A 115343-nucleotide genomic window follows, 5' to 3' on the forward strand; every position below is an offset into this window, starting at 1 on the left:
TCGTCATGGTCGTCGTGGTCCTGCCGCTCGCCCGGCCCAAGTTGAAAAACCTGACCTGGGCCCGAATCTGGCCGGCGCTGGCCCTCGGCGTCGTGCTCGCCGTCATGAACCTCACCTTCTACCAGGCCGTGAGTATTCTCGGACTCGGCATCGCAGCGACGATTGAATTCTTGGGCCCCTTCGCCTTGGCTTTGATCACGAGCCGGCGCATCTTGGACTTCGTGTGCGCTGCGGCCGCAGCCGGGGGAGTCTTCCTGCTGACCTGGTCGGATGGCACTCTCGACCTGCTTGGAATTGCGCTGGCGCTCACCGCAGCGGCCTCGTGGTTCTTCTACATCCTGCTCACCCGCCGGGTGGCGACCGAATTCGCGGGACTGGAAGGCATCTCAGTTGCGAGCATGGTCAGCCTGGTGATCGTGGTACCGATCGCACTGTTCACCCTCGATCTGTCGGCCTTCACCTGGGGCGTCGTCGGACTGCTCCTGCTCGTGGGCGTGGTCTCCTCGGCCTTTCCGTATACGCTCGACACCTACATTTTGCGGCGGATCAGCCCGCGCCTGTACGCGATCATCACAAGCTTCGGGCCGGTGATCGCTGCAGGTTTTGGCGCGCTCGTGCTGGGCGAGACCTTCACACTGCTGCAGCAGATCGCCATCGTCGTCGTCTGCGTGGCGGCCGGCGCGGCAATTGCGACCCAGCGCGATCGGCCAATGTACGACCTGGAGCTGACCGCGACCGCCATTCCCTAGGGCTGATAAATCTGCGGGGCCAGACCGTGGCATCCACTCATCGAACGGCGCTACTCGACGCGCAGGCCGAGGTACGCGGCCAACAGCGGTGCCAGCAGGCTCAGTTGAGCATCGTCGATCGTCGCTCCGCGCAGTCCCTCAAGGCCGTGCACGGCCGAGGAATCACTCGAGTGCAGGTCGACATCTTTGAGCTGCGCGCCACCGATCTCGAGGGTGCCGATGCGGCAGTTCTGCAGCTCGAGTCGCTGCACGGTGGCGCTGCCGAGGTCGAGTTCCTCGATGATGCAGTTACTGAGGAGCACGTCGGTCAGGGTGGCGTTACTCAGGTTCACGAAATCGAGCTTTGAGCCGTCGATGTGCACGGGTCAGCACGATGACGGGCATGCCGCGCAGGGTTGTGCCCTCGGTACCGCCGGACTTCTCATACAGGTCGACCTGATCGCGCACCCACTGGGCGGTGCTTGGCTCGTATTCTCCGATGAGTGGCATGCGTGGGCCAACGCCCGAGCTTCCCAGACATTCCAAGGAGAATCGGCGCATAACTCCTGCAATTTGAGACCCGCCAGAAGCGGATGCCCGCAAACTCGCGGCAAAATTTTCGGCCGCGAAGAAATTGCAGGAGTTATGCGCGGGGGAGGGGGAAGAGGGGGAAGAGGGGGAAGACGGGAAAGACGGGAAAGACGGGGAAAAGGGGAAGACGGGGAAGAGGGGGAAGACGGGAGAGACGGGAGAGACGGGAGAGACGGGAGAGACGGGAGAGAGGGGAGAGACGGGAGCGTACCCGGGATGACTAGAGCAGGCTGCGGGGGCGGTGGGGAGCGAAGCGGGGAATGTAGCGGCTGAGCAGTACGGCGCCGAACAGACCGAAGACCCCGACGATGCCGCTCGCGATCGACAGCGAAGCGAGCGCGGTGATGCCGGCCAGGGCGAGTGGCGCGGCGGCGCTGCCAAAGTCGGCGGTGAATCGCCAGGCTCCGAGAAACGGCGCCGGATACCGCTGCGGCGCGAGGTCAGCACCGAGCGTCATGAGCAGGCCGCTGCCGATGCCGTTGGCCAGGGAGAGAAACAGCGCGATGCCGATGAACCAGCCGACGTTGCTCGGCAGATCGTGCGTGAACGCGAGCGCGACATGGCCGACGCCGAGGCCTATCATCGAGGGTACCGCGCTCCAGATGCGACCGAAGCGATCCATGATCTGGCCGCTGGCGTAGAACAAGACGAAGTCAATGCCGCCGGCGATACCGATGATGAGCGCCGTGTCGGGCGCACTGATGCCGATGCTGACCGCCCAGAGGGGCAGCATGACGGTTCGGCTGGCGCGCATAGCGCCCACGAGGGCGGCGCCGGTGCCGAGCCGCACGAGCACGCCCCGGTGGGTTCGGATGGTCTGAAAGAGGCCCCGTGCGGCGAGTGCTGCGGCATCCGTTTCGGCGGCCCCGGGCGGTGTGACGTCGGCCGGTGTCGCCGAGGCTGGCCCTTCCGGTACAGCCTGTTCCGGTGCAGCGCGTTCCGGCACAGCGCGGTCCGGTACAGCGCGTTCCGGAACTGCCTGCTCCGGCACCGCGCGTTCCGACGCGTCGAGGTTACGGGTGGGGTCCGGCAGAATCACCAGCATCGCGACGGCGAGCACGCAGCAGACGATGAAGACCCAGAACGCGGCCTGGGTGCTGCCGGTGAGGTGGATCAGCGTGGCAGACAGGAACGGCCCCACGAACCAGCCGGCCCGAAACACGCCGCCGAGCGTCGACAGCGCACGGGCCCGGTAGACGAGGGGCACATAACTGGTCATGAAAGCGTGCCGGGCCAGGGCGAACACGGCCGTCGCGATGCCGATCAAAAAGATTCCCAGGCCGAGTACGAGCGGGTTGGGTGCTGTGAGGCAGATGATCACCGCGCCGATCGTGATGACGGAAGCCCAGATCATCGAGTTGCGCTCGCCGATGCGGGAGACGACCCAGCCGCTGGGAATGTCGCCGACCAGCTCGCCGAGCATGACCATGGCGGCGATCACCCCGGCGATGGCGAGCGTGGCGCCCAGGTCACTGGCGACCAGCGGAATGAGCGGAATGATCGCGCCCTCACCCACCGAGAACAGCAGGGTGGGTAGGAACGCCGTCAGGGCGATGGATCGCAGGTTGAGGGCCCGTTGCGCTTTACTCATCAGAACCGATGCTACGCCAGCCCGGTAGGCTGAGCGGAACATGATTGACTTGGATTTCTCAGTACAAATCGCCGCGCTGCGGACCACGTTTGGCGACATCCGTTCGGTGATCGACATTGATCGACTGCGCGCGGACATCGACGACCTCAGCGGTGAGGCCGGAATGCCCGATTTATGGGACGACACCGAGCACGCGCAGAAGGTGACGAGCGACCTCAGCCACCGGCAGGCGCAGCTGGCGCGCATCGAGAGCATCACGACGCGACTCGATGATCTCGAGACTCTCGTGGAGATGGCCAACGACGGCCAGGGCGACCAGGAACTGGCCGATGAAGCCACCGTCGAACTCGCCAGCCTGCAGAAACTGCTCGGTGAGCTCGAGGTGCAGACCCTGCTCAACGGCGAATTCGATGAACGTAACGCCGTCATCACCATTCGCGCCGGTGCTGGAGGAGTGGACGCCGCCGACTTCGCCGAGATGCTGCTGCGCATGTACCTGCGCTACGCCGAACAGCACGACTTTCGCACCACCGTGCTCGACATCAGCTACGCCGAAGAGGCCGGCATCAAGAGTGCCACCTTCGAGGTCGACGCCGCCTACGCCTTTGGCACGCTCAGCGTCGAGGCCGGCACCCACCGCCTGGTGCGCATGAGCCCGTTCAACTCGGCCGGCAAACGCCAGACCTCCTTCGCCGCGGTCGAGGTCGTGCCGCTGATCGAACAGACCGAGTCGATCGACGTGCCCGACGGCGACATCCGCGTCGACGTCTTCCGTTCCAGTGGCCCCGGCGGCCAGTCCGTCAACACCACCGACTCCGCCGTGCGCATCACCCACCTGCCCACTGGCACGGTGGTGAGCTGCCAGAACGAGAAAAGCCAGATTCAGAACCGTGCGGCCGCCATGCGCGTCTTGCAGTCGCGACTGTTGGTGCTCGAGCGCGAGAAAGAAGCGGCCACCAAGAAAGAACTGGCCGGCAACATCACGGCAAGCTGGGGTGACCAGATGCGCAGCTACGTGCTCGCGCCCTATCAAATGGTCAAGGACCTGCGCACCGAGTATGAGGTGAACAACCCGAGCAACGTCTTCGACGGTGACCTGGACGGATTCATTTCGGCCGGCATCCGCTGGCGCAAGAAGGCTCCTGAAGACTAAACGGATGCTGAGGCTTCGGCTTCGGCGGGTATGTCGCTGTTGGGAAAACGCCCGCGGATGCCTAGGCTCTAAGAGCTATGATCCGTTTTGATCACATAACCAAGAAGTACCCCGGCACCACTCGGCCGGCACTGAACTCGATCGACGTCGAGATTTTGCGAGGCGAATTCGTCTTTCTGGTCGGCGCCTCCGGATCGGGCAAATCGAGCTGCCTGCGGCTCGTGCTCAAGGAGGAAAAGCCGACCAGCGGCAGCATCCACGTGCTCGGCCAGGACTTGCGGTCGATCTCGAACCGCAAGGTGCCTTACTTTCGCCGCAACATGGGTGTGGTTTTTCAGGACTTTCGTTTGCTGCCGAACAAGACCGTCTTCGACAACGTCGCCTTCAGCCTGCAGGTCATCGGCAAGAGCCGCGGTTTCATCCAGGAAGCCGTGCCGGACACCCTCAAGATGGTCGGCCTGGCCGAAAAATCCCAGCGCCTCCCGCACGAACTCTCCGGTGGTGAGCAGCAGCGGGTGGCCATTGCCCGCGCCATCGTGAACAAACCACAGATTCTGCTGGCCGATGAGCCCACCGGAAACCTCGACCCCACCACGAGCGCCGAGATCATGTCGTTGCTCGCGAGCATCAATGCCAGTGGCACCACCGTCATCATGGCCACCCACGAAGCCGGCATCGTCGACCAGATGCAGCGCCGGGTGATCGAGCTCGTGCACGGTGAGATCGTGCGTGACGAGCGCCAGGGCGGCTACGCCACCGCGTCCATTCCCACCATCGTGCCGGCGCCGACAACGGATACCCCCGCCAGCGAGCCGGTGCCCGTCGCCTACGCCCGGCCCGCCGCTGCGCCGGAACCATCGTTGACGCACCCTTCTGCGCCTGTTCCCGAAACCTCCGTATCGTTGCACCAAGCTGCGGCGGCGGCTGTTGCCGCAGCGTCGGCCGCGGCGCCAGCGCCGATCGCTGCAGCTCCCGTTGCCGCCCGCGCTACCGACGATCCTGCTATCGATGATCCCGCTATCGATGCCCCCGCTGTCGAGGGCGTCCTCACTACACCGGTGCCGCCGATGACACGCCCGGTGCTGCCGGTCGCCCAAAACGATGACCCGGAGCAACTCACTCTCGCCGAGAAACTCGGGCTGCGGGCGCCGGGGGAGAAACCCGATCAAACGGGCGAACAGAACGTGGGGCCGACCCGATGAGGCTCGGTCTGGTGCTGTCCGAGGCCGCGAATGGTCTTCGGCGCAATGCGTCCATGGTCGTCTCCGTCGTGCTCGTGACCTTCATCTCGCTCACCTTCGTCGGCGCGGCCATTCTCATGCAGATGCAGATCGGCCAGATGAAGAACTTCTGGTACGACAAGGCGCAGGTCGGCATCTACATGTGCTCCGATATATCCCCGGGCGAAACCTGCACCGGCGGCGACGCGTCACCCGAGCAGATCGCCGCCGTCGAAGCCCAGCTGACCTCACCGACCCTGACGTCCTTCATCGACAACTATTACTTCGAGACGCACGAGCAGGCCTTCGAGAACTTCAAGAAGCAGTTCGCCGGCAACCCGGTCGCCGACTATGTCACGGCCGACCAGCTCAACCAGACGTTCTGGGTGAACCTGAAAGACCCGTCCCAGTCCGCGGTGCTGGTGGAGAGCCTGTCGGGGGTCGCCGGCGTTGAGAATGTCGCTGACCAGCGCAAATACCTCGACCAGATCTTCTCCGTGCTCAATGTGGCGAGCTACACGGCCATCGGCATCGCCGGGTTGATGCTGATTGCGGCGGCGCTTCTGATCGCCACCACCATCCGTTTGTCGGCGTTCTCCCGGCGACGGGAACTGGGCATCATGCGATTGGTGGGCGCGAGCAACCGGTTCATCCAGACGCCGTTCATCCTGGAAGGCGTCTTCGCGGCGCTGCTCGGCTCGCTGCTGGCCGGCGGCGCGATCGTTGCGCTCGTGTACTTCTTCGTGCAGGGCTACCTCGGCGCGAGGCTCACCGGATTCGCCCTGATCGGCATGGACGATGCCCTCGTTGTGGTGCCCATTTTGCTCGTGGTCGGTGCGGTGCTCGCCGCGTTCTCGGCCAACTTCGCCATCACTCGCTACCTCAAGGTCTAACCCATAAGCGGATGCCGGGCACGGCAGGGTTCCGCTAGACTGGTGGGCTGTCTGCCGAACGGCCGACGGCATCCGCTTGAAGAAAAGAATCGAGGTGAACACATGCCCAGGGAACGTGGAGAGAAGGTCGTGGCGACCAACCGCAAGGCCCGACATGACTACCTCATCAGTGACACCTACGAGGCCGGGATGGTCTTGAGCGGCACCGAGGTCAAGTCGCTCCGCGCCGGTCGGGCGACACTGGTCGACGGCTATGCCTTCATCGAGGGCGGCGAGGCCTGGCTTGATGCGGTGCATATTCCGGAATACTCCGGTGGATCGTGGACCAACCACCCCCCGCGTCGCAAGCGCAAACTCCTGCTGCATAAGAAGGAGATCGTGAAGATCAGCCACAAGACCAAAGAGGGCGGCTACACGCTCATTCCGCTGCGCATCTATTTTGCGGACGGTCGGGCGAAGGTCGAAATTGCGGTAGCCAAGGGCAAGAAAGAGTACGACAAGCGCCAGACCTTGCGGGAACGCACCGACAAGCGCGAATCGGATCGCGCGATGTCGGCGCAGCGCCACCTCGGCGATTAGCCAGCTTCTGTAGTAGTATGGGAGGCTGCACCGAAGCGTGCAGTTTGGTAATTCAACAGCGTGTGACACGAACCCATCGCCGGCCACGGTGTTGATTAAGACACCGGGCGTGATGTGTATGGGGATGATCGGTTTCGACATTGTTTGCGCAATTGTGAGAAGCGGGTCGAGGATGCAGGGTTATCTCGTAAACGATCTCTGCAAAAACAATAAGTGCCAAATCAAACCGCACTGACTTCGCTCTCGCTGCCTAAGCGAAAGCACTAAAGAAGTCCGCCAGACCGGGAATGCTCTCTACCCGGATCCTGACGCCATTTAGAGAGCTTGCTTCTACATTGAGCCACGGGGCGTAGAGGGACTTAAACGAAGGCTGGGCCTGTCGGAGTAGATGCCAGTGGCAAATTCCGGGGCCGAGAAAGCGATTTCACTGGATACACCCGTAGAAGGCATATGACCACAGCAATGGACCGGGGTTCAATTCCCCGCATCTCCACCATCGGTTCTGTCACACGTTGTTGAGTTTTTTCTCACAACTGGCCGCCCGACTGGGCGGCCAGTTGTGGTTAACCGGATGCGGCTGTCAGCGCAGGCGCAGGCCGATCGCGGTGCGGATGGCGTCGCGCTGGCCGCCGGAGTGCACGATGTCGTCTCCGTGAACGGTGAGCTGGCTGGCATGACAGCGCAGGGCCGCCACGACAGTGTCGCGCGAGGCGTCGAGGTCGAGCCATTCGGCATCCGCTGCGGGAATATCGAGAATCTCGGCGTAGGGGACCGCGAGTCTGTGGCTGGCGGCGAGGGTGGCGTCGTGGACCCGCACGTGGTCGGGATGACCGTAGCCGCCGGTTGCGTCGTAGCTGATGACGAGGTCTGGTCGCAGGTGCTGCAGTACCGCGACGAGATCCTCGGTGACCTCGGCGAGCGGGGCGCGAGCGAGGGCATCCGTTTCAGAATCAGGTGCCGGTCCGGCCAGGCCCGGGCGAATCCACTGCATCCCGGAGTCGCGGTAGCGGCGAGGGGGGAGCCCGGGCGCACGCGCCGGTGCTTCGCCGAGCCAGAAGCTCTGGTCGACGCCGAGCGTGACGGCGGCGCGCGCGAGTTCGCGCTCGCGCTCCTGGGCCAGGGCTATGGTTCCGGCGAGCGGGGAAAGCGGTCCAGCGACGACCTCTCCGCGCTCACCGCGCGTTGCAGTGACCAGGCTGACTCGGATGTTGCGGCTCGTGAGATAAGCGATGAGGCCGCCGGTGCTGATGGTCTCGTCGTCGGGGTGCGCGTGCACGAACAGCACTGAGGTGACGGAGTGGAGAATGTTCATGCCTCGATCAATTTCTGGCTGGGGGAGGCCGATAGATCGGCAGGCGGGTCGGGGTCGACGAGGTCGTCGTGGTGGATGGAATCGACGAGAGTATGCAGCGGCTTTCCGCTGCCGCCCCACTGCAGCGAGATGATCTCGGCGGCGATCGAGACCGCGGTCTCTTCGGGAGTGCGCGAGCCGAGGTCGAGGCCGATCGGGCTGCGCAGCCGGGCCAGCTCGGCATCGGTCACCCCTACCGCGCGCAGGCGCTCCAGGCGGTCAGCGTGGGTACGCCGCGACCCCATCGCGCCGATGTAGGCCACTGGTGGGCCGTGCAGGGCCGCTTCGAGCAAGGGAACGTCGAATTTGGGGTCGTGGGTCAGGACGCAGATCACCGTGCGGGGATCGATGAATCCGCCGGCGATCTGTTCGCGCAGGTAGCGGTCGGGCCAGCTCACCACGACCTCGTCGACGCCGGGAAACCGGGCGGCCGTCGCGAAGACGCCGCGAGCATCGCAGACCGTGACCCGGTAGCCGAGAAAAGTGCCGAGCCGGGCGAGGGCGGTGGCGAAGTCGATCGCCCCGAAGACCAGCAGGCGCGGCCGGGGCGCGTAGCTTGCGAAGAACACCCGCAGGCCCTCGCCCCGCCGTTCGCCGTCTGGGCCGTAGGTGAGAGTGGTGTTGCGACCGGCGGCGAGCAGACCCTGGGTGTCGTCACCGACGGCGTGGTTGGCGCGGTCAGAGCCCAGGTCGCCCGCAAATCCGTGCGGCCGCACCACGAGGTGTCGGCCGATCCAGCCGGCATCCGGATGCTCGATCACGGTGGCCACGCCTACCGGGCGCCCGGCAGCCATGTCGTCGTGCACGCCATCGAGCAGGGCGAAGGTGGCGCGGGAGACGGGTTCGATGAAGACGTCGAGGATGCCGCCGCAGGTGAGCCCTACGGCGAAGGCGTCGTCGTCGCTGATGCCATAGCGCACGAGCACCGGCACGCCGTCCTTGGCTACCTGGGTGGCCAGTTCATAGACGGCTCCCTCGACGCAGCCGCCCGAGACCGATCCGGCCACGGTGCCGTCGGCGCTGACCAGCATGGAGGCGCCGGGCGGGCGCGGCGCGGACTGGAAGGTTCGAACGACCGTGGCGAGGCCAGCGGTGGCACCGCTCTGCCAGCCGGTGAGGAGGGTATCCAAAACCTCGCGCATATCGGTGTTCCTTCTATTAGCGTGGCGCTCGTGGCCACACGCGCACCGACCAATTCGGTATGCGATGAACGATACCGTGGCCAGCAGGCCGAAAGTTTCAGGTGCCGTCGCAAGTCATCTCGCATGCTGCCTGAGCCAGTCATGCACCATGATGGTTTCGGGAGAGGAAAGGCATGGCTGCGAAGTGGCTGCGGAGGTGGGTGCCGGGGATCGACACGGCGCTTGGCTACCGGCGTTCCTGGCTACTGCCCGATCTGCGTGCGGGCGTCGTTCTGACCGCTCTGCTCATACCGGTCGGCATCGGCTACGCCGAGGTAGCGGGGCTACCTCCGGCATCGGGCCTGTACGCCACGATCATTCCCCTGGCCGCTTATGCCGTCTTCGGGCCGTCGCGCATTCTCGTGCTCGGCCCCGACTCGGCACTGGCGCCGATCATCGCAGCCGCGATCGTGCCTCTGGCTCTCGGCGATGATGCTCGCGCAGTCGGCCTCGCCGGGCTTTTGGCCATCATGGTCGGAGTGATTCTCGCACTTGGTGGAATTCTGCGCCTCGGTTTCGTGACCGACCTGCTCTCCAAACCCATCCGCGTTGGCTACCTCAACGCTCTCGCCCTGCTGGTCATCGTGTCGCAGCTGCCCACCCTTTTCGGCTTCTCCATCGAAGCGGACTCGGCGCTGCGCGACGCGATCGGGATCTTCGCCGGAATCACCGGCGGGCAGGTGAACCTGACTGCGACGCTCTTCGGCCTCGGTTCGCTGGCCGTCATTGTCGTCCTGTCGTGGCGCAGAACCCGGATTCCGGGTGTGCTCGCGGCTGTCGTACTCGCGACAGCAGTGACCGCGGTCTTCGGGCTGAGGGATGCCCTGCCTGTCGTCGGTGCGCTTCCCCAGGGGCTCCCCGCACCCGCGCTCGGCGGGTTGCAGTGGGCGGATGCGGCGGCTTTAGTGGCTCCGGCACTGGGTATCGCGCTCATCGCCTTCGCCGACACCGCCGTGCTTTCGCGATCGTTTGCTGCCCGCCGCGGAGAGAATGTCAACGGTAGCCAGGAAATGAGGGCGATCGGCGCGTCGAACATCGCGAGCGGACTGCTCGGTGGATTCCCCGTCTCAGCGTCGTCCTCGCGCACCCCCGTCGCCGAGAAGGCGGGGGCTCGCTCCCAGCTCACCGGAGTCGTTGGTGCTGCCCTCGTTCTGGCCTTCATGCTATTCGCGCCCGGTCTCACGGATTTTCTGCCCTCGGCGGCGATCGCTGCGGTCGTCATGGTCGCCGCGGCCGGGCTCGTTGATGTGAAAGGGTTCATCGCGCTCGTGCGCATGAACAAGGTCGACGCGACGCTCTCACTCGCGGCCTTTCTCGGGGTGCTGGTGGTCGGCGTGATCGAGGGTATCGTCGTGGCAATCGTTCTCTCGCTCGGCGCATTCGTCAGCCAGGCCTGGCGGCCCTACCGGGCCGAGCTCGGTCGGATCCGCGGTCTGCGCGGCTACCACGACCTGTCGCGGCATCCGGAGGGCGAACGGCTGCCCGGCCTCGTCATCGTTCGCTTCGATGCGCCACTCTTCTTCGCCAACGGGGGGATCTTCGACGACTTTGTGCGGGCCACGGTCGCGGCTGCCGGTAGCGGGATACACACGGTCATCCTCGCGGCGGAGCCCATCACCGATATCGACACGACCGCTGTGGAGGAACTGCTCGAACTCGACAATTTTCTGGCTTCTCGCGGCATCACGCTGGTCTTTGCCGAGATGAAAGGCCCGGTGAAAGACCACCTGCGTGATTACGGATTGAGCGGGCGGTTTCCTCCGGAGCGGTTCGCGGTCACTGTCGGAGAGGCGGTCGATGCGGCTACCGGAACGCTGCGCGGCGATCTCGACAGCACCCAGTGGGACACGGACGTCTGACGAGGACGTCCCGACCGCCTTAGCCACCAAAGCCGTGTCGCCCCCGGTTCATCACGCAGCGTCGCCCGGCGCGGCCCCCAGGTGTACGCGGCGCTCTGGAACTGAACGGTCAGGGGCGGTTTGTCCAGGCCTTCCAGAAGAGGGCCTCGGCATCGGCTGCTTTCTGCTGTTCCTGGGCGTGCAGGCGGCCATAGCTGAAGGTGTTCTCGCCGCGAAGGTAGGCGTCGACCCCGCCGCGGCGCAGCAGGCGCTCACGGGCGATGACGCTGTCGTGCTGGTCGCCGAGCATGGTCTGCAGTTTCTGGGCGAATCCGCTCACCCGCGCGGCACGCTTCGGGTTGAGCGGATGCGCCGTCTCGGCCGCGTAGCGCAGCCTCTTGGCGCGCTTGCGCACCTCGTGCAGGGCGAGGTCACGTTCTGGCCCCGGCACGGTCTTGGCTGCGCGGCGCACGGCGCGGCGCAGCCTCTTCCACTCCTTCGCGACCAGGGCGGGCGCGACCACGCGGGCATCCTGGTCGGCCGTAGCCGTGAACGGCGGCGTGGCGACGAGGGCATCGAGGGCGTCGAGCAACCGAAAGTATCGGTGGGTGTTGAGGGCGGTGACGAGCGTGTGCCCGGCGGTATCGGCATCCGTTTCAGAGCGCGTCTCGAGGCGCGCCCGAATCGGGCCGAGGAGCAGAACCGGGGGCTCGCGGTCGAGTAGGCCGGTGAGGCGGCGTTGCAGCACCTCTTCGTCGCGGGATCCGCCGAGCACGGCAGCGAGCCAGCCGAGTTCGGAGCGGAGGTGTTGAACGACGGTCGGGTCGACGAGGGATCGATAGGTGGCCAGCACCGAACGCAGCCGGCGCAAGGCGACGCGCATCGCGTGCACAGAGCCGGTCGCGTGCTGGCGAACCTGCGGGTCCTGCGCGCGAATGACGTCGATCTGCTCGCCCAGGCTGGCCACTAAGACGTTCCCGGCCGGTCCGGTGGGCGTTGGGCGCCGCTCATCCTGGGGCGGTTCCGCCGGCAATCGGTCGCCGAGGGTACGCGCTAGTTTCGACGCTTGCCGTGACACGAGGATGCCGGCGGCCGCGAGCACAGCCTGCCCCGCGTCGAGCATGTCTTCCGGCCCGTCGACAAGTTCGATCTCCCATTCGCGCCACGCCGCGCTGGCCGGTTGGTCGATCAGTCGATCGGCGCGCACCCGATCGTCGCACAGCACGGCGAGGGTTTCGCCGCCCGCACCGATCAGGGCATGCACGTCGCGGGTGGTGCGAAGGCGTGCAACGGGAACGAGCGGTGCGTCCCGCACGTAGACCCGCACGAGTTGCGCGAGCGACTCGGGTACGGCGTCCGCTTCGCCCTGCCCGTCCCCGCCGAGGGGTGCGTGAATCTCGCGGCGACGGCCAGCGGCCTCTGGCAGTTTCAGGTGCCATCCGGCGTCATCGCCGCCGGTACGCCGGCGCAGCGTGATGTGCGCGGCGCTGAGGACGAGATCGATCGTGTCGAAATAGACGGCCTCGAGATCGAAGGTCACCGGTTGCGCGATGGCCTGCACGCCGGGCAGGTCGTTCAGCCGCGGCAACGGGGTCAGCTCGTCGACGTCGAATTTGCGTTCTATCTCGATACCACCGTTAGCGTCCACGCCTCACCCTAGCGCGGGAGTGCCGGGTCTGGCCGAATCGTGCTGCGCCCGGCAGGCCGGGTGAGGCCGGATCAGGCGTTGGCAAGCCACAGGTCAGGGCCGAAGATCTCGTAGTGGATGCGATCGGCCGGCACGCCGGACTGCAGCGCCTGCGCGCGCAGGCTGCGCATGAACGGGAGCGGACCGCAGAGGTAGACCGAGGCATCCTCCGGGATCGTCACGTTCTCCAGTGACATGAAGCCCTCGTGGTGGCCCGCGCTCGGGATCTCCAGCCAGAGCTCGAGTTCGGCCGCCTCCAGTAGGGCGACGTCTTCGTTCATCTGGTCGCGCAGGGCCCAGCGTTCGAGGTTGCTCTCGGCGTGGAGTACGAGCACCTCACGCTTTGAGCCCGTGTCCACCAGGGAACGCAGGATGGAAGCGCTGGGCGTGCAGCCGATTCCGGCTGAGGCCAGGATCAGCGGGCCGGTGCCCGTATCGAGGGTGATATCGCCACACGGCACAGAGAGGATGAGCGTGTCGCCGACCTGCACGTCGCGGTGCAGCACGGGGGAGACCTCGCCGTCGGCGTCGAGCTTGGTGGTGAAGACTCGCGTTGTGGCCGTGCCGGCCGAGAGGGAGTACTGGCGCACTTGGCGGATGCCGTCGGGCATGGTGGCGGTGACACTGACGTACTGGCCGGGCAGGGCGGGCGTCACGGGGGTGTCGTCAGCCGGTTCGAGGGTGAACGTGACGGCGTCCGTTCCAGCCGCTTGCTTCTTCACGACGGTCCAGGGGGCGAGTGGCTTGTCGCTGGCAAGTCCGGCGTAGAGGCCCTTCTCCATCTTGATCAGCGCGTGGGCCATCAGCCAGTAGACCTCGGTCCAGGCGGCGGCGATTTCGGCCGTGATGACGTCGCTGAGTTCGTCGGCGATGCCCTCGAACAGGTACTTGTAGACGATGTCATACTGCTCGGGCTGAATATCGAGGGAGACGTGCTTGTGGGCGATGCGGGAGAGCATGGCCTCCGGAGTGATGTCGGGGTTTTGCACCATGTGAGTTGCGAAGACAGCGATGCTGCCGGCAAGGGCCTGCTGCTGCGTGCCGTTCTTCTGGTTCGAGCGGCTGAACAACCCGTCGAACAATTCGGGGTGAGCAGTGAGCATGCGCTTGTAGAAGTTTCTCGCGATCTGGGGCATCCGCTCGCCGACCAGCGGCAGGGTGGCTTCGATGAGGGGGAGGGACTGGGCCGAAAGCATGAATACTCCTTCTATATGACCGACTCCCGGTTGTGGGCGTCTCCTACAAAAGTAGCATTTGATATGCCAATTAAACGGATGGTTTCTACAAGTCGTAGAAAGAAGGGACTTTAGTCCTACCGCAGCAATCCGAGTTCGACCAAAACCGGCCCGGCAGGTTTTCCGTGCGGGAGGCTGGCGATGACGAGGTCATCCAGCTCGCGGTAGAAGGCATCCCGAGCCCGGCGGAGGGCGGCGCGCAGGCCGCATCCGCTCAATAAGGGGCAGGGTCCGTCGGGCGAGTCGCAGGCGGCGAGGTCGGTGCGCGTGTCGAGCTGGCGCAGGAGTGCCCCCACGGTGACCTCGCGGCCGAGTGGGCTGATGCGCACGCCGCCGCTCCGCCCTCGAATGGCCTCGACCAGGCCGAGCTCGCGCAGGCGCAACAGCGCCTTGGCCACGTGGTTATAGGGGGTGTCGACCTCGGCGGCGACCACTCGCGAGGTGAAGGTCACAGTCTCCGGCGCCGCGCAGAGCAGCATGACGACGCGCAGGCACACGTCCGAAAAAGCGTTGATCCTCATGCCTTAACTGTAGATGCGCCCGTCCCTTTCGCCGAGATGAGAGAGAATGGGGCAAGTGAACACTGAGTCGGAGACACTGTTTGAGGTAATCCGCTTCGTGGACCTGGCCGGTGTGCTCGCCAACGCCATTCTCGGCGGGGTCGCCGCGCGCACGGCCCGCCTCGACATCGTCGGTTTCGTGGTGCTGGCGATCATGAGCGGGCTCGGCGGCGGCATGATCCGCGACACCCTGCTGCAGCAGGGCAGCCCGGCGGCACTGCTCGACCCGGCCTATCTGATCTTTGCCATCCTCGGCGGGGTCATCGCCTTCTTCGTCACGTTCAACGGCCGGTGGACCCGACGGGTGCTGTTGCTGCTTGACGCGCTCGCCGTGGGGTGCTGGGCGGCGGTGGGTGTGCAGAAAGCGCTTGATGCCGGTCTCGGCTGGCTTCCGGCTATCCTGCTCGGTATGATCACCGCGGTCGGCGGCGGTATGGTGCGCGACATCATGCTGCTCAAGGTGCCGACGATCTTCGGCGGCAATACGCTCTATGCCACGAGTGCCCTGCTGGCGAGCGTCGAGATGGTGATTCTGAGCAAGCTCGGGTTCGTGGCGGTTGGTACCGGCGTGGCCATTCTCAGCGGCGCCGCGCTATCGCTGCTGGCCAAACGCTACGGCTGGATTCTGCCGACCGGCTACGCGCTGCGTATTCCGGGGCCGATTCTGCTTTTGAACCCCCGGGTCTGGCGCCAGCGTCGGCTCGACGCGCGCACAGCCCGCAACGGCATCTTCCCCGACGATCCGGGTGCGTCGGCCTGACCGTCACAGTGTCTGTGAGGGTGCCCGCTCCGGGTTCAGCACCGCGAGCGTCGCCGCGTGCAGCAGTGCATTGGTGGCCAGGGCGCTGCCGTGCCAGGGGCCGGGCTGGCCATCGACCGAGGTGAACGTGCCGCCGGCCTCCTGCACGATCGGCGCGAGCGCGGCCATATCGTAGGGCTGCAGGTCGAATTCCCCGGCCACGTCGAGGTGGCCCTCGGCGAGCAGCATGTACGACCACATGTCGCCGTAGGCGCGGGTGCGCCAGACTTGGCGGGACAGCGTGACGAGCTCGTCAAGGTGCCCGGCTTGATCCCACTGCTGCAGGCTGCCGTAGCTGATGGATGCCTCGGCGAGGGTCTCGATGCCGGAGACGCGCAGGCGGGTGGGTGCGGCATCCGCCTGCGTCGTGTCGATAGACCAGGCGCCGCTGCCCACTGCCGCCCACCAGCGTTTGCCGAGTGCAGGGGCGCTGACCACGCCGAGCACGGGAACGCCGTCGATGGCGAGGGCGATGAGGGTGGCCCAGATCGGGATACCACGGAGGAACCCGGCGGTGCCGTCGATGGGGTCGATGATCCACTGGCGGGTGGTGGACCCGGCGGTACCGAACTCTTCGCCGAGGATGCCGTCGTCGGGGCGGTGTTCGGCGAGCAGGTCGCGGATGGCGCGTTCGACCGCCTGGTCGGCATCCGTTACCGGTGTGCGGTCGGGTTTGGTCGTCACAACCAGGTCGAGCGCGGTGAAGCGGGCGCTGGAGATGGCGTCGGCGGCTTCGGCGAGGTCCAGCCCGAGCTGGAGGTCGTCGGAGAGGGCGTAGATTCGCGGTTCGGTCACCCTCCCAAGGATAGTAATTTCGTGAGCGGATGCCGGTCACCGCCCCTGTGCGATCTCGATTGGCATCGAGGCCTCTTGGAGTGTTAGGGTTACACGTTGCCGCGGGTCATTCCGCTGCCTCACACGCACCTCTAGCTCAATTGGCAGAGCAACTGACTCTTAATCAGTGGGTTCCCGGTTCAAGTCCGGGGGGGTGCACACGTTTCACGTAACGCCCGGTCAGATGTCAAATCTGACCGGGCGTTTTCTTGAATCCAGCTTGTTCGCCAGCGCTTCACCAGCGGTTTCGTTTACACGTTCGGCGTGCCGGGGTTGTAGTAGCCGACAGCGACCAGAACCCCGATGCTCGACTATTCGCGCGCTGCGCGCTGCACCGACGCGTCATGTTCGGTGTGTGCCGCATGGAGAAGTTCCATCAGTCCAGCCTTGTCTTTGGCCAACTTCTGATACTTCGGCCGGAGTGCGCGCAGGGATTCTTCCTCCTGAACCAGGGCCGAGTACACGCGGATGCGCTCGGTGTGGTCCTCGGTGTAGTCGAGGTCCAAATAGTTGATTGCGTGGCGTCGGGCGTTGGCGATAATGGTCTGCGCCCGGCCGGCCGGGCTGAGCAGCGACGCGAGCACCGTGACCACGAGCACACCGATGATGACGGTCAATGAGAGAGCTGTACTGATTTCGAACACCGGTACCGGTTCACCGCCGTTGATGAAGGGCAGGTTGTTCTCGTGCAGGGCATGGAGGATGAGCTTCACGCCAATAAAGGCGAGGATTGACGCAAGACCGAAGGAGAGGTAGATCAGTCGGTCCAGCAGCCCATCGAGCAGGAAGTACAGCTGTCGAAGGCCGAGAAGTGAGAACGCGGTCGCCGTGAACACGATGTAGACGTTCTGAGTCAGGCCGAAGATGGCGGGGATCGAATCGAGAGCGAACAATAGGTCGGTACCAGCGATCGCGACCATGACGAGGAGCATCGGGGTCAGCGCTCGTTTGCCCTCATACACGGTGAAGAGCTTGTCTCCGTCGTAGTCCGGACTGGTGTGAAAGATTTTGCGAGCGATTCGCACCATGAAGTTTTCAGACGATCGGGACTCTGAACTCTCCGGTTTGAGCATGTTGCCCGCGGTCATCAACAGGATGATGCCAAAGAAATAGAACACCCAGGCGAATGAATTGATCAGCGCTGCGCCCAGGAAGATGAATCCGGTACGGGCGATAAGCGAAAAAGTGATGCCGAACAGCAACACCTTTTGTTGGTCTTCGCGCGGGACTCGAAAACTCGTCATGATGATGAGAAAGACAAAGAGATTGTCGACCGACAGCGCTTTTTCGGTGATGTAGCCAGCGAAATACTCCGCACCCGGCGTGGCACCGCCCACGATGAGAACGCCCAGCCCGAAGATGATGGCAATCCCCACGTAAAGCGAGGACCAGATCGCAGCTTCCTTCAGAGTCGGAGCATGCGCCTTCCGTACGTGAAAGACGTAGTCGAAAGCAAGGAGCGCGACGATAGCCGCGATGGTCAAGATCCAAGCGAGGGGCGAAACATCCATTTTTGCTGCTTTCAGTCAATAACGGGCCGCATTCGGACGTTCAGGGAAGACGTTCTCTTCTCTAACGGTGGTAGAGAGACTACGTGAGCCGGTCGCTCAGGGCGACAGTTCGGGGAGGTCGTGTCGGGATTCATGCCGGGCATCATCGACCGTTTCTTGAAGGGGCCGTCTAACGGGCGATTCGCTTCCTGATTGTTCATAAGCGAAAGGACGGAGCCCGGCATCAGTTTCTCGAATGCTCGCAGACCAGAAAATTCACGTCGCTAGACTGGCTCACGTTCACCCCTACTCAACCGCATCGACGCGGAAAGGTCTTCTATGCCCCGCACGGATTCGATCAACAGCATCTCGGGCGAGAGCACGAGAGTAGAGCCGGGTGTCGGCGCGGTCGCACCCCCTGATGGCGACGGCGAAGTGCTGCTGCAGCGCGATGGATCGCTCGCCCGCATCATCCTGAACCGGCCACAGGCGCTCAACGCGCTGACGCACGGCATGATCCGCGCTATCGCCAAAGCCCTCACGGAGTGGGCCGACGATCCCGCTGTGCACACCGTTTTGCTTACCGGAAGCGGAGATCGTGCTCTCTGCGCCGGCGGCGACATCGTCTCGATCTACCGTGACGCCCGCACCGCTTTCGGCGATGACCCCCACGAGAACGATCGATTCTGGGCAGATGAGTACACGCTCAACGCGCAGATCAAGCGGTACCCCAAACCATTCGTCGCCCTGATGGACCGCATCGTGCTCGGCGGGGGAGTCGGGCTCTCCGGTCACGCATCCCACCGCGTCGTGACCGAACGCACCCGACTCGGTATGCCCGAGACCACCATCGGCTTCGTGCCCGACGTCGGCGGAAGCTACCTCTACTCGCGCATACCCGGTGAGCTCGGCACTCACCTCGCCCTCACCGCCGCGACCATGACCGGCGCCGATGCGATCACGCTTGGCCTCGCCGACAGCTTCGTCGACTCGGCTCAGCTCGATTGTCTAGTCGACGCCCTCAAACGGATGTCCGCTGCCGACGCCATCGCCGAGCACGCCGCGACGGTCGTGCCCCCTGGGCCGCTCCTGGGCGAGAGGCCTTGGATCGACGAGTGCTACGCCGGTGACGACCTGCCCGTGATTATCGACCGGCTGCAGAAATCATCCGTGGCGGCTGCCCGCGCAGCAGCCACCGCGATTCTGGCCAAGTCGCCGACCGCCGTCACGGTCACTCTGGAGTCGCTCCGCCGCGCGCGGAACCTCGGCACCCTTGAAGAGGTGCTCGAACAGGAATACCGGGTGTCCCTGCGCATGGTGGCCGGGCACGACGTGATCGAGGGCATTCGTGCGCAGGTCATCGACAAGGACCGCACTCCCCGGTGGCAGCCGAGCACCCTGGACGCTGTCAGTGACACTGACGTGCACGCCCACTTTGCGCCGCTAGGCGACCGCGAGCTGCGCTTGCCGCGCCCGCGCGACTTCGAACCGACACCGACCACCGAATGAAAGGCCACCACGTGAGCGATAGCACAACCACCACTGCACAATCGGATACCTACGACAACATCCTGCTCGAGCGCCACGGCCGCGTCGGCGTCATCACCCTGAACCGTCCGAAGGCGCTCAACGCCCTGGACTTCGCCACCATGCAGGACGTCGTCGGTGCCGCCACCCGGCTCGATGCCGACCCCGAGATCGGTGCGATCATCATCACCGGTTCGGAACGCGCCTTCGCAGCCGGCGCCGACATCAAGGAGATGTCGACGATGACCTATATGGATATGTATCTCGCGGACTGGTTTGCCGGCTGGGACCGACTCGCGGCCGTGCGCACGCCGGTTATCGCCGCCGTCTCCGGCCACGCCCTCGGCGGCGGTTGCGAATTGGCCCTGATCTGCGACTTCATCATCGCCTCCGACACGGCCACCTTCGGCCAGCCCGAGATCAAGCTCGGCGTCATCCCGGGCATGGGCGGGTCCCAGCGTCTCACCCGCGCAGTCGGCAAGGCCAAGGCGATGGAGATGATCCTCACCGGCCGCACCATCGGCGCGGTCGAAGCCGAACGCGCCGGCCTCGTCGCCCGCATCGTGCCGGTTGCCGACCTCATGACCGACGCACTCGCCACCGCCACCGACATCGCCGCGAAATCGGCGCCGATCGCCATGCTCGCCAAGGAGGTCGTCAACGCGGCATACGAGTCGCTGCTCAGCGGCGGCATCCACTTGGAACGTCGCCTGTTTCACTCGGTGTTCGCCACCGATGACCAGAGCGAGGGCATGGCCGCCTTCGTCGAGAAGCGGCCTGCGGTCTTCACGAACCGCTGAACGCCCGCTAACGACCCGGCTTCCAGCTGTACTCGTTCTCGGGCCGTCCCGGCGTGCCGTAACGGGGAGCGCGCAGCACCAGGCCGGAGTCAGCGAGATACTCCAGGTAGCGCCGTGCCGTCACGCGCGAGAGTCCGAGCGGCTCCATCAGCTCACTCGCCGACACGGGCCTGGCCTGCGCCTGCAGGTACCTGACCACCGGGTTCAGGGTCGATTCTGCCAGCCCCTTGGGCCGGGGAATGTCGGTCGGCGCGCGCAGGCTCGCAAAGGCGTGATCGACTGCCGACTGCGTCACGACGGATGCCTGCCCGTGCAGTTCCGAACGAAAGTCCCGGTAACTGGACAATTTCGCAGCGAAGGTCGAATAGGTGAACGGCTTGATCAGGTACTGCACGACGCCGGCTGCGATGGCTCCGCGCACGTTGTCAAGGTCGCGCACCGCGGTGATGGCGATAATGTCTGTGGCGAGGCCCGCTGAACGGATGCGCCGACTCACGTCGAGCCCGTGGCCGTCGGGCAGGTTCATGTCCATGAGTACAAGGTCGATCGGGGTTCCGGCCGAGGCAGCCGCTGCGACGTGACGAAACGCATCCTGTCCGGTGCTTGCCGTGCCGGCCAGCTCGAAGCCGGCCAATCGACCCACATAGACGGCATGAGCCTCGGCGGCGAGCCGCTCGTCTTCGACGACGAGCACGCGAATGACCGGGAGCGCGGCCTCAGCCATGATCGACCTCCATTCGGGTCAGGCCTAAACGCGTTTCGGCCGGAATCGTCACGGTGAAGACGGCGCCCTCGCGCCGCCCGATGGTGAGCGTGCCGCCGAGGCGGGTCACCGCCTGCCGCACTAGAGCCAGTCCGAGACCACGGCCGCCGCTCGATCGGCTCGGCGCCGTGATGCCTGTTTCGTGACCGCCTGCAGCCGGGAGGTCCGCTTGCGTGAGGCCGGAATCTTTGGTGCTGAAACCGAGTCGAAGCACATCGTCGATAATGTCGGGACTCACGCCATCGCCGCTGTCGGCGACCTCGATCACGACGGCCTGCTCGGTAGATGACACCGTGACAGAGACGCGACGAGGGTCCGGGCCGGCGGCCGCCGCGTCGAGAGCATTGTCGACCAGGTTGCCGAGCACGGTCACCAGGTCCTGAATCGACAGCCCGGACCGGGTGAGGGTGCCGGATGCCGTGACGGTCAGGGCGATTCCCAACTCATTGGCCTGCGCCGATTTGCCCATGATCAGGGCGCTGATCACCGGTTCGTCCACCGAACCGACCATCTCATCGGCGAGCTGCTGGCTCAACTCGAGATCTTTTGTGGCGAATTCGAGGGCCTGATCGGTGCGGCCGAGCTCCATCAGGGAGACGATCGTGTGCAATCGATTGGAATGCTCGTGGGTCTGCGCCCGCAGCGCGTCCGAGAGTGTGCGCATCGACTGCAACTCGCTGCCGAGGTTTTGCAGGTCGGTGTGGTCGCGAATCGTCGCCACGAATCCCATCGGGGTTGCCCGGGGCCCAGTCGCCGAGGTTGATGAGGCTATGGCGGGTTCCTGGCTGACCACGAGCACCCGTGTGCCGGTGACATGAATCTCATCGAGCGCGGTGCGGCCGCTGCGCAGCAACTCGCCGAGGCTCGGCGGCAGACTCAATTCGGTAAGGGTTGGCGGCCGCTCGTCGCTGCCCGCAGCCGGTCGCGGCGGAATGCCGAGCAGGCGCGCGGCCTGATCGTTGTACAGAACGAGATCGCCGCGCAGGTCGACCAGCACAAGCCCCTCACGCACCGAGTGCAGTACCGAATCGTAATAGACGAAGAGTTGCGCGAGACGCTCCGGTCCCCAGCCCAGGGTCACCCGGCGCAGATAGCGCCCGATCAGCCAGGTCACCACCGAACCCGAGGCGAGCAGCCCGAGAGCCAGACCGAGCACAGAGGGCAACCGGGCGTTCACGGCGATCGTGATGTTGCTCGTGGTGGTGCCCACCGCGACGAGCGAGCGCACGGTGCCGTCGGCATCCGTTACCGGCACCACGGCACGAACGGATGGCCCGAGCGTTCCCGTACTGATTTCGGTGAAGGAGGTTCCGGACAGAGCCGGCTCGATGGCGCCGATGTATTTCTTGCCGATCTCGGTGTCGGTGGGGTGCGTCCAGCGGGTGCGGTTTGGAGCCATGATCGTGATGAAATCGAGCCCCGCGTCGGCGCTCAGCTCGAGCGCGTATGGCTGAAGCGATTCGCTCGGATCGGCCGACTCGCTGGCCGCGAGCACGAGCGGACTGTCGGCGATGGCGGTGGCGACCGCGAGCATCCGGTTGCCCGTCTCGATATAGCCGCGGTCACGCGCGTCGACGAAGAAGGCCGTTCCGACGAAGACCGTGAGCACAACGATGAACAGTGCGTGCGCGAAAAAGAGCCGCCGGGCGATGCTCCATTCCTTACGCACTGCCTGCCTCTTTCGTGAGCTCGTGAACAATATGACCGTAACCGTGCGCGAGTGCGCTGTATCGGCCAGTGTGGAACGAATTGCACCGACCGGAGCCCGTGCTGGGCCAGGTTAAGCCTAGACATAGGAGTCTGACATGGCATCGACGCCATCAACCCGAACCAAACTTAACAAATCCGGTAAGCCTAAGAAGAGAATCGACTCGTCCCACTACCTCTACATGGCCGTCATCATCGCGGTTATTCTGGGCATCGTCGTCGGCTTGGTCTGGGGCGGACCGGAGGGTTTCGCGGTCTCGCTCAAGCCGCTCGGAGATCTGTTCATCGCCCTGATCAAGATGATGATCGCTCCGATCATCTTCTGCACGATCATTCTCGGCATCGGCTCGATCGCCAAGGCTGCCACCGTCGGCAAGATCGGTGGCCTGGCCCTCGGCTACTTTCTGATCATGTCCACCTTTGCACTCGGAATCGGCCTGGTCGTTGGCAACATGATTCACCCGGGTGAGGGCATCGACTTGACGGATGCCACCTACGAGGCGACCGAATCGGCCGACACCAAGTCGTTCCTGCTCGGGATCGTGCCCGCCACCCTGTTCTCGTCGCTAACCAGCGGCAACATTCTGCAGACGCTGCTCGTGGCACTTATCGCCGGCTTCGCGCTGCAGCGCATGGGCCCGGCCGGTAAACCGATTCTCGAGGGAATCGCACACGTGCAGGCCCTGGTCTTCCGCATTCTGATCATGGTCATGTGGCTTGCCCCGATCGGTGCGTTCGGTGCGATCGCCGCGGTCGTCGGTGCCACCGGCATCCAAGCCGTGATCAGCTTGTTCACGCTCATGGTCGCTTTCTACATCACCTGCATCATCTTCATCGTGGTCATCCTGGGCGGCCTGCTCAAACTGGTCACGGGTGTGAACCTGTTCAAGCTCATGCGCTACCTCGGCCGGGAATACCTGCTGATCGTGTCGACCTCGTCGTCCGAAGCCGCGCTGCCGCGACTGATCGCCAAGATGGAACACCTTGGCGTCTCCAAGCCCGTCGTCGGTGTCACCGTGCCCACCGGTTACTCGTTCAACCTCGACGGCACCGCGATCTACCTCACCATGGCGTCGCTGTTCATCGCCAACGCACTCGGCCAGCCCCTCGCCCTCGGCGAGCAGATCGGGCTGCTCGCCTTCATGATCATCGCGAGCAAGGGCGCCGCCGGAGTCTCCGGCGCCGGCCTCGCCACCCTCGCCGCTGGCCTGCAGGCCCACGCCCCGCAACTCGTCGGCGGTGTCGGCTTCATCGTTGGCATCGACCGCTTCATGTCTGAAGCTCGCGCGCTGACCAACTTCACCGGCAATGCCGTGGCAACGGTCATGATCGGTTCCTGGACCAAGGAACTCGACCGGGTGCAGCTTGACCGAGTGCTCGACAAGCTCGAACCGTTCGACGAGCGCACCATGCTCACGCACGGTCACGTGAGCGCGGCGGAGAGCCAGCGCACCACCGAGCAGGCCGCGCAGTCCAAGGTTTTGGAACGCGCTTAAGCATAAATCGCGAGTGTTCGACTCGCGCTAGGGGTGTCGTCCGGAGAAGTCCTCCCGGGCGACACCTCTCTTTTATGCAATCTTTCGGCCGACCGAAAAGTCGGTCTGTTAGGCTCATGCACGGTCTTACAACCCTTCACCAGGACGCGCACGCGTAGCCACCATTTGAGATGGAACGGTCGCATGCGTATGGTGAGGCGCCGACGGACGTGATCCCATGATCGCTCCAGCCCACGCTGATTTTCGCGTCCGGGCCGCTCAGTGCCTACCCGTCCGACACGAAAGCACAGCGCTGCGTAGACCGTGAGATCGGCTACGGGGGCGTGCACCGGAGAACGCGTGACCGACAGTATTCCTCGTCCAGAATCCATAGCCGTCAAAGCAGATCGCCTTTACAAAGCCTTCGGGCGCCGCCCGCACGAAATCGTCAAGAAGCTCAAAGCCGGAAAGAGCCGCGCAGAAATCTCGTCTCTCGGCGTGGCCGCCGTCATCGACGCTTCATTCGAGGTTAGAACAGGCGAAATCTTCGTCGTCATGGGCCTGTCCGGGTCGGGTAAGTCGACCCTCATTCGCATGCTCAACGGCCTGTGGGAGACCACCTCCGGCGCCGTCACCGTCGGTGGCACCGACATCACGCGCGTGTCCGCCAAGGAACTGCGCGACGTGCGCCGCAAGAACATCTCCATGGTGTTCCAACATTTCGCCCTGCTGCCGCACCGTACCGTCATCGACAACGTCGCCTACGGCCTTGAAATCCAGGGTATGGGCCGCATGGAACGCCTCGCGAAGGCCCAGACCATCATCGATCTAGTCGGCCTCGCCGGCTGGGCCGACAACCTGCCCTCCGAGTTGTCCGGTGGAATGCAGCAGCGGGTCGGCCTCGGCCGAGCCCTCGCCGCCGACACCGACGTGCTGCTCATGGACGAAGCCTTCTCGGCCCTCGACCCGCTCATTCGCCGCGAAATGCAGGAGCAACTCATCGAGCTGCAGGCCGCCCTCGGCAAGACGATCATTTTCATCACCCACGACCTGAACGAGGCCATGTTTCTCGGCGATCGTATCGCCGTCATGCGCGATGGTCGCATCGTGCAGATCGGCACGCCCGAGGAGATCCTCACCGACCCGGCCAACGACTACGTCGCCCAGTTCGTGCAGGATGTCGACCGGGCGCGAGTTCTCACCGCCGCGAGCGTGATGGAACCGGTGCGTTCGGTCATCACGAAGACCGCGGGCCCGCGAGCGGCGCTGCGGACCATGCGCGACCTGCAGACATCCGTCACTTTTGTGCTCAACCGCGACCGCAGCTTCGCCGGTATCGTGCGCGACCGCGATGTATTGAAAATGGTCAAAGCCGGCGAGACCGATCTGCGCGGCATCATTCGTGATGACGCTAGAGCGGTGCTGCCCGAAACCGCCCTGGTCGACCTGGTCGAACCCTCGGTCGAGAGCGAATTACCGATCGCCGTCGTCGATGAGAAGAACCGCCTGCTCGGCGTGATTCCTCGCGTGACCCTGCTCGCCGCCATCGGGAACGTCAATACCAACACTGGCGCCCTGCCCATCGTCATGCCGCCGGCCACGATCTCGGTCAGCCAGATCACCGAAATTCTCGGAGAAACCGTTGATGATGCACAGATCGATGCCGAAGGAGTACACGCATGAACGACTTTCGCATTCCTCTCGGCTCATGGGTCGAGTCCTTCGTCGACTTCATCACCGACACCTTCGGCTTCATCTTCGACGTCGTTCGCGCGGGTTTCGACGGCGCGTACGAGGGCGTCGAATTCTTGCTCGGAGCACCACCGTTCTGGGCGATCATGCTCGTGCTGGGCGTCCTCGCTCTCGGCATCCGTGGTTGGAAGTTCGCCGTGGGCACCGTTGTCGGACTGCTCGTCATTCTCGGAGTCGACCAGTGGGACAACGCAATGGACACCCTCGCCCTCGTGCTCGTAGCGAGTGTGTTGGCCATTGTGATCAGCGTTCCGCTCGGTATCCTGGCGGCCAAGTCGACGCTCGCGTCGAACATCATTCGCCCGGTGCTCGACTTCATGCAGACCATGCCCGCGTTCGTTTACCTGATCCCGGCGCTCATTCTGTTTCGGATCGGCGTGGTACCCGGAATCGTCGCGACGATCATCTTCGCGATGGCCCCCGGAGTACGCCTGACCGAGCTCGGCATCCGCAGTGTTGATCAGGAAGTCGTCGAGGCAGGACAGGCCTTCGGTGCTTCCCCGTGGCGCATCCTGCGTCAGATTCAGCTGCCACTGGCCACCCCGAGCATCATGGCCGGCATCAACCAGGTCATCATGCTCTCGCTCTCCATGGTCGTCATCTCCGGCTTGGTCGGAGCAGGCGGACTCGGAGCGCAGGTCATCGCGAGCCTCAACCGAATCGACATTGCGCTCGGCTTCGAAGCTGGCCTGGCCGTGGTGATCCTCGCAATCTTCCTCGACCGCATCACGGCGTCGCTCGGCAGTTCCGATTCGGGTGGCCTCTTCGGCAGCATCCGTCGCCTTCTGCGGTCGCGCCGGGTAACGGATGCCGCGGCGTCCGTTCCCGACACGAATCTGGCCCCGCAGCCTGCTCGCGTCTAACGCGAGCCCAACGGATCTACGGCTGCATCCGCAACCGTTCACAGTATGGCTCCCGCCATATGCACCACGAGTCAACCCCAGTCACCCACAGCAGGTGGCACGAAAGGAAGACCTATGAAGAACCGTTCTAAATCCATCCTTGCCTTCGGAGCAGTCAGCATGCTTGCCCTCGCCGGCTGCGCTGCATCGGAAGAGTCCGAAACCGTCGGAAACGGCAACGACGACAACAAGAACATGTCGATCGCCGTGTTTAACGGCTGGGACGAAGGTATCGCGGCTTCCCACCTGTGGAAGGCCATCCTCGACGGCAAGGGCTACAACGTCGAGCTCGAATACGCAGATGTCGCACCGGTCTATCTCGGCTTGTCCGAGGGCGATTATGACCTCAGCATGGACGTCTGGCTGCCGGTCACCCACGCCGAGTACCTCGACGAGTACGGCGACAAGATCGTCGACCTCGGAGCCTGGAACGAGGAGTCTCGCAACGCGATCGCCGTCAACGCGGATGCCCCGATCGACTCGCTCGAGGAACTCGCGGCCAACGCCGACCTGTTCGGCAACCGCATCGTCGGCATCGAGCCCGGCGCCGGCTTGACCCTCGCGACCACGGACAACGTTATTCCGGGCTACGGCCTCGAAGACATGGAATACCTCACCTCGTCGACGGCGGCCATGCTGACCGAATTACAGACGGCCACCGACAACGGCGAGAACATCGTCGTCACCCTGTGGGAACCGCACTGGGCCTATGGTGTGTTCCCGCTCAAGAACCTCGAGGACCCGCAGGGCGCCCTCGGTGGTGTCGAGAGCATCCACTCTTACGCCAAGAGTGACTTCAAGACCGAGTTCCCGACGGCGGCCGGCTGGGTTGAGAACTTCGAGATGGACCTGGACATGCTTTACTCGCTCGAGAACGCCATGTTCGTCGACTACGACGGCCAGGACTACGCCCCGATCGTCGCCCAGTGGATGGAAGACAATCAAGAGTACGTGGACGGCCTCACCAGCTAGTCACGCTTTCTGCACGACGAACGGCCCGCGTCCTCCTTATATGCGGGCCGTTGCGTTGTGCTGTGCGCGGCGCAGGAGAACCTGCCAATGGATAGCGAGTGTTGCTACGTCGTCGTCGTGACCACCGGTACAGCCGAAGCGGTGTACGCCATGCCGGGCGTGGAATCTCCGGCTTTACCGATCAAGCCGAGTCGCGCCAGATGATTGGGGTCTCGAGCAGGATGCCGTCGGCCGGTTGCTCTTCACCGCGCAGCTGGCCGAGCACGCACTCGGCTGCTCGCTCGCCCAGGCCGAAGGCTGGCTGGTGCACGGTCGACAGGTGTGGCTGGGTGCGCAGCGCCCAGGAACTGTCGTCAAATCCGACGATACCGACGTCACCGGGCACGCTGCGACCGGCCTGGCGGAGCGCTTCGAGGGCTCCGGCAGCCACGGCGTCAGAAGCCGCGAACACCCCGTCAATCAGTGGGTCGCGTTCGAGCAGTGCGCGCATGCCCTGCACCCCATCGGTAAAGGTGTAAAGCGGTACGCGGGCAACGAGAGCAGGGTCGAAACGGTCGCCCAGGGCATCCGTAAAGCCAGCCAGGCGGTCCGCGCCGGAATCGCGATCGAGTGCGGCGGCAACCATGCCGATGTGCTGGCGTCCGGTTTGCATGAGGCGTTCGGTGATCGCGCGCGCCGATGCCCGGTTGTCGATTCCGACGAACGGCAGAGGGCTCTGCTCTGGCGGATGTCCAACGAAAGCGGCCGGAAGGCGCAGCTTCTCGATGACTCGGGTGATGGGGTCTTCTTGGCGGGCGGAGACGATGATGACCCCGTCGACGAAACCACCGCTGAGGTAGCGGGCGACGCGGTCGGTGTCGCGCTGGGAGTCGATGACGAGGCTGACCATCTGGTAATCCGAGCGGGAGAGCACGGTGTTGGCCCCGAGCAGGATGCCGCCGATGTTGGGGTCATCCAGAAATAGCGAGTGTGGCTCGTGCACGATGAAGCCGACCGCTTCCGAGCGCTGCATGACCAGGCTGCGCGCGGCGTTGTTCGGTACATAGCCGACCTTCTCGATGGCGGCTTCGATGGCGGTCCGGGATGAAGCCGAGACGTAGGGCTCGTTGTTCACGACCCGGCTGACCGTGCCGCGGGACACGCCGGCCTCCACAGCGACATCGTGGATCGTCGCGCGTTTGCGTCGAGACGGGATTGTCACCATTTGATAACCATAACGCTCCCGAACGAACGCCGCGCTTGACAGGACCGGCGGGACGTACCTAATCTGTGTACGTTCACAGAAAACCCAATGGTGAGTTTTCCTCCCGACTCTGTGCGCGTTCACAGAGTCGTCAGCACGGTGTCGCCAACATGGCGTGCACACCACGGTCAGGGAGCACATGAATTCGCGAACAGCCTCGTCGAACGGTTCGGCTCCGGTGACCTCATTCGTTCACGAGGGGTTCGCCTACGGCTGCGATTACAACCCGCAGCAGTGGGATCCGGGCGTCTGGATCGAAGACGTGCGCCTCATGCACGAGGCTGGCGTCGACCTGGTGGCCATCAACATCTTCGGCTGGTGCGACATCGAGCCGTACCCCGGGGAGTATGACTTCGACACCCTCGATACGATCATCGAGCTCCTGCACAGCAACGGCATTCGGGTCAACCTCGGTACCGGAACCTCGTCGCCTCCGCCGTGGTTGACCACGCTGCACCCCGAGATCCTCCCGGTGAGTGATGACGGCACCACACGATTCCCAGGCGGGCGGCAGGCTTGGTGCCCGAGTTCGGCCGTGTTCCGCGAGCACGCGCTCGCCCTGGTGGAGAAGGTCGCCAAACGTTACGGCCACCACCCGGCCATCGCCCTCTGGCATGTGTCCAACGAACTAGGCTGCCACAACGCGCTGTGCTACTGCGATGACACCGCGGCTGCGTTCCGCCTCTGGCTGCAGGCGCGCTACGGCACGATCGACGCTCTCAACGCAGCCTGGGGTACCTCGTTCTGGAGCCAGCGCTACGGCCAGTGGTCCGAGATCCTCACCCCGCGGCTCACGCGCTCCAGCCGGAACCCCGGCCAGGTGCTTGACTTCCACCGGTTCAGTTCGGCCGAGCTGCTCGACTACTACCGCCGCGAGACCGCGGTGCTGCGCCGCCACAGCAACGTGGCCGTGACCACCAATTTCATGGTCACGGCGCACATCCGCAACCTCGACTACTGGTCCTGGGCCGGCGACATGGACATCATCGCCAACGATCACTACCTCGACCACCGCCTCGCCGACCCGGCCATCGAACTCGCCTTCGCCGCCGACCTCACCCGTGGGCTCGCCCAGGGGGAGCCCTGGCTGCTCATGGAACAGGCCACCGGCGCCGTCAACTGGCAGCCGCACAACCTGGCTAAGGCAGCAGGCGAGATGACCCGCAACTCCCTCGCCCACGTTGCCCGTGGCGCCGATGGTATCTGCTTCTTCCAATGGCGCGCCTCCCTGCAGGGGTCGGAAAAGTTCCACTCCGCCCTGGTGCCCCACGCCGGCACCGACACCGTGCTCTGGCGCGAGGTCGTGGCCCTGGGGGCGACCCTTGATCGTCTCGCCGAGGTCGCCGGCAGCCGGGTCGTCGCGGATGCCGCGATCATCTTCAGCTGGGAAGCCTGGTGGGCCGGCGACGGAGAATCCCGTCCCTCCCACGCGGTGCGCTATCTCGACCAGGTGCACGCCGCCTACACGGCTCTGCACCAACTCGGCGTCACGGTCGACATCGTCTCGCCAGACGCCGACCTCTCCGCTTACCGCCTCGTCGTCGCCCCGTGCCTCTACCTGGTCTCTGACGCGCAGGCCCAAAACCTGGGTTCCTATGTCGCCGCCGGCGGCCACGCCCTGATCACTTTTTTCAGCGGCATCGTCGACGAAGACGACCGGGTGCGCACCGGTGGCTACCCCGGCGCGTTCCGCGAGATCCTCGGCATCACGGTGGAAGAATTTGCCCCGCTGCTGCCCGGCCACGTTCTGACCCTCGACTCCGGCGCGTGCGCGAGCCTCTGGAGCGAACGCCTGCGGGTCGACACCGCCGAGGTGATGGCGCGCTATGTTGACGGGCCGCTGCCCGGCATCCCTGCCATCACCCGCAACGGGCACGGAGACGGCACCGCCTGGTATGTTGCGACCGCGCTGGAGGCCGGTGCCCTGAGGGACCTCGTGCGCACGATTGCCGAGGAGGCACGCGTCACCGCGGTTGGCCCGGAGAGCGCGGGAACCATCGAGGTCGTTCGCCGAGTGAACTCCACCGGCAGCTACCTGTTCATCATCAATCACGGTCACGGCGACGTTGAGCTTCCGGCCTCCGGCCACGAACTCGTCACCGACGCACCCGTCGGTCGAATCGTGCACGTGCCGGCCGGAGCCGTCCGCGTGATCAGAGAGGACCCCGCATCATGAGCGCACCTGTCGTTCCTTTGACGGAAACCCCGGGCAGCGCCGCCCGGAAGCCCCGTGCCACCCAGCCCGCCAAGGCCGCCGGAGCGAAGCCCCGCGTGCAGCACAAAGGAGCGATCCTCGCGTTCGTGCTCCCGTTCGGCGCGCTGTTCGCCCTGTTCTACCTGGTGCCGATCGGCTATGCGATCTACCAGTCACTGCTCGTGATCGAGCGTGAGGGCACCTTCGGCCAGGCCACCCAGGTCTTCGGCGGACTTACCCAGTACATGCTGGTCTTCCAGAACGGGCCGTTCTGGGCGTCGATTGGCCGGGTGCTCGCCTTCGGCGCCGTGCAGGTGCCGATCATGCTCGGACTCGCGCTGCTGTTCGCCCTGCTGCTGGACTCGCCGCTCGTGCGCGGCAAGAAGTTCTTTCGGCTGGCTTTCTTCGTTCCCTACGCGGTGCCCGGCGTCATCGCCGCGATCATGTGGGGCTACCTCTACTCACCCAACCTGTCACCGTTCAGTGCCGTCACCGAGAACATCAACTTTCTCTCGGCGGACCTCGTGCTCTGGGCCATTGCGAACGTCGTCACCTGGGTATTCGTGGGCTACAACATGCTCATCATCTACTCGGCGCTGCTGGCAATCCCGGCTGAACTCTACGAAGCCGCCCGCCTCGACGGCGCCGGCCAGCTCCGCATCGCCTGGTCGGTGAAGATCCCGCTGATCATGCCGGCCATCATCCTGACCGCGATCTTCTCGATCATCGGCACCCTGCAACTGCTGGCCGAACCCCAGGTATTCCGCAGCTTCAGCTCGGCCGTCACCAGCACGTTCACCCCGAACCTGACGGTCTACTCCACCTCATCTATCCCAAACTTCAACCTGGCCGCGGCGTTCTCAGTAGTGCTGGCCCTTGCGACGTTCATCCTGTCGTTCACATTCCTGAAGTTCACCCAACGGAAGGAAGCCAAGTGAGCACCCTGAGCACCACCACTGACGGCAAGCCGGCACGCGGCATCCGTTCCCTGGAGGGTAAGACGCCGCGCGCGCAGCGCGAGAGCCCGTTCGCCCGGGTCAGCGCCATGGTCGTCATGGGCGTGTTCACGCTCTACTTTCTGGTTCCGATCTGGTGGCTGCTGGTCGCGGCCTCGAAGAACCGCTCCCAGTTCAACAGCACGAACCCGCTCTGGTTCGCCGACTTCTCCCTGTTCGAGAACATGGCAAACCTGGTGGCCTACCGTGACGGCGTCTACCTCAAGTGGATGCTCAACAGCGCGCTATACGCCGGTGGCGGCGCCCTCGTGGGTACGCTCATCGCCGGTATGTGCGGGTACGCCCTGGCCAAATACAATTTTCCGGGCCGTGAACTGATCTTCAACGTCGTGCTCGGCGGGGTTCTCGTGCCCGCGACGGCGCTGGCGTTGCCGCTGTTCCTGATCTTCAGCCAGATCAGCCTGACGAACACGTTCTGGTCGGTGTTCCTGCCCAGCCTGGTCAGCCCGTTCGGGGTCTACCTCGCCCGCATCTACGCTTCGGCCAGCGTGCCCGACGAACTGATCGAGGCCGCCCGCCTCGACGGCGCCGGCGAATTGCGTACCTTTTTCACCGTCTCGGTGCGGATGATGGTGCCCGCCCTGGTCACGGTCTTCCTCTTCCAGTTCGTCGCCATCTGGAACAACTTCTTCCTGCCGCTGATCATGCTGCGCGACGAAACCCTGTTCCCGGTCACGCTCGGCCTCTACGCCTGGAACTCGCAGGTCAACCAGATCCCCGTGCTGCGCGACTACGTGCTGATCGGCGCGCTGCTGTCGATCATCCCGCTGATCATCATCTTCCTGCTGCTCCAGCGCTTTTGGCGCAGCGGCCTCAGCGCCGGTTCCGTGAAATAACCACCCCGGCCAGACCACCCCAGCCACACCACCCCGGCCGGATATTCCAGTCGGCTCGTTCCCTCCACCAAGAGAAAAGAAGGACAATGCGTATCACGAAGAGAGCAGTCACCGTCGCTTTGCTCACCGCAGCCACGGTCGTGCTGGCCGGCTGCGCGTCAGGCTCGACCACACAGGACGGCGGCGACGCCGCAGCCTGTGCACCCTCGGACGGCAAGGTCGACCTGACTTTTACGACCTGGATACCGGGGATCGAGGAAGTCGTCAAGATCTGGAACGATGAAAACCCCGACATTCAGGTGAAGGTGCAGACCGGCCCGAACGGAAACGGTGGCACCTACCAGAACTTTTTCAACCAGCTCAAGGCCGGCAACGCGCCCGACCTCGGCCAGATCGAATACGACGCCCTCCCCAACTTCCGCGTGCAGGACGGCCTGACCAACCTCGCTTCCTGCGCGGGTGTACTCGCCGCCCAGGACGACTTCGTGGACTGGACCTGGGGTCAAGTCAACTTCGGCGAAGCGGACGCCGTCTATGCGGTCCCGCAGGATGCCGGCCCCATGGCGATGTTCTACCGCGCCGATCTCTTCGCGGCCAACAACATTGCGATCCCCACCACGTGGGAAGAGTTCGCCGTTGCAGCGGAGGCCGTGCGCGCCACCGGCGGGTACATCACCAACTTCTCGCAGAGCGACATCAACCAGTTTGCCGGATTCGTCTGGCAGGCCGGCGGAACCTGGTTCGAGAACGACGGTGACAACTGGACCATCGACCTGACCAGCCCGGAGTCGGTCAAGGTTGCCGACTACTGGCAGGACCTGATCGACCGCGATCTCGTTTCGACCAACCCGCCGTGGACCGATGAGTGGAATAACGCCTACAACACCGGATCCAACTGGACCTGGAACTCGGCGGCCTGGGGTGCGAACTCCATCGCCAGCGGTGCTCCAGACACCGCCGGCAACTGGTCCGTCGCACTCTCCCCGCAATGGGCCGATGGCGAGAGCGCCGCTGGTAACTGGGGTGGCTCGTCCACCGCGGTGTTCAAAGGCTCCGAGCACCCCTACGAGGCTGCACAGTTCGCGCTCTGGCTGAACACCTCTGATGAGGCGCTCACGATGCTGAACAAATCGGCCAACCTATACCCGGCCGCCAAGAGTGGCCTGGAACTGCCGGTTTTGAAGGAAGGCGTCGAATTCTATGGCGGCCAGGCCATCTACGATGTGTTCGCCGAGGCGTCCGCCCAGGTATCGCCCGACTTCATCTGGGGCCCGACCATGACGCAGGTCTATAACGACACCTCCGACGGTTTCAAGGGTGCAGTCACCGGCAACGGCACGCTGGTGAGTGCTCTCACGAGCGCCCAGCAGAGCACGATCGACGCCCTCCAGGCACAGTCGATCCCGGTCAACAAGTAGCATCAGCTCCACTGTGTCGATTCCCTACCTCCGTGCCGCGGGCACCAGCCTGGTGCTGGATGCCCGCGGCACGGGCGTGCCCGTCATCGTGCACTGGGGTGCCGACCTGGGCGATTTGACCGACGCCCTGCTGACCACGTTGGCCGACGCATCCGTGCCGTCGATCGCGCCAAGCTCGATTGACGTACCCCTGCGGCTCACCCTGTTGCCCACCCTCGCGCAGGGGTGGAGCGGGCGACCGGGAATCAGCGGTTTCCGGCCCGGCCGGGGCGGCTCGGCCATTGATCTACGCCTGGTAGGCGTTCGGTCGGGCGAGCGCCCCACGGGGCGCTTCGCATTGCCAGGAACCCAGACCCTGACGCTCCTGCTGGCGGATGCCGCGGCCCAGATTTCCGTGCGCACCGACCTTGAAATCTCGGTTCAGGGGGTGCTTCGGCTGCGTCACACCGTGACCAACACGAGTACCACCGCCGGCGACGCAGCCTTCGAACTGGGTTCGCTCGACGTCATACTGCCGGTACCCGGTCGGGCCGGGGAACTGCTTGACTTCACCGGGCTGTGGACTCACGAGCGTCGGCCGCAGCGAAGCACGCTCGGCCACGGCGTGTGGAGCCGTGAGTCTCGACACGGCCGCCCCGGGCATGACGACTCTTATCTCATGGTGGCCGGTACGCCCGGATTCGGTTTTCGTTCGGGTGAAGTCTGGTGCACTCACCTTGCCTGGAGCGGTGACAAGCGCGCCTGGGCTGAGAACAGCCCCCTCGGCTTCTCGGTGCTCGGAAGCGGTGAATTGCTGGCTCCCGGCGAGCTGGGTGTGGCCGCCGGTGCAAGCTACAGCACCCCGTGGACCGTGGCCGTGTACTCGGATGCCGGGCTCGACGGGCTGTCGGCGCGCCTGCATCCGTGGATCCGCTCGTGGTCGACCATTCGGACGCCGCGCCCGGTCGTGCTGAACACTTGGGAGGCCGTGTATTTCGAGCATGACCTGGCTACCCTGGCGCGCCTTGCAGATGCCGGGGCGCAGACCGGCGTGGAACGTTTCGTCCTCGATGACGGCTGGTTCACGGGCCGCAGGGATGATCGCCGTGCCCTCGGCGACTGGTTCGTCGACCCCGTGACGTGGCCCAGTGGCCTGCATCCGCTGATCGAACACGTGCACGCGGCCGGCCTGGATTTCGGCCTCTGGGTCGAACCAGAGATGGTGAGTCTCGACTCGGAGGTTGCCCGTGCGCACCCGGAGTGGGTGCTCGGCGGCGTCCCGGAACCCTCGGCCACCGAAACACCGGCGCTGACCTGGCGGTTCCAGCGTGTGCTCGATCTGAGCCACCCGGAAGCTTTTGCCTGGGTATTCGCCCGCCTCACCGCTTTGCTCACGGAGTACCCGATCGCGTACCTAAAGTGGGACCACAATCGCGACCTGCTGGCTGGCTCTGCCCACCGGCAGACGGCGGCGCTATACAGTCTGATCGATGCGGTGCGCGCGGCACACCCGGGCATCGAGATCGAGTCCTGTGCGTCGGGGGGAGCCCGGATCGACCTGGGAATCCTTGAGCGCGTCGATCGGGTCTGGACCAGCGATACCAACGACCCACTCGAGCGACAGCAGATCCAACGATATACGGGCGTGCTCGTGCCGCCGGAATACCTCGGCGGGCATCTCGGCGCGGCCACGGCGCACACCACCGGACGCACCTCTGAGCTCAGTTTTCGGCTGGCGACGGCCCTGTTCGGTGCGGCCGGCATTGAGTGGAATCTCGTCGGTGCGAGCGCCGAGGAGCTCGGGCAGATTACCGAGTGGATCACGCACTACAAACGGCTGCGCCCTCTGCTGCACTCCGGTGTTGTCGTGCGGGCCGACCCGAGTGACCCCGCCCTTGTGCTGCACGGCGTCGTCTCACGCGACCAGGATTCGGCCCTCTTCGCCCAGGTGGCCCTCGCAGCCGCGCGTGACGCCGTTCCGGAGCGGATGCGATTTCCCGGCCTCGCGCCCGAGCGGCGCTATCGAGTGACGCCCCTGCTACTCGGCGGCTCTCCGCGCACAATCCAGGACACACCGCCAGCGTGGCATGCCGCGTTGGGAGGCCTGACTGCAGCTTCCACCACCGTCGCCGATGCTGCCAGTGGCGGTGGTTCGGTGACGCTGACCGGGGCGGTGCTCGCTCTCATGGGGCTACCCGCGGCGCTGCTTGCCCCGGAGCAGGCCGCCCTCTTCGCGGTCGACGCGGTCGACTGAGCGATTTTCACCCCTGGGAGCTACGCGGCTTCGAGCTCGCGTACCTGCCGCAGCCAACCGTCGAACAGGTCGCTGTCGAAGTCGTCGACGCTTTTCAGCTTGAACTCGCTCATCTCCGCCGACCCGCTCGCGTTGAGCTTGCCCGAATCATCGGTGATGGCCTGGCCGCGCCAGAACAACACGGTCACAAAGGTCGGGTAGGCCTTGAATCCGGCGACCGGCACGTCGTCGTCGAGCCAGACCGGATGCCCGTGCCACAGTTCCGTTGCGGTTTCCGGTAGTCCCAGATCGAACGTGGCCCGCAGCAGGTCAACAACGCTGGCGAGCGGCTCGGCGGGAACGGCAACGTACTCGTCAATATTCGACGGCTTGGTCGTTGGCTTGATCGTGATAGTGGGGGCGGGTGTGGATGCCAGGTGGATAGCCTCTTTCGATGGGATAGATCACGCCCGACACGTTGCCGGGCAGTTGGTTCCGTATCTCCACACTCTCACGTCAACTCCCGGCGCGGCTGGGTAGACACTCAGGAACGGCTCGTCAGTAGACGAAAAAACGCCGCCCACCAACCGAAAGGTCGATGGGCGGCGCGCCGGGCGTCCGCGTTAGGCGGCGGGAGTCGCTGCAGTGCCCACAATGTCGACGACGAACACGAGGGTATCTGTTCCGCTGATACCAGCCTGGTCGTTGCCCGCTTCGCCATAGCCTTCGGCCGGTGGCAAGACCGCCAACACCTGGGATCCGACGGTCTGGCCGACGAGCGCGGCGCCGAAGCCTGGAACGACCCGGTTGGTGGCGAAGGTTGCCGGTCCGACCGTGGTCCACGAGGAGTCGAAGGTTTTGCCGCTGGCCCAGATCACACCGGTGTATTCGACCGATACGGTGTCGCCATCGGCGACCACGGCTCCGTCACCCAGCTTCAAGGGTGCGATCTTCAGTTCGGTTGGCGCTTCTGTGTCGGGGATGGTGATGGTTGGGGCTCCATCCTTGGCGAGTGTGACGGTGGGAAGACCGTCGACGGCGGGCTGGTCGACACCGTCGGCACGGTCGGCGAGGTTGGTAACCGAGATGACGTCGATGACGAAGACAACCGAGTCACCCGCTGCGATTCCGATCTCGGATGCGCCCGTGGTGCCGAAGGCGTCTTCGGTCGTACTGACCGTCACGATGCGGTCGCCTTCAACGGCACAGTTGACGGCCCGCACGAGTCCCGGCAGGAAGGTATCACCGACGGTGATGGTTTCACTGGACCCGTCGGTCGGGTACTTCGTTTCCTGCACGACGGCGCCGGTGGTTCCGTTGTACACCGAGAGTGAGGCAGCTACCAAGGAACCGCCGCCAGCCTCGGTGGTGCCGGTTCCCTTGATCGCCACCGTGCGCTGGGTGGACGAGGGGTCAAGCGGCTCCGCGAAGTCCACGGTGGGAACGCCGCCGAAGTCGCCGGTCACATCGACGGCGTCCGAGATCTTGCCCGGGGAGGTGCATTCGGCAAAGGCAGCATCGGCCGCGGGAGCGGCATCCGTTGGCTGGGGCGTATCGCTGCTTCCGCAAGCGGTCAGCGCGAGCGTCAGGCCAACGATGGCGAGCAGGGCGGGAATCTTCGACACGGGGCCTCTTTCGAGAACGTGGCTGCAGACAGGCAGGCACGGATCGGGTGAATGTCTGGGTGGCGCGAACGCCCAAAATCCTACTCTGCCACGCTTCGCCTCAGAACGGGCTGAGTGGAGGCCTCGGCGTGGCGACCGAACAGGCGAGAGTCAGTCGTCGAGACCGCGGGCGATCAGGGCCTCACCCAGGGCATCCGCTGCGTAGAGCGAGCGCACCACCACCGGAACGGCGATCGACAGGAGCGAACCCCGCGTACCGCGGGCCGTGCGGGCCTCGAGCACCTCGCGCACGATGTCGCTCACCAACGGAATGCAGCGAATGGTGAGCGCGACGAGCAACCCCACCCGGTCGGCGTCGATGAACCGGCGGAACGGTCGCAGCAGGGCCTGGAACGCTTCGAGCACGGCGGTGACCGTCGTGGTCATCGTGAACAGGGCGGCAAGGGCCACTGCCACGAGCAGACGGCCAGCCATCAGAGCGGCGACCATCCAGCCGGAGAGCAATCCCTGGATGGGGACCGCGACCAGCAGGATCAGCAGAATCGGGGCGATCTGGGCTATGGCCGCTCGCACCGGAACTCGCGCCATCACAAACAAAAGCACGACGCCGGCCGCCGCGCCGCCGACGACCCACGGATTGGGCGAGATTCCGATCAGAACGACGCAGAGCGAGAGCAGAAACAGTTTGAGCAGGGTGGGCGCCCGGTGAATGAGCGAGGTGCCGGGGCTGTAGAGGCCGATCATGTGCCGCTGCTCACTGCAGCAGGGCGCGGTACGCCGCCAGGGACTGCTCGGGTGCGCCGTCAGCGACGACCGTGCCTTCCTCGATCACGATCACGCGGTCGAATTCTTCGACCAGGTGCAGGTGGTGGGTGACGACGATGACCTGCTGGGGAAGCGTGTGCAGTAGCTCTCCGATGCGCCGGGCATTTCGGGCATCGAGCAGGGTCGTCGGTTCGTCGGCAACGATCGTGGCCGGACGTGCCACCAAAACGGCGGCGAGGGCGAGCAGTTGCTTCTGCCCGCCGGAGAGGCGGTGCGCCGGTTGCTCGGCGTGCTCGCTCAAACCGAACTGTTCCAGGGTGGCCGCCGTGCGCTCGGCGATCTCGGCGGGGGAGAGACCGCGTCGACGCAGGGTGAACGCCACGTCTTCCTGCACGGTGGGCATCACGATCTGGTTGTCGGGATTCGTGAAAATGAACCCCACCTTGCGGCGTACGTCGCGAGCATGGCGGGCCACGTCGAGCCCGTCCACCGTCACGGTGCCGCTCGTTGGAGTGACGAGTCCATTGATCATGCGCACGAGCGTGGATTTACCCGAGCCGTTCGCGCCGACGATACCGATGCGGTGCTCGGTCAGGCTGAGATTCACGTTGCGCAGCACCCTGCGCTCACCGAATGACTGCCCGACCTGGTCGAAGCGTATGGTGCTCACGCTACCGGCCGGCGACCCTTCGCGATGAGGCCAGGGTAGGCCTTGTGCACCTGGCGGGCGACCAGCACGGTCACGATGACCTTGATCAGGTCTCCGGGTATGAATGCGAGGTTCAGGCCGATCGTGGTCACGAGTGGCAGGCCGAGGTTGAGGGCCATGACGGGAATACCAACCAGGTAGACGGCGACGATGCCGCCGAGAATCGTGGCGCCGAGAGCGGGCCAAAACGGGTATTTCGGCAGCAGGCGGGCGGTGAGGTATCCGGTGACGAAGGCACCGAGCAGCCAGCCGTACAGGTAGCCAGCGGCCGGACTGACTGTGAAGACGCCGATGCCGCCGCGAGCGCCGGCGAGCAGGGGGAGACCCACCGCCGTCAGAACGAGAAACAACAGTACGGCGAGGGTTCCCTTGCGCGGGCCGAGAATAGCCCCGGCAAGCATCACGCCGAGGGTCTGCATGGTGATCGGCACCGGCCCGATGTTGAGGGGTCCCGGCAGGCCGAGCGCCGCGATGAGGGCGGCGAAGATAGCGATCTGGGCAAGATCACGGGCGGGCATGATGCGCTTCGTCGGGGCGCTCGAACGTGCGGTGTCGGTCATGGTTTTAAATCTAGAATTCGGCGTCCACCCGCCGCTGAAGAATATCTACAACAAAACACCGCGAACTGTAGAGGTCGTGATCGGGATCACGAGCCAGCAGCCTCAATCGCATCCGCTGCCCGCACCAGGGCCAGGTGTGAGAGCGCTTGCGGGGTGTTGCCCATCTGGTGCCCGCTGGTCACGTCGTACTCCTCGGAGAGCAGCCCGACATCGTTCACGAAGCCGAGCAGTCGATTCATGAGCGCATTGGCGTCTTCACGTCGTCCCGACTTGGCGTATTGCTCGACCAGCCAGAAGGAACAGGCCAGAAACGGATGCTCACCCGGCGGCAATCCGTCCACCGCGGCGTGGGTGCGGTAACGCAGCAGCAGCCCATCTCGCATGAGGTCTGCCTCGATCGCAGCCACCGTGCCGAGCATGCGTGGATCGGTGGGCGCACAAAAGCCGACCTGCGGGAGTACGAGGAGCGAGGCATCCACTTCGGTGCTGCCGCAGTACTGCACATAGCTATTTCGATCCGCGTCAAAAGCGCGAGTCTCGATGTCGGTGCGCACCTCGTCGCGCAGGGTCCTCCAACGGTCGAGCGGACCGTCGAGGCCGTACTCTTCGATGCCGCGCACGGCGCGGTCGAAGGCGGCCCAGACCATCACCCGCGAGTGGGTGAATTCGCGCGCTTGGCCGCGTACTTCCCAGATGCCCTGGTCGGCGCGGCGCCAGTTCTTCTCGAGAAAGCTCATGAGGGCGCGCTGCAGCGGCCAGGAGAACTCGTTCTCGCGCACGCCCGCAGCGCGGGCTGCATGCAGGGCCACCATGACCTCGCCGATCACGTCGGATTGGAACTGGTCGACCGCGCCGTTACCCGCGCGCGCGGGGGAGGAGCCCTGGTAGCCGGGCAGGGCGGTCAGTTCGTGTTCGGGCAGGTAGCGCTCGCCGGAGAGCCCGTACATGATCTGCACGTCGCCCGGGTCGCCGGCAATGGCGCGAAGCAGCCAGGCCCGCCAGCCGTCGGCCTCCACCTCGTAGCCGTGGCTGAGTAAAACCTCGAGCGTGAGCGAGGCGTCGCGGAGCCAGACATAGCGATAGTCCCAGTTGCGGGTGCCCCCGATCTGCTCGGGCAGAGAAGTAGTCGCGGCTGCCACAATGCCGCCGGTTCGCTCATGCGTCAGCGCCCGCAGCACGAGCAGGGAACGAACCACCTGGGCGCGTAAGGGGCCCTCGTGGCTGCAACTCGACGCCCATTTCTGCCACCAGGCGCAGGTCGAGGCATGGACGGCATCGATGTCGATGGCGGGTGGAGTATCCCGGTGCGAGGGATACCAGGTCAGATGGGCGTCGACCGTGTCGCCAGCGGTGACGTCGAAATGGGACACGTGGCGGTGGTCGGAGGCGCGCAGGGCAGGGCCGCGCACCACGATCGCGTCGGGCCCGGCGATCGCCACGAGGCCGTGCACCGACTCGCCCTTGAGCTGGCGCACCCACGGGATCGTCGTGGCATAGCCAAAGCGGATGCGGAAATCCTGGGTCATGTGCACCGTGCCGCTGATGCCGCGCACCCGGCGCACCAGATCGGCCCGGCCGTTGCCGTGCGGCATGAAGTCGAGTACCTCGACCTGGCCTGTTTTCGTGGTCCACACGGTCGACAGCACGAAGGTGTCACCCTGATAGCTGCGGGCTGCGGTGGCTTCCTCGTCGGCCGGTGCCAGCAGCCATCGGCCGTGGTTCTCGTCGCCGAGTAGGGCTCCGAACATCGAAGCGGAATCGTAGCGTGGCAGGCAGAGCCAGTCGATGCTGCCGTCCCGACCTACGAGGGCCGCCGAATGGCAATCGCTGATGAGCGCGTAGTCCTCGATATTGAGTGCCATCAGGCCATCCTGTCAGCAACAGGGTGAGAATTCGCCGACGATCGGGCATCATCGATTGTTGCTGATGCGGTTAGACGACGAGGCGGGCCGATGCGAGCGTTGCGGAGGCCTTGTCAATCCAGGCAGCGGAGGCCGCAGCCAGGTCGTCGTCGTTCGGTTCAACCGACGTGGCCTCGGCGAGCAGGGCGTCCACCGAGGCAGTGTCGGCGAAGGCAGTGCTGACCGAGGCCGCGCTGGCCAGGGCAGCGTTGGTTGGTGCAGCGTTGATTGGTGCAGCGCCCCGTGCCGGGGCCTGGCTCGCGGCTGGTTCGCTCCAGGTCGTGATTGGCGCGGGAGACCAGGTCAGGGCGGTCGGCTCACCGCTGCTCTCGCCGCGCAGGACGGCTTGTTGGGTGGTGATCGCGTCGGTCAGCTCGGTCGCGATCGCCCTGGCTTTCAACCCGTGAAAAATGACCTCGGTGTCGTCCGCGCTGCGGGCCACCAGCGTCCAGGCGCCGTGCTCACCGACCAACGCCGTGAGCTTGTCGTGCAGCAGTTCGAAAATCTGTTCGTCGCGCAGCACCGGGGTGGAGGCGACGCTCAGCGCCGCACTTGCGGCCAAACGTCGGCGTCGACGACCAAACATGACAAGCCCCTTTCTGGTGCGCGTGTGCAGCTGAAATGAGCCGCTCTACATTTTCGGTGAAAAGTCGTCGACTTACCGGGGGACACGCCGCCGAACACGCCGATTGGGAGCTGAATTCAGCTCTCGACCTGACGTTTATTCGCGTCTTCGATGACCGTGCCGATGGCGACGGCGGCGCTCAGGCCCCAACCGAGCCACAGCATCACGAGACGCCAGTCCCGCGGGCCGTGCCGCGTGGCCTGGACGGTGTTCCAACCACCGGCGATAACGCCGATCATTGCACTGCTGAACAAGAATTTTCGCATGTGTTCCTCCGGCATCAGGTTACCCGGGAATAGGCGTGGTCCGACTGGTAACCTTGGGGCTGCAACAGAGGTGTGCACCTCGGGTGTGCCCGGAACGGATGATCCATTACAACTTCAGCCGAGCCCACACGGTCCCTGGTCGACCCGCCCCCCGTAGCGCCCGCGCCTGCCCCCGCTGGCACGTACACGTTCGTCGTCGTCTCCAACCGGCTACCGGTAGATTACGAAGAGGCCGAGGATGGCGCCATCACCTGGCGCACGTCGCCCGGAGGGCTGGTCACCGCGCTTGAACCGCTGATGCGTTCCTCGCATGGAGCCTGGGTCGGCTGGCCGGGTGTCGCCGCCCGCGATTTCGAACCGTTCGAAAATGACGGGATCTCGCTCGTGCCGGTGCGGCTCGATGAAGCCGACATCGAAGATTACTATGAGGGCTTTTCCAACGACACGCTCTGGCCGCTGTACCACGACGTTATCGCTCCGCCGAGCTTTCACCGCGAAACGTGGGAGGCGTACATCACCGTCAACCGCCGATTCGCAGCGGCGGCTGCTGCAGTTGCTGCCCCGGGTGCAACGGTCTGGGTACACGACTACCAGCTGCAGCTTGTGCCGCGCATGCTGCGCGAAGCCCGCCCCGACCTCGTCATCGGTTTCTTCAATCACATTCCCTTTCCGCCATATGGAATCTATGCGCAGTTGCCCTGGCGCAAACAGATTCTGCACGGACTGCTCGGCGCTGACGTGATCGGCTTCCAGCGCAGTGCTGACGCCGGTAACTTCTCCCAAGCGGTACGTCGTCTTTACGGCTACCCCACCCGCGGCGTCGTCATCGACGTGCCGACCAGTGAGACCGGCCAGAATGGGGACTCCCGCCGCGTCATCGCCAAACACTTTCCCATCTCGATCGACTCGGCCGGCTACGAAGAACTCGCCCGGCGCCCCGACATTCAAGCCAGGGCTCGCCAAATTCGCGAAGATCTCGGCAACCCCAAAACACTGATGCTCGGCGTCGACCGGCTCGACTACACCAAGGGCATCGGCCACCGCATCAAGGCCTTTGGTGAGCTGCTCGCCGACGGCCGGTTGAGCGTTGAAGACGTCACCCTGGTGCAGGTTGCCAGCCCATCACGCGAACGCGTCAGTACCTATATGGCCCTGCGCGACGAGATCGAGCTCGCTGTCGGCCGGCTCAACGGCGATTTCTCCACTATCAGTCACATCGCTATCAGCTACCACCACCACAGTTATCCGCGCGAAGAGATGGTCGCGATGTACCTCGCCGCCGATGTCATGCTCGTCACCGCCTTGCGCGACGGCATGAACCTGGTCGCCAAAGAGTATGTGGCCGCGCGTTTCGACGTTGACGGAGTGCTTGTGTTGAGCGAGTTCGCCGGCGCCGCCGATGAACTCAAACAGGCGATTCTCATCAATCCGCACGACATTGACGGTACCAAGGATGCCATCGTGCGGGCGATCGAGATGCCCAAACGGGAGCGTACGCGCCGCATGCGGTCGTTGCGACGCAAAGTCGCCGAGAACGATGTCGCCGTCTGGTCGGCTTCCTTCTTGAGAGCGCTCACCGGCGGCGCCGCCGTGCCCGCCGGAATCCCCGACGACCTCGACCTGGCACTGCAGAGCATTGCCGGCGCCGGGAACCTGCTCATCGCCCTCGACTTCGACGGCACCCTGGCGCCCCACGTCGACCATCCCGAAGACGCCCGTGCCATCGCCGGCAACCGGGAAGCCGTGCAGGCCCTGCTCGACCTGCCGGGGGTGCGAGTCGCCCTCGTCTCCGGACGAGCCCTGGTGAGCCTGCAACACGTTGCCCAGCCGCAGAGTTCGGTGCTGCTCACTGGCTCGCACGGCATCGAGGTGCAGCTGGACACCCCCGAGATCGAGCTCAACCTGCTTTCCACCGAGCTCGAGCAACTCGATACCCTCGCCCGGGTGCTCGAGAGCATCTCTGGCGGGATCGCCGGCACCACAATCGAGCGCAAGCCCGCTGGCATGGCCCTGCACACTCGCCTCGCAACCGACGAAGACGGCGAGAGAGCCGAACGTCAGGCCCGCGAGCAACTGGGCGATCAGCTGCCCGGGCTGACCGTTCGAGAAGGTAAGAACGTGCTCGAATTCTCGGTGCGGTCGAGCACCAAGGGCGACGCCCTGAAGAAGCTGCGCGACTACACCGGCGCCGACCGTGTGTTCTACGCCGGTGATGACGTGACCGACGAGGATGCCTTCGGCGCTTTGCGTGACGACGACCTTGGGCTCAAAATCGGGCAGGGTGCCACCCTCGCGAATTACCGGGTGCGCAGCCCGCACGAGGTTACCCAAGTGCTGGTGCGTATCGCGGAGCTTCGGGCTGCCCAGGCGGGTTAACCCGGCTCGGCAAGGTTCTAGACTCGGAAGTATGTCTGAGATCGATGTGAAACCCCGTAGCCGCGACGTCACCGATGGGATCGAGGCCACCACATCTCGTGGAATGCTCCGTGCAGTCGGGATGGGCGATGCGGACTGGGACAAGCCCCAGATCGGTATTGCGAGCTCGTGGAACGAGATCACACCGTGCAACCTCTCGCTCGACCGCCTGGCGCAGGCGGCGAAGGAGGGCGTGCACTCCGGCGGCGGCTACCCGCTGCAGTTCGGTACCATCTCGGTCTCCGACGGCATATCGATGGGTCACGAAGGCATGCACTTCTCCCTCGTCTCCCGGGAAGTCATCGCTGACTCGGTCGAGGTCGTCATGCAGGCCGAACGTCTCGATGGCAGCGTGCTGCTCGCCGGCTGCGACAAATCGCTGCCCGGCATGCTCATGGCCGCCGCTCGACTCGACCTCGCGAGCGTGTTCCTCTACGCCGGATCTATTGCGCCGGGCTGGGTCAAACTCTCCGACGGCACCGAAAAAGACATCACCATCATCGACTCGTTCGAAGCCGTCGGCGCGGTGAAAGCGGGACGCATGAGCGAAGCGGATGCCAAGCGCATCGAGTGCGCGTTTGCTCCCGGCGAGGGTGCCTGCGGCGGCATGTACACCGCGAACACCATGGCCAGCGTCGCAGAAGCCCTCGGGATGAGCCTGCCCGGCTCGGCGAGCCCGGCATCCGCTGACCGTCGTCGCGACTATTTCGCCCGCCGCTCGGGCGAAGCCGTCGTCAACATGCTGCGCCTCGGCATCACCGCTCGCGACATTCTCACCCGCAAGGCGTTTGAGAACGCCATTGCCGTGGCCATGGCTTTCGGTGGCTCGACCAACGTCGTACTGCACCTGCTCGCCATCGCCCGTGAGGCCGAGGTCGAACTCACCCTCGACGACTTCAACCGCATTGGCGACCAGGTTCCGCACATTGGCGACCTCAAGCCCTTCGGCAAGTACGTCATGAACGATGTCGACCGTCAGGGCGGCGTTCCCGTCGTCATGCGCGCGCTGCTCGAAGCCGGCCTCATTCACGGCGACGCGCTCACCGTGACCGGCAAGACCGTGGCCGAGAACCTCGCCGAGATCGACCCGCCCGACCTCGACGGGGAGGTGCTGCGAACGCTCGACAACCCCATTCACAAGAGCGGTGGCATCACCATCCTCAAGGGCACCTTTGCGCCGGAGGGTGCCGTGGTCAAGACCGCCGGATTCGATGCCGCAGTCTTCGAGGGACCGGCACGGGTCTTCGAGCGGGAGCGCGCGGCGATGGATGCCCTGACTGAAGGCAAGATCTACAAGGGTGACGTTGTCATCATCCGCTATGAAGGCCCGAAGGGCGGGCCGGGAATGCGCGAGATGCTCTCGATTACCGCCGCCATCAAGGGCGCAGGGCTCGGCTCCGATGTACTACTATTAACGGACGGTCGATTCTCAGGCGGCACAACCGGACTGTGCATCGGCCACATAGCACCCGAAGCGGTGGACGCAGGTCCAATCGCCTTCGTGCGCGATGGGGATCTGATACGGGTCGATATCGCAGCTCGCACGCTTGACCTACTGGTCGCACCTGCTGAGTTGGCCGCCCGCCGAGAAGGCTGGGCGCCGCTTCCCCCGCGTTATACCCGTGGCGTCCTCGCCAAATACGCCAAGCTCGTGCACTCAGCCGCCGAAGGCGCCATCACTGGGTGATCTCGCGCACGGGTAAGCCCAAACCCATCGATTCGAAGTAGGGACTCAACGACCATGACCACGGAAACCACTCCCGTGCCTTCAGCTCCGGCGTCTGCCGAGCCGGAGATGCTCACCGGCTCGGGTGCAATCATTCGCACGCTCGAGCTACTCGGCGTCACCGACGTCTTCGGCATTCCCGGCGGCGCCGTCATTCCGCTGTACGACGAGCTCATGACGCAAACCAAGATTCGCCACATTCTGGTACGCCACGAACAGGGCGCCGGCCACGCGGCCGAGGGCTACGCCTCTGCCACCGGTCGCGTCGGCGTCGCAATTGCCACCAGCGGCCCGGGTGCCACCAACCTCGTCACCGCCATAGCGGACGCCTACATGGACTCGGTTCCGTTGCTCGCGATCACCGGCCAGGTATTCTCCACTTCGATGGGAACGGACGCCTTCCAGGAAGCCGACATCATCGGTATCACCATGCCGATCACCAAGCATTCCTTTCTCGCTCGCCGCGCCGAAGAGATTCCGGCTGCGATCGCGTCGGCCTACCACATCGCCTCCACCGGCCGTCCCGGCCCGGTGCTCGTGGACATCACCAAGGATGCCCAGCAGAACCTGGCGCCGTTCATCTGGCCGCCCAAGCTCGACCTGCCCGGCTACCGGCCGATCGTCAAGGCTCACGGCAAGCAGGTGCAGGCGGCAGCGCAGCTGCTGCTGGCCGCGAAGAAGCCCGTACTGTATGTGGGCGGCGGTGTTATTCGCGCCCACGCATCCGCTGAACTGCTTGCCCTGGCCGAGGCGACCGGTGCGCCCGTCGTGACCACGCTCATGGCCCGCGGAGCCTTTCCCGACTCGCACCCCCAGCACCTCGGTATGCCGGGCATGCACGGCACGGTTTCGGCCGTTCTCGCACTGCAGGAGAGCGACCTCATCATTTCGCTCGGGGCCCGCTTCGACGACCGGGTGACCGGGAAAATCAGCGAATTCGCCCCTAGTGCGAAGATCGTGCACGTTGACGTCGACCCCGCTGAGATTTCCAAGATTCGCTTCGCCGATATACCCATCGTCGGTGACGCCAAAGACGTCATTGCCGACCTGATCATCGCCTGGACGGAAGTCGCCCAGGCTGGCGGGTCCGACATAGCCGAGTGGTGGACCTACCTGCACGGACTGAAGGAGGAGTTTCCGCTCGGTTTCACCGAGCCGACCGATGGGCTGCTCGCTCCGCAGTATGTGATCCAGCGCATCGGTGAACTCACCGGACCCGAAGCGGTCTACGCGGCCGGCGTCGGCCAGCACCAGATGTGGGCGGCGCAGTTCATCAAGTACGAACGCCCCAACTCGTGGCTCAACTCCGGCGGCGCCGGCACCATGGGCTACTCCGTTCCGGCTGCCATGGGCGCCAAGGTCGCCGAACCCGACCGGGTCGTCTGGTCGATCGATGGCGACGGCTGCTTCCAGATGACCAATCAGGAACTCGCCACCTGCACGATCAACAAGATCCCGATCAAGGTCGCGATCATCAACAACTCCTCGCTCGGCATGGTGCGCCAGTGGCAGTCGCTGTTCTACGACGGACGCCACTCGTTCACAGACCTCAACACCGGTCACGGTACCGCCATGGTTCCCGACTTCGTCAAGATGGCGGACGCCTATGGCGCGCTCGGAATTCGGGTGACCAGCAAGGACCAGGTGGATGACGCCATCAAACTGGCCCTCGCCACCAACGACCGCCCGGTCGTGATCGACTTCATCGTGAGCCCCGGCGCCATGGTCTGGCCGATGGTTCCGCAGGGAGTCAGCAACAGTTTCGTTCAATACGCCAAAGACCACGCACCAACCTGGGGAGACGAATAACCGTGACGAGCCACGTTCTGAGTCTGCTCGTCGAGGACAAGCCCGGCCTGCTCACGCGCGTCGCCGGCCTGTTCGCGCGTCGCGGGTTCAACATTGAGAGCCTCGCCGTGGGCCACAGCGAGATCCCCGGCTTGTCCCGCATCACAATCCTGGTCGATGTCGACGACGTCCCGCTCGAGCAGGTGACCAAACAGCTCAACAAGCTCATCAACGTCATCAAGATCGTCGAGCTCGACGTGTCGCAGTCGGTGCAGCGCGAACACCTGCTGATCAAGGTCAAGGTCGACAGCACGACCCGATCGCAGGTGCTCGAAGCGGTCAACCTGTTCCGTGCCCGCGTCGTCGACGTGGCCACCGACGCCGTCGTGATCGAGGTCACCGGCGATAACGGCAAGACCCAGGCGCTGCTGCGGGTGCTCGAACCGTTCGGCATTCGGGAACTGGCCCAGTCGGGTCTGCTGGCCATCGGCCGCGGATCGAAGTCGATCACCGAGCGCGTCTTCAGAAACTAACGTTTTCAGTTTTCCAACCACCAATTCACGAGGAGAGAAACATATTGTCTGAGATTTTCTACGACAAAGACGCCGACCTGACGATCATCCAGGGCAAGAAGGTGGCCGTCATCGGCTACGGCTCGCAGGGTCACGCCCATGCGCAGAACCTGCGCGACTCCGGAGTTGAGGTCAAGATCGGCCTGAAAGCCGGCTCCAAGAGCACGGCCAAGGCCGAAGAAGCCGGCTTCACCGTACTGTCCACAGCGGATGCCGCGGCCTGGGCCGACGTCATCGTCATCCTCGCTCCCGACCAGGTGCAGCGTCACCTGTACAAGGACGACGTGCTGCCGAACCTCGCCGCCGGCAAGGTCCTCGTCTTTGGACACGGCTTCAACATCCGCTTCGGCTATATCACCGCTCCGGACGGCGTCGACGTCGTCATGGTCGCTCCCAAGGGACCCGGCCACACCGTGCGCCGCGAATTCGAAGCCGGCCGTGGCGTTCCCGTGATCGTCGCCGTTGAGAAGGACGCCTCGGGTAACGCGTGGCCGATCACCCTCAGCTACGCCAAGGCGATCGGTGGCCTGCGCGCCGCCGGCATCAAGACCACCTTCACCGAAGAGACCGAAACCGACCTGTTCGGTGAGCAGGCCGTGCTCTGCGGTGGTACCTCACAGCTCATCCAGTACGGCTTCGAGGTTCTCACCGAGGCCGGCTACCAGCCGCAGGTTGCCTACTTCGAGGTGCTGCACGAGCTCAAGCTCATCGTCGACCTCATGTGGGAGGGCGGCATCGCGAAGCAGCGTTGGAGCGTCTCCGACACCGCGGAATACGGCGACTACGTCTCGGGTCCGCGCGTCATCGACCCGAGCGTCAAGGAGAACATGAAAGCCGTTCTGGCCGACATCCAGAGCGGCGCGTTCGCCGAGCGCTTCATCGCCGATCAGGACAACGGCGGAGTCGAGTTCCTCGCCCTGCGCAAGAAGGGCGAAGAGCACCCGATCGAAGCAACCGGCCGCAGCCTGCGCAAGCTCTTCGCGTGGAACGCGTCGACCGACGACGACTACGTCGACGGCGAAGCCGCCCGCTAGATCCCCGCTCGCCCCACCCACCCCGCCCTTCCCCTCCGCGAAACTGCAATTGCGGGGCTGCAGAACGCGGTTCAAACCTGACAACTGCCGTTTCGTGGGGGGTGGGGGAGGGGGCGTGACCGGAAGGGGGACCGTGGGCCTTCGACGCGTGAGCGCGTCCGCGGCGATGCTCGGCGTGCTCGGCTATGTCGCCGTCGACGTCGTGCTGCAGCTGCTGCCGCCGCACTACAGCCCGATCAGCGAGGCCGAAAGCAACCTCGCCGTCGGTCCCTTCGGCTGGGTCATGAGCGTCAACTTCCTTGGCCGGGCTGCCACCACACTGTGTGCGCTGGTCGCGATCGGGCAGCTGGGCACGGTCTCTGCGCTGCACCGAATCGGCCTGCTCCTGCTCGGGGTCGCCGGGCTCTGCTCGGGGGTGCTCGCGTTCTTTCCGACCGATATCCCCGCGGCGGGAGCCGGGCTCGTTGCCGAAACTGCCGCGGGACTCGTGCACCTGGTCTTCGCAACCCTTGGCTTTCTGACGGCCTTCGCCGCGATCGTGCTCCTGACCCGTAGCTTGCACCGAAACGCGCTACTACCGGAAAGCCACCGGGCAGCCCTGATTTTCACCGCCATCGCCATGGCGGGGTTGCTGTTCCTGCTGCTCACCGTGACCGTGGCCCCCGGCCTGCTGGGCCTTGCCGAGCGGATATGCCTGCTCGGCATCCTCGGCTGGGTCTTCTTCGTCTGTGCCGGCATGCTCCGGCTGAACGCGCGCGTCCCCGCCCCGAGCCCGCCGTGAACAGTGCGTGAACATCCCGCTCTCGGTTGTGGCGTCAGCTCGCCCGCGCCGCAAGCTGGAGGGATGACATCCCTTTCTCGACGTGAATTGTTCTCCGCCGGCGTCTTCGTGGTCGCCGGTGCCGCCGCCGCGACCGTCGGCGGCGAACCTGCCCAGGCAGCCGCCCCCAAGGGCGCCCTCCCGGGCACGACCTTCGCACACGGCGTGGCCTCGGGAGACCCGCTGCCCGACGGCATCCTGCTCTGGACCCGGGTCACCCCCGTGAAAACCGCCGTGCCCGGCTCCGGCCTCGGCGCAGACGTCTCCGTGACCTGGGAGCTCGCCGAAGACTCCGGCTTTCGGCGGGTGGCCGCGAAGGGTACCGTCGTCACCGGGGCCGCCCGCGACCACACGGTCAAGGTCGCACCCAGCGGGCTGCGCGCGGGCACGGCCTATTGGTACCGCTTCAGTTCCGGCGGCGTCACCTCGCCTGTCGGGCGCACGAAAACGGCCCCGGCGGCCGGAGAGGCCCTCGACCGGCTGCGCCTCGGGGTGGTGTCCTGCGCGAACCTGCAGGCCGGCTACTTCACCGCCTATCGCCACCTCGCCGACCGCGGTGATCTCGACGTCGTGCTGCACCTCGGTGACTACCTCTACGAATACGGTGTCGGCGAGTACCAGGCCCGCGATGTGGTCGTGCGTCCGCACGACCCAACCACGGAAATGACCACCCTCGAGCACTACCGCCGCCGGCACGCCCAATACAAGACCGATGTCGACCTGCAGGCTCTGCACGCGGTCGTGCCCTTTATCGTCACCTGGGATGACCATGAATCCGCCAACGATGCCTGGTCCGGCGGCGCCGAGAACCACACCGAGGGTTCCGAGGGCACGTGGAACGTGCGCAAGGCCGCCTCCAAGCAGGCGTACGCCGAGTGGATGCCGGTGCGGTACGACGCGGGCGGTCAGCTGTACCGCCGCTTCAGCTTCGGCGACCTCGCGAGCGTGTCGATGCTCGACCTGCGCAGCTACCGCAGCCAGCAGGCGTCCACCATCGTCAGCCCGGAGATCTCCAGCCCCGAGCGCACCCTCACCGGCGCCGCGCAAATGAACTGGCTGCTCGACGGCTTGACGCAGGCCAGCACCCAGTGGAAACTCATCGGCAACCCGGTGATGATCGCCCCGGTACGGTTCCCCTCCACCCTCTCCACCGCCGAGATCGGGGGAGTGCAGACCCTGCTCGGGTCCACGACGATCGACGGCGTGCCCTACAACGTCGACCAGTGGGACGGCTACACCGCCGATCGCAGCCGCGTGATCAGTCATCTGCGCGACAATGCGATCACGGATGCCGTCTTCCTCACCGGCGACATCCACTCCGGTTGGGCCTGCGACGTGCCCGCCGACCCGCTCACCTACCCAAGCACCGGGACATCCGTTGCCGCGGAACTCGTCTGCACCTCGGTCACGAGCGACAACCTCGACGACATTCTCGGGGTGCCGCCGCGCAGCGGTTCGATCGCCGTCGAAGACGCCTTCAAGGCGGCGAACCCGCACGTGAAATACCTCGACTTCGACTCGCACGGCTTCTCGGTGCTCGAGGTGACTCCCGCGGCGGTGCGGATGGACTGGTACGTGCTCTCCGACCGCACCAGCCCCACGTCCACGAGCTCACGGTCGGTGTCCTACCAAGTCGCCGCCGGCACCCATAAGGTCACGGCCCTCGCATGAACGGCCCCGCCTCGATCGCCGCAGACCGCCGCCAGTTCCTGAAGATCGCCGTCGGCGCCAGCGCCACCGTCGTGCTCTCGACCGCTCCCGGAACCGCGTGGGCCAAGCCCCCGAGCATCGCGGTGCCGCCCGCCGCCCGCACCCGCGTCTACGTGCTCGTGGTCGACGGATGCCGTCCCGACGAGATCACCGCGCAGCTCACCCCCCGGCTGCACGCCCTGCGCAGCCAGGGCGTCAACTTTCCGACGGCCCGGTCGCTTCCGGTCATGGAAACCATCCCCAACCACGTGATGATGATGACCGGCGTGCGGCCCGACCGCTCCGGCGTTCCCGCGAATTCGATCTACGACCGGGCCGAAGCCGTGGTCCGCGACCTCGACCGACCGAGCGACCTGCGCTTTCCGACCCTGCTCGAGCGGCTGCAGGAGAAAAATCTGACCACCGGCTCGGTGCTGAGCAAGGAGTACCTGTTCGGAATCTTCGGTGAGCGGGCGACCTACCGGTGGGAGCCGGCGCCGCTGGTACCCCTCACTAACCACGCGCCGGACCGGTTCACCATGGACGCGCTCATCGCCATGGTCACGACATCCGACCCTGACCTGATCTTCGCCAATTTCGGTGACATTGACCGGGTTGGGCACTCCGACGAGACCGGTACCTCGATCAAAGCTGCTCGCACGGCAGCGCTCACCTCGAGCGACTTCCAGATCGGCCGTTTCGTCGACCACCTCGTCTCGGCCGGACTCTGGGAGAACAGCGTGCTCGTGGTGCTGGCCGACCACTCGATGGACTGGTCGATCCCCTCCAACGTCATCTCGGTGGACCTGATCCTCCGGGACCACCCGGCGCTGCGCGAGCAGATCGTCATCGGCCAAAACGGCGGCGCCGACCTGCTCTACTGGGTGGGCAGCGTCGCCGGTCGCACCGCCGGACTCGCCGAGATACGCGCGCTCGTGACCGCCCATGAGGGCGTGCTCTCGGTGTCCGAACCGGCCGCACTCCGCCTCGGCGCCGAGGCCGGCGACCTCGTCGCCTTCTGCCGGGCCGGCTGGCGCTTCTCCGACCCGACGATCGCGTCCAATCCGATTCCCGGCAACCACGGGCATCCGACGACCGAACCGATTCCCTTCTTCATTTCCGGCGGCAGCCCGCGCGTTCGCCGGGAAATCACCCTGTCGGACCCCGCCCGAACCGTGGACGTCGCGCCCACGATCGGCGCCCTGTTGGGCCTGCCGGCGCCAGCCGGCGGCTACGACGGCACGGCGAGAAGCGCGGCGTTCACCGCGTAGCCCGCGACCGGCCCGATGCCCTCACCTTGATCATCTCCTTCTTCGTGCCCTGACCCGTCAGCGCCCAAATGGAAAATCGTCGGCCCGGTCTCGCCGTCATTGCCGTCCCCAACGTTCCCGCCATAGTCGCGGCCTCGTACCGATTATTCCCGAGGGCGGAGTGCTACGCCCTCGCTCTAACCGGCATCGTCGGTGGCAACCGGATACTCTATAAAAATGAACGCGAGACGTGACGACGACGCACTGAACTGGGCCGGTGACGACGACCCAACCCTGCAAGAAGGGAGCACCGATCGGGCGAGGCCGGCGTCTGGTGGTGTGCCCGAAGGGTGGAGCATCCCTCGGGTTTCAGCGGACTCCGAGGTCGCGACCGACACTACGACGGAGGCTGATAACCCTGAACCGAGCGGTGCCCAGCCACCCGACAACACCCAGCCTTCCGCCTCAGCACCGAGCTCTGTTGCCCTGATCGGCATGGGCATCCTGGCCGGCATGTACCTGTTGTACACGATCGGCTGGTTCATCGGTGTCGCGCGGATCGAAAATTCCATCACCGACCCGGTCACCGAATTCATGTTCTCGCTCGGCGCCTGGCTGGCGGTAGCCGCGCCACTCGCGTGGTTCGGTGTGACCTACTGGCTCACCATGAGCCGACCGCGTGCGCGGCTGATCTGGCTGCTGATCGGCGTCGTCGTGCTCGCCCCCGTGCCCTTCATTATCGGTTCGGGAGCGGGCTCATGAGCGTTGCAGATGGCAATGTCTCGGACGACACCACCGCCAGCCGTCGACGTCCACCACGGTGGGCGTTGCTGAGCATTGCACTATTCTTCGGATTGTTCTATGCCTACGACGTGTGGGAAGCCGTCGGCAACCTGGTCGGGCTGAACCTTCAGGCGCAGTCACTCGCGACCCAGCTGAGCGGCTTCGGCTGGGCCGTGCTCATCTTCGCGGTGCTGCTGCCGGTGTTGGTCTACGCCCTGGCCTACTGGCTGGGACGCAACCGGGCTTTCGGAGTGCAGGCCCTGACCCTTCTCGTGGGGTTGTGTGCGGTGGCCGCCGTGTCGCTTGACATTGCCGCTGTGTTCAGCCTGGGTCGATTGATCGTCTAGCTAGAGCACCGCGACAATGATGAGGGCCATCAATATGAGCTGCGCGATGAGCCGGGGAACCAAGGGGATCGCCACCCGCCCAAACCGCTTCGGGTGCCGCGCAGCATAGGCATTGGCCGGAAATACCGCCGCCAGAAACACCGCGAGCGCGACGGCTGCGACCACCATGGTCGGTGGATAAAGCAATCCCAGCCCGCCAGCAATCTCGCACACCCCGGTGAACAACACCAGGTTCACCGGGTTGGCCCGACCGCTCCGCCGCAGCCGCGGCGGAATCATCGCCGCCATCGTGCGCTGCACCGCCGGCTGAAAATGAGTGATCCCGGCGCCAACGAAAACCAGAGCCAGAAGCACGCGCAGAACCAGTTGGAGACCGTCTATTACGTCGCTGCTCATTCGTCTATTGTGCAGCCGGTAGGGTTGGAATCCGAGTAGCGCCCCTTGTCGCGCCACCGACAAATGCAATCTAAGGATCCGATTTTAGTGTCGAAGCCCGTCGTCCTGATCGCCGAAGAACTTTCCCCCGCCACCGTCGATGCCCTCGGGCCCGACTTTGACATTCACCACGTCGACGGCACGGATCGCTCCGCCCTGTTCGCTGAGCTCGCCACGGCGCAGGCCGTCTTGGTGCGGTCCGCCACCAAAATGGATGCCGAAGCCATCAAGGCCGCGCCGCTGTTGAAGGTCATCGCCCGTGCAGGCGTCGGCCTCGACAACGTCGACATCAAGGCCGCTACCGCGGCCGGAGTCATGGTCGTCAACGCCCCCACTTCCAACATCATCTCCGCCGCCGAGCTGACCGTTGGGCACATCCTGAGCCTGGCCCGTCACATTCCGGCCGCCTCCGGCGCCCTCGCCGACGGGCAGTGGAAGCGCTCCAAGTACACCGGTGTCGAGCTCTACGAAAAGACCATCGGCATCATCGGCCTCGGCCGGATCGGCGCGCTCATCACGGCCCGCCTGCAGGCGTTCGGCACCAACGTCATCGCATACGACCCGTACATCACGTCGGCGCGCGCACAGCAGCTCGGCGTGACCCCGGTCACCCTCGACGAGCTGCTCGCGCAGTCCGACTTCGTCACTATTCACATGCCGAAGACCCCCGAGACCACCGGCATGATCGGTGCAGCCCAGCTCAAGCTGATGAAGCCGACCGCGTTCGTCGTGAACGTCGCCCGCGGCGGACTCATTGACGAAGAGGCGCTGCACGAGGCCCTCCTCGCCGGCACCATCGCCGGCGCCGGCCTCGACGTGTTCGTCAGCGAACCGCCCACCGGCTCTCCGTTGCTCGGACTCGACAACATCATCACCACCCCGCACCTCGGCGCCTCGACCGACGAAGCCCAGGAGAAGGCAGGCGTCTCCGTTGCCAAGTCCGTACGCCTCGCGCTTTCCGGCGAGCTCGTGCCCGACGCGGTCAACGTAGCCGGTGGCGTCATCGATCCCTACGTGCGCCCCGGCATCCCGCTGGTCGAAAAGCTCGGCCAAGTATTCTCCGGCCTGGCCGCGCACAGCCCGCTCACCAGCGTGGACATCGAGGTGCGTGGTGAACTCGTCGAATACGACGTCAGCGTACTCAAACTCGCCGCACTCAAGGGCATCTTCACCAACGTGGTCAGCGAAACCGTGTCCTACGTCAACGCGCCGCTGTTGGCCGAGCAGCGCGGTGTCAGCGCGCGCCTGCTCACCGACGCCGAATCGCCCGAGTACCGCAACGTCATCACCCTGCGCGGCGCCCTCGCCGACGGTTCGCAGGTCTCCGTTTCTGGCACCCTCACCGGCACCAAGCAGATCGAGAAGATCGTCGAAATCAACGGCTACGACGTTGAGGTTCCGTTCGCCAAGAACCTTATTGTGATGCTCTACGCCGACCGCCCCGGAATCGTCGCCGTTTACGGCCGCGAATTCGGCGAGGCCAACATCAACATCGCGGGCATGCAGATCGCCCGCCACGTGGCCGGCGGCAAGGCGCTGAGCGTACTGACCGTCGACTCCGAGGTTCCGGCCGGGCTGCTCACCGCGGTGCGAACGGCGATCGACGCCGAGATCATGGTGGAGATCGACCTCACCGAATAGCGCCCTTCGCCCGTGAATGGGGGCGGTAGAACGGATACGAGTGGGCGCCTGCCCGGTGGGCGCCCACTTTCTGTTCCGAGGTTCGGCTCGGAGGTATCCGGCCTGGATGACTACTTGGAGCGCGGCAGGAGCCGGCCGATGAGGGTGATCAGCCGCGTCATGGATTCGTCGGTGTGGCTCGGTGGTGTGAGTTCATACGTGGCAAGCGACGAGTTGACGTAGAGTCCGTCGCTGATCAGCATGATCGCCTGGGCTGTATCTGGGTCATGTACGGCGTCTTCAATGACCGAGAGCCAGCGTCGACGAATCTCGCTGAGCACCTGCATGGCCCGGGGATCCCGGCCTTGGGCGAGGCGGGAACCGGCGATGTAAGCGCGGTCAAGCGGACTGCCGGTGTGCACCGAGGTGCGAATAAGGTAGTCGACGGGTCCGGCCGGGGCGGTGCGGATGTTATCGGCGTCCTCGCGCGCGAGCGCGTCGAGGCGGGCCAGCAGGCCGTCGACGAGGGCGTCCTTCGAGGCGAAGTGATAGAGCAAGCCACCCTTGGACACCGCGGCTGCCGCCGCCACAGAGTCGAGTGTGGCGGACCGTTCGCCGCCCTCGACCAGTAGCTCCTCAAAGGCGTCGAGCAGTCGATCCCGCGTGGGAGCGGACGGCGCGGGGGCATTTTTCGACATAGGGGCCATGGTAACGAACACGCAGACTGTGGGTTGGACACAAGTAACGAACTAGACAACTATACCGTCTAGCCGGTACAGTCAAAGGTGATGTTCCGCCGATAACGGTCGAAAAAAGTACCCAGAAAGTGAACGAGATCGTGTCTGCCCCCGCTGGTCCCACCAATCCCACCGTGCTGCCCACCGAGGCCTGCGTCGCCGAGACTCGTGCTGCTGGGGGCAGTGCTGTTGAGGCCAGCGGTGTTGAGGGGAGCGCTGTTAAAGCCAGTGGTGTTGAGGGCAGCGCGTCCCGAACCCGTGACGCCGATGACACAGCTCTCACAGCCAGCGCCGGGGCCCCCGGGGGAGCGGCATCCGCTCTGCCCATACGGCACGACCGTCGCCGCTGGTGGGCGCTGGCCGTGCTGATGTTGCCGGTGCTGCTCGTGTCGATCGACAACACCGTGCTTAATTTTGCGTTGCCGGCGATCTCTACGGCCACGCTGCCGACCGGTGTGCAGCTGCTCTGGATGGTGGATATCTACCCGCTCGTGCTCGCCGGGCTGCTCGTGGCCATGGGGAGCCTGGGCGACCGCATCGGGCGGCGTCGCTTGCTGCTCATCGGCTCCGCCGGGTTTGGCGTGGTCTCGGTGTTCGCGGCGTTCGCCCCGAGCATCGAAGGCCTGATCATTGCCCGGGCAGCGCTCGGATTCTTCGGCGCGATGCTCATGCCCTCAACCCTGTCCCTGCTGCGAAGCACCTTTGTGGACCGTGACCAACGCCGCCTCGCCATCGCCATCTGGGCTACGGGCTTCGCGGCCGGCAGCGCGCTCGGTCCGGTCATCGGTGGCATCCTGCTCGAGCACTTCGCCTGGGGCTCAGTGTTCTTGATCGCCGTTCCCGTGCTGCTGCCGCTGTTCGTGCTAGCACCGATCCTGGTGACCGAATCGCGCGACCCACACCCCGGGCGCATCGATTTTCTCAGCATCACCCTGTCGCTTGGCACCATGCTGCCGATCGTTTATGGCATCAAAACCATCGCCGAGCACGGGGCGACCTGGTTCACGTTCGCTCCGATTGCGCTCGGACTATTGCTCGGCGTGTGGTTCGTGCGTCGCCAGTTGCGCCTGCCGAACCCCATGCTCGACATGGGCCTGTTTCGGCGCGGCGCGTTCAGCGGCGCCGTCGGCGTCAACCTGCTCAGCGTCACAGCGCTCGTCGGCTGTCTGTTCTTCATCTCGCAGCACCTGCAACTCGTGCTCGGACTCTCACCGCTCTCGGCCGGCCTTGTGCTGGTGCCCGGCCTGGCCGCGATGATCGTGGCTGGACTGCTGATCGTGCCGATCGCCCGCCGGGTACGCCCGTCGCGAGTGGTGCCGGTGGCACTGCTGGTGTCGGTCGCCGGGTTCGCGTCGATCGCGTTGCGTGGCGGGCAGATTGATGCTTTCTCCATCGGCGTGGCTTTCGTGCTGCTCGGCATCGGAATCGGAGCGGCCGAGACCGTGTCGAACGAGCTGATCGTGGCGACGGCGCCAGCCGATAAGGCGGGGGCGGCCTCCGCCGTGTCCGAAACCGCCTACGAGCTGGGAGCTGTGCTCGGCACAGCTGTGCTCGGCACCATTCTGACCGTGTCGTATCGCGCGGCAGTGCTGCTGCCCGAAGGCCTGAGTGCGGCTGAACGGGTTGCCGCCGGCGAAACGCTTGGTGGAGCCGTGGCCGTGGCCGGGCAGCTACCCGCCGGGGTGGCGCAGCAGCTGCTCGATTCAGCTCGGCACGCTTTCGACAGCGGTGTCGGCCTCACCGCCTGGATCGGTGTTGCGCTCGTGCTTGGTGCGGCCGTCGTCGCGCTTGTCGCGCTGCGCAGGGCGCGCTAGCTACAGGTCGTCGATCGAGTTCTCGCGGCGTGTGACCTGCTCGCCATTCGCCGGGTCGGCGATGGTTCGGGTGGTGCTCACGCTGTTGCGGCGACGCGTCATCAGCACGATGCCGAGGATCGTCACGAGCACGCCGGCCGCGAGCAAAATGTAGCCGACAAGCTGCAGGTCGATTCCGGTGACGGTCACGTCGAGGGCCCACACCAGTATGGCGCCGACGACCAGCAGAAAAATTCCGAGTCCGATACTCATGATTACCCACTTTCAATTGGTAGTGCGCTTCGCTCCAGCCTAGGCACTTCGGCGAGAAAGGTAAGGTTTGACTAGAAGCAATTCAGGTGAACGTTGACCGGTTCGGAGCCGCATGTCTCGTACTATCAAACTCGCTGTCATTCCTGGAGACGGGATTGGGCCGGAAGTTGTCGCCGAGGCCGTCAAGGTGCTCGGCGCTGTCACCGCCCGCGACGACGTCACGATTGACACGAGCATGTTCCACCTGGGCGCAGCGCGGTTCCTCGAAACCGGTGATGTGCTCACCGACGCCGACCTCGCGTCCATCCAGGAGCACGACGCCATTCTTCTCGGCGCGGTCGGCGGCGTTCCCGGTGACCCGCGCCTGAAAAACGCCAATATCGAGCGCGGACTGCTGCTCGGCCTGCGCTTTGCCCTCGACCACTATGTCAACCTGCGGCCCTGCACGATCTACCCCGGCGTCACAAGCCCGCTCGCCGCCCCCGGCGTGGTCGACTTCGTTGTTGTGCGCGAGGGCACGGAGGGCCCCTATGTCGGCAACGGCGGCGCGATCCGCCGCGGCACAGCCCAGGAGGTCGCCAACGAGGTCTCCGTGAACACCGCCTACGGGGTTGAACGCGTTGTGCGGTACGCCTTCGAAGTGGCCCAGAGCCGCGAGCGTAAACGCCTCACCCTCGTGCACAAGACCAACGTGCTCGTCTTCGCCGGCAGCTTATGGCAGCGCATCGTGAACGAAGTGGCCGTCGAGTACCCCCGCGTTGCGGTCGATTATCTGCACGTCGACGCGGCGACGATTTTCTTCGTCACGAATCCGAGTAGATTTGATGTACTCGTCACCGACAACCTCTTTGGCGACATTCTCACCGACCTGGCAGCGGCAATCAGCGGCGGCATCGGCCTGGCGGCCTCCGGCAATATCAACCCGACGGGCCATTTTCCCAGCATGTTCGAGCCGGTCCACGGCTCGGCTCCCGATATCGCCGGCCAACAACTCGCCGACCCGACCGCAGCCATCCTGTCGGTAGCGCTTCTGCTCGACCACCTCGGTCTACCGGATGCCGCGGCTCGCGTGAACGTAGCGGTGGCCGACGACCTACGGCGGCGCAACACCCTGGAGCGACGCAGCACCGCTGAGGTGGGAGATGCCATCGTGACCCTTTTGACAGACAAGGTACTTAAATGAGCAAGACCACAATCCTTCCCATGAGTTTCGCCCTCACGCCGTCGACGAACGCGCGCGCCGAGGCCGAACGCGAAGAGATACTTGCCGATCCGGGCTTCGGCAAACACTTCACCGACCACATGGTCACCATCGATTGGTCGATCGAGGCCGGTTGGCACGACGCCCGCGTCACGCCCTATGGTCCGTTGCTGCTCGATCCCGCCTCGTCGGTGCTGCACTACGGCCAGGAGATCTTCGAGGGCCTCAAGGCCTACCGGCACGCCGACAACTCGATCTGGACCTTCCGGCCCGAGAAGAACGCCGAGCGGCTGCAACGCTCGGCGCAGCGCCTCGCGCTGCCCGAACTCTCGACCCCGGACTTCATCGAGTCGGTCAGGCAGATGATCGCGATTGACGGCGACTGGGTGCCGTCCGCGCCCGAGACCAGCCTGTACCTGCGCCCGTTCATGATCGCCAACGAGAGCTTTCTCGGGGTGCGCGCCGCCCACAAGGTGAGTTTCTACGTGATCGCCAGCCCAGCCGGTGCCTACTTCGCCGACGGCGTGGCCCCGGTGAAGATCTGGCTGTCGACCGATTATTCCCGCGCCGGTCGCGGTGGTACCGGCGCAGCCAAGTGCGGCGGTAACTATGCCGCGTCGCTGCTGCCCCAGATGGAGGCGTACGAGAATGGTTGCGCCCAGGTGCTCTTTCTCGACGGGGAGACCGGAACGAACGTCGATGAACTCGGCGGCATGAACGTGTTTTTCGTGCACGGCACGGACACGATTATCACGCCTCGCCTGACCGGATCCATTCTCGAGGGCGTCACCCGCGACAGCATCATGCAGCTGGCCCGCGACCGCGGTATGACCGTGGAAGAGCGCGCGGTGACGCTGGCGGAGTGGCGCGACGGCGTCGCATCCGGTGCCATCACCGAGGTTTTCGCCTGTGGAACCGCCGCCGTCGTCACCCCGATCGGCCAGCTCAAAGCGAAGGACTTCACGATCGGCGAAGCGGATACCCCGGCTGGCGAGGTCACCCTGTCGCTGCGCCAGGAACTCACCGACATTCAGTATGGGCGCGTGCCTGACCGTCACGGTTGGCTCACCCGCCTCGACTAAACTGAACCTTTTGAGCGGAAACGAGACACGTGAAGATCGCACGCTACAGCTACCAGGGCGCCATCGCGTTCGGTATCGTTGACGACGACGAACTGGTCGTGCTCACGAGCGACCCGATGTTCGCCGGATTCGACACGACCGGCGACCGGGTGGCCCTGGCCGACGTGAAGCTGCTCGCGCCGGTGATTCCGCGCTCGAAGATCGTCGCGGTGGTGTCTTCTGAGGCATTCGTGCTGCGGCCGAACACAGCTGTCGTCGGCCCCGGCGACGCTATCGTGCTGCCCGCCGCCTCCGATCGGGTTGAGGTCGACGGCCAGCTCGCCATCATCATTGGCAAGATCGCCAAGAACGTCTCAGTGGCGGATGCCGCAGGTCGCGTTTTCGGCTATACCGTAGCGACGGTCGTCACCGCGGCCGACCTTACGGAGGTGTCGCCCACCCGCGCCGGGGCTTTCGACACGTTCCTCCCGCTCGGACCGATCATTGAGACGGAGTTCGACGAGGCAGCCACGCCGCTGCGCGGGTTGATCAACGATGAGGAGTTTCAGGCGGTCGACCTCGGCGACGACGATCGGACCACCGAGGAGACCGTATCTGCGCTCGTGGCATTCGCCTCGAGCGTGTTCACGCTGCTGCCCGGCGACGTGATTCTGGCCGGACCGCTCGACACGCCGGCAGCCGTCGTCGACGGCGACACGGTCACGGTGTCTATTGAGGGCATCGGAGCACTCGTGAACCCCGTGGTGCGCCCGGCCTGACGTTCTGCGCTCTGCTCCGGTGCAGCGGTTGACCTGCGCGCCCTCGCCAACGAGAACTGGGTGGCCGGCTGCCCGCGCTGCGCGCTCTCATTGCCATTGCATCGCCCTGGTTCACCCTCTGAACGCAGGCCCGGTTAAGAAACTGGGCCGATTTCTCGGGCCCGGGCTCGACGTGAGGCAGCAGGGCTCGCGCAACTAGAATCATGAGTAATGTCTGACACCACTGCACACCCGTTTTCTACCGCCACCGGAACCGACGTTCGCGTGCGGTTCTGCCCCTCGCCAACCGGAACGCCCCACGTGGGCCTGGTTCGCACCGCCATGTTCAACTGGGCCTACGCGCGGCACACCGGCGGAAAAATGATCTTCCGCATCGAAGACACCGACGCTGCCCGCGACAGTGAAGAGAGCTTTCTGCAGCTCGTCGAGGCCATGCGCTGGCTCAAGCTGGACTGGGACGAAGGCGTCGACATCGGTGGGCCCCAGGCGCCGTATCGTCAAAGCGAGCGCTACGACATCTACCGCGGAGTCATCGAGCAGCTCAAAACCAGCGGTCACATCTACGAGAGCTTCGTCACCGGCGAAGAAATCGAGGCGCGTAACCGCGACCTCGGCCGCGACCCGAAAATGGGCTACGACAACTTCGAGCGCGACCTCACCTCGGAGCAGAAGGCCGCCTATCGTGCCGAGGGCCGGTCCCCGGCGCTGCGCCTGCGCGTGCCAGACACCGAGCTCTCCTTCGACGACCTCGTGCGCGGCGAGATCACGTTCCCGGCCGGCTCGTTCAGCGACTTTGTCGTGGTGCGCCCCAACGGGCATCCGCTCTACCCCTTCGTGAACCCGGTCGATGACGCGCTCATGGGCGTCACCCATGTGCTGCGCGGCGAAGACCTGCTCTCGTCGACGCCCCGTCAGATCGCGCTGTACCACGCGCTCATCGACATTGGCGTGACCACCTTCGTGCCCCGTTTCGGTCACCTGCCCTACGTCATGGGAGACAAGAACAAGAAGCTCTCCAAACGCGACGCCGAAGCAAACCTGTTTCTGCACCGAGACCGCGGGTTCATTCCCGAAGGGCTGCTCAACTACCTCGCGCTGCTTGGCTGGTCACTCACCCACGACCGCGATGTGTTCTCGATCGACGAGTTCACGGCCGCGTTCGACGTCGTGAACGTCAACCCCAACCCGGCCCGCTTCGACTTGAAGAAAGCTGAGTCGATCAACGGCGACCACATTCGCCAGCTTGAGGCGTCAGACTTCGCCGCCCGGCTAGTGCCCTACCTGGTGACTGCCGGAGTGCTCGAGGAGACCCCGACCGAGGCAGATCTGGCCCTGCTTGCCCAGGGAGCGCCCCTCATTCAGGAGCGCATCGCACTCCTCGGCGAAGCGCCAGCCATGCTGGGTTTTCTGTTTGTTTCCGGCGCCGATCTGATTCTCGAAGCGGATGCCCTCGCCTCACTCCCGCAGAACGCCGCCGACATTCTCGGCGCGTCACGCACGGCCCTCGAAAGTATTCCTTCAGCGGAATGGAGCACCGAGCGAGTGCATGAACTGCTCGCCGAAACTCTTATCGAGGGGCTGGGCCTCAAGCCGCGCGTGGCCTTCGGACCGCTGCGCGTCGCGCTGTCGGGCCGCAAGATCTCGCCGCCGCTCTTTGAGTCGATGGAAATTCTTGGTCAGGCGGAAACCCTCGGCCGTCTTGATCGGGCCCTCACGGTGACGACGACGGCCTGACCCCGGGCTGGTGAGGCTTCGACTCGCCGGGAAACACCCCGGTTTGGCCTCTCCAGCCCGAGTGGGCTAGGCTACTACTCGGCCCGGTCTTCGGATTAGGCATTGGGGTATGGTGTAATTGGCAACACGGATGATTCTGGTTCATTTGTTCTTGGTTCGAGTCCAGGTACCCCAGCACTAACAGGCGCAGGATTCCGCGGCGAAATCACTTATCGCCCGCCCGTCTGGAGGCCGCAGTAGCCGGCTGAAAAACGCCCGTGCTTGATACTCCGGCTGTCTATGGGCTCCGCGACAGTTCCCCAGCCCGAAACCGGGCGCATCTGCAGGCCCAGCGAGCCGTGATCGGAGCCGGGGCAGTGCGCACGAATTCTGGCCCAGACGCACGACGAAGGTCGTGAACGACGCCTTCAGCTCCGTACGAATGACATCGGTGTCCCACGCTTCCGTCCGATGACGCGTTCGCACAACAGCGGGCGATGCGGCACCCCGTGGAATCTGTCCCACCTCTTGCTCGAGCGCGGTCGACGGTGCAGCGGCACGACGACCGACTCGACGGCGAGGCCAGCGTCTTGGCGGGTGACCAGTCAGCAGTGCGCGCGCAACGCTGAGGGCAAACAGGTCCGAGCCCGACGAATCGAGAACCGGCTACGGCTCGTCGGCGAGAGTGGGCGATATTGATGAAGCGGATGCGCCGGCCGAGCATCCGACATACCCCGTGACTGTCCGCTGCGGATATGCGTCGACCGTGCCCCGGCTATGGAAGACCACGAGCGCAGCAACGACGGGTGATTCGAATGGAGCCAAGCCTGATCTCCGGTTCGATCGGACCGTCTGGCATATCCCACGAGTAGGCGACCCGGTTCATTCTGCAACAATCGCGCCCGGAGTGCATCCGTAAAGTGGCTTTGCGCAAACTGGAGCACCGTGAAATGGTTGAAAGCACTGTGTTCATCATTGTGTCCGTGCCTGCGGAATGGGGGCGTTCGGTAAGATCGCGAACACAACGCTCGTTTATCTTCGTGCTGGGGCCGAGGCCGGACCGGTCGGTTCACAGCAGCTGGTATATTGACCAACCTTGAGGAGTCCACCATGAATGCAGCCATGCCGGTGATAGTTTTTGATGTCAATGAAACCCTCTCTGACATGTCTCCGATGGAGGATCGCTTCGTAGAAGTCGGTGCTCCGGGCTACCTGGCCCGCATTTGGTTTGCATCCGTGCTGCGGGACGGGTTCGCCCTTGCCGCGTCTGGGGGCAGCGTGAAATTTTCCGTGGCGGGCGCGGAGATCCTGCGAACTTTGTTCCGCGATGTGGCCCTGACCAGCACCATTGACGAGGCAATAAACCACGTCCTGGAAGGCCTCGGAGCATTGAAGCTGCACCCGGACGTCGCAGACGGAGTTCGAGCGCTCAAGGATGCCGGATGTCGCCTCGCAACCCTCTCCAATGGGTCCGCGCAGCTGGCCCAGAACATGCTGACCACGGCGGCGATTCGGACTGACTTCGAGGCCCTTCTCACAGTCGAGGATGCCCCGCACTGGAAACCAGTCGGTTCCGCCTACCGGTACGCGGCGGAGGTTCTCGGAGTTCGACCGGCCGACATGCTCCTGGTCGCCGTGCACCCCTGGGACATCCATGGGGCAGCCCAGGCGGGCCTGCGCACCGCCTGGCTGAACCGAACCGACGCACTGTATCCGAACTACTTTGCGATACCGGATTACACCGTTCCAAATCTCAGCGAGCTCGCCGAGCGCCTCCAGGCTTAGGACTCTGCGCTCGGTGGGTGAATTTGACTGTGTCTGGACACGACGACGCACATCCTCCACGCTCTCACCGAGCGGAAGAGCAGGGTATCGACGTGGATGAACACACGGCGTACATCGATCGAGAACGGGTGAGTCACGCCGCGATTTTTTTGACCTTCGGGGCGTGCCCAGCCCTGGTCGGGTAGAAAAAGCCGTCGTCGTACTCACCTCGACGTCGTCGTCGCGCTCAAGCCAGGGTGGAGATTCTGGTTATGTACAGCACGGAATGTAGGCACAATGAACTATGGACTCAAAGCAGGAAAAGAATGCGGTCGACGATATGGTTCGCCGGCTTGAGGTCAGGTACGCCGATTTACCACCGGATCGGGTGAAAGCGGTCGTGACGGCATGCCACGCTTCCCTCTCCGACAAACCCATCCGGGACTTCATCCCGGTGCTCGTTGAACACGCAGCCCGGTCGCAGCTGCGCGCGGAGCGAACCACACCTCCACGAGCGGCGTAGCGTCGATTCGCTCTAGCGCAACGTCTTACCCACGTCGCGCGCCTAACTTGACTTTCGACGAAGCACGAACGTGCCCCCAGAGTTGGGCGAATACCTGAGCGGCCTCAGTGTTCGGTGCGTAGGTTCCGATCGGGGCGCGTTCGGTGCCCATCCGTTCGATCACGACGGTCGCGGGAACGACGAGGTCGATCACCTCTGGGTGTTCGCGCGGCAACGCCTCTGCGGTAAAGCGGTGCACAAGTTTGCGGCGGTCCACCATCGAAAGAAATGCGAACACTTTGGGCGGCCGGTCCGATGCCGCGATGATCTCGTTGACTTGGGCCAGTGAACGTAGTGAAAGCGGTGACGGTCCAAGGGGGACCACGGCAAGGTCGGCCGCGTGGAGTGCGTTCTCCGCCACGAGGGACGCCCCGGGCGGGCAATCGAGAATCACGACATCGTATTGGTTCGAGACCGACTCCAGCACCTTGGCGATACGCTGCGTCGACTTTTTGGCTGAGTCAAGGAACAGGTCCAGATTTCGGTAGGTGTCATCCGCCGGGAGCACATCGAGGTTTTTGTACGCGGTCGGCCGGATGACAGCATCCACGTGGCTTTTGCCCCGAATGAGAGAATCCACGCCGCCTTTGACCTTTGCTTTGACGTTGAGGAGATACGTCGCAGCGCCCTGCGGGTCCAGGTCCCACAGCAGCACTCGGCACTCATGGGACGCCTCCCAGGCGAGATTGACCGCTGTCGTTGTCTTGCCGACCCCACCCTTGGTGCTGTATATCGCGACCGTCTTCATGACCCCATCATAGAAGTCAACCTCGCGGCGTCGTGGGCCGGCGCAGACTCGACACCGTGCCGCGTTGGAGGCGCTTATAGCGGCCAGGTACGTGTGGTGATTTCAGCAGTCTACGAATCCAAGACTCGTCGTGTTCCCGGTCTGGAGCTTCGACAGAGCCGGTGAGAGACATCTTTGCTGTGTAATAGGCTGATAATTGCCATCAATTTCTCATGAAATACACAGGTGATGTTCACCCTGTGTCGGCACACACATTAATCTTGGGGAGATAACGACTTTCATGTCGCTTGAAAACACGCCGCCGACCACGCCACCGAATCCATTTCAGGCGGGATCGATACCGACTGCACCAGACCAGCCCATAGTGAATTCAGCGTCTGCTCAGCCCGGAGACACGCGGGCCAACCCGTATGCTGATCCGGCCAGGCAGCCGCTCGCTCAGCGGCCGAGCGGGCCGAACGCGTTTTCCACGATCGCGCCGAGCGCGTGGCGGGGAGCCGTCGCATCCGCTGGAATCGGATACGGGGCAGCGTTTGTTGTCGCGCTCCTGACCGTTGTCTTGACTGGGCTTCTCAGCGGCTGGGAGATGTTCTCGGCTGGCTGGCTTGTCTCCGGTCCCGTGCAGTTGGTTGCAATGGCAACGTTCGGCCAGCTCGGCGCGTCGGCAGAAGTTGAGTACATGATCTCCTTCGCCGGAAATGTCGCTGTGGGAGTGCTGCCGCTGCTGGTACTTGCCGCTCTACTGGCCGGCAACTACCTTTCCAGTCGTTTCGTGGGGCGCGGCGTCTGGCAAGGCTCCTCGGCCCTCATTCTGTCGGCCGTGTCCGGGCTCACGCTCGCCATCGGGGTGACCGTGCTGGCCGCGGTGCTCCCAGTGCAGCTCCACGATCTGCAGTTGGACATTCCTGTCGGTTCAACTTCCGCGGCATCCGTCGGTTCGTTCTTCGGCGCGCTCATCCTTGGATTCACCGTCTCCTACGTGGCCCGGCTGCAGGCCACGGACGCATGGTCGCGTCTTCTCGTTCGCGCAACCTGGCTACCGGGGGGCACCGCGCGCATCGCGGGCCTGCACCTCGGCGCGTTCATCGCCGTGCTGGCGGTCGTGCTCGCTATTCTGACCCCGCTGTCCGCGGCCGACGAATATGTCGGAATGCTTCCCATATTTTTGCTTACCCTCGCCATCAACGCCGTTGTGATCGGCATGTTGGGCGCCTTCTCCGTCGATCTCGGCGACCTGGATCGGGTGCTGGCCAACCTGGGCGGCGCATCCAACGAGCAGGCACAGCAAAACCTCACCGTATTCAGCGACGGAATCACCGGCTATATCTGGCTTATCGTGCTGCTCGCCCTGATTCTGGCGGTCGTCGCCTCGCTATTGCTGGCCGTTCGTCGCAATCGAGTGCGCCCGGCGCCGTTGTCGTGGCTGGCCACCATCGCTACGTACATGGTCTTCGGTTTAGTGCTGCAGCTTCTTGGCAGCGCTCTGTTCACGGCGTCGATGACTGCACCCGAGAATGCCTCGACGTCGGGAATGTTCGGACCCGCTGCGTGGACCTTTCTGATCTTCGCCATCTGGGGTGCTGCTATCGAGGCACTGACGCGCTTTGTCGCACCGGTTATCTTGGCCTATGCGACGCCGGGGGTAATCGGCGCCCTCGTCAAGCTATCCGGTCAGGAACGCCTGTTGCCCGTTGTGCCGACGGCACCGCGCATGCCGGTCGGCACCGTCGCAGCCGGCCTGGCCGTTCCTGCGGCAGGGACGGCTTACACCGTCGAACCCGCCACTGGCTATCCCGTCACTGGCTATCCCGTCACTGCCGATATCACCGCGGCCGGCCAGCCAGGTGCGACACCCCTCCCGTTCGCAAGCAGTACCTTGACTCCGGCCACCGCGAAGCGAGTGAAGATCGGCGCCATCGTCGTCGGTGCCGCTGCGTTGCTCATTATCGCGGCAAGTGTGGCTGGCGGTATTGTGCGTTCCTCGGTCTTTGGCCCGCAGAATGTTGCGAACGCCTACCTCGACGCGTTGGAAAAAGGCAACGCCACGACGGCTCTGAAGATGCTCGGGTCCTCAGCGGATGCCGGTGACGGCATGCTCTCCAACGAAATCTTCGGGCTGGCGACGGATCGCATCGAAGACGCCGCTATTTCAGAGGTCACCATCACCGAGAATGTCGCCCAGATCGAGGTGCACTTTAAGCAGGGCGGCGTTTCTGATTCTTCCGTGCTGAAGCTCACCCGCACGAGCACCGACTGGCTGATTGCCGATAACTGGTCCATTCTGAACGCCGAGCCTGGCCAGATCGACGTCTACACACCAGCCAAACTGGATGATGTGTCGCTCGAGGCGAACGGTATGTCGGTCGGTACAACGAAGAACGACGGGCTGACCCTTCCGGCCTTTCCCGGCACCTACGAAGTGACCATTCCAGCCACGGACTACTTCGAAGAATCATCGGTGACCTATGTCGTGAGCGGGCTGCTCGGGGGGTATGGAGAGTTCGAATCGAGCGATGACGCGTTTACGGCCACCCCAACGGCGAAGTACGAAGCCGCTGCCCTGGCAGCCGTGAACACGCTCATCACGACCTGCCTCGCTGCGGGAAATGCAGCATCTGACGACTGCCCGAACATGGGGTACATCTCTTCGTACTACTCCAACGTGGTCTACACCCTCGTTACAGCGCCCGACCTCACCGTGGATCTGTCGTACGAGGATGGTGGCTTGACGGTCTCCACCGACACTTACGGTGTCGTGACTATGGAGTATGACGTGAACTACGGTTTTTCTACCGAGGCCCGCCATGAGACCACTGAGAATTACCTCACGATCACCGCTGAAGTCAACGTCGTCGACGGCAAGGTCGTGGTGACCTCGATCTACTAACCGGGTATCAGGGCATTCGCAGTTCGGGTTCGGCTTGCGCCGAACCCGAACTTTTTTGCCCGCGGCGGGTATTCACGACCACCCCCAATCAGGGGACATCTGAGGGTGTCTCATGATATAAATTGAAACCAAGCGAATTCCCGGTCGCCTCGCAGCAATAAAGCTCGGCGAACGAGCCGGCCCTGTGTCGTTGGACTGAACCGCAAGCTATTTTACTGCACTAATCGCATCTGGCGGAGCGATAGATCACGGAGGGTGTGACCGACATGACAAAACCCCGCGGTGAGGACGACTCCCAGACTGCAAGTCACGACGGAATGAGCGCTGAAGAACCGACTCTGACCAGCGACGAGTATTCGAGAGCGCAAAAGGATGTCGCCGACAAGAACCTGCTGGATCAGACGGTGAGCCTGCAGCATGCCATCTTCAACAGCGCTAATTTTGCGTGCGTCGCTACCGACGCCAAAGGGTTCATACAAATTTTTAGCGTGGGCGCGCAACGCATGATCGGCTACACGCCCGAAGACGTAATAAACAGGGGTGTGCCGGGAGACATGCACGACCCAGACGAAATCATCGCTCGTGCTGCGCAGTTGAGCGTCGAATTCGGTACCACAATTCAACCCGGCTTTGAAGCCTTGGTCTATAAGGCAAGTCGGCGAATCGAAGATATCTATGAGCTGACGACGATTCGGAAGGATGGCAGTCGCTTTCCGACCACGGTGTCGGTCACGGCGTTATGTGACGGCAACGCGGAGATTATCGGATATCTGTTGATCAGCACCGACAACACAGCGCGCAATCAGGCATCGATGGCCCAATCTCTCCTTGACCAACGACTGCGCGACCAGCAGTTCTACACCCGATCGCTCATCGAATCGAATATCGATGCGCTCATGATGACCGACACCAGGGGGGTTATCTCTGACGTGAACCAGCAGATGATCAAGCTCACTGGGCGCACCAGGGACGAGCTCATAGGCGCCCCGTGCCGCAATTTCTTCACCGATCCGGTCCGAGCGGACACGGCCATCAAACATGCTCTGAGCGAGAGCAAGGTGAGCGACTACGAACTGACGGTGTGCTCCATAGACGGCGACGAAACTGACGTGTCGTACAACGCCGCGACGTTTTACGATCGAGATCGAGTGGTGCAGGGTGTTTTTGCATCGGCCCGTGATGTGACCGAGCGCAAACGTTTCGAGCGAGCACTTCAGAAGACAAACATCGAGTTGGAACACGCCAGCCGCATGAAAACGGAGTTCCTGGCAACGATGTCTCACGAACTGCGAACACCCTTGAACGCCATCATCGGCTTTTCGGAGGCTCTCAAGGATGGACTCATCGGGGAGATCACCGCAACGCAGCGTGAGTATATCGAAGACATTTATTCCAGTGGGCACCACCTTCTGTCGCTGATCAATGACATTCTCGATTTGTCCAAAGTCGAGGCGGGCATGATGGACATCGAGGTGGAATCGGTTGATGTGCAGTCGCTGTTGGAGCAAAGCTTGTTGATCGTGCGAGAAGACGCTCTGGTCCATGGGCTGCACTTGGTATTCGACGGAGCAGAGGATCTAGGGACGCCCCTGCTTGACCGACGAAAAACCAAGCAAATCGTCTACAACCTGTTGTCCAATGCCGTCAAGTTCACACCTGATCTCGGTGCGGTCACGCTCACTGCAAGAAGGGTGCCGCGCAGTGCAGCGGGTAAAATTGCCGGCACCCGACCGGTGCATGATTTTCCACTTCCGAAGAGCGACGTCGATCATTTTTTGGAAATTCGCGTCGACGATACGGGTATGGGCATCTCACGTGAAAATCTGTCCAAGCTTTTTCTCGCTTTCAGTCAGATCGACGGCACTTTGGCGCGCAAGTTCGAAGGGACCGGACTTGGTCTCGCCACGGTCAAGCAGATGGTGGAGTTGCAGGGAGGTACCGTTGCTGTTGCCAGCGAGATTGGCGAGGGATCTAGTTTTGCCATTTGGCTTCCACTGGGCGCAACCGATGACCAGGCGCCAGCTTGGCCAGGCAGGGAGCAAAAAAAATCGAGTTCCAACGGAGTGATAGAAGTATCGGAAACGTTAGAACCGGCTCCCAGCCCGGACGCCCCGTCCATAGTTATAGCGCGCCGCGATCCCGGTAGCGCGTCGACCGCGGGGGGAAACGAAAGGCTGCCCACGGTCGGCGAATTGGTGAAAGCGGCGCCGGAAGAGGCCTTCAACGGTGAAAACGGTGAAAACGGCGAAAACGAGGGCGACGAGGTTGCGTCCACGGGGCGGCACACAAGCGACTCTGCGGTCGAATCCCCGGATACGCCGACAGAGATTCTTCCCGCTGTGGCCGAGAGCCTTCAGCAAGTGCCCGCGGGTGACGAGCACACCGACAAGCACGTTGTTCTCGTTATTGAGGACGACGCCAAAGGGGCCGAAGTTCTTCGGCTGTTGTTGGAGGCTGAAGGGTTTCGGGTCATCATCGCGCGGAGCGGTGAAGAGGGGTTGGACCTTGCCCCGAAACAGCGGCTGAGTCTCATAACCCTCGACATCCGGCTGCCGGGAATGGACGGCTGGGGTTTTTTGATTCGCCTGCACGAGTTCTCGGATCTTGCCGCCGTTCCGATTGTGATCATTGCGGGCGACACCGATGTGAGCCTGGCCTTGACGCACGGCGCGGCCGCCGTACTGGAGAAGCCGATCGACCGAAATGCGCTGCAGCAGTCGTTGAAAGCGCTCGGCCTCAGCCCTGACGCTCGGCGCACCCGATGCGTTCTGGTTGCCGACGACGACCCTGAAACTGTCGATGTGATTGCACGCTTTTTGACCCGCCCGGATTATGTGGTCGAGCGTGCGTTCACAAAAGACGCGGCCATCGAGATGGCGCAGCGTTTGCATCCTGACCTGGTGTTGCTCAATCTCATGATGGAAGGATTTAGCGGCTACGAGGTTGTGTTGGCGTTGCAGAACGATGAGAGAACCGAACATATCCCCGTGTTGATCGTGTCTGGCAAGCCACTCACGAAGCGGGAATCAGCGGCGGTCGACAGCGATCCGAGCCAGCCGGTGCGCGTGCTCGGCACGGAGAGCTTCAACCGAACGTCCTTCATTGCCGAGGTCAAGCGCGCTTTGCAGACCGGCGAACTTCGCGACGATCCGGCAGGTAGGTAGCGACGTGGCCAGAATTCTCATCATTGAAGACAACCACATCAATATGAAGCTCGCCGCGCTGCTGGTGCGCCGGGCGGGCCACTCGACGTTTGAGGCCGTCGACGCTGAGAGCGGTTTGTTGCTCGCTCGGGTTGAACTGCCAGATCTGATTCTGATGGATATCCAGCTGCCGGGAATGGACGGGTTCGCCGCTACCGCTTTGCTGAAGAGCGATCCCGCCACTGCCGAAATTCCGGTGATCGCCCTGACAGCGATGGCCATGTCTCGGGATCAGGACCGGGCGCGTCAGGTTGCTTGTGACGCTTACATCACCAAGCCGCTGCACTATCAGGAACTTCAGGACGCGATCAACTGGCTTCTGCCGCGGGCTGACGATGAGGACGCGTCTGAGGAAATACCTTCAATAATAGGCAACGTTTCGAGGCCGAAGGAGTCGTCTTCCGGCTTCTCGGCGCGAGACTGGTCAACACTTGAGGATTTTCCCGCAGGGACACGATTGACGACACTTCGCGCCCCGGATGCCACTCGTATTCTGGTGGCTGGAGGTAATCCGACCAATCAAAAGCTCATTTTGTGGCAGCTGAATCTACTCGGATACGAGGCCGACCTGAGGGACAACGGCGCTCTCGCCCTCGCACTGTGGACAACGGGGGATTACCACCTGGTGATCACTGACCTTCAAATGCCCCAGATGAACGGCTTCGAATTGGCCACGGCCATTCGAGCGGCAGAGGGGCCGGATGTACATGTGCCGATCCTGGCTATGACAGCCAGGGCGGTGCGCGGCGATGCCGACCACACCCGCGCGGTCGGAATGAACGACTACCTCATACGCCCGCTGCACCTAGCCAAGCTGCGGGCGGCTCTATTGAAGTGGTTGCCCCGGGAATCCGACCACGAGCAGTGACCCCTGCATCGGACCGCACCGCCAGGCTGGGCGAGACCAGCGTGCAGCGTGCAGCGTGCAGCGGAGCAGCTCGACGGTTCGCTTGAGCGACTCGGCCAAGGTACGAGCCACTTGTCGGTCAGCCGTGCTCGGGCTGGCCTCGGGTTCGAACCCAGGTTCAGCGTCGGTAACAGACGCGGCCCGGCAGGCCTGAGCGGGAATCGATTGCATGGCCATAAAACGTGCGACGCCCACCATGGCATGCGTGAGCAGTTCGGTCTGCCCGTGTCGAAAAGCCTGGGCAACATCATTCTTGGCTCATCGATGGTGGATGATTCGGTGCCGATGATGGCAGCGTTCTTAGTGTTGAAATAGTTGAAGAAGGTGCGCTGGGAAATGCCACTCCGGCTGCAGATCATATCCACGGTGACGTTGTCGAAACCGTGTTCCAGAACGAGGCTGACGGCACTTTGTTCCACTCGCAGCGTCGTCTCATGATGCTTGTCTTCACGAGTGTGCGGGCGCACGGGAACCTGGGTGCGTGGCGTCGGGGTGTCGGTCATGCCTCGTCCTGTTGCTCGGTACAGCGCTACTCGTACCGCAGCGACTCGATCGGGTTCTGCTTTGCCGCCCGCTGAGCCGGCAGGGTGCCGGAGAGGAAGGCGATCGCCATGACCAGCAAAATGACGAAGGCCACAGATGCCGGCTCAAACAAGAGGATGTTCAATCCCGGCAACCCGGAGAGCAACCCCTGCGACAGGACGGCGCTCAAGGCGGAGCCGAGCCCGATCGCCACACCGGCACCGATGGCGCTGCCGAGGAATCCGATGACGACCGCTTCGAGGCTGAACAGGGTGTAGACCTTGCCGCCGCTCATGCCCATGGCCTTCATCAGGCCGATCTCACGGGTGCGCTCCTGCACGCTCATCAGCAGGGTGTTGATAATGCCGAATGCCGCCGCGATCAGGGCAATGACGGCGAAAGCGTTGAGTACCCCTACGATGCCGTTGATCACCGTCTGCACGGCGCCCAGCTGATCTGCAATGGTGCGCGCGGTGTAGTTCTGGGTGGCGAGGTCGGCCTTGAGGGCGGTGACAGCATCCGCTGACAGGGTTGTGTCGAAGTGAGCCACGGCCACACCGTAACTCGTGACGGCGGTGGCGATGCCGCCGGCCTGCGCGTCGGCCAGCTCGGCTATCAGCGCGTCGTTGGCTCCGGCGCCCGCAGCAAGCAGGCTCTCGAGCGATACGCCGACGACGGTGGCCTGCACGGTGTGCTTTGCGCCGAGAATGTCGGTGATACCAATCGACACGGATGCCCCCACCGCGTCGTCCGCCGACGCGAACCCGAGCGGGGTCACGAAGGTGTCAGGCAGCACGAGTTGCGCGTCACTGGCGCCGCCGTCGAGTTGCGCACCAGCAGTGAGGTCGGCCGTGGTGACGGCGGAGGTGGCGTTGATGCTGAACTCGTACTGCGAACCGGTGCCGTACTCGATGTAGTCGGGCTGAACAGCGCGAATCGGATCGACCGACACAATGCCCGCGGTTTCGCCAATCTTGGTGAGGTCGGAGTCTGTCAGCGCCTTGGTTGTCGTGCCGGGCGGACCCTGTCGACTGGAGACAGACGCTGAACTCTTCGGGTCGTACTTGACTGGGCCGTCGCCGGCTGTCGTGGCGTCAGTCGCTTGCGTGATGATGAACACGTCGGGGGAGCCAAGGGCGCCCACCTGAGCGTCGACATACTGGCTGACGCCGGCGCCGACGGCGTTGGTGAGTGTGAGAGTGAAGGCTCCGACGAAGATGGCCAGAACGGTCAGCGTCGTGCGAAGCTTGCTGCGAAAAGTGTTGGAGATCGCGGTGGTGACGAGGTCTTTGGCTCTCATGCTGCGCCTCCGGTGGTGGTCGGTGCTTCGGGGGTGTGCAGCGCGTGCGCCCCGGTGTGCGTCGGACCGGCGTGAGACACGACCAGTCCGTCGCGAATATAGATCTGGCGGTCACAGCGGGCGGCGAGTTCCTCGTCGTGGGTGACGATGACGAGCGTGATGCCCTGGCTGCGATTGAGCTCGAACAGGATATCTTCGACCACGGCGCCGGTGGCGGTGTCAAGGTTTCCGGTGGGTTCGTCGGCGAAGATCACCCGTGGTGCATTCACCAGGGCGCGACCGATCACGACGCGCTGCTTTTGCCCGCCCGACAGGGTCGTGGCCTTGTTACCGGCTTTGTCGGCCAGTTCAAGCTGTTCGAGAACTTCCATGCCGCGGCGGCGACGTTCCTTGACGCCTATGCCGGCGATCTTGAGCGGCAGAATGACGTTGTCGAGCACGCTCACGTTGGGGGTGAGAAAGAACTGCTGAAAGACGAAGCCGAACTCCTTGTTGCGCAGCTCGTTGACCGCGCGCTTGGAGAGCGACTTGGCGTCTGTGCCGGCAACCTGCAGCGATCCTTTATCGGGCTCGTCGAGCAGGGCGAGCAGGTGCATGAGGGTCGACTTGCCGGACCCGCTCTTTCCGACGATCGCCACGGTCTCCCCGGGCGCGATCTGAACGGATACCCCTTTCAGTGCGTCGAACCGGCTCGTACCCGAGCCATAGGATTTTTCCAGGCCTTGTGCATCAATTACCCATTCGGAGCCCATCGCGCATCCCTCGCCCCTGGTGACCTCGCAGGCCACATGTGCAGTTACTGCACTCTAAATTGCTGTTACTGCACGTTTACTGTCAGCGGGCCGTTTCCACGAGGATGCTGCGCCCCTGGTCGGTCTACAGGTCAAGGCTGTCGCCCGGTTCGAGGGGAAAGAACTCACCGCCGCTGAGTTGGGTGACATTCTGGAATCTCGCATTGGACAGGTCTTTCCCGGCGCGAGAGAGCAGCATCTCATGGGTGGGAAAGCTGCGCTTGGGCTTGATCGCGAAAATGTAGTCCATCGCCTCGCTGATTTTCATCCATGGTGCCGCGGCCGGAACGGCGAGCGTGCCGACCTCGACCCCCTCGGGAATGGTGAAAGCGTCGCCGGCGTAGTACAGCTCGTCATTGACGAGAACTCCGACGTTGTCGATAACCGGGATCGATTCATGGATCACCGCGTGGGTGGCTCCGAAGAAGCGCAGGGTGAACGGGGCGACTTCGATCACGTCACCGGCCTGCACCGTCGTGACTTCGAGATCAGCGTTGAAGGCGGCAATGGCGCGCGTAACGCCGGCCGGCGCGAAGATGCGCAGATCGGAGTTCATTTCGATGATGCGGCCCAGTTGTTCCGGGGTCCAGTGGTCGGCGTGTTCGTGGGTGATGACTACGGCCACGGTGCCGGCCGTGTGCGAAAGTGCAGTGGTGAACGAACCTGGGTCGATATAGAGTTTTTTGCCGGTGAGTTCGATGATCAGGGCAGCATGCTCCAGCTTGGTCAGTTTCATGCCCTGAGCTAACCCCGATTCGAGTCGTGGCGCAACAGCATCCACTTTCTTGACTGATCGGCAGCCGTCACGGCGCGCCGCGTGCGCTCAGTTTGGAAGAGCACTCCTTCATGTGGCATACTCGGAAAGTTGCAAAAACGGCCCCATCGTTTAGCGGCCTAGGACATCGCCCTCTCACGGCGGTAACGCGGGTTCGAATCCCGCTGGGGTCACCATTGCCCGGTCGCCTACTCTTCACAGGTGCCGGGCCTTTCTGGTTCACGGCGTCAGTGCTCCTGTATAGGCTCGTAGGCATGGCCACAGTCATTCTTGTGCGGCACGGTCGCACCACAGCAAACGCCACCGGTATGTTAGCCGGACGAACTCCCGGGGTCGGGCTCGACCAAGTGGGGCGTGAGCAAGCCGCCCGCACCGGGGAGCGGCTTGCTGCGGTTCCACTGGTTGGTTTAGTCTCGAGCCCGCTGGAACGATGCCAGCAGACCTCGGCCCTGATCCTGCAGCATCAGACGGGCTCCCCGGCGACGACCGAGGATGCGGACATCACGGAGTGCGACTACGGGCAGTGGCAGGGCCGATCGCTCAGCGAGCTTGCCCTGGAGAAACTGTGGCCGGTCGTGCAGGCGCAACCGTCAGCCGTCGTCTTTCCCGGCGGAGAATCGATGGCGACCATGCAAGCCCGGTCGGTCGCCGCCATTCGGCGCCACGACGCACGGATCGAGGCGGAATTCGGGCCGGACGCCGTGTGGGTGGCGGTCAGCCACGGCGACATCATTAAATCGATCCTGGCCGACGCGCTCGGCATGCACCTGGACCTGTTTCAGCGCATTTCTGTCGGTCCGGCCTCGGTGTCGATCGTGCGCTACGGGCCCCACCGTCCGAACGTGTTTGCCACCAATACCGACTCCGGCGACCTGTCCTGGCTGCGCTCGAGTGCCCCGGGGGCCGACGCGCCGGTGGGCGGTGGGTCCGGCCACGATGCGCCACAAGCCGTGCGCTCATAAAATGTTCACATGCCCATAATCGTTCACGAATTTGACTGGCCAGATCGTGTTGTCATCGGCACCGTCGGTGTGCCCGGATCACGCACGTTTTACCTTCAGGTGCGTAGCGGCGCTCAAATCGTCAGCATTGCCCTGGAAAAACAACAATCCGCTCTGCTCGCGGAGAAGATCGACGAAATGCTCGAGCAGCTCATGACGCACGACGGCAACCCCTTCAGCGTGCCAACGGCAACGCCTATCGAACTGGTCGACAACGACCCCCTGGAGCAGCCCTTTGATGAGCAGTTCCGCACCGGCACGATGACCCTCGGCTGGGATCCGCGCACTGCGCAGGTCGTGATCGAGGCTTTTTCGCTGACGGACAGCGGGGTCACCGACGAGGACGACTTCGACGCGGCCAGCCTGGAGTCGACGGAAACGCTGCTTGTGCGTATCCCGGTGGGCACCGCCCAAGCGTTCGCGATGCGCACCCGCGAGATCGTGGGGGCCGGTCGACCCATTTGCGCCTTGTGCGGTATGCCCATCGATGCGGACGGACACGTCTGTACCCTGCCGGATGACCGCTGATTCCGATGGAGCTCGACCTCGATTGATGCCCAGTGCGAGCTCTCCGGCCGCTCTGGTCCTTTCGAGGTGGGGCTGCGGAGCGACAATCGCAGACCCGAGCGTTGAGCGCGGGGTTTAGCTGGCGCAGAGGCGCCAGAGCGAGGTGACCTCGTTCGCTCGCACCGCGTGCAGCGGGTCGTTCGTGTCACTCGCTCTCGAGTGTCTGGCAGGCGCTTCGAGCGCACCGATCACGCGCAGGCCGGCCGCATCGATCACGTTCAGAAGGTCGCCGCGGGAGCGCAGCCCCACCAGCTCAGCAAAATCGGAAAGTACCAACCAGACCTCACCGTTCGGCTCCAGATGGTCGAGCACGCCGGCCAGAAATCCCTTGAGCATGCGAGAACCAGGGTCGTAGACGGCCGCATCGAGCAGTGAGTGTGCGGTCGCCGGAATCCACGGTGGGTTGCAGACAATGAGATCGGCCTTCCCCTCAGGAAAGAGATCGGTGAGCTGAACCTCAACCTGCCCGTCGAGTTTGAGAAGCGATACCGTCTCTCGAGCGGATGCGACCGCACGCGGCTCGATATCTGTCGCGACCACATGCGGCACGCCCCGGGTTGCGAGTACCGCTGCGAGCACCCCGGTGCCGGTACCGATGTCGAAGGCAAGCTGTGGCGCGGCGAGGGGAGCGCTCGCCACGAGATCGACGTACTCGCTGCGCACCGGGAAGAATGTGCCGTAATGCGGATAGATGTTGGCGTTCAATGCGGCAACGGGAATGCCTTTGGTCCGCCACTGATGAGCGCCGATCGTACCGAGCACCTCGTGCAGCGACACAACGGATGCCTCGGTGATGCTGCCGTAGGCGGCGACCGTGGCAGCGTGAACGTCCGGCGCACGGCGCAGCCCGATTGTGTTGCCGACAGCAAGCGGAACGAGAAGCAGTCCGAGAATCCGGGCCCGGTGCGACCTGTTCTGCCGATAGCGGTAGAACAGGTCGGCGGTGCTGCGCTCGGTGTGATCCGGGCGAGGCCTGGTGCGGTGTTCCAGAGCCGTCAGAATTTGGCGGGCGTTCTGAAAGTCTCCGTTCCAGAGCATTGCGACGCCCTGCGAGGCCAGCCGGTAGGCCGCATCCGCTGTGATCGTGTCGTCGACCGGCTCGACTCGTTTCGGGGCCGGTGCGCCGTTAGCTGATCTCCACAGGGCGGTGACCGGTCGACCAAGGTCAGACCAGTTGATGTAGTCGGCGGCCGTCATCGAACCCGGTGCATAGTCATAGCCAGCAAGCATAGGCCGGGTTCGGGCCGGCGCTGGGCGAAGGTGCGAGCGGGGCCGCCACACTGATAGGATTTTGCGAGCGAAGGGGAGTATCCCTCTGGGCCCGATCGGGTTCTATGTCGCGATCGTCAATACGGGCCGCACTGGCGGGGCCCCGGTCGCGGTGGTATCGATTGGTTCCGTTTGGGCGCTATCGGTGCGGGAGAGACTTTCGGGTTCTGCCATCCCCGATTCCCGTTATTTTCTTGAAAGGCCCCCGTGGAACTCGCCCTCCCTCTCTGGTTCGAAGCTGGATCATTGGTCGTTTTGACCCTTATTCTGGTCGCTGACCTGCTCATCGTCTACAAGCGCCCGCATGTTCCGAGCATGCGCGAGGCTGGCCTCTGGGTTGCGTTCTACGTTGGGCTCGCGCTCATTTTCGCGCTCTTGATGCTGGTTCTCGGTGACGCTGAACATGCCGGTCAATTTCTTGCCGGCTGGCTGACCGAGTACAGCCTGTCGATCGATAACCTGTTTGTCTTCGTAATCATCATGGCCAGGTTCTCCGTGCCGCGAAAATACCAGCAGGAAGTGCTGATGGTGGGAATCATCATCGCTCTCGTGCTGCGCGGAATCTTCATTCTGCTCGGCGCTCAGCTGATCGAAAGCTATGCCTGGATCTTCTACATCTTCGGCGCGTTCCTGTTCTATACCGCCGTGAAGCAAGCGTTCTCCTCGGAAGCAGAAACGGAAGAAAAAGAGAACGGCGTCATTCGTCTGCTCCGCCGCCGCATTCGTATCTCATCAGAATTCGACGGCTCCAAGGTTCGCACGCTGGTCGACGGCAAGAAGATCTTCACGCCGATGCTGATCGTGTTTATCGCGATCGGCACCACCGACCTCATCTTCGCCCTCGATTCCATTCCAGCGATCTTCGGCATCACAACGAGCCCGTTCATCGTGTTCACGGCCAATATCTTTGCCCTCATGGGCTTGCGCCAGCTGTACTTTCTCCTCGGCGGCCTGCTCGAACGTCTCGAATACCTCAAGTACGGCATCGCGGTCATCCTCGGCTTCATCGGCGTCAAGCTCGTGCTGCACGCGATGCACACCAACGAGGTCTTCTTCATCAATGGTGGCGATCCCATGTTGTGGGCGCCCGAGATCGACACCTGGACCTCGCTCGGCGTGATCATCGGCAGCATGGCCGTGGCCACCGTGGCGAGCCTGATCAAGGCTGGTCACGATGCCAAAAAGCGTGGCATCACGCTGGTCGAGGAGATTTCGGTTAACGCCAACGAATGACTGATCGAGGCCGGGCGACGGCAAACGGGGGGCTTTCATGACTGTGCACCGGCAGAGCATGATGGAGCTTTCCAGTGCTGTCGCCCGTTTCTCTTTCAGCGAGCGCACCGATGTCGGCAGCGTGCGCAAGGTCAACGAGGATAGCGTGCTCGCGCAGTCCCCAGTGTTCCTCGTGGCCGACGGTATGGGCGGCCACGCCCGGGGTGAGGTCGCCAGCCAGACCGTACTTCGGGTGTTCGATGAGCACATCGCCCGCGATTCGCCCTCGACGCCGGAACGCATCCTCGACGCCATCCACTCTTCGAATGACGCCGTACGCGATCTGAGCACAGCCGATGACTACGGCACCGCAGTGTCGGGCACCACCCTCGCGGGCATCGCCTTCGTCGACGCCGGTGATGACGTCGGCTACCACTGGATGGCCTTCAACGTTGGCGATTCCCGCGTCTACACCTGGACCGACGGTGTTTTGGCCCAGTTGTCCATCGACCACTCCGCAGTGCAGGAGATGGTCGACGCTGGCCTGATTTCGGTCGACGACGCCGAGAAACACCCCGAGCGCAACGTCATCACCCGGGCGATCGGCGCCGACGAGTTTGTCGATGCCGACGTCTGGCTGTTGCCGGCCCTCGGACAGCAATCCTTTTTGATCTGCTCCGACGGGCTGACCAAAGAACTTGATGATGCGGCGATCGCGGAGGTCTTGGCCATGGACATCGGCCTGGATGCCGCGGGGCGCAGTGTCGCTGACATTCTCGTCGACGAAGCCATCGAGCACGGCGGACGCGATAACGTCAGCGTCGTCTACGTGGAATCAACGTTCGACTGACCGGTCGCGCAAGCGTTCGCGAGCCGAGCGGCTGGGCGAGGTGTTAGCCTGAACCCATGGTGCTGAGCCGACTTCTTCTGTGCCGCGACGAGTCCCTGTCCTGAGGCCTCCCTCGTCGCGGCGTTCAGCGTGGCTGCCATCGATTCGTGAGGAAGACGCTCAAAATGACCAACGTAATACCCACTTCGCAAAAACACTCCGGCACCGGCCTTCGTACCCTGGCCGAGAAGGTCTGGGACAAGCACCTCGTCACCAAGGGTGAGGATGGCACGCCAGACCTGATCTATATCGACCTGCACCTGCTGCACGAGGTCACCAGCCCGCAGGCCTTCGACGGCCTGCGCCTGTCCAATCGAATGCTGCGTCGGCCCGATCTGACCATCGCGACCGAGGACCACAACACGCCAACGCTCGCCATCGACAAGCCGATCGCAGACCTCACCAGCCGCACGCAGATCGAGACCCTGCGCCGCAACTGCGCCGAATACGGTGTGCGCCTGCACTCGCTCGGTGACATTGAACAGGGCATCGTGCACGTTGTCGGCCCGCAGCTCGGCCTGACCCAGCCGGGAATCACCGTGGTGTGCGGCGACTCGCACACCTCCACCCACGGTGCCTTCGGTGCTATGGCGCTTGGTATCGGCACGAGCGAGGTCGAGCACGTCATGGCCACCCAGACTCTGCCGTTGAACCCCTTCAAGACCATGGCCATCACCGTCAACGGCAGGTTGCGCACCGGGGTCACCGCGAAAGACATCATTCTGGCCGTGATTGCCCGGATCGGCACCGGCGGGGGGGCTGGTTACGTGCTCGAATACCGTGGTGAGGCCATTCGAGCCCTCTCCATGGAGGGGCGCATGACTATCTGCAACATGTCGATCGAGGCTGGCGCCCGCGCCGGTATGGTCGCCCCCGATCAGGTCACCTACGACTACCTTGACGGGCGTGCCCACGCGCCCCGCGGTGCCGACTGGGACGCTGCCGTGGCCTACTGGGAGACCCTGGCCACCGACGAGGGCGCGACCTATGACGCCGAGGTCATCATCGATGCGAACGCTCTCGAACCGTTCGTCACCTGGGGTACCAATCCCGGCCAGGGCGTGTCCCTGAGTGGAGCTGTGCCGAATCCCGCCGAAATCGTCGATGCCAACGAGCGCTCGGCGGCTGAGCGGGCTTTGGAATACATGGATCTCGCGGCGGGCACCCCGATGAAGGACATCCGGGTCGATACCGTTTTTCTCGGCTCCTGCACCAACAGCCGGGTCGAAGACCTGCGCGCCGCCGCTGAAATCATCAAGGGCAAGACCAAGGCCGAAGGGCTGCGCATGATGGTCGTTCCCGGTTCTGCCCGGGTACGCATCGAGGCTGAAGCCGAGGGGCTCGACCAGATCTTCCTCGACTTCGGTGCCGAATGGCGCTTCGCCGGGTGTTCGATGTGCCTCGGCATGAACCCAGACCAGCTTGAACCCGGCGAACGCTGCGCGTCGACCAGTAACCGCAACTTTGAAGGGCGACAGGGAAAGGGCGGGCGCACCCATCTGGTGTCGCCGCTCGTCGCTGCCGCCACGGCCATTCGCGGCACGCTCAGTAGCCCGTGGGATCTCGACCAAGCTGGAGACCAGTAACCATGCAGAAATTCACCACCGTCACCGGAATCGCGGTGCCGCTGCGCCGTTCCAATGTCGATACCGACCAGATCATTCCAGCCGTGTATCTCAAGCGCGTCACGCGCACCGGCTTTGAAGACGCATTGTTCGCGGCGTGGCGCCTCGACCCCGACTTCGTCATCAATAAAAAGGAGTACCAGGGCGGTCGCGTACTCATCGCCGGGGCCGACTTCGGCACCGGCTCCTCCCGCGAACACGCGGTGTGGGCCCTGCGGGACTATGGCTTCGACGTGGTGCTGAGCCCCCGGTTCGGCGACATCTTTCGCGGAAACGCCGGCAAGCAGGGACTGCTCGCCGGGCAGATCAGCGAAGCGGATGCCGAAACCCTGTGGAATTTGGTCGAGTGCGCCCCCGGGGTGGAGTTGACCGTGGATCTGGTGAGTAAAACAGTGCGTGTCGGGGACCTGACCGTGAATTTCGAAATCGACGATTACACTAGATGGCGGCTGCTCGAAGGTCTCGATGACATCGCGCTGACCCTGCGTGACGAAGCGCGGATCAAGGAATTTGAGGGGACGCGAGAGTCGTGGTTGCCCCGCACTCTTCCGGCGCTCTCCGCAGGTTCGGCCCGCGTCAATTTGCAGTAATTTGTATTGCACCAATTTGCACTAGGACAGGTATTTTGTGAGCACTCTCAGTGAAGCCCGGCGTGATCAAGAGGCGAAGAATCTAAACGAAGCCAGGCAGCACGATGACGCGAACGAGCGGGGGAGTGCTCAGAACCACGGGGCATCCGTTGGCCTCACCGCCGATAAAATCACCATCCGCGGTGGTATTCCGCTGGTCGGTCGCATCGAGGTGAAGGGGGCGAAGAACCTCGTCACCAAGGCCATGGTCGCCGCCCTGCTCGGTGAAACCCCCAGCGTTCTCAAGGACGTTCCGAACATCAGTGATGTTCGGATCGTTCGCGGCCTGCTCGAAGTGCACGGCGTCAATGTGACCGAGGGTGATGAGCCCGGAACCCTCGTGCTTGACCCGGCAAACGTGGAAAGCGCGCACTTCGCCGCGATCGACGCCCACGCGGGTTCCTCGCGTATCCCCATTCTGTTCTGCGGTCCGCTGTTGCACCGGCTCGGCGAGGCCTTCATCCCCGACCTCGGCGGCTGTCGCATCGGCGACCGGCCGATCGACTTTCACCTCGAGGTGCTGCGCAAGTTTGGTGCTGTCGTCGAAAAGCAGCCCAACGGCATCCGTATGTCGGCGCCGAACGGTCTCAAAGGCGCCAAGCTCGAACTGCCGTACCCGAGCGTGGGCGCCACCGAGCAGGTGCTGCTCACCGCGGTGAGGGCCGAAGGTCTCACCGAGCTCAAGGGCGCGGCAATCGAGCCTGAAATCATGGATCTCATCAATATTTTGCAGAAGATGGGCGCCATCATCACGGTCGATACTGACCGGGTGATCCGTATCGAGGGCGTCGAACGCCTGGTCGGATACAATCATCGCGCCCTGTTCGACCGCAACGAGGCTGCCAGCTGGGCTGCCGCAGCACTCGCTACCGACGGCGACATCTTCGTCGGTGGCGCCCGGCAGGCTGAGATGATCACGTTCCTCAACGTCTTCCGCAAGGTCGGTGGAGCTTTCGACATCTGCGACGACGGCATCCGCTTTTATCACCCCGGCGGTGACCTCAAGCCTGTCATCATCGAAACGGGCGTCCACCCCGGCTTCATGACGGACTGGCAGCAGCCGCTCGTCATCGCGCTGACCAAGGCACACGGAACGTCGATCGTGCACGAAACAGTGTACGAGCAGCGGTTCGGCTTCGTCGACGCGCTCGTCGAGATGGGCGCGACAATTCAAATTCACAAGGAATGCCTCGGTGGGCACACGTGTCGGTTTGGCCAGCGCAATTTCAATCACTCGGCCGTCATTACCGGCCCGACGAAGCTGCACGGCGCCGACATCGTCGTGCCCGACCTGCGCGGCGGTTTCAGTCACCTGATCGCGGCGCTTTCGGCCGAGGGCACATCAACGGTCAGCAACGTGGGAATCATCAGCCGCGGGTACGAGAACTTCATCGGCAAGTTGCGGCTTTTGGGGGCGGACTTCGATCTCGAAGGATAATAGGCGCGTGCCTGAAAATAACGACGTGTCCGTAGCTTCCGGCTCATCTTCACCGCGCACCCGAATTCGTTCGGAGAAGAGCAGGCCCAGCGCGTTCTGGATCCTCGCCGGGCTGATTCTGCCGGTCATGAACCTCGCCGCCCGGTACGAGATCATCGACGCTCACAAGTTTCCGCGCAGTGGCGCGTTCGTGCTGTCACCCAACCACTACAGTGAGATCGACCCCGTGGTCATGGGAGTCGTAGCGTGGAAGTTGGGGCGGCTGCCTCGATTCCTGGCGAAGGCATCTGTTTTTGAAATTCCCGTCTTCGGTGCGGTGCTGCGCAGGTCCGGGCAGATTCCGGTGCAGCGCGGCGGTTCGGTGCGCGGCAGCGAACCGGTCAAGGCCGCCCAGCGTCTGGCCGAGAAAGGTCAGATCGTCGTGGTGTACCCGGAGGGGTCACTGACCCGTGACCCTGACTTGTGGCCGATGCGCGGCAAGACCGGAGCCGTTCGCATCGCGCTGGAACAGGGCATTCCCATCGTGCCGGCCGCCCACTGGGGCGCCCAGCACCTGATGGAACGATATTCCAAGAAAATCAGCCTGTTTCCGCGTAAAACCATCACCGTGAAGATCGGCGACCCGATCGACCTCTCCCAGTTTCGCGGGCGGAGTCTCGACACGGCGACGCTCAACGAGGCGACCGCAGTCGTGATGCTGGCCATCACCGCGCTGCTGGAAGACCTGCGCGGCGAGAAGGCCCCGGCTAAGCGGTGGAACCCGGCGGAGCACAATCAGAGAGAGACCGGTCGTTTTGAAGCCTAGAACCGCCCAGTTGCCGAAGATTCAGCCAGGCACCCGGGTGGCCGTTCTCGGCGCGGGCAGTTGGGGAACGACCTTCGCCAAAATTCTCACGGATGGCGGTGCCGACGTCGTTCTGTGGGCTCGCCGCCCCGAACTGGCCCGGGAAATCTCTGAGGCTCGCCGTAACAGCGATTATTTGCCGGGGGTGAACCTGCCGGTGGGCCTGCGCGCCACGAGCCGTCTCGACCTGGCCCTGGCCGGCGCCGAAATGGTTTTCGTCTCGGTTCCGAGCCAGTCGCTGCGCGAAAATCTCAAGCAGGTCGAGCCGTATCTGGTTGCGAACCCGATAGTGATCTCGCTCATGAAGGGTGTCGAACGCTCCACCGGCATGCGCATGAGCACGGTGATCGAAGAAACGCTGCGCATTGACCCCGATCGCATTGCCGCGATCAGCGGTCCGAACCTCGCGCTCGAAATCGCCAAGGAACAGCCCACCGGCGCTGTCGTCTCCTCGGTGAGCCTCGAAACGGCGCAGGCCGTGGCCAAACTGGCCACCAATCGCTATTTTCGCTCCTACGTCAATACCGACGTCATCGGCACCGAGTTCGGTGGGGTGCTGAAGAACCTGATCGCGGTCGCCATCGGCATCGTCGACGGTGTCGGCTACGGCGAGAACACCAAAGCCTCGATCATCACCCGCGGCCTGGTCGAAATGACCGACTTCGCGGTCGCCTACGGCGCTCAACCCGAGACGTTGGCCGGCCTGGCCGGGCTCGGCGACCTCATCGCCACCTGCCAGTCGCCGCTGTCTCGCAACAACACGGCCGGGCGGTTGCTCGGCCAGGGTTACAGCATCAACGACGTCGTCAAACAAATGCAGCAGACTACCGAAGGCCTCGCTTCGGTGAAGCCGGTTCTCGAACTGGCCCGTGCCAAGGGCGTCGAGATGCCCATTGTCGAACAGGTTCGCCAGGTGCTCGACGGCACACTCAATCCCCGCGACATTGCGCCGCACCTCACGACTGACTCCGGCGAACCGCAGGGCGAAAGGACACTTGACGATGCACAAGCTCACGGTGGTGCTTCTCTTTGGAGGGCGTTCCAGCGAACACTCGATCAGCTGCGCCACGGCGGGGGGAGTGCTGGCAGCCCTCGACCCTGAGCGCTACACCGTCATCCCGGTCGGAATCACCCGGGACGGCGCGTACGTACTCGAAGACAACGACCCAGCCAAATTCGCCCTCAACGCGCAAGCATTGCCCGTTGTCGCCGACAATGGCACCCGGGTGCGCTGGCCGCAGAGCGCATCGAGCCGGGAAATGACCGTTGTCGATGCGTCCGGTGAGCGTTCGCTCGGCTCTGTCGACCTTATATTCCCAATTTTGCATGGACCTTTCGGCGAGGACGGCACCATTCAGGGCATGCTCGACCTGCTCGACCTTCCGTATGTCGGGTCAGGGGTTCTCGCATCTGCTCTGGGGATGGACAAGCACTTTGCCAAGACCGTCTTTCAGCAAGCCGCCCTGCCGGTGGCGCCGTGGCGTACCCTGATAGCGGATGACTGGGCGCGGGATCCCGCCCTGGGTAACGCGGCCCTCGAACAACTCGGCTTGCCCGTCTTCGTGAAGCCGGCCCGGGCCGGGTCGAGCGTCGGCGTCAGCCGGGTAGCGACACGAGACCAGCTGGCCGAGGCCATGACGGTCGGTCTCGCCGAAGACAGCAAGGTACTCATTGAATCCGGGCTCGTCGGACGTGAACTCGAGATCGCCGTGCTGCAAGGACGCCCGGGGGAACCGACCCGCGCCTCCGTGGCCGGCGAGGTCGTCGTGACGGGCCGTGACTTCTACGACTTTGCCGCGAAGTACCTGGATGCGCCGGGAGTCGAGCTGGTCTGCCCCGCGCCGCTATCAGCGGCAGAACTGGCTGAGGTACAGCGGCTGGCCATTGCCGCTTTCGAGGCGATCGGCGCCGCTGGCCTGGCTCGGGTTGACTTCTTCCTGACGGAGACCGGATGGGTGATCAACGAGATCAACACCATGCCCGGGTTCACAAGCATCTCGATGTTTCCCACCTGCTGGCTGGCCAGCGGCTACACCTACCCGGAGCTGGTCGACGAACTCATCTCTGTGGCCATCGCCCACGCCCACCACGGCTCCTGACCGGCCTGCCGAGGGATCTCGCGCACCACCGGCGGGTCACCGACGGGTCGTGAACCAGGGGATCACGGGGCGGTTGTGGCCCCTGGTGTGGGCAGCTGCACGTCTTCGGCGCCGACACAGGAACCGGTCGCCGGCACATACGCGACCGCATTGGCGACGTCGACGAGCGCCGTCGATCCGCTCACCGCTTCGGAGTCGACCACGATTTCGATGGCCGGGTCGCGCCCATAGGTCGTGTAGCGGTAGGTCGGGGCGGCGGCGTCATCTTCGATCCAGTCGATGCCGTTGATATTCAGGCATGGCAGAGTCGTAGGCGCCGGCACGGGAACACCACAGTGCAGCAACACAGCGGCCGGGTCGCCCCAGGCTCCTGTTGACTGAGCGTTCGTCTCCCGGGACTCCTGATCGGCGACGGTGGATGGCAGGTGCACGATCACGTCGGCGCAGGCCACGTTGGTGGCGTCGGCGGCCGGGGTCAGGGGTACGGCAGTGGCGCAGCCGGCCAGCAACAGTGAGGTCGCCAGCACGGCGGCGGCGGCGACGAAACGACGGGGAGCGGTGCGCAGGAGCAGGAGTGGGTGAGACATCGTATTCAGGCTACCGTTTCTAACATGACCACTGCTGCGGATGCCCCGCTTTCACCTCCGCACTCCGCCGCCATCGAAACTCTCGCCGACCTCAGCGAGGGGGCCGTGCTGGCGCGGATCTTTCCCCGTCTACCGACGGCTTCGGCCCAACTTCTCGGCCCGGGCGACGATGCGGCGGTCATTTCGGCGCCTGATGGGCGGTTTGTGGTGACGACCGACATGATGATTCAGGGACCCGATTTTCGCCTCGCGTGGTCGTCACCGCACGATCTTGGCTGGAAGGCCGCCGCCACCAATCTTTCCGACGTGGCCGCGATGGGCGCTCGCCCGACAGCTTTGGTCGTGGCGATCGCCGCCCCGCCGTCGACGCCCGTTTCGGTGCTTGAGGGCCTTGCCGACGGGCTGCGCGACTGCTGTGAGGCTCTTGCCCCCGGCTGCGGGGTGGTCGGCGGTGACTTGTCAGCGTCAGACGCCCTCACCCTGGTTGTGACGGCCTTCGGCGACCTTGAGGGCCGCGCTCCCGTTCTTCGCTCGGGAGCGCGGCCAGGGGATACAGTGGCGCTGTCCGGCCGGCTTGGCGACGCTGGAATCGGCCTCGAACTATTGTTCCGTCTGGGCGTTGATTCCAACGGAGTACCCGACCTGGCCAGGGCCAACGCACTCAAACTCACGCATCCCACCGAAGTGGCCGCCCAGCTCACCCCCGTACCGCCGATTGCAAGTGGCCCGATTGCAGCGCTCGGCGGAGCCACGGCCATGCTTGACGTCTCCGACGGACTTGCCATCGATGCCGGACGCATCGCGCGGGCCAGCGGTGTGGGTATCGACTTCGACTCCAGCTGTCTGGGGGAGCGGATCGAGGTCGCCCTCGGAGGCGGGGAAGACCACGGACTTCTCGCCACCTTCGCACCCGACCGTGTTCTGCCGCCCGACTTTCGCCGCCTCGGAACGGTCGTCGCGGTATCCGCTTCGAATTGGGGCGCCATCACCGTCGACGGTGTTCCACACGACCAGGGCGGCTGGGACCCGTACCGAGGCTGGGACGGTGCGGCCGGCTAACTGAAACGGATGCTGCACGACCAGTGACGGCGCCGGTAGTACTACGGCGCCGGCTGCAGGGTGGAATCGGCATACCAGACGGTCGTGTCGCCGTAGTCCTTGCGACGGTCGAGTGCGAGCCCCGGGCCCCATTTTGGCTCGGGCGAGCGGGAGCTGCGCTCGAGCACCACGAGCGCGTCGGTGGCCAGCAGGGGAGCCAATGCACTCAAATTGTGCCCGAGTTCAATCTCGCTGAGGTCGTAGGGCGGGTCGATGAACACCACGTCGAAGCCCTCTTTGGTAGCGGCCAAGAACGACTGAACCGCCTGGGCGGAGACGGCAATCTTCAGGTCAGTGCCCTTCGGCGCTGACCGTTGCACGGCCTCGGCGTTCCTTCGACACATGGCCGCCGCGCCGTAGCTGTTCTCGACGAGCGTCACGACGCGGGCGCCGCGACTGGCGGCCTCAAGCCCCAAAGCTCCCGATCCCGCATACAGATCCAACACGCGCATGCCGTGCAGGGCATCCCGTGAGTCGAGCGCCGAAAAGATGGCCTCGCGTACCCGATCACTGGTTGGCCGTGTACCCGACTTCGGAACAGCCAGGGAGAGAGAGCCGGCAAACCCGGTAATAATTCGCGTCATAACCCTCCCGAGCCTAGCCGCCCCGCAAAGAACGCCCCGCAAAGAACGCCCCGCAAAGAACGCCCCGCAAAGAACGCCCCGCAAAGAACGCCCCGCAAAGAACGCCCCGCGCAGATAAACCTGCGGCGGAGGCGTGGGTTGTGGTGACTGGGTCACAACACCATGTCAGTGGCCCGGTTTACGATGAGTGCATGACCGGTTCGAGCGCTGCCAGTGGCCCCGGATTCGATGGTGTTGCGCTTCCGTCACCCCAGCTCGAACCGCTGACGCTCGACACCCCGTTGAAGAAGGCCCTCAGCCCAGCCCAGGCGACAGCGCTCGCGAAAGCCTTCGGATTTCAGACCGTCAACGATCTGCTCAGCCATTACCCGCGCGACTACGCCGACCGCGAAGTACTCCGGCCCCTGAACCAGCTCACTCCCGGCGCCAACATCACGGTCATCGCCGACATCATCTCTGCGCACGAAAAACGCATGTCATCCCGCCCGGGCACGATCGTAGAGGTGGTCATCTCCGACGGGGGAGGTCAGTTCACCCTCACATTCTTTGGCAAGAACAGCCAGCAGTGGCGTCTTGACCAGCTGCGACCCGGCCTGCGCGGCAGTTTCTCCGGCAAGGTGCGCATGTACCAGGGTCAGAGCCAACTGGCCAACCCGTCGTACAAGACCTTCGAAAGCGAAGAAGAAGAGGCGCGCGACGACCCGGCCCTGAAGTTGAAGCACAAGCCGCTCATCCCCATTTATGCCGCTACGGCCGCCGAGACCAGTTGGAACCTGCAGACGATGATCGACCAGGTTCTCCGGCGCCTCGGCACCCTGCCCGACCCTGTTCCCGACGACCTGCGGGTCGAACACAGCCTGCTCGACCACACCCAGGCCATCCGCTGGATTCATAGCCCTGACGATCCAGAACAGTGGATGGCCGCGCAAGACACGCTGCGGTTCACCGAGGCCTGGGTACTGCAGTGCGCCCTCATGCAGCGGCACAGTCTCGCGCGGGAACGCCGTACCCAACCCCGAGTGCCAACGCCCGGCGGCTACCTCGAACGCTTTGATGCAACGCTGCCCTTCGTGCTGACGATCGATCAAGAAATTTGCGCGGTCGAAATCGCCGCCGACATGGCCCGGTCCGGCCCGATGAATCGGCTGTTGCAGGGCGAGGTCGGCTCGGGCAAGACCGTGGTTGCCCTGCGGGCCATGCTCGCCGTAGCGGACAGCGGCGGCCAGGCCGCGTTGCTGGCACCGACTGAGGTGCTCGCCGGGCAACACCTGCGGTCGATCACGACCCTGCTCGGCCCGAATCTGGCGGCCGAACTGATGCCGACCTTGTTGACCGGAAAACTGCCGGTCGCGCAGAAACGCAAGGCACTGCTGCGCACGGTCTCTGGCCAATCGCGCATTGTGATCGGCACGCACGCCCTGCTCAGCGATACCGTGACCTTTTTCGACCTCGGTCTGATCGTGATCGATGAGCAGCACCGGTTTGGCGTCGACCAGCGCGAAACACTGCGGCTCAAGGGGGCGGAGCCTCCCCACGTTCTCGTCATGACGGCAACGCCGATTCCGCGCACCATTGCTATGACCGTGTTCGGCGACCTCGACGTGAGCACCATTCGCATGCTGCCGGCCGGGCGCCAGGGAATTCGCAGTGTTGTCGTTCCCATGGGTGAGAACGGGGCACTGTTCGGACGCGTCTGGGCGAGTTTGGCGCAGGAACTCGCCCTGGGGCGTCAAGGTTTTGTCGTCTGTCCGGCGATTTCTCCGGCAGAAATCGAAGACGAGGCCGATTTCGCGCCGCCGCCGGGAGACGATCCGCGCCCGCTGTTCAACGTTGAAGAAGTCCTCGAGGGAATGCGCGGAGTCGCGTCCCTGGCGCCGTACCGTCTCGAGGCACTGCACGGGCGCATGACGAGCGAGGAGAAAGACCGCATCATGCGCTCTTTTGCCGCCGGTGAGATCGATATTCTCATCGCCACCACCGTCATCGAGGTCGGTGTCGACGTTCCGAACGCCTCCGCCATGGTCGTGCTCGACGCAGACCGATTCGGTGTCTCCCAGCTGCACCAGTTGCGCGGCCGGGTCGGACGTGGTGGAGTGCCAGGGCTGTGCCTGCTGGTAACTAGCTCCCGCGCGGGGTCCCCGGCCCGCCAGCGCATCGGTGATGTCGCCGCAACGCTCGATGGCTTCGTACTCGCTGAACTCGACCTCGCCCTGCGCGGGGAGGGCAACGTGCTCGGTGACATGCAGTCCGGTGACGGCTCGAAACTGCGCTTTCTGCGGGTGGCGGTCGACGGCGACATGATCGCCGAAGCTCGACAAGCGGCCTACCACTTGGTCACGGGGGATCCGGGCATCCGCACCAACCCGGCGCTGCGTGATGCGATCGCGCGCCGCCTGAATGATTCCGAACGCACCTGGCTCAATAAAGGCTGATTATGTCGACGCAAAGCGGATACATCGGGCAGCGTTCCGTCAGTGTGTGGCAGTAGGGTGTGACCATGCGCAGGATCGCCGTTGTCCCTGGATCATTCGACCCCGTCACTCTGGGCCACCTGGACGTGATCGATCGCGCGGCCGGCCTGTTCGACGAGCTTCACGTTCTCGTGGTGCACAACCCTGACAAATCGGCGCTGTTGCCGATCAATCAGCGGGTATCACTGCTGGAGCAGGCCATAAGAGAGGCTGGGCTGCCGACCAACATCGTGGTCGCCAGCTGGAGCATGGGATTGCTCGTGGACTACTGCATGGATGTCGGTGCGAGCGTGCTGGTCAAGGGCATCCGCTCACAGGTCGATGTGGCCTACGAGACGCCGATGGCGATCGTCAATCGCAATCTGGCCGCCGTCGAGACAGTCTTTCTACTGCCCGATCCGGCCAATGCCCATGTCTCCAGCTCTCTGGTGCGCCAAGTGGCCGGCCTGGGCGGTGACGTCTCACCGTATGTGCCGCGAGCCGTTGCGCAGTATCTGGAGCGGTCGCGGGTATGAACCTCAAACCGACTCGCTCTGCCTCGCCGACACAGGGAGTGTCGGCCGGCAACCTGCGCGAGTTGCACGATGCGGGGCGCGCGATCATGCGCAACGTCGAGACGGTCATTGACGGCAAGCACGAGGCCGTGCAGATCGCGCTGACCGTTCTGCTGGCCGAGGGGCACCTGCTCATCGAGGACGTTCCCGGTGTGGGCAAGACCATGCTGGCCAAGGCGCTCGCCCGCTCCGTAGACTGCACGGTCGGGCGAATTCAGTTCACCCCCGACCTGCTGCCCTCCGACGTGACCGGGGTGTCCGTGTTCAATCAGGCCGAACGCCGGTTCGAGTTCAAACCGGGCCCGGTCTTCGCCAACATCGTCATCGGTGACGAGATCAACCGGGCGAGTCCGAAAACCCAGTCGGCACTGCTGGAATCAATGGAGGAACGCCAGGTCACCGTTGACGGCACAACCTACCCGCTGGCCCTGCCGTTCACCGTTATCGCGACTCAAAACCCGATCGAGATGGAGGGAACGTACGCCCTTCCGGAGGCGCAACGGGACCGGTTCATGGCCCGCATCTCCATGGGCTACCCCGACTCCGACTCGGAGCTCGCGATGCTCGATTCGCGCGACACCAGCAGCCCGCTCGCTCTGATCTCGGCCGTGGTGTCGGAGGAGACCCTGCGCGACATGATGCACACGGCACGAGCAGTTTTCGCCTCCGCGGCGGTCAAGGAGTACGCGGTTAATTTGGTGCGCGCCACCCGCGATGATCGCGACCTGCGTCTCGGTGCCAGCCCGAGAGCAACGCTCCAACTCATCCGTGCCGCGAAAGCCCAGGCGGCGTTGAACGGTCGCGACTACGTGCTGCCCGACGATATCGACGCGCTCGCCGTGGCTGTTCTCGGCCATCGGCTGGTTCCCACCAGCCGGGCGTTGGGTCACCATCACCAGGACAGCGGACCGGTGATCGACGACATCGTGCGTCGAATCCTTGCTGACACGCCGGTGCCGGTCGGTGTCGCGGCATCCGATCAGGTTCCAGCGCACCCGTTCAAAGCGGCGGCGTCCTCATCGTTGCCGCCCGTGCCCGCCGCTTCGATGCGGCCCCTTGGGTCTACCGGGCAGTCGTAGTCATGGCGCCTGGGGTGAGAGATACCGGGCCGGCGAATGCCGACTGGTACACGCGGCTGGCTGCCCGATTCGCCACGCGTCTCACCCGGCGAGGCTGGGTCATTCTGGCCGCCGGAGTTGTATTGTTCGCCAACGCTGTGCTGGTGAACAGCCGTGACATGGTGTTCGTGGCCAGCCTGTTGACCCTGGCGCCGCTCGTAGCAGCCGGTTACGTTTCGCTCCGCCCCGCCCGAGTCGAAGTCAGCAGGGTCTTTCGACCGCCGATCGTGTCGGTCGGCGGTGAGAGTGTGGTTTCACTACAGTTGCGCAACCTTTCGGCGACACCGCTCAGCGGTGCCTGGTGGGCCGATACCCCGTCAGCCGGCGTTGAGGCGCCGGCTGCGGCCATCCTTCCCCTCGTGAGCCGGAACGGCGCGACCGGTGACACAGTGCGCCTGGAGTACTCCGTCGTGCCACGCAACCGCGGCGTCTATGACGTCGGCCCGCTCCGGGTGTCACGTCAAGACCCGTTCGGCCTCGCGCACAGCGACCGACAGGCTGGTTCGCCCCACGACTTGACAGTGACACCACGCGTGACGCCGCTGCCAGGCAGCGGCGTCGCCCAGTCCAGCAACGACGGCTCGATTCGAGAGCTGTTGCGTCAGGCCACCCCTACCTCCGACGAACTCATCGCCCGCGAATACCGCCCCGGTGATGCCCTGCGCCGCGTGAACTGGCCAGCCACCGCCCGGCACGGGCAAATCATGGTGCGGCAGGAAGAGCAACGCAGCAATCCGGAGGCCCGCATCGTGCTCGACACGACCCTGGCCGGCGCGGCGGGGCTCGGCGCCGGGCACGTTCCACCGCATCTCGTGACCGGTTTTGAACTCGCGATCGAGCTGGCGGCATCCGTTGGTGTGCATTTGCTCGACGCCGGCTACCGTCTTGAGGTGATCGAGCTGGGCGCCAGCCAACTCCTGCCGGGCAACCAACAGACCCTGGGCGGGATGCACGGCGACGTGCCCGCCACTTTTCGTGCTCCCGGCGGCGACCGCGCACTGCTGGAAGCCCTTGCCGGTGTGGTTCCGGTACCGTGGCCTACCCGCAGCGCTCGACTGTCCGCCGAGCGCCGCGCACCGGTGCGTGCCGCCCTGCGTAACGCAGAGCTATCACTTCCGACATTCGCGATGCTCGTGAGTGTGTCCGATGCGGATGTCGAAGACCTCGTCGCCCTCGTACGTCACTGCGCGCCCGCTATAGCGTTGGTGCAGCGCACCGTGGGAGTGCAAGCTCGCGAACGCCTGCAGGCCGCTGGCTGGCGCTGTGTGGAGCTTTCTGGCGCCAATGACCTGGCGGACGCATGGAACGACGTGAGCGGGGAGTGAGGAGCCGACCATGACTAGTCTGTCCACCAAAGCGACGACGAATTCGGATCTCCTTCCCCAGGCGCGCCCGGGGCGCCCGCCTGGGAGGCTTCGCGGTCGCCGCGGCGGGAGCAGGGTCGCGCCCTGGCCGCTCGCACTCAGCCTGCTGCTGCTTCTGCTCGTCTCCTGTGCGGCGCTCGCACCTCTGCTGCGCGGCAACGCCTGGTGGTGGGTCTGTGCGGCAGTCGGGTGCGCCGTATTGCTCGGCGCGGCTGTGTTTCGCCGTCTTGGAGTGCCACGCCCGTTGGTTCCGGTGGCGAACAGCGCTGTGCTGATCGTCACGATGACACTAATGTTCGGCGGTGGGACTGGTCTGTTCTGGCTCATTCCGACACCGCAAACCGTCAGTACTTTTGCCGGGCTGATCGACGCTGGAGGGGCTTCGATCGCGCAGCAGAGCACGCCGGCCGAGGTGACCCTGGGCATCCTCTTTCTGCTGGCCGGCGGCACCGGACTGATCGCGATTCTCATGGATTTGCTGGCGGTGACCCTGCGCTGGCCCGCCATCGGTGCAGCGGGTGCACTCGTGCCATTGTCCGTGCCGGGCTTCATCATCGATGATGGGGCTGATATTGCCGCGCTTGTGGCGGCGGCAGTTGCATTTCTGCTGTTGCTGCGGGTCGACGTTTCTGGTCGTCGTGCCCAGGCGACGACGCATCGTGTGACTGGGCCGCGCGTGCCTCGAACGTACCGGTCGGAACGGTCGCGCGGCCGCGGGCCGCAGGGCGGCGCACTCCTGGTGGGATCCCTGACTATCGTGGGTGCCTTGATTTTGAGCACGGTCGCCCCGGCTTTCACTGCCGGCGGGCTCGTGACGGCCCGGACCGGTGGATTGTTGTTCGGCAGCGGGGTGAGCCCCATGATCAATCTCGGACAGGACCTGCGTCGCCCCAAGGCCGGGCCGGCATTTCACTACACCTCGACCGGCACGGAGCAGCCCTATTTCACCCTACTCACCCTTGACGAGGTCATCGGTTCGACCTGGACGGCACGCGTCGATGAGGCAGACGTGCGCAATACCGTCGACGCTATTCAGAAGCCATTCGGGCTCGATGCCAATGTGGAGACGGTGGAAGCGTCGACATCGGTCGTCATCGACGGCGTCAACAGTCATTGGCTGCCCGCGCCGGCACGTGCAAGCAGCATCGAGGGTCTGACCGGCCGCTGGTATTGGGACAGCCGTACCCGGGCGATCGCGAGCGTCTCGGCGAACACTCTCGGTCAGGAATACACGGTGTCGTCAGTGGAATTGAAACCCACCGCCGAACAACTGCGACAGTCGAGCAGCGACTATCCCACGAGCGTCGTGGGTAATCTACAACTCCCGGTCGAAGCGCCGCCGATCATCGGGGAGACAGCACGAGAGGTGACGGCGAACACGACGTCGAACTATGACGCTGCTGTCGCAATTCAGAACTATTTACGCAGCAGCGTTTTCAGCTACGACACCGACGCGCCCGTTGAAGCCGGTTACGACGGTGGCGGAGTGGGGGTGATTGGAATGTTCCTGCAGGAAAAACGCGGCTACTGTGTGCATTTCGCCTCCGCCATGGCCGCGATGGCACGCACCCTCGGTATTCCCTCGCGGGTCTCCCTCGGCTATCTGCCCGGCGTTAAATCGCAGGATCTCGAGCAGGGACTGGGGCAGTACAACGTGGATTCCCACGACCTGCACGCCTGGCCGGAGTTGTACTTCGTCGGCGTCGGCTGGGTGAAATTCGAGCCTACGCCCGGCCGCGGCACCGTACCCAACTACGAGCAGGCAGTCGTTGCCGGCACACCGATCACAACACCCGATGAGGCCCGCGCCACGAGCGGCCCCGCCCTCAGCCCGGACCGGTTAGCGAACGATTCCGCTCTGGAACGCGGAGCCACAGCGCAGAGTGTCGAGTCCAGCAAACTGCTCGGAATCCTCGGACTCAGCACGCTGGGACTGCTCGTGTTACTCCTTCCGGCGGCAGCCAGACGGATGCTGCGTGGTTCGCGGGTGCGCCGTATCCGCTCCGGACGAGCCGGTGCAGGCCTCGCCTGGACCGAGCTGCAGCACACCTGCCTCGATCACGGCATACCGGTGCCGGTCACCGAAACCCCCCGGGTCTTCGCGGGCCGCCTGGAACGCCTTCGAGCCGTCGATCCTGTGCAGAAGGAAGCACTCGCGCGGGTACTTCTGGTTCTTGAACGCTCGCGGTTCGACCGATCGCAGGGGTCGTCAGAAACCCTCGCCGACGACTTGACCCTGGCCCTCCGCGCGGTGCACGATGGTGCGAGTGTCGGCATCCGTTTTCGGGCAATATTCGCTCCTACCTCGCTGTTCGCCACTCTGGCTGCGGTGCTGCGCGGAGAGCGACGGGCCCGCACGATCGCCCCCTGAACACAGCGTCCACCCAGAGCGCGTAGAATTTATGACCGTGACTAAGTTCAAGAAGACTCCGTACACGGTCGACGTGCGTGACCTCATCAACCGCCCGGGTACCATGCACGAACGCCACCTCGACATTGAGGTTCCCGACGACCTGGGTGCTGGCCTCGTAGTGGTGAAAGCCGGTTCGATTCTGTCGACCGAGCTGCGGCTCGAGGCGATGCACGAGGGAATCCTGGTCAGCACCGAGGTGTACGCGCGGGCACTCGGCGAGTGCGGCCGGTGCCTGAAAGACATCGACCTGCCGGTTCGAGTTCAGTTTGCCGAGCTTTTCGGTTATCCTCAGGAGGAAGCCTTCGAGTTTGAGATTCTAGACGACCATGTCGATTTGGAATCTTTGATTCGGGACGCGGTAGTGTTAGCACTTCCGTTCCAGCCGGTATGTCGGCGGGATTGCCCAGGTCTTGACAGTGAGACCGGTCAGCCGCTTGACGAATTGCCCGAACTCGTTTCCGACGATGCGCTCGATCCCCGGTGGTCAGCGCTGGCGGGGTTCACGGCTTCCACAGACAAAGACATGGGTGCGACCATCCATGTTTCAGACAGCAGAGAAGAGAAGTAGTCATGGCAGTTCCGAAGCGCAAGATGTCGCGTTCCAACACCCACTCGCGTCGCGCGCAGTGGAAGGCCACGCCTCCCACCCTCGTGAAGTCCATGGAGGGTGGCAAGGTCGTCTACAGCCTGCCGCACCGCGCCAAGGTTGTCACCGACTCCACCGGCACCCCGTTGTTCATGGAATACAAGGGCCGTAAAGTCGCTGACATCTAAGTCACTCTTTCTGAAGAGGCCGGAACTCGGTCGATGAAGGTGTATAGATGAAAAGCGTGCGTACCGAGCGGTCGCCTCTGTTGGCGACCCTCGGAGTGCAGATTGAGCCGGTGATTCTGGAGCTCGCTCTGACTCACCGGTCATTTGCGTACGAGAACGGTGGTATCCCCACAAACGAGCGTCTTGAGTTTCTTGGCGACTCGATTCTGGGCCAGGCCGTCACGGTAATGCTGTACCGCACCTACCCCGACCTCGACGAGGGTCATCTGGCCAAACGCCGGGCCAGCCTGGTGTCCACGGCCGCCCTCGCCCGGATCGCCCGAGGTCTCGGACTGGGCGATTACATTCGCTTGGGTCGCGGTGAGATTCTCACCGGTGGGCGCGACAAAGCGTCGATTTTGGCCGACACCGTTGAGGCGCTCATTGGAGCCACTTTCTTGGATGCCGGTGGCGAAGTCGCCACTGCGTTCGTGCTGCGCCTGATCGAACCCCTGTTGGCTGAGCCTGGTCACTTCGGTGTATCGATGGACCCGAAAACGAGCCTGCAAGAGCTCGCCGCCAGCGCCGGCGTGGGCATTCCCGTCTACACGCTCGAATCCAGCGGTCCTGATCACTCGAAGATTTTTGTCGCGACCGTAGCGATCGGTTCCGCCGTGACTGCCCAGGGAGTAGGTCCGAGCAAGAAGTTCGCGGAAATGGCCGCGGCGCGGGACGCCATCGACCAACTGAACGCGCTCTAAAGCCTTACGAAATGCCGGAACTTCCCGAGGTCGAGGTCGTGCGTCGTGGTCTTCAGCCGGCGGTCACCAATGCTGTGGTCACCGGGGTCGAGGTCTTCGATGAACGTTCTCTGCGCCGGCACGCTCCCGCGGGCGGGGCGTTCGCCAAGCAGCTCGTTGGGCGGCGAATTCTCGCAGCGGTGCGTCGCGGCAAGTTTCTGTGGCTGCCGCTCGAGAGCGATCGGGCACTCGTCATTCACCTCGGTATGAGCGGCCAGGTGCTGCTGCGGAACCCGGGGGCGGCCGATGATCGCATGTTGCGCATCCGCTTGACGCTGGAGCACCCGAGCCGCGGAGAACTGTGGGTCAATTTCGTCGACCAGCGCATTTTCGGAAGCATGGCCGTCGACACCATGGTCGCCACCAGCGACGGGCTTCCCGGCGGCTATTCCGGTATGGCCACAGCGCATGCCGTCTGGCAGGACCACATTCCCGGACAGGTTGCGCACATCGCTCGCGACCCGATCGACCCATCGTTCTCGGCCCGTGCCTTCTTCACTGCGCTCGCCCAGAAGAAAACCGGCATTAAGCGGGCGCTGCTCGATCAGAACCTGATCAGCGGCATCGGCAATATTTACGCGGACGAAGCGCTGTTCGCCGCGCGGATCCACTATGAGCAGCCCGCTGCGTCGCTGTCGCGCGCCAAGGCGACGACGCTGCTGGCGGCCGTGCGCACCATTTTGCACCGCGCTCTGGCCGAGGGCGGCACCAGCTTCGACGCCCAGTATGTGAACGTGAACGGGCAGGCCGGCTACTTTGCACACAGCCTCGAAGCGTACGGACGGCAGGGCAACCCGTGTTCGCGCTGCGGCACGCTGATCGTGCGCGAACAGTTCATGAACCGCGGCTCGCACTTCTGCCCGCACTGCCAGCGGTTGACTCGGCCGCGCCCAGGCAGCGAAGGTCCGCCACGCTGAGCTGGGGCGACGCCAGCACGCGGGTTTGGAGTCGAGCCCGACGTTCGGATAGTGGGGCTCGATCGTAGCGAATTTCTTCGCATCGACGACGTCATGGAGCGCGGCCAGCGCGTCAGGGTCGAGCCAGCTGGGCGGTAGCCCTAAGCGAAATGACGAGTTCTACGATCGAGAAGTACCTCATTCTGCGCCGCAGTGATCCGAGCGACCGAAGTGTTCACGCCACACTGTGCGATCAGCGGATGTCCCGGCCAGTGTCGGCGGGTCACGGTAGCGTTGAATCAATGCCGAGACGAGTATTCGCGGCCGACAACCGAAAGGGTTTCTGTTGTATTTGAAGAGCCTCACCCTCAAGGGCTTCAAATCGTTCGCGCAGCCGACGACGTTCGCTTTCGAACCCGGCGTCACCTGCGTTGTGGGCCCGAACGGCTCGGGCAAGTCCAACGTCGTCGACGCGCTGGCCTGGGTAATGGGCGAGCAGGGCGTGAAAACCCTGCGCGGTGGAAAGATGGAGGACGTCATCTTCGCCGGTACGTCCACCCGCGGTCCGCTCGGCCGGGCCGCGGTCATCCTCACCATTGACAACACCGACGGCGCCTTGCCGATCGACTACTCCGAAGTCACTATTTCGCGCACACTGTTTCGCAACGGCGCGAGCGAGTACGCCATCAACGGGCGCAGCTGCCGGCTGCTCGACGTGCAAGAACTGCTCAGTGACTCTGGCCTGGGCCGGGAGATGCACGTCATCGTCGGGCAGGGTCAGCTCGACGCTGTGCTGCGTGCGAGCCCGGAGGAACGCCGAGGTTTCATTGAGGAGGCCGCTGGCATTCTCAAGCACCGGCGTCGCAAAGAGAAGACCGTGCGCAAGCTTGATGCGATGCAGACCAACCTCACGAGGCTGAGCGATCTTGCCGGGGAGATTCGGCGCCAGCTCAAGCCGCTCGGACACCAGGCCGAAATCGCCCGGGAAGCGCAGACCATCGCTGCCATCGTCCGGGACGCGCGCGCCCGCCTGCTCGCCGACGACGTCGTGGCGCTGCGCACCGCACTCGACATTCATGACCGCACCGAGAGTGAACGGCACACCGAGCGGATCGTGCTCCAGGAACAGCTCTCGCAGAAACAGGACCGAGCGCAGCGGCTTGAGCTCACGCAAATCGGTGATGCCGTCGACCGGGCTCGCCGTACCAGTCACGGACTCGAGTCGGTGCAAGAACGCCTGCGTGGACTGTTCACCCTCGCCAATCAGCGACTGGCCCTGCTGGGATCGCAGGCGGAGTCGACCGGACTCGTATCGAGTGTCACCCCGACCATGCTGGCCGAGGCTGCCGATGAGGTTGAGCAGTTGCGTGCGGGCATTGGGACAGCCCAAATCGCCTCAGACACCGCGCGCGAGCAGAGTGCGGCGGCCCGGTCGCGGCTCGACGCGGTCGACGAAGACATCGCGGCGCAGGCAGCACTCGTCTCTCGCCACGACCTCGAAATCTCGCACCTGACCGGCCAATCGGAGGCCGCGGCGTCGCGGCTCACTGCCGTGCGCGGTGAGCAGTTGCGGCAGCAGAATGCGCAGGGCGACGCGATGGACCGCAGCCGAAAAGCACAGCAGCAGCTCGACGAACTGCCAGCGGACGTGCCCGCCGGAGAACCCGACTCGGGCGATCTGTCCGAGGCTTTTGAACTGGCGCAAACCGCGGTGCAGCACGTTGAGGCCGAGGTGGAGCGCCTTCGCGATGACCTCCACCGGCACGAGCGGGAACGCGACGCCCAGGCAGCCCGACAGGGTGCGTTTTCCCTCGCGCTCGATCAGAAAGATGGCTCATCGGCGGTGCTCGCCGCGCAGCTAGCAGGTATTCGCGGCCTCGTGGCCGACCACGTGCGGGTGCAGCCGGGGTTCGAGGCGGCGATCGCTGCCGCGCTCGGTTCCCTCGCCGACGCCGTGCTTGCCGATAACCGCGACGCCGCACTCGCCGCGATCATGCAAGCCGAACGCGACGACTACGGGCGGGTCGAACTGATCGTGGCCGATGCAGATGCAGATGCAGATGCAGATGACCCTGCCGATGCCGATGCCGATGACCCTTCAGTGCCAGTTGACGAACTGCGCGCGCGGGTGGGCATCCGCTGGGCGAACTCGGTCATCGACGGCCCGGCCGGCGTACGGGGGCTGCTCGCCCAGACCGTCATCGCCGACGATCTCGCCGTCGCCAGCGCCGCACAGCTGCCGAACGGTATCACCCTCATCACCCTCTCTGGAGAGGTGCTGAGCCCGTGGGTCGTACGCGGAGGGTCCGGCGCCAGGCAGAGCAGGCTCGAACTCGTCGCCGAACGCGATACCGCCGCCGAGAAACTCGCGGCCGTCACCTCGCAGATCGAACGCGTGCGGTTCGACTTCACCGAACAGCGCACACTGTTGCAGGCGCACAAAGAGCAGTCCGTCAGTGCACGGGCGGCCTTGCGCGCCTGTGAAACGCGGCTCGCCACCGTGACCGAACGACGTGGGCGACTCCTGGTGCACGCAGACGCCACCACCGCCGACGTCGATCGGGTCTCTGCCGCGTTGCAGCTCGCAAGCAGCGCCGTCACCGAAGCGGAGGCCGTCGCCGCACGGGCAGCAGCTGCCCTCGACACCGCCCGGTCACGGCCACGGCCCATCCTTGACGTGACCCTGCGCGACGCGTTGCACACCGAACTTGAAACCGCCCGCGAGACCGAGATCGAGACTCGGCTGCAGGGGGAAACCGCCCGCGAGCGGGTGCGCGCTGGCGAAGCGCACGTCACCACTCTCACCCATCGTCTCGAGGCCGACCGCACCGCCGCTGCCGTCGCGGCTCGCCGCGCCGTCGTTCGTCGTCGCCAAGTGGATGCCGCGTCCCGGGTCGCCACGGCACTTCCGGCTGTGCTCGCCGCGGCGGATCGCTCCGTCGCTGAGGCGAGGCTTCAACTGGCGAGCGCCGAAACCGAACGGGCCAGCCAGAACACTGAACTTCAGCAGCTGCGTCGTGACGAGAACGCCCTGCGCGAGCGGCTCGCGTCGATCACCGAGAAGGTGCACGGCCTCGAACTCGAGATCTACGAGAAGAAACTGCAACTCTCGGCCCTGCTCGAACGTGCCGGAAGCGAACTGGGGCTCACCGAAGACGTGCTCGTCACCGAATATGGGCCGGACCAGGTCATTCCGCCTGATGGTATGGGTATCGGTGCAAGCATCCGGGACAGTATTCGGGACGAAAGCCACACCAGCGGTGACGGCGCCAGCGACGGTATGCGCTTCGATCGCGCCGAACAACTGAAACGGTTCGCGGCTGCTGAACGCAAGCTCGGTCAGCTCGGCCGGGTCAACCCGCTCGCCCTTGAAGAATTCGCGGCACTCGAGCAACGGCATCGGTTTCTCACGGAGCAACTCACCGACCTCACCGAGACCCGCAGCGACCTGCTGACCATCATCGCCGACATCGATGAAAAGATGCAGACCATCTTCTCCTCCGCATTCGATGACACCCAGGCGGCCTTTGCCGAGGTATTCCCGGTGCTGTTTCCCGGCGGCAGCGGCAGCATCTGGCTCACCAACCCCGATGACGTGCTCACGACCGGCATCGAGGTGTCGGTGAAGCCGGCCGGTAAAAAGATCGAACGACTCTCCCTGCTCTCGGGTGGCGAACGCTCGCTCGCCGCTGTGGCGCTCCTGATCGCCATTTTCAAGGCCCGCCCGAGCCCTTTCTACATCATGGACGAGGTCGAAGCGGCCCTTGATGATGCCAACCTCGGCCGGCTGTTGACCATCTTTGAAGACCTGCGCGAAACCAGCCAGCTCATCGTGATCACGCACCAGAAACGCACCATGGAGATAGCGGATGCCCTCTACGGTGTCAGCATGCGGCAAGACGGGGTGAGCGCCGTCGTGGGCCAACGCGTCGGCGCCCGTGCCGATCAGCGGGAGCGTGCCGCGGCGTCCTGACCGCTCGGGGTGTGCTGGGAGTTCGGTGTTCGTGGACTGATCGGTGTTCCCGAACTTCTCAATGCTGGACCAGCCGCGGCCGCCAGAGCGCATCGCTTGGGTGTGAACTGGTTTCGTGTTGTCTGCTGACCTAAACTCGAAATCATGCGCATTATTCGATATGACGCTCTTCGGCCCGTACCCTGGCAAAACGGCGGCGGCACCAGCCGCGAGGTGGCATCTTTCCCCGACGGCGCGGTGGACTTCGACTGGCGCATCAGCATCGCCGACGTGACCGCGGCCGGCGACTTTTCTACTTTTGCAGGGGTGGACCGCATCCTCACGGTGATCGAAGGCGAGCTCATGGTTGTGACGGTCGATGGTGAAGAGCATGCCATGGAACAGTACCGGCCATTCCGGTTTTCCGGTGACAGCGTTACCAGCTCCGCCTTGCCGGTCGGCGATATAAAAGATTTGAACGTGATGGCGCGACGGGGAGCGTTCAAGGGCTTTCTGTCGATCGTCGAGCTGTCGAAGAAACGTCCCACCCGGTGTTCAGCGATCAATTCGCCCTGCTGCTGAAGGGCAATGCCGTCGCGACCGCCAATGGTGAGGAGGCCAAATTGAGTATCCTCGACACCGTACGCGGCGACGATCCGGCCCCGGAGGTGCTCGGCCGGGGATTCCTCGCCGTCATCACGCTGGAAGCGGTTCCGGCCTGACAGGCTATTCGGTATCCGTGATGTGAAGATCAGCAGTTGCGAGGCGACAGCGTTTCCCGATATCGATGATTCTGGTGCCACGGACAGCAACGGTGTCGACTAGATCTCAACCGGCCCGTGCCAGGAGGTTCTTGCGACCGGCGTGTGGGTCGTCACGATGAGCGGCACATTCGACGGATCGATACGTCGTAGTGAAGAACCCGGTGCAAGGTGATCATCGCCGGGAGAACATGACCGCGCGCGCTCGCACGGTCATGTCCGGCATGTAGTCGATTTCGCGTGTTGACCGGCACGCGTAAGTACCCAGTCCGACCTACTCGGCCCCCTGTGGTGGCAGTGCGGAGATGACGGGGTGGTCCTTGGCGAGGACGCCGATTTTGGCGGCTCCGCCGGGGGAGCCGATGTCATCGAAGAATTCGACGTTGGCTTTGTAGTAGTCGGACCACTGTTCGGGCAGGTCATCTTCGTAGTAGATGGCTTCGACCGGGCAGACCGGTTCGCAGGCGCCGCAGTCGACGCACTCGTCCGGATGGATATAGAGGGAGCGTTCGCCCTCATAAATGCAGTCCACCGGGCATTCATCGATGCAGGCACGATCTTTGACATCGACGCACGGAAGAGCGATCACATACGTCATAGGGCCGACAACGCTTCCACACGAGAAATGGCGACCTGTTCGGCCCGGGAAATGACCTTGATCCGCTCCCGGCCGGGGGTGACCAGATCCTGGCTGCCGAGCAACTGCTCGTGCACGTCGAGGGCGCGCCATCCAGCCCAGGTGGTGTACTCCACGCCGCGGTCCGTGAGCAGCGCCAGAATCATATCTGCGCCCTGATCGACCGTTGCACGGGATACGAGCACGGGCAGGTCGGCCACAAGCCGGGTCACGGTCTCGAGGGCATCGCCCTTGGTATGACCGATGAGGCCGACCGGACCGCGCTTGATCCACCCGGTGGCGTACAGTCCCGCGATCGCGTCGCCGGCTGCGTCGAGCACCCGCCCGCCGTCGTTGGGAATGACACCGCGAACGGCGTCGAACGGTACCTCGGTGAGCGCGCTGCCCCGGTAGCCGACCGCGCGATAGACGGCCTGTACCGGGTAGTCGACGACCTGCCCGGTCGCCCGCACCCCGCCGTCTCCGGTGTGTTCGGTGCGTTCAAAACGGATTCCTTCTACCCGACCGTCTCCGTACACTTCGACCGGCGCGTGCAGAAAGTGCAGGTGCAGGCGACGCGAGGCGCCGAGGGGAGCCTTGGTGAGCCATCCGTTCAGCGTGCGGGTCATGATCTTGACCTGGTTGTTGCTGGCGACGAGCTGTTCACTGTATGAGTCGGGCGTGAAATCTTCGGCATAGACGACGAGGTCGACATCGGGAATGTCGGCGAGTTCACGCAGTTCGATCGGGGTGAATTTGACCTGTGATGGTCCGCGACGACCGAATACGTGCACGTCGGTGACCGGAGACCCGGCGAGGCCGGCGTAGACCGACGCGGGAATGTCGGTGGTGAGCAGGTCGTCGGCGTGCTTGGCGAGAATGCGGGCCACATCCAGGGCGACGTTGCCGTTGCCGATGACCGCCACGTCGGTTGCGTCGAGTGGCCATTCCAGCGGTACGTCGGGGTGCCCGTCGTACCAGGAGACGAAGTCGGCGGCGCCGAACGAGCCGGGCAGGTCGATGCCGGGAATGACGAGTGGGGCATCGAGAATGGCGCCGGTCGCGAAGATGACCGCATGGTACTGCTCGCGCAGATCGGCGAGGTTCAGGTCGGTGCCGTACGTGACGTTACCGATGAAGCGGATCGTGCCTGCGTCGAGCATCTCCTGCAACGACTTGACGATGCCCTTGATGCGCGGGTGGTCGGGGGCGACGCCGTAGCGAATCAGCCCGTACGGTGCGGGCAACGAATCGAACAGGTCGATGGCCACGGTGTGGCCCGCCTCGACCACGAGCCGATTGAGAATGTTGCCGGCGTAGATGCCGGCTGGGCCGGCGCCGATGATGGCAACACGCAGGGCAGAAGAAGCGGGGGTCATAACGGGCCTTTCACAAGAGAACAGGGGAGAAAAGTGGATGCGCGCGGTTCAACGCAAGCCGGCGGCCATGAGCCCGCGGCGGCGCAACAGGCGACGCTCGATCGGAGCGAAAAACACCAGTTCTACCAGTATCCCGACGAACAGAATCACCAGGATCGTTGCGAGCACGCCCGCGAGATCGGCCAGTTCGCGGCTCTGGTTAAGCATTGTACCGAGGCCGAATCCGATCGTACCGCCGGTCGTGATGATCTCCGCGGCCATCAACGAACGCCACGCGAAAGCCCAGCCCTGCTTGAGGCCGGAGAAATAGCCGGGCAGCGCGGCCGGAAGCACCACGAGGGTCGCCATCTCGAACCGGGAGGCGCCGAGTACCGTTCCGACGCGGCGAAGCTGCGGCGGAATCTGGTCGACACCGGACACGAGTCCGTTGGCGATCGAGGGAACGGCGCCCATCAGGATGACGAAGTACACCGTGGCATCGGTCAGGCCGAACCAGATGATCGCGGCCGGCACCCACGCGACCGAGGGCAGCACCTGCAGACCAGACAACAGTGGGCCGACGGCCCGTCGTACCGGGCGGCATTCAGCGAGCAGCAGCCCGATCGGGGTGCCGATGGCGACGGCGATCAGAAAGCCGAGGCCGCCGCGTTCGAGGCTCGTCGCGACTGCGAGCTGCAGGCGCTCACTCGACCATGCGCCGGCCAGGGCACCGAACACGTCGAACGGCCCGGGGATCAGGTCCGGCCGCGGTTTGGCGATAAGGATATAGACCTGCCAGGCCGCGACGAGGGCGATGAGCAGCAGAATCGGTGGCAGGACACCGTCGACGGTGCGGCGGAAAGCTCCGCGGGGCGTTTCGGGGACGGCCTGCAACGAATCCAGGCCAGCTTCAAGGCGACGAAATTCGTCGTGGCCGGGGTCGGGTGTGTGCGGTGCGGCAGGGGTGGTGTCAATTCGAGCATCAAGCGGCATTGCGGCGGATCTCCTCTCGCAGCTGGCCGGTGATCTCGTCGCCCAGACGAGCTACCTCGGGGGATTCGATTCGGCGGGAGCCGGTATCGGTGATGGTCCACTCGTTGACGATGCGGCCGGGGCGCGACGACATCAGCAGAATTCGTTCGCCCAACCGGGCCGCTTCCCGCACGTTGTGGGTGACGAAGACGATGGTGCGGCCGGTCTGGCGCCACACCCGTTCGAGCTCTTCGTGCAGCAGGTCCCGGGTGATGGCGTCGAGGGCAGCGAACGGTTCGTCCATGAGCAGCACCTTGCGGTCCTGCGCCAGCGAACGAGCTAGGGCGACCCGCTGCCGCATGCCGCCGGAGAGCTCGTGCGGGCGCTTGTCGGCGGCATCGGCCAGGTTGACCAGATCAAGCAGTTCGAGTGCCGCTGCGACCCGCGCTTTGCGCGGCACCCCGCGCAGTTTCAGGGCGAGCTCCACGTTGCGGCCGGCGGTCAGCCAGGGAAACAGAGCGGCGTCCTGGAACATGACGGCGGCTTTACCGCTCGCCACGGTCACGGCGCCCTCCGTCGGCTTCTCGAGGCCGGCGATGATGTTGAGCAGGGTGGACTTGCCGCATCCGCTCGCACCGAGCAGGCAGACGAACTGGCCGGCCTCGATCGAGAGATTGATATCGTCGAGCACGAGTGGGCCGGTGCCGTAGCGCTTACCGAGGGACTCGATCGTGATTGCGGCTAGCCCCGGGGCGACGGCCGGTTCAGTGGTCTGCACGGGTGCTGTCACGACTGACGTGCGTGCGGGGGAGGTCACGGCGACACGTCCGACCCGGCGCCCGACCCATCGCCGGCCCGGGTGGGCTCGCCCGGTGCGGTGACGATGCCGGCGGCGAGGGTTGCGCCGTCCTGCGGGTGAATCACGAGAAAAGCGCCCGAGCGGCGGTTCTGCACGTAGCGTTCCACGGGCAGATCGCGCGATAAGCGGATGCTGGCCTGCCCGATATCGTTCACGGCCAGGTTTGTCGCCGGTTCAACGCCGAGCGTCGTCAGGTCGAGCCGACCGGTGACCTCACTGACCAGGGCCTGCACCACGGTCGTGCCGAACTTCACCAGAACTCGGGCGCCCGGAGCGAGCGGGCGCGGGTCGAGCCAGAACAGGTCGGCTTCGAGCGTGCGGGTAAGAGGCGGCAGGGTGTCCAGCGCTGCGATGATGGCGCCGCGGGCAATGTCGAGATTGTCGGCCAGCTGCAGGGCGACCGACTGCGGCGCGAAGGCTTCGTCAAGAAATACCCCGGCGAAGTCGATGCTGGTGACGGTGCTGGTGCCGCCGCCGGGTTCAACGCTGACGGTGTCACCCACCTTGATGCTGCCGCTCGCGATCTGGCCAGCATAGGCCCGATAGTCGCGGTAGGAGTCGGCGAGCTCGGGGGCCACGACGACAGCGCCCTGCGGGCGCAGTACGAGCTGCACGGGCAGCCGGAATGCCTCGGAGGCCCGCCCAGATGCGTCGAGGTCATCGATCACGCTGAGCGTCTCCAGCAGTTCAAGCAGGCTCGGCCCGGCGTACCAGGGCGTGCGCTCTGAGCGGTCGACGACGTTGTCGCCGACCAGTGCCGACACTGGAATCACGAGAACCTCAGCGATTCCGAGTTCGGCGGTGACGAGACGAACGGATGCCTCCACCTCTCGGTACGCGGCTTCGTCGTAGTCCAGCAGATCGATCTTGTTGACCGCGACGATCACGTGCGGTACCCGCAGCAGCGCGACGACGCTGAGATGACGGCGCGTCTGCTCGAGCACCCCTTTGCGGGCGTCGATGAGCATGATGACAGCATCCGCTGTGGTGGCGCCGGTGACCATGTTGCGGGTGTACTGCACGTGGCCGGGGCAGTCCGCGAGAATGAAGGACCGCGCGGGCGTTGCGAAGTAGCGGTAGGCCACGTCGATGGTGATGCCCTGTTCACGTTCGGCGCGTAAGCCGTCGGTCAGGAGGGCGAAGTCGATGCCGCCACTCTCGCCGCCGAAGCCGCGTTCGGTGGAGGTTCGGGTGACCGCTTCGAGCTGGTCGGCCAGGATCGCCTTCGAGTCGTGCAGCAGTCGGCCCACCAGGGTGGACTTGCCGTCGTCGACGGAACCGGCCGTTGCGAAGCGAAAGAGGGTGCCTTCGGGAGCGGCGACGAAGTCGTTTTCGGTGCTGGCCTGGGGGTCAATGGTGAGGGTCATCTGTTATTCCGTTCCCAATCCGCCGGCCGAGACCGGTCCTTCAGAGCGTTCGGCTAGTACGGCGTTGAGCAGTGTCACGTTGAACAGGCCGTTCAGGTCGCCGTCCTTGGCGGTGCCGACCTTGACCGCCTCGCCCAGTAACGCCGGAAAGGTCGTGGCGAGCGGGTCGACAGTGAATTTCACTTCGGTCAGGGCGCGAGCCAGAACATCGTCGGCGAGAGCCTTGCCGGTGTCGGCCGTGAGCTGAGCGTTGATGACGGCCGGGGCGTCGGCCGGGTTCTGGGTGAGCCAGTCCACGGCGGTGGCGTGCCCGTCGAGCAGGGCCCCCACCGTGTCCGGGTGCTCCTCGAGAAAGGCTTTGCGCACGAGCAGTACGGTGGTGGGAAAATCGCCGTTGTCCCAGAGGTCGGCTTCATTGACCAGCACGTGGCCGCCGCCTTCGAGTACAATCCGGGAGACCCAGGGTTCAGGCAGCCAGGCGCCGTCGATCTTGCCACTCTGGAACAGGGTGAAAGTCTGCGCGTTATCGGTGGGGGACACCGTGACGTCGCCGCCTCCGGTCGTGCTGGTTTTGTAACCCTCGTCGCCGAGCCAGGATCGCAGGGCGACATCCTGGGTGTTACCCAACTGCGGAGTGGCGAGAATCGTGCCGGCCAGGTCGGCCGGGCTGTCGATGCCGTCTCGCACCACGAGCGCAGCCCCGCCGCTCGTGGCTCCGGCCACGATAACGGCCGACTGGCCGGCGCTTTGAATGAACGTGTTCACGGCTGGGCTCGGGCCGATGTACGCGGCGTCGATGGCCCCGGCGCTGAGTGCCTCAACGGCCGCCGGGCCAGCGCTGAAAATCTGGGTGCTCAGTTTCGTGTCGCCGAGGGTATCCGCGAAGTAGCCGTTCTGCAGCCCGACGAGCGCCGCGGCGTGGGTGACGTTGTCGAAGTAGCCCAGGCGAAGTTCGGCGGCGGGACCCTGGTCGGTTGCGGGCTCGGTGCTGGCCGTGGCGGCGCATCCACTGAGCAGAAGGGACGTTCCCAGCATGAGGGCGCCCAAACGGAGCGAATTCTTCATTAGAAATATCCTTCCTTTTTGCGGTCTTCCATGGCGGCCTCGGAGATGCGGTCGTCGGCGCGGGTCGCGCCGCGTTCGGTGATGGTGCTCACTCCCACCTCGCGCACGACGTCGGAGACGGATACCGCTGCCGAGTCGACCGCGCCGGTGCAGCTCATATCGCCCACCGTGCGGTAGCGCACGGTGCGAACTTCGACGGTCTCGTCGGCTCGTGCCGGGCTGACCGGACCGACGGCACGCCACATGTCGTCGCGGCGATACACCTCACGCTCGTGGGCGTAGTAGAGCGGGGGCAGTGCGATGTTCTCGCGTTCGATGTAGCGCCAGACGTTGAGTTCGGTCCAGTTGCTGATCGGAAAGGCGCGAACGTGCTGGCCGACGGTGTGGCGGCCGTTGTAGAGGTTCCACAGTTCGGGGCGTTGGTTGCGCGGGTCCCACTGCCCGAACTCATCGCGTAGCGAGAGGATGCGCTCCTTCGCGCGCGCTTTATCTTCGTCGCGACGAGCGCCTCCGAAGACCGCATCGTGCCGACCGGCTGCAATGGCGTCGAGCAATGGGAGGGTCTGCAGCGGGTTGCGGGTGCCATCGGCGCGTTCCGCCAGGCGGCCGTCGGCGATGTAATCCTCGACCTTGGCGACGGTCAGACGTACGCCGTGCGCGGCGACGGTCTTGTCGCGAAACTCGAGCACTTCGGGAAAGTTGTGGCCGGTGTCCACATGCAGCAGCGAGAACGGAATCTTGCCAGGCCAGAACGCCTTCGCGGCGAGGTGCAGTACGACGACGGAGTCCTTGCCGCCGCTGAACAGCAGTACGGGGCGTTCGAACTCGGCGACGACCTCGCGAATAATGTGGATCGCTTCGCTCTCGAGCACGTCAAGTTCGGAGAGGCGGTGTGAAGTTGCGATCGTCATAGGTGGAGCCCGCATTCTGTCTTCTCGAGGGTGGCCCAGCGGCCGGAACGGGGGTCAGCACCAGCCGCGACGGGCTGGGTGCACGGGGCGCAACCAATGGAGGGATAGCCCTGGGAGAGCAATATGTTCACGGGAACTTGGTGTTCGGTGGCGTAGTCCATGAGCTCGTCATAGCTCCAGGCGGCAACCGGGTTCACCTTCACCAAGCCGTTGCGTTCGTCCCAGGTCACCAGCGGCGTGTTGGCGCGGGTGGGTGCTTCGTCCCGGCGCACACCGGTGAACCACAGCTCGTAGCCGCTGAGCGACCGCTGTAGCGGTTCGACCTTGCGCATCGCGCAGCAGGCGTTGGCGTCGCGGGCAAAGAGTTCGGCGCCGTGCAGGGCATCCTGCTCCGGCACCGTCGTCAGCGGCAACACGTCGACAATCGTTACCGGCAGGGCGGCAGCTACCGCGTCGCGGGTTGCATAGGTCTCGGCGAAGTGATACCCGGTGTCGAGAAAGAGCACGTCGACGCCGGGCAGCTGCTGCGACACGATCTCGGGCAGCACCGCGTCGGCCATGGAGCAGGCGACGGCAACAGAGCCAACGCCGAAATTGCGGGCGACCCAGGCCACGACCTCGGCGGCGGTGGCCTCACGGTTGTTGGCGGCCGCGGCCGCTGCGAGCTCAATGGAGCCGGCTTCGGCGAGGGCCTGAAGCTCGACGTCCGATCGACGCGGCGGCAGGTCGCGGGCGGGGGACGTGGCAGCGCGGGTCTGGCGTATTTTGGCGTTCAGAT

General features: G+C 64.4%; 102 protein-coding genes, 3 tRNA genes and 1 other RNA gene (2 of these 106 only partly in view). 66 read left to right on the top strand and 40 right to left on the bottom strand.

All coding sequences use genetic code 11. The annotated features are described in order from the left end of the window. On the top strand, window positions 1-749 hold the 3' portion of the coding sequence (locus CXY83_RS12170; protein WP_104197598.1) for a DMT family transporter. 136 nt of this gene lie to the left of the window's left edge; only the last 749 of its 885 coding nucleotides appear in the window; its start codon lies beyond the left edge, outside the window; it ends in the stop codon at window positions 747-749. A 50-nt stretch (window positions 750-799) separates the two neighbouring features. Here CXY83_RS12170 and CXY83_RS12175 read toward each other — a convergent pair whose 3' ends face one another. From CXY83_RS12175 to CXY83_RS12190, 3 genes are all read right to left on the bottom strand, one after another. Beyond that, window positions 800-1081 (bottom strand): hypothetical protein, encoded by a 282-nt coding sequence (locus tag CXY83_RS12175; RefSeq protein WP_104197599.1) that lies wholly within the window; start codon window positions 1079-1081, stop codon window positions 800-802. Beyond that, the gene (locus CXY83_RS12180) at window positions 1068-1238 is read right to left on the bottom strand and encodes a nitroreductase/quinone reductase family protein (RefSeq protein ID WP_199184956.1); all 171 of its coding nucleotides are present in this window, start codon (window positions 1236-1238) and stop codon (window positions 1068-1070) included. The genes CXY83_RS12175 and CXY83_RS12180 overlap by 14 nt, the downstream gene beginning before the upstream one ends. A gap of 301 nt (window positions 1239-1539) precedes the next feature. Next, window positions 1540-2910: an MFS transporter gene (locus CXY83_RS12190; RefSeq protein WP_104197770.1), complete on the bottom strand. Its 1371-nt coding sequence runs from the start codon at window positions 2908-2910 to the stop codon at window positions 1540-1542. A 40-nt stretch (window positions 2911-2950) separates the two neighbouring features. Between CXY83_RS12190 and prfB the strand changes: the two genes are divergently transcribed. The 5 genes from prfB to ssrA all read left to right on the top strand — a co-directional run bounded on the left by prfB (window position 2951) and on the right by ssrA (window position 7251). Then, window positions 2951-4063 (top strand): peptide chain release factor 2, encoded by a 1113-nt coding sequence (prfB, locus tag CXY83_RS12195; RefSeq protein ID WP_104197601.1) that lies wholly within the window; start codon window positions 2951-2953, stop codon window positions 4061-4063. Window positions 4064-4140: 77 nt separating this feature from the next. Beyond that, window positions 4141-5265: a cell division ATP-binding protein FtsE gene (ftsE, locus tag CXY83_RS12200; RefSeq protein ID WP_104197602.1), complete on the top strand. Its 1125-nt coding sequence runs from the start codon at window positions 4141-4143 to the stop codon at window positions 5263-5265. Beyond that, window positions 5262-6176, top strand: a complete 915-nt coding sequence (gene ftsX, locus CXY83_RS12205) for a permease-like cell division protein FtsX (RefSeq protein WP_104197603.1) — start codon at window positions 5262-5264, stop codon at window positions 6174-6176. The genes ftsE and ftsX overlap by 4 nt, the downstream gene beginning before the upstream one ends. 102 nt (window positions 6177-6278) lie before the next feature. Beyond that, entirely contained in the window at window positions 6279-6755 is a 477-nt protein-coding gene (gene smpB / locus CXY83_RS12210) for an SsrA-binding protein SmpB (RefSeq protein ID WP_092108491.1), read from the top strand. A gap of 120 nt (window positions 6756-6875) precedes the next feature. After that, window positions 6876-7251: a transfer-messenger RNA gene (gene ssrA / locus CXY83_RS12215) on the top strand. 84 nt (window positions 7252-7335) lie between these two features. On the opposite strand, the gene CXY83_RS12220 is transcribed toward ssrA, so the two are convergent. Together CXY83_RS12220 and CXY83_RS12225 are read right to left on the bottom strand one after the other, a co-directional pair. Further along, window positions 7336-8067, bottom strand: coding sequence for a PIG-L deacetylase family protein (locus CXY83_RS12220; RefSeq protein WP_104197604.1), 732 nt, complete (start codon window positions 8065-8067; stop codon window positions 7336-7338). Continuing rightward, on the bottom strand, window positions 8064-9248 hold the full coding sequence (locus tag CXY83_RS12225; RefSeq protein WP_104197605.1) for an XdhC family protein: 1185 nt from the start codon (window positions 9246-9248) through the stop codon (window positions 8064-8066). The genes CXY83_RS12220 and CXY83_RS12225 overlap by 4 nt, the downstream gene beginning before the upstream one ends. 173 nt (window positions 9249-9421) lie before the next feature. Between CXY83_RS12225 and CXY83_RS12230 the strand changes: the two genes are divergently transcribed. Further along, window positions 9422-11146, top strand: a complete 1725-nt coding sequence (locus CXY83_RS12230) for a SulP family inorganic anion transporter (protein ID WP_104197606.1) — start codon at window positions 9422-9424, stop codon at window positions 11144-11146. A gap of 109 nt (window positions 11147-11255) precedes the next feature. Here CXY83_RS12230 and CXY83_RS12235 read toward each other — a convergent pair whose 3' ends face one another. From CXY83_RS12235 to CXY83_RS12245, 3 genes are all read right to left on the bottom strand, one after another. After that, window positions 11256-12773, bottom strand: a complete 1518-nt coding sequence (locus tag CXY83_RS12235; protein ID WP_104197607.1) for a CYTH and CHAD domain-containing protein — start codon at window positions 12771-12773, stop codon at window positions 11256-11258. A gap of 71 nt (window positions 12774-12844) precedes the next feature. Beyond that, window positions 12845-14008 carry a globin domain-containing protein gene (locus CXY83_RS12240; protein WP_104197608.1) on the bottom strand — a complete coding sequence of 388 codons (1164 nt, stop codon included), beginning with the start codon at window positions 14006-14008 and terminating at the stop codon, window positions 12845-12847. 116 nt (window positions 14009-14124) lie between these two features. Then, on the bottom strand, window positions 14125-14568 hold the full coding sequence (locus tag CXY83_RS12245; protein ID WP_104197609.1) for an Rrf2 family transcriptional regulator: 444 nt from the start codon (window positions 14566-14568) through the stop codon (window positions 14125-14127). A 55-nt stretch (window positions 14569-14623) separates the two neighbouring features. Here CXY83_RS12245 and CXY83_RS12250 point away from each other — a divergent pair, with 55 nt between their 5' ends. Then, window positions 14624-15367: a trimeric intracellular cation channel family protein gene (locus CXY83_RS12250; protein ID WP_104197610.1), complete on the top strand. Its 744-nt coding sequence runs from the start codon at window positions 14624-14626 to the stop codon at window positions 15365-15367. A gap of 3 nt (window positions 15368-15370) precedes the next feature. On the opposite strand, the gene CXY83_RS12255 is transcribed toward CXY83_RS12250, so the two are convergent. Then, window positions 15371-16201, bottom strand: coding sequence for an inositol monophosphatase family protein (locus CXY83_RS12255; RefSeq protein WP_104197611.1), 831 nt, complete (start codon window positions 16199-16201; stop codon window positions 15371-15373). 125 nt (window positions 16202-16326) lie between these two features. Between CXY83_RS12255 and CXY83_RS12260 the strand changes: the two genes are divergently transcribed. Further along, a tRNA-Lys gene (locus CXY83_RS12260) sits at window positions 16327-16399 on the top strand. Window positions 16400-16551: 152 nt separating this feature from the next. Here CXY83_RS12260 and CXY83_RS12265 read toward each other — a convergent pair. Continuing rightward, window positions 16552-17751 carry a TerC family protein gene (locus CXY83_RS12265; protein ID WP_104197612.1) on the bottom strand — a complete coding sequence of 400 codons (1200 nt, stop codon included), beginning with the start codon at window positions 17749-17751 and terminating at the stop codon, window positions 16552-16554. Window positions 17752-18069: 318 nt separating this feature from the next. Here CXY83_RS12265 and CXY83_RS12270 point away from each other — a divergent pair, with 318 nt between their 5' ends. Continuing rightward, complete coding sequence (locus CXY83_RS12270) at window positions 18070-19239, top strand: enoyl-CoA hydratase/isomerase family protein (RefSeq protein ID WP_104197613.1); 1170 nt, start codon at window positions 18070-18072, stop codon at window positions 19237-19239. After that, complete coding sequence (locus CXY83_RS12275) at window positions 19236-20057, top strand: enoyl-CoA hydratase (protein ID WP_104197614.1); 822 nt, start codon at window positions 19236-19238, stop codon at window positions 20055-20057. The genes CXY83_RS12270 and CXY83_RS12275 overlap by 4 nt, the downstream gene beginning before the upstream one ends. 7 nt (window positions 20058-20064) lie before the next feature. Here the strand turns inward: CXY83_RS12275 and CXY83_RS12280 are convergent, their stop codons facing one another. Together CXY83_RS12280 and CXY83_RS12285 are read right to left on the bottom strand one after the other, a co-directional pair. After that, window positions 20065-20781, bottom strand: a complete 717-nt coding sequence (locus CXY83_RS12280) for a response regulator (protein WP_104197615.1) — start codon at window positions 20779-20781, stop codon at window positions 20065-20067. After that, entirely contained in the window at window positions 20774-22489 is a 1716-nt protein-coding gene (locus tag CXY83_RS12285) for a sensor histidine kinase (RefSeq protein ID WP_104197616.1), read from the bottom strand. Before CXY83_RS12285 ends, CXY83_RS12280 begins: the two co-directional genes overlap by 8 nt. Before the next feature lie 136 nt (window positions 22490-22625). On the opposite strand from CXY83_RS12285, the gene CXY83_RS12290 reads away from it, so the two are divergent. The 4 genes from CXY83_RS12290 to CXY83_RS12305 all read left to right on the top strand — a co-directional run bounded on the left by CXY83_RS12290 (window position 22626) and on the right by CXY83_RS12305 (window position 27628). Then, entirely contained in the window at window positions 22626-24023 is a 1398-nt protein-coding gene (locus tag CXY83_RS12290) for a cation:dicarboxylate symporter family transporter (protein WP_104197617.1), read from the top strand. A gap of 339 nt (window positions 24024-24362) precedes the next feature. Beyond that, complete coding sequence (locus CXY83_RS12295) at window positions 24363-25685, top strand: glycine betaine/L-proline ABC transporter ATP-binding protein (RefSeq protein WP_233200877.1); 1323 nt, start codon at window positions 24363-24365, stop codon at window positions 25683-25685. Next, window positions 25682-26617 carry a proline/glycine betaine ABC transporter permease gene (locus CXY83_RS12300; protein WP_104197618.1) on the top strand — a complete coding sequence of 312 codons (936 nt, stop codon included), beginning with the start codon at window positions 25682-25684 and terminating at the stop codon, window positions 26615-26617. The genes CXY83_RS12295 and CXY83_RS12300 overlap by 4 nt, the downstream gene beginning before the upstream one ends. A gap of 114 nt (window positions 26618-26731) precedes the next feature. Continuing rightward, window positions 26732-27628 (top strand): glycine betaine ABC transporter substrate-binding protein, encoded by an 897-nt coding sequence (locus CXY83_RS12305; protein WP_104197619.1) that lies wholly within the window; start codon window positions 26732-26734, stop codon window positions 27626-27628. Window positions 27629-27809: 181 nt separating this feature from the next. Here the strand turns inward: CXY83_RS12305 and CXY83_RS12310 are convergent, their stop codons facing one another. Further along, a complete protein-coding gene (locus CXY83_RS12310) occupies window positions 27810-28832 on the bottom strand; it encodes a LacI family DNA-binding transcriptional regulator (protein WP_104197620.1) in 1023 nt (340 codons plus the stop codon). A 178-nt stretch (window positions 28833-29010) separates the two neighbouring features. Here CXY83_RS12310 and CXY83_RS12315 point away from each other — a divergent pair, with 178 nt between their 5' ends. From CXY83_RS12315 to CXY83_RS12335, 5 genes are all read left to right on the top strand, one after another. Then, on the top strand, window positions 29011-31047 hold the full coding sequence (locus CXY83_RS12315) for a beta-galactosidase (protein WP_104197621.1): 2037 nt from the start codon (window positions 29011-29013) through the stop codon (window positions 31045-31047). Continuing rightward, on the top strand, window positions 31044-32003 hold the full coding sequence (locus tag CXY83_RS12320) for a carbohydrate ABC transporter permease (RefSeq protein ID WP_104197622.1): 960 nt from the start codon (window positions 31044-31046) through the stop codon (window positions 32001-32003). The genes CXY83_RS12315 and CXY83_RS12320 overlap by 4 nt, the downstream gene beginning before the upstream one ends. Continuing rightward, complete coding sequence (locus CXY83_RS12325) at window positions 32000-32917, top strand: carbohydrate ABC transporter permease (RefSeq protein WP_369831160.1); 918 nt, start codon at window positions 32000-32002, stop codon at window positions 32915-32917. The genes CXY83_RS12320 and CXY83_RS12325 overlap by 4 nt, the downstream gene beginning before the upstream one ends. 86 nt (window positions 32918-33003) lie before the next feature. Continuing rightward, complete coding sequence (locus tag CXY83_RS12330) at window positions 33004-34335, top strand: extracellular solute-binding protein (RefSeq protein WP_104197623.1); 1332 nt, start codon at window positions 33004-33006, stop codon at window positions 34333-34335. Window positions 34336-34348: 13 nt separating this feature from the next. Then, the gene (locus tag CXY83_RS12335; protein WP_104197624.1) at window positions 34349-36568 is read left to right on the top strand and encodes an alpha-galactosidase; all 2220 of its coding nucleotides are present in this window, start codon (window positions 34349-34351) and stop codon (window positions 36566-36568) included. 20 nt (window positions 36569-36588) lie between these two features. Here the strand turns inward: CXY83_RS12335 and CXY83_RS18185 are convergent, their stop codons facing one another. The 8 genes from CXY83_RS18185 to CXY83_RS12375 form a co-directional block, all read right to left on the bottom strand. Further along, window positions 36589-37008: a DUF1801 domain-containing protein gene (locus CXY83_RS18185; protein WP_104197625.1), complete on the bottom strand. Its 420-nt coding sequence runs from the start codon at window positions 37006-37008 to the stop codon at window positions 36589-36591. A 162-nt stretch (window positions 37009-37170) separates the two neighbouring features. Then, window positions 37171-38172: an FKBP-type peptidyl-prolyl cis-trans isomerase gene (locus CXY83_RS12345; protein WP_104197626.1), complete on the bottom strand. Its 1002-nt coding sequence runs from the start codon at window positions 38170-38172 to the stop codon at window positions 37171-37173. A 150-nt stretch (window positions 38173-38322) separates the two neighbouring features. Next, window positions 38323-38916, bottom strand: coding sequence for an energy-coupling factor transporter transmembrane protein EcfT (locus tag CXY83_RS12350; RefSeq protein ID WP_104197627.1), 594 nt, complete (start codon window positions 38914-38916; stop codon window positions 38323-38325). 10 nt (window positions 38917-38926) lie between these two features. Continuing rightward, a complete protein-coding gene (locus tag CXY83_RS12355) occupies window positions 38927-39607 on the bottom strand; it encodes an ABC transporter ATP-binding protein (RefSeq protein ID WP_104197628.1) in 681 nt (226 codons plus the stop codon). Beyond that, the gene (locus CXY83_RS12360) at window positions 39604-40206 is read right to left on the bottom strand and encodes a biotin transporter BioY (RefSeq protein WP_104197629.1); all 603 of its coding nucleotides are present in this window, start codon (window positions 40204-40206) and stop codon (window positions 39604-39606) included. Before CXY83_RS12360 ends, CXY83_RS12355 begins: the two co-directional genes overlap by 4 nt. A gap of 86 nt (window positions 40207-40292) precedes the next feature. Beyond that, window positions 40293-42068, bottom strand: a complete 1776-nt coding sequence (locus CXY83_RS12365) for a glycoside hydrolase family 15 protein (RefSeq protein WP_104197630.1) — start codon at window positions 42066-42068, stop codon at window positions 40293-40295. Between the two features lie 70 nt (window positions 42069-42138). After that, window positions 42139-42693, bottom strand: a complete 555-nt coding sequence (locus CXY83_RS12370; RefSeq protein ID WP_104197631.1) for a hypothetical protein — start codon at window positions 42691-42693, stop codon at window positions 42139-42141. Window positions 42694-42809: 116 nt separating this feature from the next. Then, window positions 42810-42998 carry a hypothetical protein gene (locus CXY83_RS12375; RefSeq protein WP_104128266.1) on the bottom strand — a complete coding sequence of 63 codons (189 nt, stop codon included), beginning with the start codon at window positions 42996-42998 and terminating at the stop codon, window positions 42810-42812. Window positions 42999-43103: 105 nt separating this feature from the next. Between CXY83_RS12375 and CXY83_RS12380 the strand changes: the two genes are divergently transcribed. The 10 genes from CXY83_RS12380 to CXY83_RS12425 all read left to right on the top strand — a co-directional run bounded on the left by CXY83_RS12380 (window position 43104) and on the right by CXY83_RS12425 (window position 55422). Next, window positions 43104-45374 carry a bifunctional alpha,alpha-trehalose-phosphate synthase (UDP-forming)/trehalose-phosphatase gene (locus tag CXY83_RS12380; RefSeq protein ID WP_104197632.1) on the top strand — a complete coding sequence of 757 codons (2271 nt, stop codon included), beginning with the start codon at window positions 43104-43106 and terminating at the stop codon, window positions 45372-45374. Between the two features lie 31 nt (window positions 45375-45405). Beyond that, window positions 45406-47100 carry a dihydroxy-acid dehydratase gene (ilvD, locus tag CXY83_RS12385; RefSeq protein WP_104197633.1) on the top strand — a complete coding sequence of 565 codons (1695 nt, stop codon included), beginning with the start codon at window positions 45406-45408 and terminating at the stop codon, window positions 47098-47100. Window positions 47101-47154: 54 nt separating this feature from the next. Then, the gene (locus CXY83_RS12390) at window positions 47155-48948 is read left to right on the top strand and encodes an acetolactate synthase large subunit (RefSeq protein WP_104197634.1); all 1794 of its coding nucleotides are present in this window, start codon (window positions 47155-47157) and stop codon (window positions 48946-48948) included. Window positions 48949-48950: 2 nt separating this feature from the next. Continuing rightward, window positions 48951-49460: an acetolactate synthase small subunit gene (ilvN, locus tag CXY83_RS12395; protein ID WP_174722183.1), complete on the top strand. Its 510-nt coding sequence runs from the start codon at window positions 48951-48953 to the stop codon at window positions 49458-49460. Between the two features lie 44 nt (window positions 49461-49504). Further along, window positions 49505-50533: a ketol-acid reductoisomerase gene (ilvC, locus tag CXY83_RS12400; protein WP_104197636.1), complete on the top strand. Its 1029-nt coding sequence runs from the start codon at window positions 49505-49507 to the stop codon at window positions 50531-50533. A 133-nt stretch (window positions 50534-50666) separates the two neighbouring features. Beyond that, complete coding sequence (locus CXY83_RS12405) at window positions 50667-51314, top strand: DUF998 domain-containing protein (protein ID WP_104197637.1); 648 nt, start codon at window positions 50667-50669, stop codon at window positions 51312-51314. Window positions 51315-51377: 63 nt separating this feature from the next. After that, window positions 51378-53024 carry an alkaline phosphatase gene (locus CXY83_RS12410; protein ID WP_104197638.1) on the top strand — a complete coding sequence of 549 codons (1647 nt, stop codon included), beginning with the start codon at window positions 51378-51380 and terminating at the stop codon, window positions 53022-53024. Further along, on the top strand, window positions 53021-54313 hold the full coding sequence (locus CXY83_RS12415) for an alkaline phosphatase family protein (RefSeq protein WP_104197639.1): 1293 nt from the start codon (window positions 53021-53023) through the stop codon (window positions 54311-54313). Before CXY83_RS12410 ends, CXY83_RS12415 begins: the two co-directional genes overlap by 4 nt. A 216-nt stretch (window positions 54314-54529) precedes the next feature. Next, window positions 54530-55054 (top strand): hypothetical protein, encoded by a 525-nt coding sequence (locus tag CXY83_RS12420; protein ID WP_104197640.1) that lies wholly within the window; start codon window positions 54530-54532, stop codon window positions 55052-55054. After that, window positions 55051-55422 carry a hypothetical protein gene (locus tag CXY83_RS12425; RefSeq protein WP_104197641.1) on the top strand — a complete coding sequence of 124 codons (372 nt, stop codon included), beginning with the start codon at window positions 55051-55053 and terminating at the stop codon, window positions 55420-55422. Before CXY83_RS12420 ends, CXY83_RS12425 begins: the two co-directional genes overlap by 4 nt. Here CXY83_RS12425 and CXY83_RS12430 read toward each other — a convergent pair whose 3' ends face one another. Next, complete coding sequence (locus CXY83_RS12430) at window positions 55423-55818, bottom strand: DoxX family membrane protein (RefSeq protein ID WP_104197642.1); 396 nt, start codon at window positions 55816-55818, stop codon at window positions 55423-55425. An 87-nt stretch (window positions 55819-55905) separates the two neighbouring features. On the opposite strand from CXY83_RS12430, the gene serA reads away from it, so the two are divergent. Next, a complete protein-coding gene (gene serA / locus CXY83_RS12435) occupies window positions 55906-57498 on the top strand; it encodes a phosphoglycerate dehydrogenase (RefSeq protein WP_104197643.1) in 1593 nt (530 codons plus the stop codon). A 110-nt stretch (window positions 57499-57608) separates the two neighbouring features. Here serA and CXY83_RS18425 read toward each other — a convergent pair whose 3' ends face one another. Further along, complete coding sequence (locus CXY83_RS18425) at window positions 57609-58175, bottom strand: TetR/AcrR family transcriptional regulator (protein WP_146069927.1); 567 nt, start codon at window positions 58173-58175, stop codon at window positions 57609-57611. 359 nt (window positions 58176-58534) lie between these two features. Here CXY83_RS18425 and CXY83_RS12445 point away from each other — a divergent pair, with 359 nt between their 5' ends. Further along, a complete protein-coding gene (locus CXY83_RS12445) occupies window positions 58535-60028 on the top strand; it encodes an MFS transporter (RefSeq protein ID WP_233200927.1) in 1494 nt (497 codons plus the stop codon). Here the strand turns inward: CXY83_RS12445 and CXY83_RS12450 are convergent, their stop codons facing one another. Continuing rightward, window positions 60029-60280 (bottom strand): DUF6458 family protein, encoded by a 252-nt coding sequence (locus tag CXY83_RS12450; protein WP_104128277.1) that lies wholly within the window; start codon window positions 60278-60280, stop codon window positions 60029-60031. Window positions 60281-60392: 112 nt separating this feature from the next. Here CXY83_RS12450 and CXY83_RS12455 point away from each other — a divergent pair, with 112 nt between their 5' ends. The 7 genes from CXY83_RS12455 (at window position 60393) to CXY83_RS18630 (ending at window position 67321) form a co-directional block, all read left to right on the top strand. After that, window positions 60393-61463: a 3-isopropylmalate dehydrogenase gene (locus CXY83_RS12455; RefSeq protein ID WP_104197644.1), complete on the top strand. Its 1071-nt coding sequence runs from the start codon at window positions 60393-60395 to the stop codon at window positions 61461-61463. Then, window positions 61460-62563, top strand: a complete 1104-nt coding sequence (locus tag CXY83_RS12460) for a branched-chain amino acid aminotransferase (RefSeq protein ID WP_199184957.1) — start codon at window positions 61460-61462, stop codon at window positions 62561-62563. Before CXY83_RS12455 ends, CXY83_RS12460 begins: the two co-directional genes overlap by 4 nt. Window positions 62564-62592: 29 nt before the next feature. Next, window positions 62593-63321: a fumarylacetoacetate hydrolase family protein gene (locus tag CXY83_RS12465; RefSeq protein WP_104197645.1), complete on the top strand. Its 729-nt coding sequence runs from the start codon at window positions 62593-62595 to the stop codon at window positions 63319-63321. Between the two features lie 210 nt (window positions 63322-63531). Then, entirely contained in the window at window positions 63532-65055 is a 1524-nt protein-coding gene (gene gltX / locus CXY83_RS12470; RefSeq protein ID WP_104197646.1) for a glutamate--tRNA ligase, read from the top strand. Window positions 65056-65158: 103 nt separating this feature from the next. Continuing rightward, window positions 65159-65230: transfer RNA gene (locus CXY83_RS12475), tRNA-Gln, on the top strand. A 914-nt stretch (window positions 65231-66144) separates the two neighbouring features. Then, a complete protein-coding gene (locus tag CXY83_RS12480) occupies window positions 66145-66819 on the top strand; it encodes a haloacid dehalogenase type II (RefSeq protein WP_104197647.1) in 675 nt (224 codons plus the stop codon). 283 nt (window positions 66820-67102) lie between these two features. Further along, entirely contained in the window at window positions 67103-67321 is a 219-nt protein-coding gene (locus CXY83_RS18630) for a three-helix bundle dimerization domain-containing protein (protein WP_104197648.1), read from the top strand. A 25-nt stretch (window positions 67322-67346) separates the two neighbouring features. Here the strand turns inward: CXY83_RS18630 and CXY83_RS12490 are convergent, their stop codons facing one another. After that, complete coding sequence (locus CXY83_RS12490) at window positions 67347-68108, bottom strand: ParA family protein (RefSeq protein ID WP_104197649.1); 762 nt, start codon at window positions 68106-68108, stop codon at window positions 67347-67349. A gap of 364 nt (window positions 68109-68472) precedes the next feature. On the opposite strand from CXY83_RS12490, the gene CXY83_RS12495 reads away from it, so the two are divergent. The 3 genes from CXY83_RS12495 to CXY83_RS17660 all read left to right on the top strand — a co-directional run bounded on the left by CXY83_RS12495 (window position 68473) and on the right by CXY83_RS17660 (window position 75066). Beyond that, window positions 68473-70995, top strand: a complete 2523-nt coding sequence (locus CXY83_RS12495) for a hypothetical protein (protein WP_104197650.1) — start codon at window positions 68473-68475, stop codon at window positions 70993-70995. A 266-nt stretch (window positions 70996-71261) separates the two neighbouring features. Beyond that, complete coding sequence (locus tag CXY83_RS12500; RefSeq protein ID WP_233200929.1) at window positions 71262-74159, top strand: response regulator; 2898 nt, start codon at window positions 71262-71264, stop codon at window positions 74157-74159. A gap of 4 nt (window positions 74160-74163) precedes the next feature. Further along, complete coding sequence (locus CXY83_RS17660) at window positions 74164-75066, top strand: response regulator (protein WP_158251881.1); 903 nt, start codon at window positions 74164-74166, stop codon at window positions 75064-75066. Here the strand turns inward: CXY83_RS17660 and CXY83_RS12510 are convergent. The 4 genes from CXY83_RS12510 to CXY83_RS12525 form a co-directional block, all read right to left on the bottom strand. Then, window positions 74982-75608 (bottom strand): TetR family transcriptional regulator, encoded by a 627-nt coding sequence (locus tag CXY83_RS12510; protein WP_104197652.1) that lies wholly within the window; start codon window positions 75606-75608, stop codon window positions 74982-74984. The two genes, CXY83_RS17660 and CXY83_RS12510, sit on opposite strands and share 85 nt — an antisense overlap. 26 nt (window positions 75609-75634) lie before the next feature. Beyond that, window positions 75635-76927: an ABC transporter permease gene (locus CXY83_RS12515; protein ID WP_104197653.1), complete on the bottom strand. Its 1293-nt coding sequence runs from the start codon at window positions 76925-76927 to the stop codon at window positions 75635-75637. Beyond that, on the bottom strand, window positions 76924-77679 hold the full coding sequence (locus CXY83_RS12520; RefSeq protein ID WP_104197654.1) for an ABC transporter ATP-binding protein: 756 nt from the start codon (window positions 77677-77679) through the stop codon (window positions 76924-76926). Before CXY83_RS12520 ends, CXY83_RS12515 begins: the two co-directional genes overlap by 4 nt. A gap of 124 nt (window positions 77680-77803) precedes the next feature. Next, the gene (locus CXY83_RS12525) at window positions 77804-78454 is read right to left on the bottom strand and encodes an MBL fold metallo-hydrolase (protein ID WP_104197655.1); all 651 of its coding nucleotides are present in this window, start codon (window positions 78452-78454) and stop codon (window positions 77804-77806) included. Window positions 78455-78593: 139 nt separating this feature from the next. Between CXY83_RS12525 and CXY83_RS12530 the strand changes: the two genes are divergently transcribed. From CXY83_RS12530 to CXY83_RS12540, 3 genes are all read left to right on the top strand, one after another. Next, window positions 78594-78669, top strand: a tRNA-Glu gene (locus CXY83_RS12530). A gap of 78 nt (window positions 78670-78747) precedes the next feature. Next, entirely contained in the window at window positions 78748-79455 is a 708-nt protein-coding gene (locus CXY83_RS12535) for a histidine phosphatase family protein (RefSeq protein WP_104197656.1), read from the top strand. A gap of 9 nt (window positions 79456-79464) precedes the next feature. Further along, a complete protein-coding gene (locus CXY83_RS12540) occupies window positions 79465-80022 on the top strand; it encodes a DUF3090 domain-containing protein (protein ID WP_104197657.1) in 558 nt (185 codons plus the stop codon). 114 nt (window positions 80023-80136) lie between these two features. On the opposite strand, the gene CXY83_RS12545 is transcribed toward CXY83_RS12540, so the two are convergent. Beyond that, the gene (locus CXY83_RS12545; RefSeq protein ID WP_233200879.1) at window positions 80137-81291 is read right to left on the bottom strand and encodes a class I SAM-dependent methyltransferase; all 1155 of its coding nucleotides are present in this window, start codon (window positions 81289-81291) and stop codon (window positions 80137-80139) included. A gap of 246 nt (window positions 81292-81537) precedes the next feature. On the opposite strand from CXY83_RS12545, the gene CXY83_RS12550 reads away from it, so the two are divergent. The 8 genes from CXY83_RS12550 to CXY83_RS12585 all read left to right on the top strand — a co-directional run bounded on the left by CXY83_RS12550 (window position 81538) and on the right by CXY83_RS12585 (window position 90066). Continuing rightward, window positions 81538-82563 carry a TerC/Alx family metal homeostasis membrane protein gene (locus CXY83_RS12550; RefSeq protein ID WP_104197658.1) on the top strand — a complete coding sequence of 342 codons (1026 nt, stop codon included), beginning with the start codon at window positions 81538-81540 and terminating at the stop codon, window positions 82561-82563. Window positions 82564-82600: 37 nt separating this feature from the next. Further along, complete coding sequence (locus CXY83_RS12555) at window positions 82601-83392, top strand: PP2C family serine/threonine-protein phosphatase (protein ID WP_233200881.1); 792 nt, start codon at window positions 82601-82603, stop codon at window positions 83390-83392. Between the two features lie 164 nt (window positions 83393-83556). Next, the gene (gene leuC / locus CXY83_RS12560; protein ID WP_104197659.1) at window positions 83557-85017 is read left to right on the top strand and encodes a 3-isopropylmalate dehydratase large subunit; all 1461 of its coding nucleotides are present in this window, start codon (window positions 83557-83559) and stop codon (window positions 85015-85017) included. A gap of 2 nt (window positions 85018-85019) precedes the next feature. Further along, the gene (gene leuD / locus CXY83_RS12565; RefSeq protein WP_104197660.1) at window positions 85020-85646 is read left to right on the top strand and encodes a 3-isopropylmalate dehydratase small subunit; all 627 of its coding nucleotides are present in this window, start codon (window positions 85020-85022) and stop codon (window positions 85644-85646) included. A gap of 169 nt (window positions 85647-85815) precedes the next feature. Beyond that, window positions 85816-87123 (top strand): UDP-N-acetylglucosamine 1-carboxyvinyltransferase, encoded by a 1308-nt coding sequence (gene murA / locus CXY83_RS12570; protein WP_104197778.1) that lies wholly within the window; start codon window positions 85816-85818, stop codon window positions 87121-87123. A gap of 7 nt (window positions 87124-87130) precedes the next feature. Further along, on the top strand, window positions 87131-87928 hold the full coding sequence (locus CXY83_RS12575) for a 1-acyl-sn-glycerol-3-phosphate acyltransferase (protein ID WP_233200883.1): 798 nt from the start codon (window positions 87131-87133) through the stop codon (window positions 87926-87928). A 10-nt stretch (window positions 87929-87938) separates the two neighbouring features. Further along, window positions 87939-89069, top strand: coding sequence for an NAD(P)H-dependent glycerol-3-phosphate dehydrogenase (locus tag CXY83_RS12580; RefSeq protein ID WP_233200885.1), 1131 nt, complete (start codon window positions 87939-87941; stop codon window positions 89067-89069). Then, the gene (locus CXY83_RS12585) at window positions 88969-90066 is read left to right on the top strand and encodes a D-alanine--D-alanine ligase family protein (protein ID WP_104197662.1); all 1098 of its coding nucleotides are present in this window, start codon (window positions 88969-88971) and stop codon (window positions 90064-90066) included. The genes CXY83_RS12580 and CXY83_RS12585 overlap by 101 nt, the downstream gene beginning before the upstream one ends. A gap of 62 nt (window positions 90067-90128) precedes the next feature. On the opposite strand, the gene CXY83_RS12590 is transcribed toward CXY83_RS12585, so the two are convergent. Next, complete coding sequence (locus CXY83_RS12590) at window positions 90129-90653, bottom strand: DUF3515 family protein (protein ID WP_104197663.1); 525 nt, start codon at window positions 90651-90653, stop codon at window positions 90129-90131. A 24-nt stretch (window positions 90654-90677) separates the two neighbouring features. On the opposite strand from CXY83_RS12590, the gene thiL reads away from it, so the two are divergent. Further along, entirely contained in the window at window positions 90678-91712 is a 1035-nt protein-coding gene (thiL, locus tag CXY83_RS12595; RefSeq protein ID WP_104197664.1) for a thiamine-phosphate kinase, read from the top strand. A 41-nt stretch (window positions 91713-91753) separates the two neighbouring features. Here the strand turns inward: thiL and rsmD are convergent, their stop codons facing one another. Then, window positions 91754-92335: a 16S rRNA (guanine(966)-N(2))-methyltransferase RsmD gene (gene rsmD, locus CXY83_RS12600; RefSeq protein ID WP_104197665.1), complete on the bottom strand. Its 582-nt coding sequence runs from the start codon at window positions 92333-92335 to the stop codon at window positions 91754-91756. A gap of 191 nt (window positions 92336-92526) precedes the next feature. On the opposite strand from rsmD, the gene CXY83_RS12605 reads away from it, so the two are divergent. The 12 genes from CXY83_RS12605 (at window position 92527) to CXY83_RS18635 (ending at window position 107378) form a co-directional block, all read left to right on the top strand. Continuing rightward, window positions 92527-94767 carry an ATP-dependent DNA helicase RecG gene (locus CXY83_RS12605; RefSeq protein ID WP_104197666.1) on the top strand — a complete coding sequence of 747 codons (2241 nt, stop codon included), beginning with the start codon at window positions 92527-92529 and terminating at the stop codon, window positions 94765-94767. A gap of 65 nt (window positions 94768-94832) precedes the next feature. Then, window positions 94833-95321, top strand: a complete 489-nt coding sequence (gene coaD / locus CXY83_RS12610) for a pantetheine-phosphate adenylyltransferase (protein ID WP_104197780.1) — start codon at window positions 94833-94835, stop codon at window positions 95319-95321. Continuing rightward, a complete protein-coding gene (locus tag CXY83_RS12615; RefSeq protein WP_104197667.1) occupies window positions 95318-96439 on the top strand; it encodes a MoxR family ATPase in 1122 nt (373 codons plus the stop codon). Before coaD ends, CXY83_RS12615 begins: the two co-directional genes overlap by 4 nt. Before the next feature lie 14 nt (window positions 96440-96453). Further along, the gene (locus tag CXY83_RS12620) at window positions 96454-97803 is read left to right on the top strand and encodes a DUF58 domain-containing protein (protein ID WP_158251882.1); all 1350 of its coding nucleotides are present in this window, start codon (window positions 96454-96456) and stop codon (window positions 97801-97803) included. A 10-nt stretch (window positions 97804-97813) separates the two neighbouring features. After that, complete coding sequence (locus tag CXY83_RS12625; protein WP_104197669.1) at window positions 97814-100213, top strand: DUF3488 and transglutaminase-like domain-containing protein; 2400 nt, start codon at window positions 97814-97816, stop codon at window positions 100211-100213. A 37-nt stretch (window positions 100214-100250) separates the two neighbouring features. Beyond that, window positions 100251-100823, top strand: a complete 573-nt coding sequence (locus CXY83_RS12630; RefSeq protein ID WP_369831161.1) for a DUF177 domain-containing protein — start codon at window positions 100251-100253, stop codon at window positions 100821-100823. A gap of 2 nt (window positions 100824-100825) precedes the next feature. Beyond that, window positions 100826-101029, top strand: coding sequence for a 50S ribosomal protein L32 (gene rpmF / locus CXY83_RS12635; RefSeq protein ID WP_104126937.1), 204 nt, complete (start codon window positions 100826-100828; stop codon window positions 101027-101029). 47 nt (window positions 101030-101076) lie between these two features. Next, window positions 101077-101769 carry a ribonuclease III gene (rnc, locus tag CXY83_RS12640; RefSeq protein WP_104197671.1) on the top strand — a complete coding sequence of 231 codons (693 nt, stop codon included), beginning with the start codon at window positions 101077-101079 and terminating at the stop codon, window positions 101767-101769. Between the two features lie 11 nt (window positions 101770-101780). Beyond that, window positions 101781-102725, top strand: coding sequence for a bifunctional DNA-formamidopyrimidine glycosylase/DNA-(apurinic or apyrimidinic site) lyase (gene mutM, locus CXY83_RS12645; protein WP_104197672.1), 945 nt, complete (start codon window positions 101781-101783; stop codon window positions 102723-102725). A gap of 325 nt (window positions 102726-103050) precedes the next feature. Then, a complete protein-coding gene (gene smc, locus CXY83_RS12650) occupies window positions 103051-106677 on the top strand; it encodes a chromosome segregation protein SMC (RefSeq protein WP_104197673.1) in 3627 nt (1208 codons plus the stop codon). A gap of 144 nt (window positions 106678-106821) precedes the next feature. After that, window positions 106822-107238: a HutD family protein gene (locus CXY83_RS12655; protein ID WP_369831162.1), complete on the top strand. Its 417-nt coding sequence runs from the start codon at window positions 106822-106824 to the stop codon at window positions 107236-107238. Further along, the gene (locus CXY83_RS18635) at window positions 107208-107378 is read left to right on the top strand and encodes a hypothetical protein (RefSeq protein WP_369831163.1); all 171 of its coding nucleotides are present in this window, start codon (window positions 107208-107210) and stop codon (window positions 107376-107378) included. Before CXY83_RS12655 ends, CXY83_RS18635 begins: the two co-directional genes overlap by 31 nt. 313 nt (window positions 107379-107691) lie before the next feature. Here the strand turns inward: CXY83_RS18635 and fdxA are convergent, their stop codons facing one another. The 8 genes in view from fdxA to CXY83_RS12695 are tightly spaced (at most 48 nt apart) and all read right to left on the bottom strand, a layout consistent with a single transcriptional unit that may run on beyond the window. After that, the gene (fdxA, locus tag CXY83_RS12660) at window positions 107692-108015 is read right to left on the bottom strand and encodes a ferredoxin (RefSeq protein ID WP_104126929.1); all 324 of its coding nucleotides are present in this window, start codon (window positions 108013-108015) and stop codon (window positions 107692-107694) included. Further along, window positions 108012-109412, bottom strand: coding sequence for an FAD-dependent oxidoreductase (locus CXY83_RS12665; protein WP_104197674.1), 1401 nt, complete (start codon window positions 109410-109412; stop codon window positions 108012-108014). The genes fdxA and CXY83_RS12665 overlap by 4 nt, the downstream gene beginning before the upstream one ends. A 48-nt stretch (window positions 109413-109460) precedes the next feature. After that, on the bottom strand, window positions 109461-110384 hold the full coding sequence (locus CXY83_RS12670; RefSeq protein ID WP_104197675.1) for an ABC transporter permease: 924 nt from the start codon (window positions 110382-110384) through the stop codon (window positions 109461-109463). Beyond that, a complete protein-coding gene (locus CXY83_RS12675) occupies window positions 110374-111141 on the bottom strand; it encodes an ABC transporter ATP-binding protein (protein WP_233200887.1) in 768 nt (255 codons plus the stop codon). Before CXY83_RS12675 ends, CXY83_RS12670 begins: the two co-directional genes overlap by 11 nt. A 35-nt stretch (window positions 111142-111176) precedes the next feature. Further along, complete coding sequence (locus CXY83_RS12680) at window positions 111177-112589, bottom strand: sulfate adenylyltransferase subunit 1 (RefSeq protein WP_104197676.1); 1413 nt, start codon at window positions 112587-112589, stop codon at window positions 111177-111179. Between the two features lie 3 nt (window positions 112590-112592). Continuing rightward, window positions 112593-113654, bottom strand: a complete 1062-nt coding sequence (locus CXY83_RS12685) for an ABC transporter substrate-binding protein (protein WP_104197677.1) — start codon at window positions 113652-113654, stop codon at window positions 112593-112595. Then, window positions 113654-114565, bottom strand: a complete 912-nt coding sequence (gene cysD, locus CXY83_RS12690; protein ID WP_199184958.1) for a sulfate adenylyltransferase subunit CysD — start codon at window positions 114563-114565, stop codon at window positions 113654-113656. Before cysD ends, CXY83_RS12685 begins: the two co-directional genes overlap by 1 nt. Then, window positions 114562-115343 carry the 3' portion of a phosphoadenylyl-sulfate reductase gene (locus tag CXY83_RS12695; RefSeq protein WP_104197679.1) on the bottom strand. The gene runs 13 nt beyond the window's last position, so 782 of the gene's 795 nt are visible here — the last part of the coding sequence; its start codon lies beyond the right edge, outside the window — the gene reads right to left on this strand; its stop codon occupies window positions 114562-114564. The genes cysD and CXY83_RS12695 overlap by 4 nt, the downstream gene beginning before the upstream one ends.

The sequence above is a fragment of the Cryobacterium sp. M15 genome, assembly GCF_002929675.1.
GTDB lineage: Bacteria > Actinomycetota > Actinomycetes > Actinomycetales > Microbacteriaceae > Cryobacterium > Cryobacterium lyxosi.

Excerpts from the sequence above, each read along its gene's own strand:
- CXY83_RS12490 (WP_104197649.1), bottom strand. The coding sequence starts at position 68,108 with ATGAAGACGGTCGCGATATACAGCACCAAGGGTGGGGTCGGCAAGACA.
- fdxA (WP_104126929.1), bottom strand. The coding sequence starts at position 108,015 with ATGACGTATGTGATCGCTCTTCCGTGCGTCGATGTCAAAGATCGTGCC.
- CXY83_RS12625 (WP_104197669.1), top strand. The coding sequence starts at position 97,814 with ATGACTAGTCTGTCCACCAAAGCGACGACGAATTCGGATCTCCTTCCC.
- CXY83_RS12540 (WP_104197657.1), top strand. The coding sequence starts at position 79,465 with ATGCCCATAATCGTTCACGAATTTGACTGGCCAGATCGTGTTGTCATC.
- coaD (WP_104197780.1), top strand. The coding sequence starts at position 94,833 with ATGCGCAGGATCGCCGTTGTCCCTGGATCATTCGACCCCGTCACTCTG.
- thiL (WP_104197664.1), top strand. The coding sequence starts at position 90,678 with ATGACCACTGCTGCGGATGCCCCGCTTTCACCTCCGCACTCCGCCGCC.
- CXY83_RS12455 (WP_104197644.1), top strand. The coding sequence starts at position 60,393 with ATGTCTCGTACTATCAAACTCGCTGTCATTCCTGGAGACGGGATTGGG.
- CXY83_RS18630 (WP_104197648.1), top strand. The coding sequence starts at position 67,103 with ATGGACTCAAAGCAGGAAAAGAATGCGGTCGACGATATGGTTCGCCGG.
- cysD (WP_199184958.1), bottom strand. The coding sequence starts at position 114,565 with ATGACGATCGCAACTTCACACCGCCTCTCCGAACTTGACGTGCTCGAG.
- ftsE (WP_104197602.1), top strand. The coding sequence starts at position 4,141 with ATGATCCGTTTTGATCACATAACCAAGAAGTACCCCGGCACCACTCGG.
- CXY83_RS12265 (WP_104197612.1), bottom strand. The coding sequence starts at position 17,751 with ATGGATGTTTCGCCCCTCGCTTGGATCTTGACCATCGCGGCTATCGTC.
- CXY83_RS12590 (WP_104197663.1), bottom strand. The coding sequence starts at position 90,653 with ATGTCTCACCCACTCCTGCTCCTGCGCACCGCTCCCCGTCGTTTCGTC.
- CXY83_RS12320 (WP_104197622.1), top strand. The coding sequence starts at position 31,044 with ATGAGCGCACCTGTCGTTCCTTTGACGGAAACCCCGGGCAGCGCCGCC.
- CXY83_RS12460 (WP_199184957.1), top strand. The coding sequence starts at position 61,460 with ATGAGCAAGACCACAATCCTTCCCATGAGTTTCGCCCTCACGCCGTCG.
- smpB (WP_092108491.1), top strand. The coding sequence starts at position 6,279 with ATGCCCAGGGAACGTGGAGAGAAGGTCGTGGCGACCAACCGCAAGGCC.
- CXY83_RS12655 (WP_369831162.1), top strand. The coding sequence starts at position 106,822 with ATGCGCATTATTCGATATGACGCTCTTCGGCCCGTACCCTGGCAAAAC.
- CXY83_RS12430 (WP_104197642.1), bottom strand. The coding sequence starts at position 55,818 with ATGAGCAGCGACGTAATAGACGGTCTCCAACTGGTTCTGCGCGTGCTT.
- rsmD (WP_104197665.1), bottom strand. The coding sequence starts at position 92,335 with ATGACGCGAATTATTACCGGGTTTGCCGGCTCTCTCTCCCTGGCTGTT.
- CXY83_RS12605 (WP_104197666.1), top strand. The coding sequence starts at position 92,527 with ATGACCGGTTCGAGCGCTGCCAGTGGCCCCGGATTCGATGGTGTTGCG.
- CXY83_RS12275 (WP_104197614.1), top strand. The coding sequence starts at position 19,236 with ATGAAAGGCCACCACGTGAGCGATAGCACAACCACCACTGCACAATCG.
- CXY83_RS12410 (WP_104197638.1), top strand. The coding sequence starts at position 51,378 with ATGACATCCCTTTCTCGACGTGAATTGTTCTCCGCCGGCGTCTTCGTG.
- gltX (WP_104197646.1), top strand. The coding sequence starts at position 63,532 with ATGTCTGACACCACTGCACACCCGTTTTCTACCGCCACCGGAACCGAC.
- CXY83_RS12290 (WP_104197617.1), top strand. The coding sequence starts at position 22,626 with ATGGCATCGACGCCATCAACCCGAACCAAACTTAACAAATCCGGTAAG.
- CXY83_RS12305 (WP_104197619.1), top strand. The coding sequence starts at position 26,732 with ATGAAGAACCGTTCTAAATCCATCCTTGCCTTCGGAGCAGTCAGCATG.
- CXY83_RS18425 (WP_146069927.1), bottom strand. The coding sequence starts at position 58,175 with ATGTCGAAAAATGCCCCCGCGCCGTCCGCTCCCACGCGGGATCGACTG.
- CXY83_RS12300 (WP_104197618.1), top strand. The coding sequence starts at position 25,682 with ATGAACGACTTTCGCATTCCTCTCGGCTCATGGGTCGAGTCCTTCGTC.
- CXY83_RS12425 (WP_104197641.1), top strand. The coding sequence starts at position 55,051 with ATGAGCGTTGCAGATGGCAATGTCTCGGACGACACCACCGCCAGCCGT.
- rnc (WP_104197671.1), top strand. The coding sequence starts at position 101,077 with ATGAAAAGCGTGCGTACCGAGCGGTCGCCTCTGTTGGCGACCCTCGGA.
- CXY83_RS12240 (WP_104197608.1), bottom strand. The coding sequence starts at position 14,008 with ATGCTTTCGGCCCAGTCCCTCCCCCTCATCGAAGCCACCCTGCCGCTG.
- CXY83_RS12350 (WP_104197627.1), bottom strand. The coding sequence starts at position 38,916 with ATGATCGGCCTCTACAGCCCCGGCACCTCGCTCATTCACCGGGCGCCC.
- CXY83_RS12280 (WP_104197615.1), bottom strand. The coding sequence starts at position 20,781 with ATGGCTGAGGCCGCGCTCCCGGTCATTCGCGTGCTCGTCGTCGAAGAC.
- CXY83_RS12500 (WP_233200929.1), top strand. The coding sequence starts at position 71,262 with ATGACAAAACCCCGCGGTGAGGACGACTCCCAGACTGCAAGTCACGAC.
- CXY83_RS12585 (WP_104197662.1), top strand. The coding sequence starts at position 88,969 with ATGCACAAGCTCACGGTGGTGCTTCTCTTTGGAGGGCGTTCCAGCGAA.
- ftsX (WP_104197603.1), top strand. The coding sequence starts at position 5,262 with ATGAGGCTCGGTCTGGTGCTGTCCGAGGCCGCGAATGGTCTTCGGCGC.
- CXY83_RS12315 (WP_104197621.1), top strand. The coding sequence starts at position 29,011 with ATGAATTCGCGAACAGCCTCGTCGAACGGTTCGGCTCCGGTGACCTCA.
- rpmF (WP_104126937.1), top strand. The coding sequence starts at position 100,826 with ATGGCAGTTCCGAAGCGCAAGATGTCGCGTTCCAACACCCACTCGCGT.
- CXY83_RS12370 (WP_104197631.1), bottom strand. The coding sequence starts at position 42,693 with ATGTTTGGTCGTCGACGCCGACGTTTGGCCGCAAGTGCGGCGCTGAGC.
- CXY83_RS12535 (WP_104197656.1), top strand. The coding sequence starts at position 78,748 with ATGGCCACAGTCATTCTTGTGCGGCACGGTCGCACCACAGCAAACGCC.
- CXY83_RS12665 (WP_104197674.1), bottom strand. The coding sequence starts at position 109,412 with ATGACCCCCGCTTCTTCTGCCCTGCGTGTTGCCATCATCGGCGCCGGC.
- CXY83_RS12520 (WP_104197654.1), bottom strand. The coding sequence starts at position 77,679 with ATGGGCTCCGAATGGGTAATTGATGCACAAGGCCTGGAAAAATCCTAT.
- CXY83_RS12510 (WP_104197652.1), bottom strand. The coding sequence starts at position 75,608 with ATGACCGACACCCCGACGCCACGCACCCAGGTTCCCGTGCGCCCGCAC.
- CXY83_RS12375 (WP_104128266.1), bottom strand. The coding sequence starts at position 42,998 with ATGCGAAAATTCTTGTTCAGCAGTGCAATGATCGGCGTTATCGCCGGT.
- CXY83_RS12180 (WP_199184956.1), bottom strand. The coding sequence starts at position 1,238 with ATGCCACTCATCGGAGAATACGAGCCAAGCACCGCCCAGTGGGTGCGC.
- CXY83_RS12615 (WP_104197667.1), top strand. The coding sequence starts at position 95,318 with ATGAACCTCAAACCGACTCGCTCTGCCTCGCCGACACAGGGAGTGTCG.
- CXY83_RS12220 (WP_104197604.1), bottom strand. The coding sequence starts at position 8,067 with ATGAACATTCTCCACTCCGTCACCTCAGTGCTGTTCGTGCACGCGCAC.
- CXY83_RS12515 (WP_104197653.1), bottom strand. The coding sequence starts at position 76,927 with ATGAGAGCCAAAGACCTCGTCACCACCGCGATCTCCAACACTTTTCGC.
- CXY83_RS12480 (WP_104197647.1), top strand. The coding sequence starts at position 66,145 with ATGAATGCAGCCATGCCGGTGATAGTTTTTGATGTCAATGAAACCCTC.
- CXY83_RS12310 (WP_104197620.1), bottom strand. The coding sequence starts at position 28,832 with ATGGTGACAATCCCGTCTCGACGCAAACGCGCGACGATCCACGATGTC.
- CXY83_RS12670 (WP_104197675.1), bottom strand. The coding sequence starts at position 110,384 with ATGCCGCTTGATGCTCGAATTGACACCACCCCTGCCGCACCGCACACA.
- CXY83_RS12390 (WP_104197634.1), top strand. The coding sequence starts at position 47,155 with ATGACCACGGAAACCACTCCCGTGCCTTCAGCTCCGGCGTCTGCCGAG.
- CXY83_RS12330 (WP_104197623.1), top strand. The coding sequence starts at position 33,004 with ATGCGTATCACGAAGAGAGCAGTCACCGTCGCTTTGCTCACCGCAGCC.
- CXY83_RS12525 (WP_104197655.1), bottom strand. The coding sequence starts at position 78,454 with ATGAAACTGACCAAGCTGGAGCATGCTGCCCTGATCATCGAACTCACC.
- CXY83_RS12420 (WP_104197640.1), top strand. The coding sequence starts at position 54,530 with ATGAACGCGAGACGTGACGACGACGCACTGAACTGGGCCGGTGACGAC.
- ilvD (WP_104197633.1), top strand. The coding sequence starts at position 45,406 with ATGTCTGAGATCGATGTGAAACCCCGTAGCCGCGACGTCACCGATGGG.
- prfB (WP_104197601.1), top strand. The coding sequence starts at position 2,951 with ATGATTGACTTGGATTTCTCAGTACAAATCGCCGCGCTGCGGACCACG.
- CXY83_RS12365 (WP_104197630.1), bottom strand. The coding sequence starts at position 42,068 with ATGGCACTCAATATCGAGGACTACGCGCTCATCAGCGATTGCCATTCG.
- CXY83_RS12230 (WP_104197606.1), top strand. The coding sequence starts at position 9,422 with ATGGCTGCGAAGTGGCTGCGGAGGTGGGTGCCGGGGATCGACACGGCG.
- CXY83_RS12225 (WP_104197605.1), bottom strand. The coding sequence starts at position 9,248 with ATGCGCGAGGTTTTGGATACCCTCCTCACCGGCTGGCAGAGCGGTGCC.
- CXY83_RS12545 (WP_233200879.1), bottom strand. The coding sequence starts at position 81,291 with ATGCTTGCTGGCTATGACTATGCACCGGGTTCGATGACGGCCGCCGAC.
- leuC (WP_104197659.1), top strand. The coding sequence starts at position 83,557 with ATGACCAACGTAATACCCACTTCGCAAAAACACTCCGGCACCGGCCTT.
- leuD (WP_104197660.1), top strand. The coding sequence starts at position 85,020 with ATGCAGAAATTCACCACCGTCACCGGAATCGCGGTGCCGCTGCGCCGT.
- mutM (WP_104197672.1), top strand. The coding sequence starts at position 101,781 with ATGCCGGAACTTCCCGAGGTCGAGGTCGTGCGTCGTGGTCTTCAGCCG.
- CXY83_RS12450 (WP_104128277.1), bottom strand. The coding sequence starts at position 60,280 with ATGAGTATCGGACTCGGAATTTTTCTGCTGGTCGTCGGCGCCATACTG.
- CXY83_RS12360 (WP_104197629.1), bottom strand. The coding sequence starts at position 40,206 with ATGACCGACACCGCACGTTCGAGCGCCCCGACGAAGCGCATCATGCCC.
- CXY83_RS12555 (WP_233200881.1), top strand. The coding sequence starts at position 82,601 with ATGACTGTGCACCGGCAGAGCATGATGGAGCTTTCCAGTGCTGTCGCC.
- CXY83_RS12245 (WP_104197609.1), bottom strand. The coding sequence starts at position 14,568 with ATGAGGATCAACGCTTTTTCGGACGTGTGCCTGCGCGTCGTCATGCTG.
- CXY83_RS12270 (WP_104197613.1), top strand. The coding sequence starts at position 18,070 with ATGCCCCGCACGGATTCGATCAACAGCATCTCGGGCGAGAGCACGAGA.
- CXY83_RS12415 (WP_104197639.1), top strand. The coding sequence starts at position 53,021 with ATGAACGGCCCCGCCTCGATCGCCGCAGACCGCCGCCAGTTCCTGAAG.
- CXY83_RS12190 (WP_104197770.1), bottom strand. The coding sequence starts at position 2,910 with ATGAGTAAAGCGCAACGGGCCCTCAACCTGCGATCCATCGCCCTGACG.
- CXY83_RS12685 (WP_104197677.1), bottom strand. The coding sequence starts at position 113,654 with ATGAAGAATTCGCTCCGTTTGGGCGCCCTCATGCTGGGAACGTCCCTT.
- CXY83_RS12680 (WP_104197676.1), bottom strand. The coding sequence starts at position 112,589 with ATGACCCTCACCATTGACCCCCAGGCCAGCACCGAAAACGACTTCGTC.